Annotated in this window: 96 protein-coding genes, 1 tRNA gene and 4 pseudogenes (1 of these 101 running past the window's edge); 38 read left to right on the top strand and 63 right to left on the bottom strand. The window is 55.2% G+C overall.

Going from position 1 to position 110806, the window contains the following annotated elements:
* On the bottom strand, nucleotides 1-116 hold a 116-nt coding region (locus JOE25_RS18400; RefSeq protein ID WP_139815935.1), incomplete at its 3' end, for a hypothetical protein.
* Between the two features lie 238 nt (nucleotides 117-354).
* Between JOE25_RS18400 and JOE25_RS18395 the strand changes: the two genes are divergently transcribed.
* Nucleotides 355-1107, top strand: coding sequence for a M48 family metallopeptidase (locus tag JOE25_RS18395; protein ID WP_209637612.1), 753 nt, complete (start codon nucleotides 355-357; stop codon nucleotides 1105-1107).
* A gap of 570 nt (nucleotides 1108-1677) precedes the next feature.
* Here JOE25_RS18395 and JOE25_RS18390 read toward each other — a convergent pair.
* The 14 genes from JOE25_RS18390 to JOE25_RS18325 all read right to left on the bottom strand — a co-directional run bounded on the left by JOE25_RS18390 (nucleotide 1678) and on the right by JOE25_RS18325 (nucleotide 14971).
* Entirely contained in the window at nucleotides 1678-3318 is a 1641-nt protein-coding gene (locus JOE25_RS18390; protein WP_209637610.1) for a thiamine pyrophosphate-binding protein, read from the bottom strand.
* Between the two features lie 83 nt (nucleotides 3319-3401).
* Nucleotides 3402-4871, bottom strand: a complete 1470-nt coding sequence (locus JOE25_RS18385; protein WP_209637608.1) for an aldehyde dehydrogenase — start codon at nucleotides 4869-4871, stop codon at nucleotides 3402-3404.
* 15 nt (nucleotides 4872-4886) lie between these two features.
* The gene (locus tag JOE25_RS18380; protein ID WP_209637606.1) at nucleotides 4887-5681 is read right to left on the bottom strand and encodes an aspartate dehydrogenase; all 795 of its coding nucleotides are present in this window, start codon (nucleotides 5679-5681) and stop codon (nucleotides 4887-4889) included.
* Between the two features lie 17 nt (nucleotides 5682-5698).
* The gene (locus JOE25_RS18375) at nucleotides 5699-6493 is read right to left on the bottom strand and encodes an SDR family oxidoreductase (RefSeq protein WP_209637603.1); all 795 of its coding nucleotides are present in this window, start codon (nucleotides 6491-6493) and stop codon (nucleotides 5699-5701) included.
* Complete coding sequence (locus tag JOE25_RS18370) at nucleotides 6490-7308, bottom strand: alpha/beta hydrolase (RefSeq protein ID WP_209637601.1); 819 nt, start codon at nucleotides 7306-7308, stop codon at nucleotides 6490-6492. The genes JOE25_RS18375 and JOE25_RS18370 overlap by 4 nt, the downstream gene beginning before the upstream one ends.
* The gene (locus JOE25_RS18365) at nucleotides 7308-7832 is read right to left on the bottom strand and encodes a cupin domain-containing protein (RefSeq protein WP_209637599.1); all 525 of its coding nucleotides are present in this window, start codon (nucleotides 7830-7832) and stop codon (nucleotides 7308-7310) included. The genes JOE25_RS18370 and JOE25_RS18365 overlap by 1 nt, the downstream gene beginning before the upstream one ends.
* A gap of 29 nt (nucleotides 7833-7861) precedes the next feature.
* Nucleotides 7862-9124, bottom strand: a complete 1263-nt coding sequence (locus JOE25_RS18360; RefSeq protein ID WP_209637597.1) for an MFS transporter — start codon at nucleotides 9122-9124, stop codon at nucleotides 7862-7864.
* A 76-nt stretch (nucleotides 9125-9200) separates the two neighbouring features.
* Nucleotides 9201-10412, bottom strand: a complete 1212-nt coding sequence (locus JOE25_RS18355) for an FAD-dependent oxidoreductase (RefSeq protein ID WP_209637594.1) — start codon at nucleotides 10410-10412, stop codon at nucleotides 9201-9203.
* Complete coding sequence (locus JOE25_RS18350) at nucleotides 10409-11350, bottom strand: VOC family protein (protein ID WP_209637651.1); 942 nt, start codon at nucleotides 11348-11350, stop codon at nucleotides 10409-10411. The genes JOE25_RS18355 and JOE25_RS18350 overlap by 4 nt, the downstream gene beginning before the upstream one ends.
* 166 nt (nucleotides 11351-11516) lie before the next feature.
* Nucleotides 11517-12311 (bottom strand): IclR family transcriptional regulator, encoded by a 795-nt coding sequence (locus JOE25_RS18345; RefSeq protein ID WP_209637592.1) that lies wholly within the window; start codon nucleotides 12309-12311, stop codon nucleotides 11517-11519.
* Between the two features lie 215 nt (nucleotides 12312-12526).
* Complete coding sequence (locus tag JOE25_RS18340; protein ID WP_209637590.1) at nucleotides 12527-13282, bottom strand: SDR family oxidoreductase; 756 nt, start codon at nucleotides 13280-13282, stop codon at nucleotides 12527-12529.
* A complete protein-coding gene (locus tag JOE25_RS18335; RefSeq protein WP_209637588.1) occupies nucleotides 13279-14322 on the bottom strand; it encodes an aromatic ring-hydroxylating dioxygenase subunit alpha in 1044 nt (347 codons plus the stop codon). Before JOE25_RS18335 ends, JOE25_RS18340 begins: the two co-directional genes overlap by 4 nt.
* 20 nt (nucleotides 14323-14342) lie before the next feature.
* Nucleotides 14343-14651, bottom strand: coding sequence for a recombinase-like helix-turn-helix domain-containing protein (locus JOE25_RS18330; RefSeq protein ID WP_209637586.1), 309 nt, complete (start codon nucleotides 14649-14651; stop codon nucleotides 14343-14345).
* A 2-nt stretch (nucleotides 14652-14653) separates the two neighbouring features.
* Nucleotides 14654-14971: a non-heme iron oxygenase ferredoxin subunit gene (locus tag JOE25_RS18325; RefSeq protein WP_012146671.1), complete on the bottom strand. Its 318-nt coding sequence runs from the start codon at nucleotides 14969-14971 to the stop codon at nucleotides 14654-14656.
* A 396-nt stretch (nucleotides 14972-15367) separates the two neighbouring features.
* On the opposite strand from JOE25_RS18325, the gene JOE25_RS18320 reads away from it, so the two are divergent.
* Nucleotides 15368-16615, top strand: a complete 1248-nt coding sequence (locus tag JOE25_RS18320; RefSeq protein ID WP_209637584.1) for an MFS transporter — start codon at nucleotides 15368-15370, stop codon at nucleotides 16613-16615.
* A gap of 52 nt (nucleotides 16616-16667) precedes the next feature.
* On the opposite strand, the gene rluF is transcribed toward JOE25_RS18320, so the two are convergent.
* The 7 genes from rluF to JOE25_RS18285 all read right to left on the bottom strand — a co-directional run bounded on the left by rluF (nucleotide 16668) and on the right by JOE25_RS18285 (nucleotide 24286).
* Entirely contained in the window at nucleotides 16668-17531 is an 864-nt protein-coding gene (rluF, locus tag JOE25_RS18315; protein ID WP_209637582.1) for a 23S rRNA pseudouridine(2604) synthase RluF, read from the bottom strand.
* Nucleotides 17532-17859: 328 nt separating this feature from the next.
* Nucleotides 17860-18780 (bottom strand): agmatinase, encoded by a 921-nt coding sequence (speB, locus tag JOE25_RS18310; RefSeq protein ID WP_209637580.1) that lies wholly within the window; start codon nucleotides 18778-18780, stop codon nucleotides 17860-17862.
* A 212-nt stretch (nucleotides 18781-18992) separates the two neighbouring features.
* Nucleotides 18993-19718, bottom strand: coding sequence for a peptide-methionine (S)-S-oxide reductase MsrA (gene msrA, locus JOE25_RS18305; protein ID WP_209637578.1), 726 nt, complete (start codon nucleotides 19716-19718; stop codon nucleotides 18993-18995).
* A 16-nt stretch (nucleotides 19719-19734) separates the two neighbouring features.
* Nucleotides 19735-21474, bottom strand: a complete 1740-nt coding sequence (locus JOE25_RS18300; protein WP_209637576.1) for a cytochrome c biogenesis protein DipZ — start codon at nucleotides 21472-21474, stop codon at nucleotides 19735-19737.
* A gap of 13 nt (nucleotides 21475-21487) precedes the next feature.
* Complete coding sequence (msrB, locus tag JOE25_RS18295) at nucleotides 21488-21985, bottom strand: peptide-methionine (R)-S-oxide reductase MsrB (protein WP_209637574.1); 498 nt, start codon at nucleotides 21983-21985, stop codon at nucleotides 21488-21490.
* Nucleotides 21986-22173: 188 nt separating this feature from the next.
* Nucleotides 22174-24150 (bottom strand): biosynthetic arginine decarboxylase, encoded by a 1977-nt coding sequence (gene speA, locus JOE25_RS18290; RefSeq protein WP_209637572.1) that lies wholly within the window; start codon nucleotides 24148-24150, stop codon nucleotides 22174-22176.
* A complete protein-coding gene (locus JOE25_RS18285) occupies nucleotides 24143-24286 on the bottom strand; it encodes a virulence promoting factor (protein WP_112347340.1) in 144 nt (47 codons plus the stop codon). The genes speA and JOE25_RS18285 overlap by 8 nt, the downstream gene beginning before the upstream one ends.
* Before the next feature lie 760 nt (nucleotides 24287-25046).
* Here JOE25_RS18285 and metK point away from each other — a divergent pair.
* Nucleotides 25047-26201: a methionine adenosyltransferase gene (gene metK / locus JOE25_RS18280; protein ID WP_004947833.1), complete on the top strand. Its 1155-nt coding sequence runs from the start codon at nucleotides 25047-25049 to the stop codon at nucleotides 26199-26201.
* 99 nt (nucleotides 26202-26300) lie between these two features.
* Here metK and nadS read toward each other — a convergent pair whose 3' ends face one another.
* The 8 genes from nadS to hrpB form a co-directional block, all read right to left on the bottom strand.
* Entirely contained in the window at nucleotides 26301-26585 is a 285-nt protein-coding gene (gene nadS, locus JOE25_RS18275; RefSeq protein ID WP_209637570.1) for a NadS family protein, read from the bottom strand.
* A 1-nt stretch (nucleotide 26586) separates the two neighbouring features.
* Nucleotides 26587-26919 (bottom strand): type II toxin-antitoxin system RelE/ParE family toxin, encoded by a 333-nt coding sequence (locus JOE25_RS18270; RefSeq protein ID WP_209637568.1) that lies wholly within the window; start codon nucleotides 26917-26919, stop codon nucleotides 26587-26589.
* A gap of 282 nt (nucleotides 26920-27201) precedes the next feature.
* Nucleotides 27202-29190 carry a Fe(3+)-hydroxamate ABC transporter permease FhuB gene (fhuB, locus tag JOE25_RS18265; RefSeq protein ID WP_209637566.1) on the bottom strand — a complete coding sequence of 663 codons (1989 nt, stop codon included), beginning with the start codon at nucleotides 29188-29190 and terminating at the stop codon, nucleotides 27202-27204.
* The gene (gene fhuD, locus JOE25_RS18260; protein ID WP_209637564.1) at nucleotides 29187-30095 is read right to left on the bottom strand and encodes a Fe(3+)-hydroxamate ABC transporter substrate-binding protein FhuD; all 909 of its coding nucleotides are present in this window, start codon (nucleotides 30093-30095) and stop codon (nucleotides 29187-29189) included. Before fhuD ends, fhuB begins: the two co-directional genes overlap by 4 nt.
* Nucleotides 30095-30892, bottom strand: a complete 798-nt coding sequence (gene fhuC, locus JOE25_RS18255; protein ID WP_209637562.1) for a Fe3+-hydroxamate ABC transporter ATP-binding protein FhuC — start codon at nucleotides 30890-30892, stop codon at nucleotides 30095-30097. Before fhuC ends, fhuD begins: the two co-directional genes overlap by 1 nt.
* Nucleotides 30893-30939: 47 nt before the next feature.
* Complete coding sequence (fhuA, locus tag JOE25_RS18250; RefSeq protein WP_209637560.1) at nucleotides 30940-33138, bottom strand: ferrichrome porin FhuA; 2199 nt, start codon at nucleotides 33136-33138, stop codon at nucleotides 30940-30942.
* Nucleotides 33139-33392: 254 nt separating this feature from the next.
* A complete protein-coding gene (gene mrcB / locus JOE25_RS18245; RefSeq protein WP_209637558.1) occupies nucleotides 33393-35900 on the bottom strand; it encodes a bifunctional glycosyl transferase/transpeptidase in 2508 nt (835 codons plus the stop codon).
* 221 nt (nucleotides 35901-36121) lie between these two features.
* Nucleotides 36122-38560, bottom strand: coding sequence for an ATP-dependent helicase HrpB (gene hrpB / locus JOE25_RS18240; protein WP_209637556.1), 2439 nt, complete (start codon nucleotides 38558-38560; stop codon nucleotides 36122-36124).
* Nucleotides 38561-38639: 79 nt separating this feature from the next.
* On the opposite strand from hrpB, the gene thpR reads away from it, so the two are divergent.
* The 6 genes and pseudogenes from thpR to folK all read left to right on the top strand — a co-directional run bounded on the left by thpR (nucleotide 38640) and on the right by folK (nucleotide 43744).
* Nucleotides 38640-39182, top strand: coding sequence for an RNA 2',3'-cyclic phosphodiesterase (gene thpR / locus JOE25_RS18235; protein WP_209637554.1), 543 nt, complete (start codon nucleotides 38640-38642; stop codon nucleotides 39180-39182).
* Complete coding sequence (gene sfsA, locus JOE25_RS18230; protein WP_061807932.1) at nucleotides 39179-39886, top strand: DNA/RNA nuclease SfsA; 708 nt, start codon at nucleotides 39179-39181, stop codon at nucleotides 39884-39886. The genes thpR and sfsA overlap by 4 nt, the downstream gene beginning before the upstream one ends.
* Before the next feature lie 183 nt (nucleotides 39887-40069).
* Nucleotides 40070-40525 (top strand): RNA polymerase-binding protein DksA, encoded by a 456-nt coding sequence (gene dksA, locus JOE25_RS18225; protein WP_012146687.1) that lies wholly within the window; start codon nucleotides 40070-40072, stop codon nucleotides 40523-40525.
* Nucleotides 40526-40721: 196 nt separating this feature from the next.
* Nucleotides 40722-41632 (top strand): annotated as a pseudogene (gene gluQRS / locus JOE25_RS18220) (tRNA glutamyl-Q(34) synthetase GluQRS).
* Between the two features lie 100 nt (nucleotides 41633-41732).
* Entirely contained in the window at nucleotides 41733-43244 is a 1512-nt protein-coding gene (gene pcnB, locus JOE25_RS18215; RefSeq protein WP_209637647.1) for a polynucleotide adenylyltransferase PcnB, read from the top strand.
* Entirely contained in the window at nucleotides 43244-43744 is a 501-nt protein-coding gene (gene folK, locus JOE25_RS18210) for a 2-amino-4-hydroxy-6-hydroxymethyldihydropteridine diphosphokinase (protein ID WP_209637552.1), read from the top strand. Before pcnB ends, folK begins: the two co-directional genes overlap by 1 nt.
* Before the next feature lie 26 nt (nucleotides 43745-43770).
* Here the strand turns inward: folK and qseC are convergent, their stop codons facing one another.
* Together qseC and qseB are read right to left on the bottom strand one after the other, a co-directional pair.
* Nucleotides 43771-45129 carry a quorum sensing histidine kinase QseC gene (qseC, locus tag JOE25_RS18205; protein WP_209637550.1) on the bottom strand — a complete coding sequence of 453 codons (1359 nt, stop codon included), beginning with the start codon at nucleotides 45127-45129 and terminating at the stop codon, nucleotides 43771-43773.
* Entirely contained in the window at nucleotides 45126-45788 is a 663-nt protein-coding gene (qseB, locus tag JOE25_RS18200) for a quorum sensing response regulator transcription factor QseB (RefSeq protein ID WP_209637548.1), read from the bottom strand. The genes qseC and qseB overlap by 4 nt, the downstream gene beginning before the upstream one ends.
* Nucleotides 45789-45958: 170 nt before the next feature.
* On the opposite strand from qseB, the gene panB reads away from it, so the two are divergent.
* The 3 genes from panB to panD all read left to right on the top strand — a co-directional run bounded on the left by panB (nucleotide 45959) and on the right by panD (nucleotide 48204).
* On the top strand, nucleotides 45959-46753 hold the full coding sequence (gene panB / locus JOE25_RS18195) for a 3-methyl-2-oxobutanoate hydroxymethyltransferase (RefSeq protein ID WP_209637546.1): 795 nt from the start codon (nucleotides 45959-45961) through the stop codon (nucleotides 46751-46753).
* A gap of 91 nt (nucleotides 46754-46844) precedes the next feature.
* Nucleotides 46845-47699, top strand: coding sequence for a pantoate--beta-alanine ligase (gene panC / locus JOE25_RS18190; RefSeq protein ID WP_209637544.1), 855 nt, complete (start codon nucleotides 46845-46847; stop codon nucleotides 47697-47699).
* Between the two features lie 124 nt (nucleotides 47700-47823).
* Nucleotides 47824-48204 carry an aspartate 1-decarboxylase gene (panD, locus tag JOE25_RS18185; protein WP_037416822.1) on the top strand — a complete coding sequence of 127 codons (381 nt, stop codon included), beginning with the start codon at nucleotides 47824-47826 and terminating at the stop codon, nucleotides 48202-48204.
* A gap of 92 nt (nucleotides 48205-48296) precedes the next feature.
* Here the strand turns inward: panD and JOE25_RS18180 are convergent, their stop codons facing one another.
* The 3 genes from JOE25_RS18180 to JOE25_RS18170 form a co-directional block, all read right to left on the bottom strand.
* Nucleotides 48297-49577 (bottom strand): polysaccharide deacetylase family protein, encoded by a 1281-nt coding sequence (locus tag JOE25_RS18180; RefSeq protein WP_209637542.1) that lies wholly within the window; start codon nucleotides 49575-49577, stop codon nucleotides 48297-48299.
* Nucleotides 49578-49754: 177 nt separating this feature from the next.
* Nucleotides 49755-50525: an ABC transporter permease gene (locus JOE25_RS18175; RefSeq protein ID WP_209637540.1), complete on the bottom strand. Its 771-nt coding sequence runs from the start codon at nucleotides 50523-50525 to the stop codon at nucleotides 49755-49757.
* The gene (locus JOE25_RS18170; protein ID WP_209637537.1) at nucleotides 50522-51445 is read right to left on the bottom strand and encodes an ABC transporter ATP-binding protein; all 924 of its coding nucleotides are present in this window, start codon (nucleotides 51443-51445) and stop codon (nucleotides 50522-50524) included. The genes JOE25_RS18175 and JOE25_RS18170 overlap by 4 nt, the downstream gene beginning before the upstream one ends.
* Nucleotides 51446-51681: 236 nt before the next feature.
* On the opposite strand from JOE25_RS18170, the gene can reads away from it, so the two are divergent.
* Nucleotides 51682-52338, top strand: a complete 657-nt coding sequence (can, locus tag JOE25_RS18165; RefSeq protein ID WP_061807929.1) for a carbonate dehydratase — start codon at nucleotides 51682-51684, stop codon at nucleotides 52336-52338.
* A gap of 105 nt (nucleotides 52339-52443) precedes the next feature.
* On the opposite strand, the gene hpt is transcribed toward can, so the two are convergent.
* Entirely contained in the window at nucleotides 52444-52980 is a 537-nt protein-coding gene (gene hpt / locus JOE25_RS18160) for a hypoxanthine phosphoribosyltransferase (RefSeq protein WP_209637535.1), read from the bottom strand.
* A gap of 98 nt (nucleotides 52981-53078) precedes the next feature.
* Entirely contained in the window at nucleotides 53079-54713 is a 1635-nt protein-coding gene (cueO, locus tag JOE25_RS18155) for a multicopper oxidase CueO (RefSeq protein ID WP_209637533.1), read from the bottom strand.
* A 236-nt stretch (nucleotides 54714-54949) separates the two neighbouring features.
* Between cueO and JOE25_RS18150 the strand changes: the two genes are divergently transcribed.
* From JOE25_RS18150 to speD, 3 genes are all read left to right on the top strand, one after another.
* A complete protein-coding gene (locus tag JOE25_RS18150) occupies nucleotides 54950-55297 on the top strand; it encodes a YacC family pilotin-like protein (protein WP_209637531.1) in 348 nt (115 codons plus the stop codon).
* Nucleotides 55298-55409: 112 nt separating this feature from the next.
* Complete coding sequence (gene speE, locus JOE25_RS18145) at nucleotides 55410-56270, top strand: polyamine aminopropyltransferase (protein ID WP_209637529.1); 861 nt, start codon at nucleotides 55410-55412, stop codon at nucleotides 56268-56270.
* 222 nt (nucleotides 56271-56492) lie between these two features.
* Nucleotides 56493-57287, top strand: coding sequence for an adenosylmethionine decarboxylase (gene speD / locus JOE25_RS18140; RefSeq protein WP_012146704.1), 795 nt, complete (start codon nucleotides 56493-56495; stop codon nucleotides 57285-57287).
* A gap of 36 nt (nucleotides 57288-57323) precedes the next feature.
* Here the strand turns inward: speD and yacL are convergent, their stop codons facing one another.
* The gene (gene yacL, locus JOE25_RS18135; protein WP_037416800.1) at nucleotides 57324-57686 is read right to left on the bottom strand and encodes a protein YacL; all 363 of its coding nucleotides are present in this window, start codon (nucleotides 57684-57686) and stop codon (nucleotides 57324-57326) included.
* A gap of 633 nt (nucleotides 57687-58319) precedes the next feature.
* On the opposite strand from yacL, the gene JOE25_RS18130 reads away from it, so the two are divergent.
* A complete protein-coding gene (locus JOE25_RS18130) occupies nucleotides 58320-58610 on the top strand; it encodes a hypothetical protein (protein WP_245209966.1) in 291 nt (96 codons plus the stop codon).
* Between the two features lie 107 nt (nucleotides 58611-58717).
* On the opposite strand, the gene acnB is transcribed toward JOE25_RS18130, so the two are convergent.
* Nucleotides 58718-61315, bottom strand: coding sequence for a bifunctional aconitate hydratase 2/2-methylisocitrate dehydratase (acnB, locus tag JOE25_RS18125; RefSeq protein ID WP_209637524.1), 2598 nt, complete (start codon nucleotides 61313-61315; stop codon nucleotides 58718-58720).
* Nucleotides 61316-62049: 734 nt separating this feature from the next.
* Here acnB and JOE25_RS26690 point away from each other — a divergent pair.
* The gene (locus JOE25_RS26690) at nucleotides 62050-62172 is read left to right on the top strand and encodes a hypothetical protein (RefSeq protein WP_265556824.1); all 123 of its coding nucleotides are present in this window, start codon (nucleotides 62050-62052) and stop codon (nucleotides 62170-62172) included.
* Nucleotides 62173-62270: 98 nt separating this feature from the next.
* Here JOE25_RS26690 and lpdA read toward each other — a convergent pair whose 3' ends face one another.
* The 4 genes from lpdA to pdhR form a co-directional block, all read right to left on the bottom strand.
* Nucleotides 62271-63695, bottom strand: coding sequence for a dihydrolipoyl dehydrogenase (lpdA, locus tag JOE25_RS18120; protein WP_012146711.1), 1425 nt, complete (start codon nucleotides 63693-63695; stop codon nucleotides 62271-62273).
* Nucleotides 63696-64051: 356 nt separating this feature from the next.
* Nucleotides 64052-65935: a pyruvate dehydrogenase complex dihydrolipoyllysine-residue acetyltransferase gene (aceF, locus tag JOE25_RS18115; RefSeq protein ID WP_209637522.1), complete on the bottom strand. Its 1884-nt coding sequence runs from the start codon at nucleotides 65933-65935 to the stop codon at nucleotides 64052-64054.
* Nucleotides 65936-65948: 13 nt separating this feature from the next.
* Complete coding sequence (gene aceE, locus JOE25_RS18110) at nucleotides 65949-68612, bottom strand: pyruvate dehydrogenase (acetyl-transferring), homodimeric type (protein WP_061807927.1); 2664 nt, start codon at nucleotides 68610-68612, stop codon at nucleotides 65949-65951.
* Nucleotides 68613-68778: 166 nt separating this feature from the next.
* The gene (pdhR, locus tag JOE25_RS18105; RefSeq protein ID WP_020828585.1) at nucleotides 68779-69543 is read right to left on the bottom strand and encodes a pyruvate dehydrogenase complex transcriptional repressor PdhR; all 765 of its coding nucleotides are present in this window, start codon (nucleotides 69541-69543) and stop codon (nucleotides 68779-68781) included.
* Between the two features lie 633 nt (nucleotides 69544-70176).
* On the opposite strand from pdhR, the gene JOE25_RS18100 reads away from it, so the two are divergent.
* Nucleotides 70177-71556, top strand: a complete 1380-nt coding sequence (locus JOE25_RS18100) for an amino acid permease (protein ID WP_209637520.1) — start codon at nucleotides 70177-70179, stop codon at nucleotides 71554-71556.
* Nucleotides 71557-71623: 67 nt separating this feature from the next.
* On the opposite strand, the gene JOE25_RS18095 is transcribed toward JOE25_RS18100, so the two are convergent.
* The 3 genes from JOE25_RS18095 to JOE25_RS18085 are packed head-to-tail and all read right to left on the bottom strand — an operon-like array spanning nucleotide 71624 to nucleotide 76199.
* Complete coding sequence (locus JOE25_RS18095; RefSeq protein WP_209637517.1) at nucleotides 71624-72862, bottom strand: cytochrome c; 1239 nt, start codon at nucleotides 72860-72862, stop codon at nucleotides 71624-71626.
* Nucleotides 72859-73413: a (2Fe-2S)-binding protein gene (locus JOE25_RS18090; RefSeq protein ID WP_209637516.1), complete on the bottom strand. Its 555-nt coding sequence runs from the start codon at nucleotides 73411-73413 to the stop codon at nucleotides 72859-72861. Before JOE25_RS18090 ends, JOE25_RS18095 begins: the two co-directional genes overlap by 4 nt.
* A complete protein-coding gene (locus JOE25_RS18085) occupies nucleotides 73410-76199 on the bottom strand; it encodes a molybdopterin cofactor-binding domain-containing protein (protein ID WP_209637514.1) in 2790 nt (929 codons plus the stop codon). Before JOE25_RS18085 ends, JOE25_RS18090 begins: the two co-directional genes overlap by 4 nt.
* 205 nt (nucleotides 76200-76404) lie before the next feature.
* Between JOE25_RS18085 and JOE25_RS18080 the strand changes: the two genes are divergently transcribed.
* Together JOE25_RS18080 and JOE25_RS18075 are read left to right on the top strand one after the other, a co-directional pair.
* Nucleotides 76405-76989 (top strand): nucleotidyltransferase family protein, encoded by a 585-nt coding sequence (locus JOE25_RS18080; RefSeq protein WP_209637512.1) that lies wholly within the window; start codon nucleotides 76405-76407, stop codon nucleotides 76987-76989.
* A gap of 7 nt (nucleotides 76990-76996) precedes the next feature.
* On the top strand, nucleotides 76997-78049 hold the full coding sequence (locus tag JOE25_RS18075) for an XdhC family protein (protein WP_209637510.1): 1053 nt from the start codon (nucleotides 76997-76999) through the stop codon (nucleotides 78047-78049).
* Here the strand turns inward: JOE25_RS18075 and JOE25_RS18070 are convergent.
* A complete protein-coding gene (locus JOE25_RS18070; protein WP_209637507.1) occupies nucleotides 77973-78839 on the bottom strand; it encodes a helix-turn-helix domain-containing protein in 867 nt (288 codons plus the stop codon). The two genes, JOE25_RS18075 and JOE25_RS18070, sit on opposite strands and share 77 nt — an antisense overlap.
* Nucleotides 78840-79010: 171 nt before the next feature.
* Nucleotides 79011-80657: a class I fumarate hydratase FumA gene (fumA, locus tag JOE25_RS18065; RefSeq protein WP_209637505.1), complete on the bottom strand. Its 1647-nt coding sequence runs from the start codon at nucleotides 80655-80657 to the stop codon at nucleotides 79011-79013.
* A 351-nt stretch (nucleotides 80658-81008) separates the two neighbouring features.
* On the opposite strand from fumA, the gene JOE25_RS18060 reads away from it, so the two are divergent.
* The 6 genes from JOE25_RS18060 (at nucleotide 81009) to ruvX (ending at nucleotide 85414) form a co-directional block, all read left to right on the top strand.
* Nucleotides 81009-81521, top strand: coding sequence for a SprT family zinc-dependent metalloprotease (locus JOE25_RS18060; protein WP_209637503.1), 513 nt, complete (start codon nucleotides 81009-81011; stop codon nucleotides 81519-81521).
* A gap of 101 nt (nucleotides 81522-81622) precedes the next feature.
* A complete protein-coding gene (endA, locus tag JOE25_RS18055) occupies nucleotides 81623-82318 on the top strand; it encodes a deoxyribonuclease I (RefSeq protein ID WP_209637501.1) in 696 nt (231 codons plus the stop codon).
* Nucleotides 82319-82581: 263 nt separating this feature from the next.
* Nucleotides 82582-83313: a 16S rRNA (uracil(1498)-N(3))-methyltransferase gene (rsmE, locus tag JOE25_RS18050; RefSeq protein ID WP_209637499.1), complete on the top strand. Its 732-nt coding sequence runs from the start codon at nucleotides 82582-82584 to the stop codon at nucleotides 83311-83313.
* Nucleotides 83314-83323: 10 nt separating this feature from the next.
* Nucleotides 83324-84274, top strand: a complete 951-nt coding sequence (gshB, locus tag JOE25_RS18045) for a glutathione synthase (protein ID WP_209637497.1) — start codon at nucleotides 83324-83326, stop codon at nucleotides 84272-84274.
* A 154-nt stretch (nucleotides 84275-84428) separates the two neighbouring features.
* Nucleotides 84429-84992: a YqgE/AlgH family protein gene (locus JOE25_RS18040; RefSeq protein ID WP_209637495.1), complete on the top strand. Its 564-nt coding sequence runs from the start codon at nucleotides 84429-84431 to the stop codon at nucleotides 84990-84992.
* A complete protein-coding gene (gene ruvX / locus JOE25_RS18035) occupies nucleotides 84992-85414 on the top strand; it encodes a Holliday junction resolvase RuvX (RefSeq protein WP_037416753.1) in 423 nt (140 codons plus the stop codon). Before JOE25_RS18040 ends, ruvX begins: the two co-directional genes overlap by 1 nt.
* Here ruvX and JOE25_RS18030 read toward each other — a convergent pair.
* Nucleotides 85411-86439, bottom strand: a complete 1029-nt coding sequence (locus JOE25_RS18030) for a type IV pilus twitching motility protein PilT (protein ID WP_209637493.1) — start codon at nucleotides 86437-86439, stop codon at nucleotides 85411-85413. The two genes, ruvX and JOE25_RS18030, sit on opposite strands and share 4 nt — an antisense overlap.
* A gap of 20 nt (nucleotides 86440-86459) precedes the next feature.
* Between JOE25_RS18030 and JOE25_RS18025 the strand changes: the two genes are divergently transcribed.
* From JOE25_RS18025 to hemW, 6 genes are all read left to right on the top strand, one after another.
* Nucleotides 86460-87167, top strand: coding sequence for a YggS family pyridoxal phosphate-dependent enzyme (locus JOE25_RS18025; protein WP_209637491.1), 708 nt, complete (start codon nucleotides 86460-86462; stop codon nucleotides 87165-87167).
* A gap of 78 nt (nucleotides 87168-87245) precedes the next feature.
* Nucleotides 87246-88067, top strand: coding sequence for a pyrroline-5-carboxylate reductase (gene proC, locus JOE25_RS18020; RefSeq protein ID WP_209637489.1), 822 nt, complete (start codon nucleotides 87246-87248; stop codon nucleotides 88065-88067).
* A 31-nt stretch (nucleotides 88068-88098) separates the two neighbouring features.
* Entirely contained in the window at nucleotides 88099-88653 is a 555-nt protein-coding gene (locus tag JOE25_RS18015; protein ID WP_209637487.1) for a YggT family protein, read from the top strand.
* On the top strand, nucleotides 88650-88943 hold the full coding sequence (gene yggU, locus JOE25_RS18010) for a DUF167 family protein YggU (RefSeq protein ID WP_209637484.1): 294 nt from the start codon (nucleotides 88650-88652) through the stop codon (nucleotides 88941-88943). Before JOE25_RS18015 ends, yggU begins: the two co-directional genes overlap by 4 nt.
* A 72-nt stretch (nucleotides 88944-89015) precedes the next feature.
* Nucleotides 89016-89609 carry an XTP/dITP diphosphatase gene (locus JOE25_RS18005; RefSeq protein WP_209637482.1) on the top strand — a complete coding sequence of 198 codons (594 nt, stop codon included), beginning with the start codon at nucleotides 89016-89018 and terminating at the stop codon, nucleotides 89607-89609.
* A complete protein-coding gene (hemW, locus tag JOE25_RS18000; protein ID WP_209637480.1) occupies nucleotides 89602-90741 on the top strand; it encodes a radical SAM family heme chaperone HemW in 1140 nt (379 codons plus the stop codon). Before JOE25_RS18005 ends, hemW begins: the two co-directional genes overlap by 8 nt.
* Nucleotides 90742-90794: 53 nt before the next feature.
* Here the strand turns inward: hemW and JOE25_RS17995 are convergent, their stop codons facing one another.
* The 6 genes from JOE25_RS17995 to trmB form a co-directional block, all read right to left on the bottom strand.
* Nucleotides 90795-91043 carry a DUF2442 domain-containing protein gene (locus JOE25_RS17995; RefSeq protein WP_209637478.1) on the bottom strand — a complete coding sequence of 83 codons (249 nt, stop codon included), beginning with the start codon at nucleotides 91041-91043 and terminating at the stop codon, nucleotides 90795-90797.
* Complete coding sequence (locus tag JOE25_RS17990) at nucleotides 91027-91269, bottom strand: DUF4160 domain-containing protein (protein ID WP_006327907.1); 243 nt, start codon at nucleotides 91267-91269, stop codon at nucleotides 91027-91029. Before JOE25_RS17990 ends, JOE25_RS17995 begins: the two co-directional genes overlap by 17 nt.
* Nucleotides 91270-91366: 97 nt before the next feature.
* Nucleotides 91367-92083 carry a DUF2884 domain-containing protein gene (locus JOE25_RS17985; protein WP_209637477.1) on the bottom strand — a complete coding sequence of 239 codons (717 nt, stop codon included), beginning with the start codon at nucleotides 92081-92083 and terminating at the stop codon, nucleotides 91367-91369.
* Between the two features lie 29 nt (nucleotides 92084-92112).
* Complete coding sequence (gene glsB / locus JOE25_RS17980) at nucleotides 92113-93036, bottom strand: glutaminase B (protein WP_209637645.1); 924 nt, start codon at nucleotides 93034-93036, stop codon at nucleotides 92113-92115.
* 220 nt (nucleotides 93037-93256) lie between these two features.
* Nucleotides 93257-93583 (bottom strand): YggL family protein, encoded by a 327-nt coding sequence (locus JOE25_RS17975; protein ID WP_135318011.1) that lies wholly within the window; start codon nucleotides 93581-93583, stop codon nucleotides 93257-93259.
* On the bottom strand, nucleotides 93583-94302 hold the full coding sequence (trmB, locus tag JOE25_RS17970) for a tRNA (guanosine(46)-N7)-methyltransferase TrmB (protein ID WP_209637475.1): 720 nt from the start codon (nucleotides 94300-94302) through the stop codon (nucleotides 93583-93585). The genes JOE25_RS17975 and trmB overlap by 1 nt, the downstream gene beginning before the upstream one ends.
* Nucleotides 94303-94434: 132 nt before the next feature.
* Between trmB and mutY the strand changes: the two are divergent.
* The 3 genes and pseudogenes from mutY (at nucleotide 94435) to mltC (ending at nucleotide 97028) form a co-directional block, all read left to right on the top strand.
* Nucleotides 94435-95613, top strand: a pseudogene (gene mutY / locus JOE25_RS17965) (A/G-specific adenine glycosylase).
* A complete protein-coding gene (locus tag JOE25_RS17960; RefSeq protein WP_061807913.1) occupies nucleotides 95610-95882 on the top strand; it encodes an oxidative damage protection protein in 273 nt (90 codons plus the stop codon). The pseudogene mutY and the gene JOE25_RS17960 overlap by 4 nt, the downstream one beginning before the upstream one ends.
* 69 nt (nucleotides 95883-95951) lie before the next feature.
* On the top strand, nucleotides 95952-97028 hold the full coding sequence (gene mltC / locus JOE25_RS17955; RefSeq protein WP_209637472.1) for a membrane-bound lytic murein transglycosylase MltC: 1077 nt from the start codon (nucleotides 95952-95954) through the stop codon (nucleotides 97026-97028).
* A 45-nt stretch (nucleotides 97029-97073) separates the two neighbouring features.
* On the opposite strand, the gene JOE25_RS17950 is transcribed toward mltC, so the two are convergent.
* Complete coding sequence (locus JOE25_RS17950; protein WP_209637470.1) at nucleotides 97074-98186, bottom strand: GGDEF domain-containing protein; 1113 nt, start codon at nucleotides 98184-98186, stop codon at nucleotides 97074-97076.
* A gap of 115 nt (nucleotides 98187-98301) precedes the next feature.
* Nucleotides 98302-100464: an ornithine decarboxylase SpeF gene (speF, locus tag JOE25_RS17945; protein ID WP_209637641.1), complete on the bottom strand. Its 2163-nt coding sequence runs from the start codon at nucleotides 100462-100464 to the stop codon at nucleotides 98302-98304.
* Nucleotides 100465-101544: 1080 nt separating this feature from the next.
* Between speF and JOE25_RS17940 the strand changes: the two genes are divergently transcribed.
* Both JOE25_RS17940 and JOE25_RS17935 read left to right on the top strand, forming a co-directional pair.
* Nucleotides 101545-101620, top strand: a tRNA-Phe gene (locus JOE25_RS17940).
* Nucleotides 101621-101970: 350 nt separating this feature from the next.
* Nucleotides 101971-102081: pseudogene (locus JOE25_RS17935) on the top strand (Arm DNA-binding domain-containing protein); the annotation flags it as partial.
* Nucleotides 102082-102147: 66 nt separating this feature from the next.
* Here the strand turns inward: JOE25_RS17935 and JOE25_RS17930 are convergent.
* The 6 genes and pseudogenes from JOE25_RS17930 to JOE25_RS17905 form a co-directional block, all read right to left on the bottom strand.
* Nucleotides 102148-102802 (bottom strand): annotated as a pseudogene (locus JOE25_RS17930) (integrase core domain-containing protein); the annotation flags it as partial.
* Between the two features lie 80 nt (nucleotides 102803-102882).
* Nucleotides 102883-103800, bottom strand: coding sequence for an alpha/beta hydrolase (locus JOE25_RS17925; RefSeq protein WP_209637468.1), 918 nt, complete (start codon nucleotides 103798-103800; stop codon nucleotides 102883-102885).
* A 26-nt stretch (nucleotides 103801-103826) separates the two neighbouring features.
* On the bottom strand, nucleotides 103827-104981 hold the full coding sequence (locus tag JOE25_RS17920; protein ID WP_209637466.1) for an alkane 1-monooxygenase: 1155 nt from the start codon (nucleotides 104979-104981) through the stop codon (nucleotides 103827-103829).
* Nucleotides 104975-106045, bottom strand: coding sequence for a 2Fe-2S iron-sulfur cluster binding domain-containing protein (locus JOE25_RS17915; protein WP_209637464.1), 1071 nt, complete (start codon nucleotides 106043-106045; stop codon nucleotides 104975-104977). The genes JOE25_RS17920 and JOE25_RS17915 overlap by 7 nt, the downstream gene beginning before the upstream one ends.
* 1 nt (nucleotide 106046) lies before the next feature.
* Nucleotides 106047-107063, bottom strand: a complete 1017-nt coding sequence (locus JOE25_RS17910; protein ID WP_209637462.1) for an arylesterase — start codon at nucleotides 107061-107063, stop codon at nucleotides 106047-106049.
* On the bottom strand, nucleotides 107063-110806 hold the 3' end of the coding sequence (locus tag JOE25_RS17905) for a type I polyketide synthase (RefSeq protein WP_209637460.1). Its footprint extends 4092 nt past the window's final position; the window shows 3744 of its 7836 coding nt (coding positions 4093-7836); its start codon lies off the right edge, out of view — the gene reads right to left on this strand; the stop codon is at nucleotides 107063-107065. The genes JOE25_RS17910 and JOE25_RS17905 overlap by 1 nt, the downstream gene beginning before the upstream one ends.

Below are 110806 nucleotides of genomic sequence, written 5' to 3'. Positions count from 1 at the left end.
ACTTCGGCGATGTCCGCCATGCCCATAGGTGCACCCGGGTGGCCGGAATTTGCTTTTTGTACGGCGTCCATGCTGAGTGCGCGGATGGCGTTGGCAAGCTCTTTACGAGAGGACATGTTTTACTCCAGGTCGGATTAAAAAATCAGTCAAGTTTTCTATTTTCTCAGACTCAGCATTAAAACGGCAATCCCTAATACCAAATGAGAGCGAGTTCACAACTTATTAGCACGATTGGTCGGTTTTTCGGAATAACACTATTTTCCCAATTGCTATCGTACACTAGTCTCGTGCAGCACGATTTCCCTAAACTAAAAATGACACTCCCCCTTGTTACTATCACAGGAAGATGGCTTTATGAAAATCCGTACCTCTTTGATTGCATTAAGCATTGCCACCTTGGTAAGCGGCTGTCAAAACCTGAATACCGATACGTTGATGCAGTCTGGCGCGCAAGCCTTTCAGGCGGCGACATTGAGCAATGACGACGTCAAAACTCTGAGTGATAAATCCTGCGCAGAGATGGACAGCAAGGCACAAATCGCGCCGGCCGACAGCACTTACACCAAGCGTTTGAACAAAATTGCTGCGGCGCTGGGGGATAATATCAACGGCACACCGGCTAACTACAAGGTTTACGTCACCAAAGACGTGAATGCCTGGGCAATGGCTAACGGCTGTATCCGCGTTTACAGCGGGCTCATGGACATGATGACTGACAATGAAGTGGAAGGCGTGCTGGGCCATGAAATGGGTCACGTGGCGCTCGGCCATACTCGCAAGGCGATGCAGGTAGCTTATGGCACAGTGGCGTTGCGTACCGCCGCAGCCTCAACCGGCGGCATCATAGGTTCGCTGTCGCAGTCACAGTTGGCAGACATGGGTGAAAAACTGGTTAACGCGCAGTTCTCCCAGAAACAGGAAAGCGAAGCGGATGACTATTCTTTCGATCTGATGAAACAGCGTGGTATCGATCCAAACGGGCTGGTCACCAGCTTCGAAAAACTGGCTAAAATGGAAGCCGGTCGTCAAAGCAGTATGTTTGACGATCACCCTGCTTCCGAAGCACGTGCACAGCATATTCGCGATCGCATCGCAGCCGGCAAGTAACATAAAACGCCCGGCTGATGCCACAATGCCAATCGGTTAAGCCTGATTGGCATTTTTTTTATTCGGCCCCTGTAGGCTCAGTGCAGGTCGAGTTGCCATAAAAATCCAGTCTTCTCTGCCGCCACAATGAATGGCAATTGGCGCTTCCCCACCCGCACCTTTGCTTAAGACCCTCTGTCCGCCGCGCGAATACCCTAAGTGCGACATTGCGTGATGAAAGACAGTGAAAATAATGAGATGAGCACGCCGTTGAGCGCCCTGAAGACGTCGAACGCAAGAACAACGCATAGGCGAAACCGCCATGGACGGCGGTTTCAGGCGAGACAGGCAGGGACGCCTGTCGTAGCCGGCCGTGATGCGGCGTGATGAAGTGAGAGCCGTTAGCGCAGCCAACCGTCTGAGTGGGCAAGAGCGCGGGTTGCAAGGGGCCGCGCTTACGGCCCCTTGCTCGGTCGAGGCGCATGAGCCTCATGGTACGTTATTCATTTATCGACCGAAAAAAACGTTGAACTCGCAAAAAAACACCTCGAGTAAGCGGAGTTTAGGCAGAGCCGGGCATTTTTTATATCCTCAATACAAACTCTTTTGCGGCGGCCCGGCGAAGGTCAACGGCCCAATACTGTTCATATCCACTTCCACCACCGACGGCCCCGGATAATTAATCGCTTCTGCCAGCACGCCATTGAACTGCGCCGCATTGTCCACCTTCCATGCCTTCAGCCCCATAGCCTCGGCAACCAGCGTAAACGCCGGGGTATGCAGCTCGTTATAGTATTGGCGACCGGCAAAATATTTATCCTGAATGCCGCGCATCACGCCATAACCGCCGTCGTTCATGATCAGCAGAGTGATATTCGCCTGCTCCTGCGCCATGGTCGCCAGCTCGCCCAGGCCTAACGCCAGCCCGCCGTCGCCCACCAGCCCAACCACCTTACGCTGCGGGTTGGCGATCGCGGTGCCAATCGCCATCGGCAGACCCATGCCAATCGCGCCCGCCAACGAGTGAATGTTGCACAACGGCGAAATAGCGCGGAATAAACGGCTGCCCCAGACGCTACCGGAGACGGTGATATCACGCACCAGCAACCCATCCTGCGGCAGCGCAGCGGCAATGGCGTCGTTTAATTTGGCATATTCCCCCGACTGCTGACGCAACGCGCTTTCCGCCTGCTGCACCGCAGCAATGATCTCGGCATCCCACTCGGCATTGACCTTCTCACCTGGATTCAGTCGGACAGCCAGCGCATTAAGCAAAGCACCGCAGTCGCCGTTGATGTATTCGTCAGCCAGGTAATTGCGGTTGGCCGCTGCCGGATCAATATCAATCTGTACCAATGGGCGCGGCAGCGGCAGCGTCCAGGTGCGGGTTTCATTGCTGCGCAACCGCGAACCGGCCACCAGCGTCAAATCGCACTGCGTCAGGATCGCCTCAATGCTCGGCGAATTATGGAACGCCCGCAGGCTACGGGGATGGCTATCAGGCAAAATGCCGCGCCCGTGCGTACTGGAGATCACGGTAATACCGGCATCCGCCAGTTTACGCACGGCGTCTCCGCAGGCCAGCGCACCGCCGCCCAGCCAGAGTAACGGGCGTTTGGCCTGTTTCAGCCGCTGATACAACCGCTCAACCGCTTCGTCGCTGGCCTGCGGCAGTGGAGCTGGCGCTACAGGCTGGCTCAGCACCGCACTGGAGACCAGGCTGCTCTGAATGTCGATAGGGATCTCGACCGCAACCGGGCCACAAGGTAGGGTCTGCGCATCGAGGATCGCCCGTTGGATCACTGCCACCGCCTGTTCCGGGGAGTTGACCCGATAGGCACGTTTGGAGCAGGCACGTAGGAAACCAAGCTGATCGCGGGTTTCATGAATAAAACCGGCATCGGCATCCAGATACGCTTTTTCCACCTGGCCGGTAATATGCAGCAGCGGCGTGTTGGCGTTCATCGCCTCGATCATCGCACCAACGGCATTGCCTGCACCTGCGCCGGTACTGGTCAAGGCCACACCAAGACCAGAGAAACGTCCATGCGCATCGGCCATGGTGACGGCTCCCGCTTCGCCACGCGCCGGTACAAAGCGAATGTTGCCACGCTGGCCTACTGCGTCAGCGATCGGCAGATTATGAATCGAAATGATGCCGTACATCGCCGACACATCGTACTGTTCCAGAGTCCGGGCTATTGCCTCACCAACCGTTATTTTCTCGCTCATCATCTGCCTTCTTATTGTGTTCGTTGTATACCCTTCGTCTTTCAAGTTGCAGGGGCAAAGGGGGTACGCACCGTCGATCAAACCTAATCGCTCCAGCGATTTACCTGATGGTTAAGCGCCAGGTACAGGCTCTTCTGCTGCATGTAAGCCTTGATGCCGTGCAGGCCCTTTTCGCGGCCCAGACCGCTCTCTTTAAAACCGCCGAACGGCGTAGAAATGGAGAATGTTTTGTAGGTATTGATCCACACCGTGCCGGTTTCCAGTTGCTCCGCCAGCGCCATCGCCCGCGTGAAGTCACGGCTCCAGATACCGGCTGCCAGCCCATACACCGAGTTATTGGCCTGTTCAATGAGCTGTTTCTCGTCGTCAAACGGCAGCACCACCAGAACCGGGCCAAAAATCTCTTCCTGACAGGCGCGGGCGCTGTTGCGCAACCCGTCGATAATCGTCGGCAGGTAATAGCTGCCGCCTGCCAGCAACGGATCTGCCGGGGCTTCGCCGCCAATCACCACCCTGCCGCCCTCCTGTTGCGCCAGCGCCACGTAATCCGCCACGCTTTGGCGATGCTTGTCGTTAATTAGCGGGCCGAGATGCACTCCCGGCGTCAGCGGATTACCCACCCGCAGACCGGCCGCCAGTTCACTCAGGCGTGCCAGCAACGGCTGGTACAAAGAGCGATGCACAAACAGCCGCGACCCGGCGATACAAGCCTGCCCTGCGGAGCTGAAAATGCCGTAACAAATGCCGCGTGCCGCCTGTTCCAGATCGGCGTCCTCCAGCACGATAGTTGGCGACTTGCCGCCCAACTCCAGCGACGTGGGGATCAGCTTGTCGGCGGCGATATGCGCCAGATGGCGGCCGGTATTGGTGCCACCGGTAAACGAAATCTTTTTCACTAACGGGTGACGTGCCAAGGCTTCGCCAATCACCGAACCCTTGCCCGGCAGTACGCTGAGTAACCCGGCCGGCAACCCCGCCTGTTCAAACAGCTCCGCCAGTTTTAATGCCATCAGCGGCGTGGCTTCGGCGGGTTTGAGGATCACCGCGTTGCCCGCAGCCAATGCCGGCGCCACCTTTTGCATTTCACTGGCAATCGGTGAGTTCCACGGGGTGATCGCGGCGATCACCCCCAGCGGTTGATACTGGCTCAACGTCATCACCTCAGCACTGCGTTGAGTCGGCAGTTCTCCCTCCAGCACCTCGCAGGCTGCGGCAAAGTAGCGAGCCGTTGCCGCGGCGCTGGCTACCAAACCACGGGTTTCCGCCAGTGGTTTACCGTTATCGCGTGTCTGTAACTGCGCCAGCTCTTCCTGCTGCGCCATAATCAGGTTACTGACGCGGTACAGAATGCTGGCACGCTGGTGCGGCACCAGCCCGCGCCACTCAGGTGCACGCCAGGCACGTTCCGCTGCGGCCACCGCGTCGTTCACATCGTCAATGCTGGCGGCACACAGCCGCGCATTGACACTGCCGTCAGCCGGAAACACCGAGGTCATCTCATCGCCTCGCCCTTCACACCAGCGCCCAGCCACAAAAATCGTTAACTTTTCCATGCTCACTCCTGCCGTTCAGGCAATAAAACCACCGTCTACCAGACGGCGGCAGGCTTGTACTGCGCTTAACGCAGCCAGGGTTGATGTCTTGGGATTGCTCGCTAACGGGTTGCCACTCAGCTCAATCCGAAATTCACCGAAGTTCCCGCATACCTGCAGTCTGTGGGTGTTGCGCCGGGTCTCAGGATCCACCAGCAACCGTACTCGGGTGGCGTCCATTCCGAGACCGTTCAGCGCAATGGTCGCCGCCACGTTGGCATTGGCCGGGAACAGCTGCGCCGCCTCCCGCGCCGAGCCTTCGAAAAATACCTGCGCTTCGCTCACGGCATCGAGGTCAATCAATTGTTCCGCCATGCTGCCGCGCCAGCTCGCCGGGCTTTTGCAGGCCTGATAGGTCACGCTGTCTAGCCCGCCTTCGCGTGCCGATGCCAATCCGTCCATACCCGCCACCGCGCCGGACAGCACAATCACTTGCCCATGATGCAACCGACAGGCTTGCTGCAACCGCTGCTGCAACGCCGCATCCGCCAGCGCACCGGTAGAGATCACCGCCAATGGCCAACCACGCATGACCACCGCTTCACCAAACTCTGCCACCGCCTGCTGGCTGGCGCACTCCAGCACCAAATCAGGCCGTTCAGCACACCGATCCGGGTGGGTTAACGCCTGCACCGCGCCGCCAAAGTCACTGACAATTGCCGGATGATGAGCCGCACGTGCCACGATCCAGCCAACGCTCACCCCATCCGGTAGACGGGAAAGCACCTCTTTGGCCATCGCGCCGTAACCAATCATCATGATCTTTTTCATCTTTTCAGCCCTTGCGATTAAAGATGGCGGTTAAAGCCGCCGGAGACGTCAAGCGCCGCACCGGTGGTAAAGGACGCCAAAGGTGAAGCCAAGAACAGCAACGCCTGCGCAGGCTCCTGCGGTTTACCGAGACGTTTCATCGGGATACCGCGTCGTTCAGCTATCGCCGCCGTCCACTGTTCCCAGCTTTGATCCTTATCGCTGCGCTCGTCGAAACGGCGGCGCCATTGGCCAGACTCCACCATGCCCAACAGGATCGAGTTAACGCGGATCCCCTTGCTCACCAGCTCTTTTGACAGCGTTAGCGTCATATTGAGCAAGGCAGCACGCGCTGCCGACGTGGCAATCATGTGTTCTTCCGGCTGCAATGCCAGTAGCGAGTTCACGCAGGTGATTGACGCAATATCCGAGCGTTCCAGCGCCGGCAGAAACGCCTGCACCGGGTTGATGACACCGAACAGCTTTAGCTCCGCCTCATGTAGCCAGGCGGAACGCGGTGTTTGGTCAAAGTGCGCGACAAACCCCTGACCCGCGTTGTTGATCAACACATCCACTGCGCCGAAGTGCGCCATCACTTGGGCAGCAAACTGTGTCACCTGCGACTCGTCCAGTACGTCACAACACAGCGCCAGGATCTCCGCGTGCGGAAACTCACTACGCAGACTGGCTTCGGCACCGGCCAATTTGTCCGCGTTGCGGCCGCAGAATGCCACCTTCGCCCCTTCCGCCAGCAACAAACGCAGGGTTTCGAAACCGATGCCCGACGAACCGCCCGTCACGACAGCGACACGTTTCTCAAGCTGAAAATTCATGGTTGGATTGCTCCCGTAAAGTCCTGCAGATAGCGGTTAAATTGCGCTGGCGCATCGAGATAGCTGGCGTGCCCCGCCCCCTCAATCAGACGCAGGGGCGCGTCCTGCTGCTGCGCCAATACTGTCGCCGCTGCCGGTGGCGTGATCCGATCGCCGTCACCGCACCACACCTGTAACGGACCACGGTAATGCGCCAAATAGTGGCTGATGTCGTCATTAGCCAGCATCCAGGCTGCGCTAAGAAAACCGTCAGGATCCAACTGCTGCATGCCGTTGCGGATCCAGGCGATATCTTGCGGATCCGCGTCATCGCGCAGCAGCGCGGCTGCCCGTTGTTCGCCGTAACCTTGCGGCCCCAGGGTTTCGATCATCTGTTTGCGCTGGCCATAAACCTGTTGGCGCTTTTCTTCCGGTGCGCTGGCATAACCTTGAGCCGGATCCGCCAGCACCAGCCCACACAAGCCATCGGGATAACCGGCAGCATAAGCACTGCCGATCAATGCCCCGAGTGAGTGACCCACGATCAACGGTTGCTCCAACTGCAATTGCGCCACCAGCGCCGCCAGCGCAGCGGCATAGGCGGTAGCCCCCGGTTGGCTGACCGTCAGCGGCAAACTGCCACCATAACCCGGCGCATCCCAGGCCAGCAGGCGGTGGCCGTCGGCTAAACCACGATCGTTGAACTGCTTGATCCACGACGCAGAACCGGAGCTAATACCGTGCAGCAATACCACCGGCCGGCCGTGTCCCGCTTCGCGCCAGCTCAGGGTGTAATCCCCGCAGCGTGCCTGCTGACGTTGCGCTAAGCCGTTCATCAGTTGCGTTTCACTTTGGATAATGGGTGATCTGCCGGGTAGGTCGGCGTTTCCGGTTTGGCGGTGCCAAGCATGACGCACATCAACGCTTCTTCTTCGCCGTGGTTGAATAACCCACGGTAGACGCCGGCAGGGACAGAGATCAGATCGCGCTCTTTCAGCTTGGTTTCGTAATACTCGGTACCGTCCTGGATCATCAGCGTGATGCTGCCTTTCAGCATAAAGAACACTTCTTCCACGTCATCATGCAGGTGTAATGGCCCTTCGCATTTAGACGGCAACACCATGGTGGAAAACGTAAAGTTACCCGCTGGAATGGTGTTGGTATCGTTAACCACCCCCGTGGCGCCGGTACCGATATAACGCATCTGGGCACGGCGGTATTTCGGGTCGTAGTCAGCCTGGAACTTCAGCGCATTCCAGTCATATTTGCGGCCTTCAAAACGGGCGATGCGTGATTCCACCCAATTTTCTATCGACTGATCCTGTGGCTTAACGCCGATTTGTTTCTCAACCTGGGACATGTTGGTACTCCTCGTTGATCAATGGGATATCAATATTTCTTCAGCAACGGCAGCAGAATGATGCAGCCGATAAAGGCCATCACCACCAGGAACAGCAGACCGTTATCCATGTTGCCGGTAGCGGCGATCAGCGCCCCCATCAGCACCGGCGCCAGCGCACCGGCAAAATTGCCTAATCCGTTGAAAATACCGCCGGCGGTGGCGCTGACCTTGCTGCTGGTCGCTTTCGCCAGCAGAGCAAAGATGTTCGGCGCGCCTGCGCCCCACATAAAGGTGCTGAAGGCCATGGCGGCAATCACGCTATAGGTGCCCTGCATATGCAGCACCACGGCCAACCCCAGCCCGGCGCCGCACAGCGAGATAAAACAGGCCAAGGCACGGCGATCCAGTTTGTCCGACAGCCAAGCGCCGACCACTTCCCCCAGCAGCATGGCGATGAACGGCAGTGATGACAGGTAACCGGCATGTTCCAGGTGAATGCCTTTGCCCTTGATCAGGTAGCTGGGCAGCCAGCCGTTCATGCCCCACAGGTAGGTCAGAAAGGCGATGTTAAACAGGCAAATCATCCAGAAATGCGGGTTGCGCAGCAGCTCATAGCGATGCTGTTTACGTTCGGCGACGGCCGGTTTTGAAACCGTGACCGCTGCCGGACGTGATACGTTGAGATGGCGCATGCCGAACAGCACCAACAGCATGACCGGCAGCGTCAGGAACGCCATAAAGAAGAAGGTGGCCTGCCAGTCAAAGGTATTGAGGATATACAGCGTGACCGGGAAGCCGAGCGCTGCCCCCAGCGGTGTACCGAGCAGCCACAGCATGGTGGCGCGCGCCTGCAGCCGCTGCGGGAAAGCCTGGCGGATAATGGCGTAAGCCATCGGCAACAGCGGACCTTCGGCGATACCGAGCAAAATGCGCAGCGTCATCATGGTGTGATAAGAACGCGTCAGGCCCATCAACACCATCAATACGCCCCACACCACCATCATGCCGATCAGGACTTTTACCGGGTTCAGCCGATCGCCAATGCCGCTCAACAGCATTGAAGAAATGCCGTAGGAGAACAAAAATGCACTCATCAACAAGCCCAACCGCGCAGGGTCAAAACTGATGCCTAGCGCCTGCTGGAATTCGCTATCGGAAAACAGTGCCGCGATGCTGATCTTGTCGAAAAACGCCAGCAACACACAGGCGAATAGCGCGATGGGTACCGACCAACGCACCCGCTGCTGCGGGTTTTCGGCAACAGCCTCCCCCACCCGTTCAGCGCGGGCGTCAATGTCTTGCGTAGTCATGAAACGCTCCCGATTCCCCCTTCGCGTTTCACGCTACAGCCTTGTTAGCTGAAACATAAAACGCATTGGGGAATGATTATTTCAACGCCATTAAAGAAAACTCTGCGTCCGCCAACTGCTGCGGTTCCAGCACCCGTCCGCTGGCCAACCAGCGTTTACCCAGCTTGATGGTGCGTGCATCGTTAAACGCCACCATCTGCACCAACTGCCGATCGGCATTCAGCGTAAAGAACACCTGCGATTGTGGCGTGCGCCGCACCACGTGATACATGCCACCGGCCGGTACGCCAAGGATCTGGATATTGACGTCATATTGATCCGACCACAGCCAGGCCACGTCATCATAAGGAGAAGCAAAAGCGTCCAGCATTGCGCAGGCGGTGCTGATCGCCTGGTTCTGCGCATAAGCCCAGGACTGCAGGCACAGCCCGAGCGTTGGGTGGCGCGCGACATCCCCGGCGGCGAAAATGGCGGGGTGGCTGGTGCGCCCCTGTCCGTCAACCACAATGCCGGCATCAACCTTTAACCCGGCACCGTACGCCAGCTCCAGGTTCAGCTCCACGCCGATCCCCACGACCACCAGATCAAACGGCTGAGGATCACTGATGTCGCTGCCGATCCAGGCACTGCCGTTACGATCCTCCAGTTGAATGTCGCCGCAGCCGCACTGCACCCTAATCCCCTGCTGCTGGTGCAGTTCGAGCAACGCCTGTGAGACGTCCGCCCCAACGCTACGCATGCACAGGGCCGGTTGACGCTCAAAGACCGTCACATCAGCCCCCATGCGCCGCGCCGATGCGGCGATCTCCAGCCCGATCCACCCACCGCCGACAATCGCCAGCGTGCGGCAATCCTGCAGCGCCTGGCGCAGCTTTGCCGCATCATCCCAGGAACGCAGCGTCATCACGCGCGGATGCTCAGCCCAACGGGCGTCCGGCAAGCGTGGTCGCCCACCGGTAGCAATCAGCAGTTGATCAAAGTGCAGTTGCCTGCCATCGCTGAGGTGGACAATTTGCTGTGGCGCATCAATAGATGCGGCACGCAGCGGGCGACACCAATCGATGTTCAACCCGGCGACCACCTCTTCGCTGAACAGCCGGCTGAGTGGCGCATTACCGTCCAGCAACGCCGCCTTGGAGAGCGGTGGCCGTTCATAAAAGTCATAGGGTTCATCGCTGACCACCGTCAAACGCCCTGCATAGCCACGATCGCGCAACGTTTTTGCTGCCCAGCCGCCAGCCTGACCACCACCGATGATCACGATGCCCGCCGGTTCTGGCTGGCTCATAACGCCTCCGGTTTTTTCTGCTGCCGCCGCGTGTCATGGTCGATTCCGCCTTCCACAGCCCACTCGGTGAACGACACCAGTGAATGTTCCAGCTCACGCGGCTGCCAGTTTTCGGTCAGGTAGTCATCGTTGGTGTAATACTCAAACGCACCGCCCGTCGGGCTGTTGACGTACCAGAAATAGGCTGAGGAGATCGGATGGCGGCCGGGGCCGATAAAGGTACTCCACTTCTCTTTGTTCATGGCGATGCCGCCGCCGATCACCTCGTGGATATCGCGTACGGTAAAGGCCACATGATTCAAGCCGCGTGGTCGATTAGGCAATTTCAGCAAGAACAGATTGTGATGACCGCCGCGTGCCTGAGTGCGCAGGAATACCGCACGATCGATATAACGATCCGATACCTGGAACCCCAACACCTCACGATAAAAGCGCTCAGTCGCCGCAAGATCCTCGACGAAGAACACTACATGACCGATGTTGATTGGCTGCGCCTGGGCGTACACCGGGCTCGGCTGATCAATACGGCGTACATCGCCCCACTGGTTGATCGGTGACACAGGTAAATCAACGTCGCGCTGCTGACTGACGCTAAAGCGCAGCGTCATGCCGTTCGGATCGAGACACTCCAGCTCTTCACCCACCTGGCGAAAGCCCGGCATCTGCGCCAACAGCGGTTGCAACGCCGCCAACTCGGACGGGCTGCTAACCCCCCAGGTCATACGGCGCAGAGTCGAACCACTCTCGAACGCTGCCGGCAGCGCGTCGCTCTGCAACGGATGCAGCACCACGCGGGCACCGCTCAGCGTGGTGAATTCTCGTTGACGTTCGCCCCAGTGCTGTTGCGCTGCCTGCAGACCGAAGTCCTGCATGAATTTCTCGCACGTTGGCAGATCTTCAACGCCAAACTCCAGTTTTTCGATTCCGATTACGCTCATTAATTGTGCCTCACGTTCTCGCTGAATACGGTTTTCAGGCATGATCGAACCCCGGCCCATGATTGCCATGAGCCTCATCCCTGCCTGAGTGATTGATAGGGGACGCTGTTCGTCCCGATAATTCGGGGCAACCTGCAGCGCCCCATTGCAAACTATCGGTTGTCAGTTAACCGGCGTTAGCCTGTGGCTGCGCGCCCAAGAACCCGGAGATTTTCTCTGCAGCATCCCGCACTTCCATCCGCAGCCGCTCGCGATCCGCTTTCGGGATTTCATCAGACGGCACCATGATGCTGATCACCGCCTCAACCCGCTGCTCGCGGTTGAAGATGGGGTAGACGATCGAGGAAATGCCGTGGCGGAAAAACGACTCGCCGATGACATAGCCGCGCGCCTTATCCTGCTGCACCATCTGCCACAGCGTTTCACGATCCGCCGGGGTGCCCGGGCCGCTCCCCGGCAGTTGTTCCTGTGGATACAGAAGCTCGAACTCCTCACGGGTGGCGCTGGTCAGCAGCATTCGGCCAAGCGAGGTTTGGTGTACCGGCAAGCGAGTACCGACGCTGACCTGGTTGATTTGCGACCCCGCGGCACTGACACGCGCAATGTAGATCACGTCACGCCCATCACGGATTGCCAGATGACTGCTGCACTGGCTGCGATCGCGCAGTTGTTCTATTACCGGCTGACCAGCTTGTGCCACATCCAGCGAAGCAATATATTCGAATCCGAGACGTAGTACTTTGATGCCCAAAGAAAAAGTGTTGGTACGTGGGTTACGTTCAAGAAAACCCAGGTGCTCCAACGTTTGCACTACGCGATAGGCGGTCGCTTTTGGCATATCGACCAAGCGATGCAATTGGGCAAACGTCATTTCCTTGTGTTGCTCGCCAAAGGCCAGCAACAGCTGCAACCCACGATCCAGTCCTGGGATCAGATATTTACACCCTTGATCGTCCGCCATGTCCGTTTCCTTATAGAGTCATGCCTTAAATAATTGGAGCTGTATCACAACAAAGCCACGGCTTTGTTGAACGGCGCTTGCGCTGGCCCCAACGGGGCGAGGCTTTGCCGAGTAACGCGACAAGCGAGTAAATCCCGATGAGCTTACATTAAGTAAGTGATTCGGGTGCGCGAACGCAGCCAACACAGATACAGCTTCAAGTATGACAGGCATAATTAGTTAAAGACAAAACCACCGTTAACCGGTAACAGCTGCCCAGTGACGAAATTCGCCAATGGCGACAGCAGGTAGAGCACCGTGCCATTGACGTCGTCAGGATGCTGCGCACCGGCCAATGCTCGTCCCTGTTCGTACAACTGATGTCGCTCGGCAGGCACATATTCCGTGGCCTCTACGCGTGTCAGGCCCGGAGCGATGGCGTTAACGCAAATCCCCTGCGGGCCCAGCTCACGCGCCATTGAACGGGTCATAGAGATAATCGCCCCTTTGCTGGCCACGTAAGCCATTAAGCGCGGCGCGCCCCACAGCGCGGTATCTGAAGCCACGTTAACGATCTTGGCATGAGGAGTTTGCGCCAGCAGCGGCACCGCTGCCTGGCTCACGAGCCAGGTACCGCGCACGTTAACCTGCATAACCCGATCCCACAGATCGATATCGTATTCCATCATGGTTTTACCACCGACTCCGGTAGCCAACGCCGCGTTGTTCACCAACCCGTCTATCGCCCCGCCTTCGGCTATCGCGTTGAACGCAGCGCTGATCGAGGCCGGATCGGCCAGATCAATCGTGTGGCTTTCAACCTGCGCGCCCTGTTCACGCAGACTGGCGGCACTGTCTGACAGTGCATCCGCCAAAATATCGCACATCACCACTGTGGCACCGGCCTCGGCGACCGCAGCAGCGAAACTGCGCCCCAAACCCCGCGCCGCGCCGGTCACGACAATGCGTTTACCTGTCAACAGGCCGTTCACTGTGCCGCCTCCTGTTCACTCAGCCGCGCCAGTTGTTTCTGTGCTTCTTTTTGCATCATACGGCGCAGGCGAGACAGCCCGACGTCATGCTGATACAGATATTCACGGCCACGCGCGTTCGGCGCCATGTTTTCCAGCACGATACGATCCTGCTCCAACACGTCCCAGTGCAGCGATTCCAGGCGGTTGCGGTACATAAAGCGCCACATGTCACGCTGCCAGTCCTTCACCTTACGAATACGCCAGAAGAATACCCGGCAGTGATCTTTATCTTCCGGGACCACCATGCCGATGATCCAGAAATGACCACCCGGCCCAAACCGTTTTTTATACGGGATCGACAAGCGCATCCAGTACGCCCCGCTGCTGCCGAATTCGACCCAGTCAAAGTTCACGCCAATCTGGCCATTCTTCTTAAAGATGAAACCGCTGTCGGTTGGCTCCAGTGCCATGTCCGCCTTGCGATCCCCTTCCGCCATTGAGTGCGAGGATGAATGCAGGTAGGTGCCGTGCATTGGATCCATCACGTTTTCCAACGCGTACTGGTAATTGCAGTCCCAACTGGCCGTACACAAGAAGTTGCTGTAGGACGCTTCGTCTGCCAGTTCCGGCGGGAAGGTCAGTTCGACCGGCTCTTCATCTGCCGTCACGCCAAAATAGAGGAACACCGCGCCGTAAGCTTCTTTAGCCGGATAGGAACGCAGGCATTTCTGTCCCACCAGCGGGCAACGATCAACCGCAGGCACGTCTTTAACCGTTCCGTCTCCACCCACTTCCACACCGTGATACCAACACGCGATGCGATCGCCCAGATTCCACCCCATGGAAAGCCGCGCACCGCGATGCGGGCAGCGATCTTCCAACGCGTGGATCGCGCCTTCTCCATCACGCCACACCACGATCTGCTGTTCCAGACGGGTAATGCCCACCGGGTTATTGCCGATTTCCCAACTGGCCAGCACCGGATACCACATGCCGCGCAGCCCCTGGTCGAGATACTCTTGTAAGGTCTGTGCGGAGGATGTTGCGTTTGCTGTCATTGTCTTCTCCCGAATGCTGCTCAGAAACCGTTAACGTGAAGGAATTCGCGGAACGCCGTCTCATTCCAAGGCTGGCCATTGCGATCGAACAGGCGACGTTGATTCAGCGCACTGACAATCTGTTCCAGCTCTTCCGCGCCCTGCTCGAAGATCTCTTCCAGCGCAGCGACTAAAGCTGTCTCAAAACCGTCCGGCACTCGGGCCCGGTTTTGCCAGATGACGTTCTGGAATTGGCCTGGCTGATGGATCTGGCCATTGCCACCTTCACGCGCGGGGATCACCTGTTGGGTGTCCGGTAGCCAGGGATTGAAATCGGTGATGTGCTGCATGATTACTCCTCCGCAATAAAGGTGATTTGGATTTGATTGTCGATCACCCGGGTGGCATAGGTTTGCAGATCGCGGCCGCCTGGTTCACGCAGGCATTGGCCAGTACGCACGTCGAACAACGCTTCGTGCAACGGGCATTCGACCTTACCGTCATCAACAAACCCCTGGCTGAGCAAGGCATAGGCATGTGGGCAAACGTCTTCCAGTGCGTAGTAATTGCCGTCAATCAGATACACCCCGACTTCTTTCCCTTCCACATTGGCAGAAAAAGGAAAATCTTCTTTCACCTGAGACACTTCACACACTTTCTTCCAGCTCATTGCTTCTGTCCTCTATCTTATTGTTTCATATATGAAACTCAGTTTCTTATTTAATACACTCACTATAAGTCTGGTGAAACTTTCGTCAAGAGAGCAAAGCGGCAATTGTTAATGAAAAGTTGTTTAAACATGACAAATGCGGGAAGGATCACGAAAAAATGCACCGATATGAAAAACCGCTGGAAGCTGTGCGTTACATCACTATTTCATGGGTAAAAACCCATTGATCTTGCTGACACAATGCGAGTAAAAGTTCTCTCACACAGACTAAAACACCCTTTTAAATAACAATAAATTTACATTTAGACAGCCAAAAACCTGCTTTTCAGCCCTGCGAAATCAGCGGGTTAGTTTTTTGCTGCCTGAATGTGTCAATCGCCCGTCAAAGGAGCGCACATGGAGCGCATTTTGCAACAACGTCAACGCTGGTACGGGGTCCTGGCCCTGCTGTTTCTGATCGTCATCGCCTATGCCGATAGGGTCAATATTGCCGTGATGCTGGTCAATCCCGATTTCCTGCAGCACTTCAAACTCGACGGCAACCGCGCGCATCAAGGCATGCTGATGACAGTGTTCTTACTCGGTTACGGGCTTTCCGCCATGTTGCTGACGCCGTTCCTGGAAACCCTGATGGGTTACCGCCGTGCGCTGACGCTAAGCATTGTGCTGTGGGCGCTGCTCACCGCCGCGTCCCCTCTGGCAGGATCGGTATTGCTGCTGTTTGCGGTGCGCGCGCTGCTGGGGATCAGTGAGGGGCCATTGTTCTCGCTGAAAACCATGTATATCGGCGATCACTTTTCCGCCCATGAACGTGGGCAACCCAATGCGATCAGTACATTGGGTGTCTCACTGGGGTTAGTGATCGGTTTTCCGCTAGTGAGTTTCCTGATGGCACACTTCGGCTGGGCCGTCTCTTTCTACCTGCTGGCGCTGATCAATCTGCTGCTGGGGTTAGCGCTGGTGCGGCTGTTTATACACCCGGCATCGCTGGCGTCACGCACTGTAGAGTCTCGCCCGGTCATGACACGTGTCTGGGAGACGTTTGTTTTAGCCTGGCGTACACCGATGCTGGGTTGGATCATGCTGATCGAGATCGCCACCCTCAGCTATCTGTGGGGTTCCAGCTCCTGGTTACCCGCCTACCTGACCGACGAGAAAGGCTTTTCCATCAAACAAATGGGCTGGATGGCCTCGCTGCCGTTTGTCGTCAGTATCGCCTCCAAATACCTTGGCGGCGTGCTGCTCGATCGCATCCGCCCCTACCAGGCACCGTTGATCTTCGCCTTTGGCGGTGCGGCAACGGCGCTGTGCATTTATGGCGTGATGCACAGTGAACAACTCGGCTGGATCGCATTTTTCCTGCTGGCGGCCAATGCCTGCTGGGGCGCTCAGGGAGCCGCGATCCCTACTCTGTTACAGCATTATGCGCAGCCGCAAGCGGTTGGCAGCGCCTATGGGCTGATTAACGGCATTGGCAATATGTTTTCGGCGTTTGTACCGATGATCATGGGTATGGTGATGGTCAGTCAGGGCAAGGTTTCTTCGGGATTTGCCGTGCTGATCCTGTCGCAATTAGTGACACTGCTGGCGGGCGGCGTGCTGTTCAGTCGGATGCTGATGACGCGTGAGGTAAAGCGGGTATAAAACAGTCGGGCTGCACAATACGCCCGACGGATATATTTAAGCTAATGGCGATTCAACGCCCTTTCTTTTTACGGCCCGGCTGTGCGAAGCGCTTACGCGCAGGGGCATTTCCGCTGGGCTTTTCTGCACTTTTCGACCCGCTGTTGCCCGGTTTTTTCACCGCAGGCTTGGCTTTCTTCGTTGGTTTGGCCTCTGAGGAGGAGCCCTCAATGGATTTAAACAACTCGACCAGTTCGTCGTCGGTTAAATCACGCCATTCACCCGGCGGCAACCCGGCCATGCTCACATTCATAATGCGAGTACGTTCCAGCTTGGTCACTTCGTAGCCGAAATGCTCGCACATGCGGCGAATCTGGCGGTTCAGCCCCTGGACCAGCACGATGCGAAACACAAAGGGGGCTTCTTTCTTCACCTTGCACTTTTTGGTCACCGTGCCCAGCATCGGTACACCGGCCCCCAGGCCACGGATGAAATCGTCAGTCACCGGTTTGTTCACCGTGACCAGATATTCTTTCTCGTGGTCGTTGCCCGCGCGCAGGATTTTGTTCACCAAATCGCCGTGGTTGGTGAGGAAAATCAGGCCCTGAGAGTCTTTATCCAACCGCCCGATCGGGAAAATACGGGTACTGTGATTGACGAAATCAACAATATTGTCTTTCTCGCCTTCTTCCGTGGTGCTGACAATACCGACCGGCTTGTTCAACGCAATAAAGATCAAGTTGTCTTCATTGCGCGGTTCAATCAGTTGACCGTTGACCTTGACCACGTCTCCTGGAAACACCTGATCGCCAAGCGTCACGCGCTTGCCATTGATAAAAACATTGCCTTGTTCGATGTAACGATCGGCATCGCGGCGGGAGCAAATACCGCTCTCGCTAATATATTTGTTAAGACGTGTGGATTGTTTCGTCAGCATGGTTCCTCCGTAAGCCCGGATTATAGACCTTCGAGGCAACAGATACAGGCATTTTCATGGTGCGGTAACGAACGGTAAACTGAGTGTTTTAGACTATATTTTTCCGTTCTACATTCACCACCCGCTATACCCTATGGATTTCAAGTTGCAGCCAGGCGCCCAGCGCATTCATCCTCAGGAGCTTACTCAAGTAAGTCACTGAGGTGAATGATAAATCTGTCAGGAACAGATTTGAACGCTGCTTGCAGCGGCCCCGAAGGGGCAAGCCCCAAGGATGGGGCTTGTAAAGCAGGTAACAACGCTGCAGCTTGAAAGACGACGGGTATACTTATTTCGTTTTTTTAGCAGCCTGCAGGTACAGCATTTCCAGGCCCAGGGTCGCCGCAGCCAGCGCGGTGATCTCAGACTGATCGTAGGCCGGTGCCACTTCCACCACGTCCATACCGACGATATTCAGTGACTGCATGCCGCGCACCAGCTTCAACGCACGATCGGAGGTCAAGCCGCCAATCACTGGAGTACCGGTCCCCGGAGCAAATGCAGGATCCAGGCAGTCGATGTCGAAGGTCAGGTAGACCGGCATATCACCGACGATCTGTTTGATCTGAGCCAGCAGATCGTCAACGGTACGATCGTTAACCTGTGCGGCGTCCAGCACGGTGAAACCATTATCATGATCGAACTCAGTACGAATACCGATCTGCACCGAGTGCTTTGGATCGATCAGGCCTTCGTTTGGCGCATGGAAGAACATAGTGCCGTGATCGTATTGGCTGCCGTTAGCATAGGTGTCGGTATGCGCATCGAAGTGCACCAATGCCAGTTTGCCGAAATGCTTAGCGTGTGCACGCAGCAGTGGCAGTGTGACGAAGTGGTCACCGCCGAATGAGAGCATACGCTTACCCGCTGCCAGCAGTTTTTCCGCGTGCGCTTGCAAGTTGTCACTCATGTCCTGAGCATCGCCAAAGTTGAACACGATGTCGCCACAATCGACGACGTTCAAACGATCGCGCAGGTCAAAATTCCACGGCCAACGGTTGCCTTCCCACGCCAAATTGGTGGAAACCTGGCGGATTGCCGCCGGGCCATGACGGCCACCGGCGCGGCCGGAGGTTGCCATGTCAAATGGAATGCCGGTGATGACCCACTCTGCATCGCTGTCGTAAGGCATGAAGTTCAGCGGAAAGCGCAGGAAACCAAAGGCGTTGGACACTAAAGAATTATCGGACTTATGGCCTAAGGTGCTCATAGTAAACCCTCATATTTCAACGTTTCACCTGGCGAAAAATCACACAGGCGCTGACAAAAAAAAATCCCTCCCGCGTCGTTAGCCCGACGAGAAAGGGATTGATACAGAATCTGGTTCAGTACTGCTGATACGGCAGATTATCGCCGCATTTCGTTCGCGCTTCAAGAGCGCGCATCATCATCCTGCCGACTCGTCACCGTCCAGTATAGGCACTACTGCTTCACCAGTACGGGTTGCTGGCTATAACGCGCCGGGAATAAATGCTCCAGCTGTTTTATTTTCGGCTGATCGTTAATCATGATGTAGAGGGAATCAGGGTGTTCAGTCAAAAAATTCTGATGGTAAGGCTCCGCCGGGTAAAAATGCCCGTTGCTCTCAATACGCGTAACCAGCGGTTGATCGTAACTGTGGCTGGCCTGCAGCTGAGCAATATAGGCATTGGCAACCTGCTGTTGTGAAGCATTCAATGGGAAAAGCGCGGAACGATACTGCGTGCCACTGTCCGGTCCTTGCCGATTCAGCTCTGTGGGGTTGTGCGCCACGGAGAAAAAGATCTGCAACAGGTCGCCGTAGGACACTTGAGCCGGGTCAAAGGTCACTTTCACCGACTCCGCATGGCCGGTATCGCCGCCGCTGACCTGCTGATAATCGGCAGTTTGCGCGGTGCCTCCGGTGTAACCTGAGATGGCGCTGGTGACGCCCTTCACATGCTGAAAGACGCCCTGCACGCCCCAGAAGCATCCACCGGCAAAAATAGCGGTCTCAGTGTGCGAGGTGCCTGCTGGCTCATCAACCGCAGGGGCTGGGATCACTACCGCGGTTTCCGCTCCGCCAAATGACCACGCGTTTCCCTGCCAGAGGCCCACACCGACCAGCGCTAACACGCCAGTGATGGCATAAGATCGCAACAACATGCCTAACCTGTTTGAACGTTTCATCATATTCACCACTGGATTAACCGAAAGTAAAGGCGTAGGCAGCAACCCCTGCCTGTTCAAATTCAATACTGAAGGTGTGTTCTCCAGCGCCGTCTGTTTGCCGAATCAGCTGGTAGAGACGCTGATCGGTGACCACGCCGCGACCGTCCGGTGTCACATCCGTGCCGTGCATTTCACCGGGTGCTTTGCCATCCAGCGTCACTTTGAACGCGACCGGTTTACCCCCGGTGTTCGGGCCTAGCACCAAATGCAGATCACGCGCATGGAAGCGGTAGACGATGCGCCCTTGAGGGGCATTCAACATCACGTTTTCTTCACCAACCGTCCAATTCCCCACCAACCCCCAATCATTGAGCGGTAAACTTGCCGGCACGACATAGCTGGCGCTCCGGTCTTGAGCGGCCTCGCCGGAAGCAAAGTTTTGCGCCCGCGCGTAACCCAGATAGGTTTCTGGTGAGATATCAGCCTGATTGCCCGCCGCCTGTTCAACGCCCTGCCCGGCAACCTGGCTAACGGCCGTGCTGATATTTTTTGCCCCAGCCTGGCGCAGCAGTTCCTGAATCACCCGCTCAGATTGCGCATAGTCGCCTTCACCAAAATGCTGGTAACGAATATGCCCGGTGGCATCGATAAAATAGTGCGCAGGCCAATATTGATTGTTGAACGCGCGCCAGATGCTGTAGTTGTTATCGATAGCGATCGGGTAGTCGATACCCAGTTTTTTCGCCTCTTTGGTGACATTGCCAATATCTCTCTCGAAGGCAAATTCCGGCGCATGTACACCAATCACTACCAGCCCCTGATCGCGGTATTTCTCCGCCCAGGCCTTCACGTAAGGCAGAGAGCGCAAGCAGTTGATGCAGGAGTAGGTCCAGAAATCGACCAGGACCACCTTGCCACGCAGGGACTCTGTCGTCAGCGGTGGGGAATTCAACCACTGTACAGCCCCTGACAGGGACGGCATCTCGCCCAGGTCATCCAACATCGGTTGAGCGTCGACTGCCGTTTGCACCGGAGGTCGCACCGGCGTGGTAGCGGGCGTCAATGTCTGTACTAACCGCTGTTCAATTCCCCCCGTCGACGCCGCGGAAAGACGTGCCAACACCGTGGTATCCAGGCCAAGGGCAATCGCCACTACCCCCACGAGCATTGCCACCCCCAGTCCCCGTCGGATCCATTCACCAGCGCCCAGTGAGCGTTTCATGGCGCTAAATACCTTACCGCCGATCAACAATGCCAATGCCAGCGACGTCGCTGCCCCTGCGGCATAGGCCAATAGCAACAATGTTGAGCCGACGTTAGCCCCTTGCAATGCCGCTCCTGTCAAAACCAGACCGAGAATAGGGCCGGCACAAGGTGCCCAGAGCAGGCCAGTGGCGATACCCAGCAGCAACGACGAGCCAACCTGGTGCTGTTTGTCTGCCGCAATCTTGTCAGACAGGCGATTACCGGCCGATACCAATGGGTGCATCACGCGTTCGGCAACCGACGGAAACAGTAAGGTGATGCCAAATACCGCCATCAGGATCAACGCCAGCCAGCGACCATATTGATTGGCCGCCACAACCCAGCCACCGCCGACGGCCGCCAGCGTGGCAAACAGCGCAAAGGTCAGCGCCATGCCCACCAGCATCGGCAAACCGGAGCGTAAGAAAGGGCGATCGGCACGCGAGAAAATGAACGGCAGCACCGGCAGTATGCACGGACTGGCGATGGTCAGAATGCCGCCGAGATAAGCCAGTATCAGGATCAACATGTTGCTCTCCCCATTATGCCTGTTGCGGCGTGAACAACAGCGCCACCCCGTTCATGCAGTAACGTAACCCGGTAGGTTGCGGGCCGTCGTCAAACACGTGTCCAAGATGCCCGCCACAGCGCCGACAGTGCACCTCGTCTCGCACCATGCCGAATGAACGGTCCTGGCGCTGGGCAACGGCATGGTCAAGAGGCTGATAAAAACTCGGCCAGCCGGTATGGCTGTCAAACTTGGTATGGGAGGAAAACAGCGGTAAATCGCACCCTGCACAGGAAAACACCCCATCACGGTGTTCGTCATTCAGCGGGCTGCTGTAGGGTATTTCGGTGCCCTCCTCGCGCAAAATATGGTATTGCGCGGCGGTCAACCGCGCGTGCCACTGTTGATCAGTGTAGTTGACTTCAAATTGCGCGGTGGCCGCAGCCCGCGCGGCCCACGTTGGCAATAGCCCCAGCGAAAACGCCGCGGACAGGCCGCCGCCAACCAGAATAAACTGCCGTCTGTTCATCATCATTGCCACCCCGAAGACTGATCAAACCGATAGTGACAACCTACAAAGAAAACCCTGTCCGAATCCTCACGGAGAGTTAACAAATTTGTGATAACTGATAGGAGATAAGGGGTATTGCGAGGGGAAATGCGGGAGAAAACCAATAAAAAAGCCGGGCATCAAAGAGATGCCCGGCTTTTCAGCGTGACTTACTCATCTTCTAAATAAGTATAACCGTACAAACCGGCCTCAAACTCTTCCAGGAACTGCGCTTGCAGCCCACTGTCCAGATCGGTTTCTTTTACCTGATCGCGGAATTTGGCCAGCAGCGCAGTAGGATCGAGCTGCACGTATTCCAACATGTCGGCAACGGTATCGCCTTCATCAGACAATTCAGTTTCTACCGTGCCATCAGGGAAGACAAACACGTCCACCGAGGCGGTATCACCGAACAGGTTGTGCATATTGCCCAGGATTTCCTGGTAGGCACCCACCATAAAGAAGCCCAGCGCCGGCGGATTTTCCGGATCGTACGGCGGCATTGGCATGGTGGTCGCTACGCCGTCACCGTCGATGTAGTGATCGATAGTACCGTCGGAGTCACAGGTGATGTCCAGCAGTACGGCACGGCCTTCCGGCGGCTTATCCAGCCCTTCCAGTGGCAACACCGGGAACAGCTGGTCAATACCCCAGGCGTCCGGCATTGATTGGAACAGCGAGAAGTTGACGTAGAACTTGTCTGCCATGCGTTCTTGCAGTTCGTCGATGATTGGACGGTGCGCGCGGTTGCTTGGATCCAGTTGCTGCTGGATTTTGTTGCAGATGTTCAGGTACAACTGCTCGGCCCAGGCACGCTTGGTCAGATCCAGCATACCGTGAGCATACTGAGTGTGGACATCATGCAGGTCCATCTGACTGTCATGCAGCCATTCACGCAGCGAACGGCGGTTTTCCGGCTCGTTCATTTCCTGCCAGGTTTCCCACATGCTTTCCAGCGCGCGCGGTGCGTCCTCTGCCGGTGGCAATGGATCGCTGAATTCATTGCGCTCAACGCCGATCACATTGGATACCAACACCGTATGGTGTGCAGTAACTGCACGGCCGGATTCGGTGATCACCGTCGGATGCGGCAAGCCGTGTTCGTTGCACGCATCACCGATACCCCAAATCACGTTGTTGGCGTATTCGTTCAGGCCATAGTTCACCGAGCAATCAGACTGCGAACGGGTGCCTTCATAATCTACGCCCAGACCGCCGCCCACGTCGAAGCACTGGATGTTAACGCCCAGTTTGTGCAGTTCAACGTAGAAACGTGCCGATTCGCGTACGCCTGTCGCGATGTCGCGAATATTGGCCAGTTGCGAACCCAGGTGGAAGTGCAGCAGTTGCAGGCTATCAAGACGGCCCGCTTCACGCAGGGTTTCCACCAGTTTCAACACCTGAATGGCTGCCAGGCCGAACTTGGACTTTTCGCCGCCGCTCGACTGCCATTTGCCGGAGCCTTGTGACGCCAGACGCGCACGCACGCCCAGGCGTGGTACCACATTCAGACGTTCAGCTTCTTCCAGCACCATGTTGATTTCGGACATTTTCTCGATCACCAGGTACACCTTGTGCCCCAGCTTTTCGCCGATCAACGCCAGACGGATATATTCACGGTCTTTATAGCCGTTACAGACGATCACGGAACGGGTCATGCCGGCATGTGCCAGCACCGCCATCAGCTCAGCTTTAGAACCGGCTTCCAGCCCCAGCGGCTCGCCGGAATTAACCAGAGATTCAATCACGCGACGGTGTTGGTTGACCTTAATCGGGTAAACCAGGAAATAACCACCTTCATAACCGAACGATTCACGCGCACGTTTGAAAGCGGCGTTGATCGAACGCAGGCGGTGCTGCAGGATCTGCGGGAAGCAGAACAGCGCCGGCAGACGCAGACCGTCTTTTTGGCGTTGTTTGACCAAATCGGCCAGATCGACACGCGCCTGCGGGACGTCAGGATCCGGGCACACGCTGATGTGACCCAGTTCATTGACGTCATAATAATTGTTGCCCCAGTAGGCGACGTTATAAGTGCGCAGCATCTTGCTGGCATCACGATCATTCATGGCAACCTCCTGCATGGAGCGCAAAGATATAGATTCGCCCGTTGCTGACGGACGGTGAATCAACAGATCATCAGACATTACTCGCCTCACATCCCGTACTGACGATACAGTCAGCCACTATCGCAGCTACAACCCGCGAGAACAACCCAACAAACCGCCCTTGCGGCAGCGAATAAAACTGCCGTTCGCGGTCAGCGATCGGTTTATTACTCATATAATTGTAAGACACCCTGTTCAAACCTCGTGAATCGGGTCAAGAAACATCCCACAGGAAGGCTGCAGGCTACCCTTGTTCAGTTCTTCAGACGACCGTTAACCGGCCCGAGAATCCTGAGTAGCGCCCAGGTGTTTATCACACCTGAAAGGTGGTGTAGAGACAAGACGGGAAATAGCAGAAGAATGTGCGCCAGAACGGCACTGCTGTTGAGAACCAACAACCGGTAGACAACGGATCATTAATCCAACCACCTCCACGCACGTCGTCCTCAATGAACGACCGAGCCTCTATTAATAGTGTAAGAACGTGACCGTTCTATGAAGCGGCGACGTCAAAAAGGCCGACGTCTGCAGCTGACAATCCGGCTATCCATGGCGAGTCACAGAAGTTTACAACTTCTTTCCCCGCACTGTGCACCAAATGAGCCGCGCGCGCAGTTTATACCGATAACCAGGGGAAAATGCAAAATGAAAATTTGTCGGAAACTGTTTCAAGCGATGAAAATGGCGTCGGCAGCTTTGCGCAAAAGAGCGAAATGGCAAAAAAATACTGGCAATCCGGTCAAGGCCTGACCTAAAATAGACGTCCAGATGTTAATCCATCTATACTGATTAACGAAGAAACTGCTTAACGGCTTTGCCTGAGGGGCGTTGCAGGATGTATCTCGCGCCATCAGCGGAAGACCCTTCGCTTTGATGCCGGATCTCCAGCGCTGTGCAGTAATTTCTAACCCGTCTTATGCAAGGTAAAGAATACAATGGCTAAACACCTATTCACGTCCGAATCCGTCTCCGAAGGGCATCCTGACAAAATTGCTGACCAGATCTCCGATGCCGTCCTCGACGCCATCCTGGAACAAGATCCTAAAGCACGCGTCGCCTGCGAAACTTACGTGAAAACCGGCATGGTACTGGTTGGCGGTGAAATCACCACCAGCGCTTGGGTTGATATCGAAGAAATCACCCGTAAAACCGTACGCGAAATCGGTTATGTCCACTCGGATATGGGTTTTGACGCCAACTCTTGTGCCGTACTGAGCGCAATCGGCAAGCAATCCCCAGATATCAATCAGGGCGTTGACCGCACCGATCCGCTGGAACAAGGTGCCGGCGACCAGGGCCTGATGTTTGGCTATGCTACCAATGAAACCGAAGTGCTGATGCCTGCACCGGTAACCTACGCGCACCGTCTGGTGCAGCGTCAGGCCGAAGTGCGTAAAAACGGCACCCTGCCATGGTTGCGTCCAGATGCGAAAAGCCAGGTGACCTTCCAGTATGACGACGGCAAAATCGTCGGCATCGACGCAGTGGTCCTGTCCACCCAGCATTCCGAAGATATTTCTCTGAAAGATCTGCAAGAAGCGGTAATGGAAGAGATCATCAAGCCCGTGCTGCCAACTGAATGGTTAAGCGCCAGCACCAAATACCACATCAACCCAACCGGCCGTTTCGTTATCGGCGGACCAATGGGTGACTGTGGTCTGACCGGGCGTAAAATCATCGTTGATACCTACGGCGGCATGGCTCGTCACGGCGGCGGTGCGTTCTCTGGTAAGGATCCGTCTAAAGTTGACCGTTCAGCAGCCTACGCAGCGCGTTACGTGGCGAAAAACATCGTGGCGGCTGGCCTGGCTGACCGCTGTGAGATCCAGGTCTCCTACGCCATTGGCGTGGCAGAACCGACCTCAATCATGGTGGAAACCTTCGGTACTGAGAAAGTCCCTACCGAACAGTTGACCCTGCTGGTGCGTGAATTCTTCGATCTGCGCCCATACGGCCTGATCCAGATGATGGACCTGCTGCAACCAATCTACCGCGAAACTGCAGCTTACGGTCACTTTGGTCGTGAGCACTTCCCTTGGGAAGCGACAGACAAAGCAGAACTGCTGCGCGATGCTGCCGGCTTGAAATAAGCCCGGGTATCCAGCGTGAAAACGGCGAGCCTAGGCTCGCCGTTTTTTTCTGAAGGAAGGGCGTCAGACACCGCGTATACAGCAGCAGGTAAGCAAGACCTAATGGGCCGCCAACTCCCTGAAGAAGGCAGGATTAGCCTGAATCGCCGCCAGCACCTTTGCAGCCAGACCGGTCGGATTACGCCTTTTTGTTTCCCAGCTTTTAATGGTATCAACGCTGGTACCCAACACCTTTGCCATTTCACTCTGAGAAATATTAAGCTGCGCCCTGATCGCTTTCACATCGGCGATATCATAACGAGTGACATTGGCCGGAGCCTCAACCCCGTTCTTAATCGCGACGGCCTCTTCAAGAGACGTTTTCATATCGTCAAAAAAGCTCATGTCATACCTCATCTTTCAGCAATTTCGTCAATGTCTTCAGCTCTGACCTTTCCATGTCGCTCAGACTGTCTTTACTATTTTTCGGGTAGGCCATTACCAGATAGATGACCTCTTTGGTTGCCAGAAAGTAAATCACTCTGGCACTTCCACTTTTACCCTGGGAACCTGTAGCCATTCTGACTTTCCGCAGGCCACCGGTTTTCTGGATCAGATCGCCTTTATCGGGTGATTCGATGAGTTCTTTCTGGAGTTCTTTTAGCTCGTCGTCCGTGGCAATTTGCCTTACCTGCCGCGTAAACATCGGGGTCTCAATAAATACTAGCGCATGACTCACTGGCACCCTCTCCATGCTGAGGTACAAAGTACACCAGAAAATGTACTGTGTACACCTTGATAATTTGAGTGTAGGGGTACCTCTTTCCTTGCCTTTCGACAGGATTCAGAGCATCCGCGCGCAGTATATTTATCTTCCCCCAGATTTCCGCGCCCTTTCCGCACGGGATATCCGTTCTGCGTAGCCGTACGCAAAGCGTTGCAATAGTATGAAAATACGAAAAAAAATAAAGGCCCAGCGATGCTGAGCCTTTGATTCTAGAAACGGCAGGAACGGCGTCGGTTATGAGGTTTGTTTACGCAACAGGTAAACGAAATACGGCGCGCCAATAAAGGTCGCCAGCAGCCCGGCAGGGATTTGGTACGGGAACATCACCATCCGTCCGCACCAGTCAGCAAACACCATCAGCAAGCCCCCTAACAACGCGGAAATTACCATCTGCGGTAACGCACGGCGGAAGCCCAGCATGCGCGCCATATGCGGCGCCATCAGGCCAATAAAACTCAGCGGCCCTACGGTCAATGTCGCCATCGCGGTCAGCGTGGCGGCCAGTAGCAAGATGGTTAACCGCACCGGCGTCAAAGCAATACCCACCGAGCGTGCAGTGGCACTGCCAAGCGGCAAAATACTGAGCCAGCGGCGGCACAGCGGTGCCAGCACAATCAACGTCGTCGCAATAATCGCCGTTCGCACTGCCTGCTCCGGCGTCACCGAATAGGTGGAGCCAGAAATCCAGGTCAGCAGCCCACCGGTACGCGGATCGCCACTGGCTAACAGCAGGAAAATGGTGGTGGTGAACGCCGTGCTAAGCGCAATACCGGCCAACAGCATGCGTTCGGTGGAAAAACCACCCCGCCCTGCAGCAATCATGATCACCAATAAAGTACCGGCAGCGCCCAGGCTCCCAGCGGGCAACAACCAGACAAAGGCATCACCCGGTACGACCAACAGCATCATCACTACGCCGAACGCAGCACCTGAGCTGATACCCAACACTTCCGGGCTGGCCATCGGGTTACCCGTCAACTTCTGGATTAACGTCCCCGCAACCGCCAGCATCATGCCCGCAGCCAAAGCCGACAATACCCGTGGCCAGCGCCACGGCATCAATGACTCCAGCTCGGCGCCCTGACTCCAGTGCCAACCGGCAGCGTTTTGCCCAAACATCAGTGCCACAGCCAGCCCAGCGAATAACACCGCCCCCGCCAGCGCAACCCACACCAACAGATGACCACGTTCCGCCGGTACCTTATCCCCCAGATTCATTGGCGGTGGCGTGGAGGCGCTGCGCAGACGCGGTAACAACCACAGCAGCAGCGGTGCACCAAATAGTGCGGTCGCGGCACCGGTAGGAACCTCACGCCATACCTGCGTCAGCCAGATCATTACCTGATCGGTTAACCACAACAGCAGCGCACCCAGCAGAGGTGCCAACATCATGCGGTGTGCCAGCCGACGTGCGCCCAGCATTTTCGCCATCAAGGGGGCAAACAAACCGATAAAACCGATCACACCAGCGGCATTAACCAGCATGGCACTGAAGATAATTGCTACGGCCAGCGCGCAAAAACGCGCCATCGACAACCCCAGCCCCAGATTGCGAGCCACACCGTCGTCCAATCCCAACAGCGTTAATGGACGCAATAACAGCACCGCCAACAGCCCTGCCACCAGCAAACGCGGCAGGATAAACTGCACGGTATTCCAGTCTTGCTGGTTCAGGGCACCGGTGCTCCACAAAAATACGCCTTGCAGTTGATCGTAATTGAACAAGGCCAGCAGGCTGTTAACCGCACCGCAATATAGCCCCAACACCAACCCGGCGAGGATCAGCGTCACCGGCGACATGCGTTTGCCCCACGCCACACCGAACACTAATCCACCGACCACTACCGCTCCCACCATCGCAGCCAATTGTCGGGTCAGTTCCCCTCCCGGCAACATCCATAGCGTAGCGACCGTCAATCCAAGCTGCGCACCGGCGGAAACGCCGAGCGTCGCGGGTTCTGCCAACGGGTTGCGCAATACCTGTTGGAAGAGTACGCCGACCAGCCCTAATCCGGCACCGGCCAGCAAGGACACGGACAATCGCGGCAGCAGGCTATAGTGGAACAACATTTGGTGAACATCGTCGATATCCGGTGCGTTCAGCGCCTGTCCCCACAGTGCCCACGGCAGCTGTTGCAGCAGGTTATAAAGCGTTAAGCCGCTGGCGCTCGCCAGCAGAACCAGAACCAACGTCACCGGCAATGCGCGGATACCTGCGTTCATGAATAGCTCTCCTGCGCGTGTTCCAGCAGGTGGCAAAAGCGCATCGCCGATAACGTCGCACCGTAGAACCACACTGCCGGTACCTGGCGCAATTGATTCTGTCTGACGAACGGCAATGCCTGCCATAACGGCGTCGAGCTGACCTTATCCATCATCGCCTGATTACCGTGATCGAGATAAATCGCCCGTGCGCTTTTCACCGTTGCCAGGCGTTCAATTCCCACCACCGCCGTGCCCCAGAAGTTGGTTTCGCCTTCCCACGCATTTTTTATGCCAAGCTGATCCATCACCTCCTGGAACAGGCTCTTCTGGCCAATAACCAGCGCATGACGGGTATCTATCAGTGAAAACATCAGGAGTGGCTGCTGGGTATATGAATGCAGGCGTTGACGCATCTCCACAATAAAGCGATCAAACTGCGCCAGATGCTGCATAGCGCGGCTTTCCAACCCTAACCGCTGCGCCAAGGCCTGCAGCGATTGCCTCGCCACCGTCAGCGGTTTGCCACTGCCGTCGTTGAAGCTAAAACTCATCGATGGTGCGATCGGTTCCAACTTTTGTGGTGTGGGCCCGTAGCCCTTCGACAGCAACATCAATGAAGGGCGAAGCTGCTGCAACAATTCGAGGTTAGGTTCGGTACGCTGACCCACGTCAATAACCGATGCAGGCAGCTTTGGCTCTTCCACCCACAGGTTGTAGTTATGAATATCAGCGACCGCCAGCGGCGTAATCCCAAGGGCCAACAGCAGCTCAATCGGCAGCCATTCCAGCGCGACAATGCGCGTCAGGTCGGGCGGCGTTTCAGCGGCGTGCCCCGGCAGGGAAAGCAGCAATGGCGACAGCGCCATTGCCGTCAACAGGCGACGGCGTACGGCATCATGATGAAACTCAGAAGAATCAGACATCAGTAGACAAAACTCACCGGCGCACCGCCGCTTGGATGTGGCAGCGTCCCCATAGGAATACCGTAAATTTGTTCCAGTACGTCACCCTGCATCAGATCTAATGGTGCGCCCTGTGCAATCATTTCTCCGCCGCGCAACGCCACCAGATGGTCGCAATAGCGCGCAGCCATATTGATATCATGCAGCACTGCAATCACCGTCAGACCGCGCTGGCTGCTTAATCGTTGGATCAACGCGAGCACGTCAACCTGATGGGCGATATCCAGCGCCGAGGTCGGCTCGTCCAACAACAGGCAGCGGCTGTCTTGTGCCACCATCATCGCCAACCAGGCACGCTGGCGCTCACCGCCGGACAGGCTGTCCACCAAACGGTTGGCAAACGGTTTTAATCCCACCAGCGCAATGGCCTCTTCCACCTGTTGGCGATCGTTGACGCCAAAGCGCCCCAAAGCACCGTGCCACGGGTAGCGACCAATCGCCACCAACTCGCGCACCGTCATGCCCTCTGCGGCCGGCAATTGCTGCGGCAAATAGGCCACCTGACGCGCAAAGGCTTTGCTGTCCCATTGGTGCAGTGGTTGTTGATTGAGCAATACACTGCCGGTGGACGGGTTCTGATGGCGACCCAAAATTTTTAGCAGCGTAGACTTGCCAGAACCATTGTGACCGATCAACCCACAGACTTTCCCCACGGGAAAGGTCAGCGATAATGGCTGCAACAGCACACGGCCGGGAACGGCAAAACTGGCGCTATCTAACGTAAAAGTGGCGTCGTGATTGGGGTGTTTATCCTGCATAGGTCCTACTCTGTCCGGGGCGACATAACGCCGCCCCGGTTATCCGATTAGAAGCGGAAGGTTGCGGTGGCGACCACCTGACGTTCTGCGCCCCAATAGCAGCCATAGGTAGCAAAGCAGCTAGAGACGTATTCTTTATCAAACAGGTTGTTCACGTTAATGCCAATCGAGGAACCGGGCAGATTGAAACGCGCCAGATCGTATTTTATTGCGGCATCAACCACCGTGTAGTCTTTCACTTTAAAGGTATTGGCCTCATCACCATAGCTGGAACCGACATAGCGAACACCGGAGCCCAGAGTCAAACCGCTGAGTGCGGTTTCATGGAAGGTGTAATCCGCCCACAGTGAAGCCATATGTTTTGGAATCGCCGCCGGGGTATTGCCTTGAAGCGTGGTGTCCTTGGAGTACTCGGCATCCGTGTAGGTATAAGACCCCAGCAGGTTAACATTGGCTGTTAGCGCGGCTTTGGCCTCCAGCTCGACACCGCGAGAGCGAATCTCACCGCCCTGAACGCTGGCGAATGGATGGTCTGGATTAGGGTCCGCCACCTTGTTGTTGGTTTTAGTCAGCTGATAAATCGCCATGCTGGCAGTGATGGGACGATCTTTCGGCGCAAATTTCACACCCGCCTCATACTGTTTGCCCTTGGAGGCAGCGAAGGTGTTACCACTGAAGTCCGTGCCTGAAGTCGGCTCAAAGGATTCGCTGTAACTGACATAAGGTGCAATGCCGTTTTCGAATACATAATTCAAACCGGCGCGGCCGGTGAATTCGTTGTCCTTCTGCTTTGAAACCGAATTCTGGTTCAACCGGTTGGTGCTGTTGGTATCACTCCAGTCATAACGTCCGCCCATGGTCAGCACCCATTGGTTCCATTCAGCCTGGTCCTGTACGTAAAGCCCGGTTTGCTCCTGGCGATTGACCTGACTTGCACCACCCGTAATGGTGTAACTTTGGTTACCGTACTGCGGCGCCACGACATTCAGAGGGGAAGCGCTGCCGTATTGATAGACGACGTCGTTACGCATACGCATGTAGTCCACCCCCATCAACAAGATGTGAGCGACCTGCCCAGTGGCAAACTTGGCCTGTGCCTGCGTATCCACAGCAAAACTGGACATGTGCTCCTTCGAGTTCATCACGCCACGGGTCAATTCCGCAGGGTTAGTCGCGCTGATGCCCTGGCCATAGATGGATCGGTAATCAACGTCCATTTTGGAGTAACGCAAGTTTTGGCGCACCGTCCACACATCATCAAACCCATGCTCAAAGGCGTACCCAACCATCTGTTGCTTACGTGAGATATTGTTATAGCCCGGCTCACCGTCGTTGAAACTGGTCGGCAATTTACCGTTGATACCATTTTGCACCGTGCCCTCTTTCGGCAACCAGCCATAGAAGCCCACGCTGGGGTCATCCTGGAAACTGCTGAGGAAAGTCAACGAGGTGCGATCATCAGGCCGCCAACTGAACGAAGGCGCAATAGCATAGCGCTTGCTCTTTTCTCCCACCTGCTGCTGATCTTCATCACGCGCCAAGCCGGTCAAACGGTAAGAATAAACACCCGCATCATCCAACGCACCGCCGAAGTCGAAGCCGGTCTGGAACAGATTGTCGGTGCCCATTTTGAACTGAACTTCGCGCAGGGTTTCCGTCGTTGGGCGTTTGCTGACCAGCGCGACGACACCGCCAGGGTTGCTCTTACCGTAGAGTACGGAAGAAGGACCGCGCAGCACTTCGGCACGCTCGAGGAAGTAAGGGTCAATCTGGTAAATGGAATAGTTATCGTCCTGCAGTTTCAGACCATCCAGGTACATATTGGTACCCACGGAACTAAAACCACGAATGTTCACGGCGTCGTAGGCGGTAGAGGCACCACGGTTGCCTACCATCACACCCGGCGTATACGCCAGCGCACTTTTCACCGTTTCCGGCTGGCGCATATCCATCTCTTCACGCGTCACGACAGAGACTGACTGCGGCGTTTTAATCAATGGCGTATCCGTTTTAGTCCCGGTAGCGCTGCGCTTGGCCGCATAGGTGCCGACCGGCCCCCAGGCGCTTTCCTGCTGGGACTGACCGCTGCCTACCACGGTAATCGTGTCTTCCTTGGCAGTCGATTTGGTGTCGGCGGAAAATGCTGGCATAGCCAGCGTGCCAAGTGCAGCAGCGATAGTAATCGCTAACCCACTGACGTGAAAACGGCTCTGTTTGGCCGTGGAAGGAAGACGCTTGGTCGGCATAAGTGGTTTCTCTGATGAATTATTTGATAACGAATGTAAACGATAATAATTATTATAAGCGACGCATTTTATGCAGAAGCCAAATTAAACTGCAAGTCGAATTCAGCCTGTGAATTGGTGTGAGATTAACCGCTTAGCCACATTAACCTGATGGAAATAAACTGCGCGGAGAAATAAAAAAGCCCGCAACAGAAAGTTACGGGCTTAATAACAAAGAAAAACTTTTCGCCTAAGCGTTTTACATGCTTGGCTGCTTACTTGCCGAACATGTCCTTGATCCAACCCGCGACGCCGTCAGCATCTTTTTGCTCACCCGCCTGCTGTTGCTGTTGCTGCTGTTGTTGCTGTTGCTGAGCGGCCTGGCTTGCCTGGCACAATCCCTGCGGGTTATCCGTCCATACAGGAATGGTACGCCCACCACCGCTACAGACAAAGTTACCGCTGGCATCAATGCCCATTTGGTTAATACCTTCCGGCGGCTGCAGCATCAGCGGCAGCGGCGTCTGGTTTTCCAAATAGCGGCGATAAAGGGTCAATGCACCGTTGGCACCGGTCAACTTGGCTGGGCCGTTGTTATCACGCCCCACCCAGGCGATAGCCACTTCTTTACCGTCGATGCCGGCAAACCAGCTATCACGCAAATCGTTGGTGGTACCGGTTTTCGCCGCCAGGTTGTAGTTAGGGAACTTGACCGACAGTGAACGGGAAGTCCCGCGCGCGACACCTTGTTGCATGGCGTACAGCGTCAGGTAAGCTGCCTGAGCAGGTACCACACGCTCGGCCTGCGGGAAGCTCTGATACAGCACTGAACCGTCTTCAGCAATCACCGAACGCACTGCAGACAATGGAGCACGGTTACCACCGCCGGCAATCGTCTGGTATTCCTGCGCGACTTCCATCGGTGTCAGGCCAATCGCCCCGAGCAGCATCGAAGGCACCGGGTTAATTTCTGCCTTTGGAATGCCCAAACGTTGCAGCGTAGCACTGATTTGATCCAGCCCAACCGACATACCCAGGTTCACCGTAGGTATGTTGAGTGAAAATGCCAGGCCATCCACCAGCATCACCTGACCACGGAACTTACGGTCATAGTTGTTTGGCTGCCAAACGGTACCGTTAGACAATTTCAACGTCAGTGGTTGATCCGCCAGCCAGGTGTTCAGACGATATTTGTCCGGCTCAGACAAGGCCGTCAGGTAAGTCGGTGGCTTAGCCAGTGACCCAACCAAACGACGCGCCTGCATGGCACGGTTGAATCCGGCAAACTGTGGGTTAGCACCACCGACCATGGCACGAACTTCACCGCTAAAGCGATCGACGATCACCATCGCCGCTTCCAGATCCTGAACGTGGCGAGCCGCCTTCAGCGCAGGTATACCATCCTCAACCGCCTTTTCTGCTGCATCCTGTGATACCGGATCCAACGTGGTGAAGATTTTCACACCGGACAGATCGTTAACCTTGTCGCCCAGCTTGGCTTGCAGTTCCTGACGAACCATCTGCATAAACGCGGGTTGCGGCGTGATCACCCCGCCTTTCGGCTGCACGCCCAAAGGTCGAGCACTGAGCATGTTATACAGCTCTGCATCGATAACACCTTGGTTCTGCAACAGTTTCAACACCAGGTTACGGCGTTCCAGCGCCAGTTTCGGGTTACGCCAAGGGTTATACAGCGACGCCCCTTTAACCATGCCCACCAACAGCGCCTGTTGATCCAGACTCAGCTCGTCTACCGGGCGGCCAAAGTAATACAGGCTGGCCAGCGGGAACCCACGGATCTGATCGTTGCCGCTCTGGCCGAGGTAAACCTCATTCAGATACAGCTCAAGGATGCGATCCTTGCTGTAGCGGTAATCCACCAACAACGCCATGTAGGCTTCGTTGGCCTTACGCCACAGCGAACGCTCGTTAGTTAAGAACAGGTTTTTCACCAACTGCTGCGTCAGTGTACTGCCGCCCTGCACTGCACGTCCGGCTGTCAGGTTAGCCAACACCGCACGGCCAATGGAATAGGGGCTGATGCCGTCATGCTCATAGAAATGGCGGTCTTCGGTGGCAATCAGCGTATCCACCAGCAGGTCTGGGAAACCGGCGCGTGGCACAAACAGACGCTGTTCACCGTTCGGCGACTGCAACATGGTGATCAGGCGCGGATCGAGGCGGAAGAACCCAAAACTGCGCTGGTTTTCCATGTTCTCGATGTTCGCCAGGCGGTTGTTCTGGAAATTGAGACGCGCGTGGATCTGGCCCTCTTTACCGTCTGGGAAATCAAATGGGCGACGCAGCATCTCGATGCTGTTGGCCTGCACGGTGAATTCACCAGGGCGTGTCATGCGGCTTACCTGACGGTATTGCATGCCCTCAAGCAAATCGACCATTTCCTTTTTGCTGTACGGCATGCCCGGTTCCAGGTTGACCATTCGGCCATAAACCGCTGCCGGCAACTGCCAGACTTTGCCGTCAATGCGGCTGCGGATCTGTGAATCCAGATAGACGCCGTAGATCGCCAGCAGAACTGCGACCACCAGAATCAGTTTGATAAGCAGGCCGAGCCAGCGGCGTTTTTTACGCGGCGGAGTCGCTTTTACCTTACGCGGCATGCGTTCTTCCTCGTCTTCATAATCATCATCGTCATCCTGGTACTCGTCTTCCTCGTAATCATCGTAATCGTCTTCTCGACGACGGCGCGGCGGCTTGCGCGACGCGGTGCGTGTTGGTTGTTTCCCTTTGCGCCCGATGGGCTCGCGGTCATCCCCAGCCATTGCTGTTACTCTCCAGACTTGGCGGCACTGCCGGCCATTATGAGTCGCTTAATCTGTCGCGGCGTCAGGCCATTGAACAGAAGAAACATCTGAATTCATCCCCTAAATCATTGGTGTTGCATCAAGGCGGCAAGAGAACTTATCCCGATGAGCTTACTCTGGTAAGTCATTCGGGTAAGTGAGTGCAGCCAACACAGATGCGGCGTCAAGTATAACGGGGATTACTGATACTTTTTCGTGCGCCGCGTCGGTGCGGTATTCGCCGGGTCGTCCGGCCACACGTGCTTCGGATACCGCCCTTTCATCTCTTTTTGCACTTCTTTGTAGGCCCCCTGCCAAAACGCCGCCAGATCGCCGGTGATTTGTAATGGCCTGTGCGCCGGTGAGAGTAACTCAAGCACTACCGGGATGCGACCTTCTGCCAGCATCGGGCTACGCTGTTCACCAAACACTTCTTGCAAACGCACGGCCAGCGCAGGCGGTTTGCCGGCGTCATAGCGAATCGGTAACCGGCTGCCGGTCGGCACAGTGTAATGAGTGGGTAACGCATTATCCAGCCGTTGCTTTTGCTGCCAGTCCAACAGCCGTGACAACGCCTCGGCAATGTTCACCTGTTTTAATCCACGCATGTCACGTACGCCACTCAGCGACGGTAACAACCACTGCTCCAATGACGCCAGCAACGCGTCATCGTCGACCGGGGGCCAGGCGGCCTCTGGCAGCCAGTTTTGTGCGCACTGCAAACGTAGGCGCAACTGCTCAGCGGCGGTATCCCAGTTAAGCACCGCCACCCCCTGAACACGAACCCAGTTGAGCAATGCCTGTTGCAGCTCTTCGTCTGCCGGTTTGGCAAGGGGTTGTGCACGCAGCGTCAAACGGCCAATCTGCTGACGTTTCCAGGCGCGCAACGTGCCTTTTTCCTCGTCCCATTCCACTGCGGTTTGCTGGGAAACGATCGCCGGCAGTTGGGCCGCCAACGCATCAATCTCTACCGGTAGCGCCAGCAAAATACGGGCGTCGGGGCTGTTATGCCCTTGCAACAGGCCAGGTACGATCAGCCAAGGAGCTCGCGACAATGCCTCATCCTGATTCATCGCAGCGCCCATACCGTTAGCCAGCAGGTAACGACCATCCTGACCACGCCGTTGAGCAATGCGGTCAGTAAACGCCAACGCCAGGAGGCTCGGCGCCAGGTCAACATCCACCTGCCCCGCTTTTGTCTGTAAACGCCGGGCCAACTGGGTAGCACGGCGTTGCCAGTTCGGCTGCGGGCGGCTCAGCCAGTAGCCAATGTCCATTTGCCCGCTGCGTGGCGGTTCTTCCAGTAATGCCGCTAACGCAGCGGCTGTCGCAAGCCCATCGGCTCCTCGCTCTGCCCCCTGGGTTAGCATCGCCGCCAAACGCGGCTCACAGCCCAGAAGGGCCATCTGGCGACCACGCGCAGTCAGTTTATCGCCTTCATCGGTAGCACCAAGGTGCCGTAGCAGCCTTTTGGCGGCCGTCAGCGCCGTCTCCGGTGGCCGATCGAGCCAGGTCAATTGCGCAACGTCATGGCAGCCCCATTGCAGTAGCTCCAGCCAGAAAGCGGCGAGATCGCTTTGCACGATTTCCGGCTCCGCATGTTCCGCCGCCCGCTCTGCCTGCTCTTTGGCAAACAGATGCCAGCAAATGCCGGCCTCCAGGCGCCCTGCACGGCCAGCACGCTGGATCATTGATGCCTGGCTAATGCGTTGCGTCACCAATCGCGTAAGGCCGTTACGCACGTCATAACGCGCTACCCGCTCCAGACCACTGTCTACCACTAACCTAATGCCTTCGATGGTCAGGCTGGTTTCAGCGATGTTGGTTGCCAATACCACTTTACGGCGGCCTGCTGGTGCAGCCTGAATCGCTTTCTGCTGCTGTGCTAACGGCAAGGCACCGTACAGTGGGCATAACTCGATATCGCCCGCGACGTCACCGCTCAACCGCTCCAGTACGCGGTGGATTTCAGCCACGCCGGGCAAGAACAGCAGCAATGAGCCCTCCTGCTCAGACAACAGGCGCTTAACCGCGCTCGCCACACCGTCCTCCAGCCGTTGGTGGCTGGCTAATGGCTGATATTGACGCTCGACAGGGAAGCTGCGGCCAGCGGACACCACCACCGGCGCCTGTGGCAACAACTGCGTCAGGCGAGCGTTATCCAGCGTCGCCGACATGATCAGCAGTTTTAAATCGTCGCGCAGCCCCTGCTGCACGTCCAATAGCAGTGCCAGCGCCAGATCGGCCTGCAGGCTACGCTCATGGAACTCATCGAGAATCACTAACGAAACGCCCTGCAGCTCAGCATCCTGCTGCAACATGCGGGTAAGAATGCCTTCTGTCACCACCTCGAGCCGGGTATGCGGCCCACTTTTGCTTTCGGCGCGCATGCGGTAACCCACCGTCTGACCGGGTTCCTCCCCCAGTTGCTGCGCCAATCGGTATGCCACGTTTTTCGCCGCCAACCGCCGGGGTTCGAGCATAATAATGCGGCCCGGCAAACCGGCGTTAGCCAGGATCTGCAGCGGCAGCCAGGTCGATTTACCGGCACCGGTAGGTGCATGCAACAATACCTGCGGGGCGGATTGCAGTGCAGTGAGCAATTCATCAAGAACCGCACTGACGGGCAGTGAAGACACAGAACTCTCCGTAGTGGTTAACATTGGACGGCGCACATTGTAGCATTAGACTCTGCGTTTCATTACTTGCCGGGTATCTATGTCCAGTTCGCGCCGCCTTTTTTTCGCCCTGACCTTACCGGATGCATTACAGCAGCAGGTGATCCGTTGGCGCGCAGAAAGCTTCACACCCGAAGCGGGTCGGCCAGTCGCAGCAGCCAATCTGCACCTGACGCTGGCCTTTCTCGGGGATGTTTCAGCACCAAAAGAAGCCGCGCTTAAAAAGCTGGCCAGCCGCATTCGCCAACCCGGCTTCAGCATGGTATTGGATGACCTTGGCCACTGGCCTCGTCCCGGCGTGGTTTGGTTAGGCACACGACGCGCCCCGCGCAGATTGCTGCAGTTGGCAGAGCTTTTGCGATCGCAGGCAGCCCGCAGCGGGTGTTATCAAAGCCCCATGCCGTTTCATCCGCACATCACACTATTGCGCTCTGCAACACAGCCCGTCGCCATACCACCGGCTACACCGGGATGGGTCTTCAGCGCCGACGCATTTGCCTTGTACCAGTCAGTTTTTGAAAACGGCCGCACGCGTTATCAGATGCTTGAACAATGGCCCTTAGCCAACCAGGACAACTCATGATTTTTACGCCACCGCTGCGCCATGCCACGCTGATTAAACGTTACAAACGCTTTCTGGCGGACGTCATCACGCCGGAGGGAGAAACCTTTACCCTGCACTGCGCCAACACCGGTGCCATGACCGGTTGCGCAACACCCGGCGACACCGTTTGGTATTCCACCTCAGATAATGCCAAACGCAAATACGCCCACAGTTGGGAACTGACACATACCCAACAAGGGGACTGGATCTGTGTGAATACCTTACGTGCCAACACCTTGGTGCGCGAGGCTATCGAACAGAATCTAATCAATGAATTATCCGGTTACAGTAAAATCAGCAGCGAAGTAAAATATGGCAGTGAAAACAGTCGTATCGATTTGTTATTACAGGCAGAAAATCGAGCTAGCTGCTATATTGAAGTTAAGTCAGTCACATTATTGCAACAACAACGTGGTTACTTCCCTGATGCGGTAACGCTCAGAGGACAGAAGCACTTACGTGAGTTGCTAAGCGTGGTTGAAAGCGGGCAACGGGCGGTTTTGTTCTTTGCTGTGTTACATAGCGGTATTGAACAGGTCGCACCGGCACATCATATAGATGAGCGTTATGCGGCACTGTTGGCACAGGTTCAGCAATTGGGCGTAGAAGTCGTTTGTTATGGGGCTAAATTATCACCTGACGGTATATCTCTCTGCGATAAGTTACCGTTTTTTATCGATTAGCGCTGACTGGGCACAAATATTCCGACAACCGGTTATCGCGTCGCCAAATACGCCTTCCTTCACACCATTGTCAAGCAGGCGACAGGAATAATTGCCAACCTACGTCCCATCTGTTATTTATAGCGGCCTGTTTTTCCCCCGCATTGGGGATTCGATAGTGCGTGTGTATGTAGGAGAAGCAACATGCAAGAAGGGCAAACCCGTAAAACCTCGTCCTTGAGCATTCTCGCCATCGCTGGGGTGGAGCCGTACCAAGAGAAGCCGGGCGAAGAGTACATGAACGACGCCCAGTTGTCGCATTTCAAGCGCATTCTTGAAGCATGGCGCAACCAGCTCAGGGATGAAGTGGATCGTACTGTGTCGCATATGCAGGAAGAGGCTGCTAACTTCCCTGATCCGGCCGACCGTGCCACTCAGGAAGAAGAGTTCAGTCTTGAACTGCGTAACCGCGATCGCGAACGCAAACTGATTAAAAAGATCGAGAAAACGCTGAAGAAAGTAGAAGACGAAGATTTCGGCTACTGCGAATCCTGCGGCGTGGAGATTGGCATTCGTCGCCTTGAAGCGCGCCCGACTGCCGATTTGTGCATCGACTGCAAGACTCTGGCCGAAATCCGCGAAAAGCAGATGGCCGGCTAATATACCCAAAATAGGTGGAGTTGCATCAAGGCGGCAAGGGAGCTGATCCCAATGAGCTTACTCAAGTCAGTGATTAGGGTAAGTGAGTGCCGCCAACGCAGAAGCAGCTTCAAAGATGACGGGTATACAGTTGTTACCGCTGCGGCGTGCGTCCTACGTGCGCCGCACAGAGCAAAGGGAAAGTTTCCCCTCTGATATGCAAGAAAGACATTATGTGGGGCGCTTTGCCCCATCGCCTTCCGGGGATCTGCATTTCGGTTCGTTGATTGCAGCGCTGGGAAGCTACCTTCAGGCTCGTGCTCAACGCGGGCAGTGGTTGGTTCGCATTGAAGATATTGATCCCCCGCGCGAAGTTGCCGGTGCGGCCGATCGTATCTTATCCGCTCTGGAACACTATGGTCTCCACTGGGACGGCCAGGTCATCTATCAATCCCAACGCCATGAAGCCTACCGAGCCACGCTGGATCAACTCCATCAGCAAGGTCTTAGCTATTTCTGCAACTGTACCCGTAGCCGTATCCAGCAGATAGGTGGCCTCTATGACGGTCACTGCCGTCATTTGCATCTGGGTCCTCAGGGTGCCGCCATTCGTTTACGGCAGTCCGCACCGGTTTTCGCTTTTCACGACCGGCTGCAGGGCGAGTTGCACGCCGATCCCGCGTTGGCACAGGAAGACTTTATCATCCGTCGACGTGATGGCCTGTTCGCCTATAACCTGGCGGTAGTGGTTGACGATCATTTCCAGGGTGTTACCGAAATCGTACGCGGTGCCGATTTGATCGAACCGACAGTGCGCCAAATTGCGCTATATCATCAGTTGCAGGCACCGGTACCCACGTATGCGCATTTGCCGCTGGCGCTGGGTGCTAACGGCATCAAACTCTCGAAACAAAACCATGCGCCAGCATTGCCCGACGGTGATCCTCGCCCCGTGCTGGTTGCCGCATTGAAGTTTCTGCGCCAACCCCTGCCGGAAAGCTGGCAAGATCTTGACCTGCCGTTATTATTGAGCTGGGCAATCGCACACTGGAAGCTGGATAATGTGCCGCGTCAGGAGGCAATCCCCTGGGCGGAAACACATCGGCATTCTCAAAAGAGCCATGGTGAGCTATGATTAGCCGCTATTTTTTGTTAGCGCCATTTTTATCAGACACTATCGAGGTGTACCATTTTTACCCGAGTAGCCAATTTCTGCCGTAAGGTGCTAATCCGCGATGACAAGCAGCCGCGCGATGAAGCGCCGGTCAGCGATAAAAACGTAGTCCGCGAAGAAAGCGTGGCGGCTGAACAGCCAGCTGCGCCGCAGCAACGTTCCGCCGATCGCGGCAGAGAAAGCCCTGCCCGCCGGCCGGCACCGCGTAAACGCCCACCTTTTCCTGCGGCAGAGGGAAACGGCTCAATGACCGTGATCCCGCGCGACCAGCACGCCATCTCACGTAAAGACATCAGTGAGAATGCGCTGAAGGTGCTGTATCGCCTGAATAAATCCGGCTTTGAAGCCTATCTGGTCGGTGGCGGCGTACGTGATCTGTTATTGGGCAAAAAGCCAAAAGACTTCGACATCACTACCAACGCAACCCCAGAGCAGGTGCGCAAGCTGTTCCGCAACTGCCGTCTGGTTGGCCGCCGTTTCCGCCTGGCTCACGTGATGTTCGGGCCGGAAATCATCGAGGTTGCGACCTTCCGTGGCCACCACGAACAGCAAACGCCAGAATCGGACAAGAATTCTTCCCAGCAGGCCCAAAACGGCATGCTGCTGCGTGACAACATCTTTGGCTCAATCGAAGAAGATGCTCAGCGCCGTGACTTTACCATCAACAGCTTGTATTACGGTGTCGCAGACTTCACCTTGCGTGATTACGTCAACGGCCTGCGCGATCTGAAGCAAGGCGTGATTCGCCTGATCGGCGATCCAGAAACTCGCTACCGTGAAGACCCGGTGCGCATGCTGCGTGCTGTGCGCTTTGCCGCCAAGCTGGACATGACCATCAGTGATGAAACCGCCGAGCCGATCCCCCGTCTGGCGTCCCTGCTACATGAGATCCCACCCGCGCGTCTGTTTGAGGAGTCACTCAAACTGTTACAGGCTGGCTACGGCTATCCGACCTATCTGAAGCTGTGTGAATACCAGTTGTTCCAGCCGTTATTCCCACAGATTGCACGTCACTTCACCCCTAACCATGACACGCCAATGGAACGTATCCTGGTGCAGGTGTTGAAGAATACCGACTATCGTCTGCAGAATGACATGCGCGTCAATCCGGCATTCCTGTTTGCTGCTATGCTTTGGTATCCGCTGCTGGAACATGCGCAGAAACTGGCGCAGGAAAGCGGGTTGGCCTATTACGATGCCTTCGCTCTGGCAATGAATGACGTGTTGGACGAGCAGTGCCGCTCGCTGGCGATCCCGAAACGTATCACCACGCTGGTTCGTGATATCTGGCAGTTGCAACTTCGGCTGTCACGCCGACAGGGCAAGCGCGCGCATAAACTGATGGAACACCCGAAGTTCCGCGCCGCTTACGATCTGCTGGCGCTGCGTGCGGAAGTGGAAGAAAACCCGGAAATGCTGCGTCTGACCGAATGGTGGGGCGAGTTCCAGGACGCCACGCCAGCGCGCCAAAAAAGCATGTTGAACACCTTGGGTGACGATCCGGCACCGCGCCGCACGCGTCAACGCCGCCCACGCCGCCGGACGCCGCGTAAAGAAGGGGAATAATGATCCGCGTTTATATCGCGCTGGGCAGTAACCTGGCGCACCCGCTACAACAGGTGAAAGCCGCACTGGAAGCGCTGGAGCATCTCCCGCGCACCCGGTTGATCGTTTGTTCTTCGTTTTACCGCACGAAACCGCTGGGGCCACAGAACCAGCCGGACTTTCTCAATGCCGTGGTTGCATTGGATACGTTATTGCCTGCCGAACAGTTGCTGGATCACACTCAGGCGATAGAGCGTAATCAGGGCCGCGTACGCAAAGATGAACGCTGGGGGCCTCGTACCCTGGATCTGGACATGATGCTCTATGGCGATCACGTCATTCATACCGATCGCCTGACCGTGCCACATTACGGACTGAAAGAGCGTGAGTTCATGCTCTATCCGCTGGCGGAAATCGCCCCCGAGTTGATCTTCCCGGATGGCGAATCCCTGGCCAGTTGCCTGAAACGCGTGCCGAAAAATGGCATGGAACTCTGGCATCACCCCAAGCAGAAATCCTGAGTCGGGCGCAGTTCATCTCCAGCGCCCTACAGCATCACCTGAGCAACAAATCCCCCTTCAGGTCGGTTGGCAAAGCTAACACGCAATCCATGTAAACCCGCGATACGCTCCACAATCGATAGCCCCAAACCACTCCCCGTTTGTTCCTGCCCCGGCGGACGATAAAAGCGCTCGCCAAGCCGTGCCAGATGCTCCGGCGTAACACCAGGGCCATCGTCCTCGACCTCCAGCAAGCGTTCTGTCAGCCTCACCGTGACCCTGCCCCCTTTCGGGGTATAACGCACGGCATTATCCACCAGATTGCGCACCAGCAATGACAGCAACAGAGGTTGCCCCTGTAACGGTGGCGGCGTACCTTGATGTTCATAGCGCAGCGTGACATTGGCGGCATGTGCATGGTGCTCATGCTCCGCCAGGAGCATCGGAACCCATTGACCCCAGTCGACCGTTTCCAGTTCGGCCAGACCGGACAGGGAGTCCAGCCGCGACAGTATCAGCAGTTGATCGACCAACCGCGTGGCGCGATCGATGCTTATCGTCAGGTTGTCCAACGCATGCGCACGCATCAGCTCGTCGTCACCCGCCAGTTGCACGACTTCTGTCTGCACACGCAGTGCCGCAAGTGGGCTGCGTAACTCATGTGCAGCGTCTGACGTGAATCGCCGTTCCCGCACCAGCAACGCATTGATGCGGGCAAAGAGCGCGTTAAGCGCATCCACCAACGGACGCACCTCCGTCGGTACCTGACCCGCATCCAGTGGTGTAGCATCATCCGGGGCGCGTTTGCGCAGCCCCGCGGCGACAGTGCGCAACGGCCGCAGCTCACGCCCGACCATCAGCGCAATCAGCACCATCAGGATCGGCAACGTCACCAACCACGGCACCAGTTGCCCGGTCACCATGCCTAGCGCCATATCCCGGCGATAGTCCCACTCCTGCCCCACCACAATGCGGTATCTCCCGTCGGGGCTGGTTAGCCACAGCAGACGCCAACTGTCGTCATCGCCTTTGCGTTCACCGTCGGTAAAGCCTTCACGCTCACCGTCAAAGCGGAAATCTGCGCCATTCTCGCCATCATTGAGCAACATTTTGCCGTCGCGATCGAAGATGGCGAATGCCAACGCGTCGTCGTCCTGCTCGCCACGTTTTCCGTGGTGCACCAGCCTCTTGGTTTTCGGCAAACTCCGCACGCTTTCCTCTGCCAGCAGATTACCCAGATTGGTGGTTGCCAGCCGTTTGGCGAACAGCATCTGTTGGGTATCAAACACTTCATTGATGTTGTTACGCATCATCATCCACGCCACCAAACTGGCAGAACACCAGGTCACTAACGCAAGCACACTGAAAATCAGGATCAACCGCAGCCGCAGACTGAGATGTTTCACGGCACATCCCCCAGCGTATAGCCCACACCGTGAATGGTACGGATAAAGCCGTTGCCCAGCTTCCGTCGCAGATGATGAATATGCACCTCCACCGCGTTGCTACTGACCTCATCGTCCCAGTTGTACAACTTTTCCTGGATCAAGGGACGAGCCAGCACCCGCCCTTTGTTGTGCAGGAACAACTCCAGCACCGCCAGCTCCCGCGGTGTTAATGTGACAGGCTCGCCGTTACAGCTCACGCTACGGGTGGCAGTATCAAACACCACATTCCCATGTGCCAATTGCGGCATCAACTGGCCATGGCGACGGCGGATCAATGCCTGCAAACGTGCAGCAACCTCTGCCAGGGCAAAAGGCTTGCACAGGTAATCATCGGCGCCACTTTGCAGGCCGCTGACCCGTTGTTCCAGCGCATCACGCGCGGTCAGGATCAAGACAGGCACGTCATGGCCGGCTTGCCGCCACTGATGCAACAAGTCCAGCCCGTCGAGGCCCGGCAGGCTGAGATCGAGGATCACGGCATCGTAAGGCGCACTTTCCAGCGCATTTTTACCAACCAGCCCATCGGTAAACCAGTCCAGATTAAAACCGAGTTTGGTCAGCCCAGCCTTGATACCGTCGCCAATTAATTTGTCATCTTCTATCAGCAAAATTCGCATGCGCGTCCTTTTTTAGCCCTTGCTATCCATTACACCACAAGGTTCTTAAGAACCTCTTAAGCATTATGATCTGCGCTACCCACCCCGTTAGGGTTTACAGTAGAATGACAGCACTTTTTTGCAGCCAGAGCCCTGCGCACGCCGCACGGCTCGATTCAGGAGACGTAGTGATGAAACCCACCACCGTGACCCATTTGCGCCAGTGGAAACAGGAACAACGCAAGTTTGCCTCCTTAACCGCCTACGATGCCAGCTTTGCCAAATTGTTTGAAGAGCAAGGCGTTAAAGTACTGCTGGTGGGTGACTCGCTGGGCATGACGCTGCAGGGCCACGACTCCACGCTGCCAGTCACCGTCGCCGACGTTGCCTACCATACCCGCGCCGTCCGTCGTGGCGCTCCAGCCTGCCTGTTATTGGCCGATCTGCCCTTTATGAGTTACGCCACGCCACAACTGGCCTGTACCAATGCCGCTGAGCTGATGCAAGCCGGCGCCAATATGGTGAAGCTGGAAGGCGGCAGTTGGCTGTGTGAAACAGTGAAAATGCTCACCGAGCGTGCCGTGCCCGTATGTGGTCATCTCGGCCTCACACCACAGTCGGTAAACGTGTTCGGCGGCTACAAGGTGCAGGGCCGTGATGAGCTCGCTGCCAAACAATTATTGGAAGACGCACAAAATCTGGAGCTGGCCGGTATTCAATTGCTGGTGCTGGAGTGCGTACCCACTGAGCTGGCACGCAAAATCACTGAAGCCCTGGCAATTCCGGTGATCGGCATTGGCGCCGGTAATGCCACCGATGGCCAGATCCTGGTGATGCATGACGCGTTCGGCATTACCGGCGGCCATACACCGAAATTCGCTAAAAACTTCCTGGCGCAAAGCGGTGATATCCGCTCGGCGGTGCAACAATATATGCAGGATGTGGAGCAAGGAATTTATCCCGCAGAAGAACACTCATTTAACTAACGGCATGGTTTAATAGGCATAAATGGCGCCGCCTGATTACGCGCAGCAAGCGCATACAGCCGAGCAAAACAGCCTATCAAGGAGTTATGGAATGGTAATTATCGAGACCCTGCCGCTGTTGCGTCAGCAGATCCGCCGCTGGCGTCAAGATGGCAAACGTATCGCGTTGGTGCCTACCATGGGCAACCTTCACGAAGGCCATATGACATTGATCGATGAAGCGCGTGCACGTGCCGATATCGTGGTGGTCAGTATTTTCGTCAATCCAATGCAGTTCGAACGCCCTGAAGACTTGGCAAGTTACCCGCGCACCTTGCAAGAGGACAGCGAAAAGCTGACCCGCCGCGGTGTTGAACTGGTATTCGCCCCCGCGCCAGCGGATGTCTATCCTCAAGGTCTGGAACAACAAACCTACGTCGATGTACCCGGTATCTCCACCATGCTGGAAGGCGCCAGCCGCCCAGGGCATTTCCGCGGCGTGGCTACCATTGTCAGCAAGCTGTTCAATCTGGTGCAGCCGGATCTGGCCTGTTTTGGCGAGAAGGATTACCAGCAACTGGCGTTGATCCGCAAGATGGTGGCGGACATGGGTTACGATATCGAGATCGTCGGCGTTCCGACCGTACGGGCCAAAGATGGCCTGGCACTCAGTTCACGTAACAGCTATCTGACCGCCGAAGAGCGTAAAATCGCCCCGCAGCTCAGCAAGATCATGAATGCACTGGCAGAACAGCTCAGCAACGGTGAACGTCACGTCGACGAGCTGCTGGAGCAAACTGCAGCACACCTGCGCAACGCCGGTTTCATCCCTGACGAGCTGTTTATCCGTGACGCAGACAACCTGCAACCGCTGGGTGTTGAGAGCCAACGTGCGGTGGTGCTAATGGCCGCCTGGCTGGGTAAAGCGCGGTTGATCGACAATCAACAGGTTGATCTGACACTGTAGGTTATTTTTCGTGCAACCGTCACCGTTGAGGCCGGCCTGACAGTAGACAATGGCGGGCTTATCGGTGACGATATATTTCGGTATGGATGTTTAACCCAATCGCCTCTCTATATTAGGTAAAGCTATGATACGTACTATGCTGCAAGGTAAGCTACATCGGGTGAAAGTGACTCAGGCCGACTTGCACTATGAAGGCTCCTGCGCCATCGATCAGGACTTCCTGGAAGCCGCAGGCATTCTGGAATATGAAGCTATCGATATTTATAACGTTGATAACGGTCAGCGTTTCTCGACCTATGCTATCGCCGCAGAACGCGGTTCGCGCATTATTTCGGTCAACGGTGCGGCAGCACGCTGCGCCTGCGTGGGCGACAAGCTGATCATCTGTTCTTATGTGCAGATGAGCGATGCCGATGCCCGCCAACATCATCCAAAGGTCGCCTACTTCGAAGGTGACAACAACCTGCAGCGTAAGGCAAAAGCCGTACCGGTTCAGGTCGCTTAAACGCAAAAACGGGCGCTTTCGGCGCCCGTCTCATCTTTACGCTAAACACGTCGAATTGCATCGCGACGGCAAGGAGCCGAAGCACGATGCACTTACTGCACTACCAGCGTTCCCGGCTTATTGGCTATTCTGTCCGCCATCGTCTGAATAGAGTCGGTGCGCAAAATATATAGCCGCTTCAGCGTATAAGGATTATCCCCCGGCTTCACTTTGCCCTGCACCGTGGTTACCGCCATATGGAAACCGGCGTCTTTCGCTGCCTGAATCGCCCGCTGGTTATAGCCACCAAACGGGTAGGACAGATACAGCACGTGCGGATTAAACTGCGACAGCGCACGGCGTGAGTGCTCAAAATCGAATTCGATATTATGCAGGGAACGGCTCAGCAGGATCGGTTGACGGTTACCGTCAGTGCGATGCAGGAAATGCGTATGCGATTGCACATCGAATACGTCCTGAATCTGCTTCAGCTCGGAAATACTCATAAACTGCAGCGAGTCTGGGTTCCACTTCTGCGGATGGCGTTTGATGCGTGAGGAAATGATAAACGCGGTGGCGCGGAAGCCGTAGTCTTTCAGCACGGGATAAGCGTACCGGTAGACCGACTTTAGCCCGTCATCAAACGTCAGCACCACCGCCTTACCCGGCAAATTGATCTGGTTGTTCAGGTAAGCTTCCAACTGGTACAAGGAAATGGTGTCGTAGCCGGCCTGCTTCAGGTAGGTCATCTGGTTGCTGAACGCCACATCAGACGTGGTCGTCGACGTATGACGGAAGCGCTTGTTCTCTTCGTTCTTCAACAAATGATGATAAGTCAGTACCGGAATACCCGTGTCAATTTCACAGTCCAGCTCGCTGACATAACCCAGACGGTCACCAATGTTGATCTCATACCAGGTGTTGTTGAGCCGATCCTTCAGCTTACCGATGATCGGGTAACGCAGGTTCTCTTCCAGCACGCCAAAAACATCGCTGCCGTTATCCGCATCGGTATAGACGTTTGTCACCTTTTGGGTGATCAGGTTCTGGTTGGTCAGCGGCTTGTTCAGCTCACCAAGATCATCCTTCACTTTGCGCGATTTTTTGAGATTCCGCACATCGTCTTTATCGATAAAACCGGTACCGTGACCGAATTTGAACTCGTAATATTCCGCATCTGCCGGGAACACCTGAATCAGTTGCCCCTGCTTCACTTCACCAACCGGAATAACATGCTCGCCAATCAGCGAATAGACCTCGCTGTCGCGTTGCGCTTCCATATATTCGGATTTAACAGCACTGTCTTCCGACAACAAATTTGCCAGACTTGCCGGAGATGCAAATACCATCAGAATGCCGAGAAGCCCAGCCGCTATCTTATGTTTAGACCGCATGGTTATGTTCTGCTTACGAGTACGTAATAACAAAATGGAGGAAATGTGGAGCGCCAGCATAGCACGATTTGAACAGCGGGGAGAAAGGGGTTATTGGAGCAATTTTATTGATTTACATGATGTCTGTTTCAGGTCAAGAAAAGCGTCCCCGGACGACTGAACGGGGACGCCAGTTAATCAGGTACGCAGACCGCGGCCGCGTTCAATCAGGTACCATGACAACAGGTAGAACACCGCAATAAACGCCACCAGCACTGCCATCGTCAGCGCCAAGGGAACGTCGCTGATGCCCAGGAAGCCGTAACGGAAGCCGCTAATCATATACACGATCGGGTTCAGTTTGGACACCGCCTGCCAGAACGGCGGCAGCAGCGTCAGCGAGTAAAACACCCCGCCCAGATAGGTCAGCGGCGTCAGCACGAAGGTCGGGATCAGGCTGATATCGTCAAAGGTCGTGGCAAATACCGCGTTGATCAGCCCCGCCAGCGAAAACAAAATCGCCGTCAGCAGCAGTGTAGCCACAATCACCCACCAGGCGTGGATCTGCAATGGCACAAAGAACAGCGAAATCACGGTAACCAATACGCCGACGCAAATGCCGCGCGCCACGCCACCACCGACGTAACCGGCGATGACGACGTGCGTCGGAACCGGTGCCACCAGCAATTCTTCAATATTGCGCTGGAATTTGGCACTGAAGAATGACGAAGCCACGTTGGCATACGAGTTGGTGATCACCGCCATCATGATCAAGCCCGGCACGATAAACTGCATGTAATCAAAACCGTGCATTTCACCAATGCGCGAACCAATCAGGTTGCCAAAGATGATGAAATACAGCGTCATGGTGATCACCGGTGGTACCAGCGTCTGGATCCAGATACGGGCAAAACGGTTGATCTCTTTGGCCCAGATACTCTGTAAGGCCACCCAATACAAACGCGTCATGCTTTTTCTCCATTGCCGTTAACCAGGGTGACGAACAGCTCTTCCAGCCGGTTAGCCTTGTTACGCATGCTCAGCACCTGAACACCCTGCGTGCTGAGTTGGGTAAACAGACCATTCAGGCCTTGCTCACGCATCACTTCAACTTCTAACGTTGAGGTGTCCGTCAGACGGTGGCGGTAACCGTCCAGCTTCGGCAATGGGCTTTTCGCGGCCAGATCCAGGATGAAGGTCTCGGACTTGAGCTTGGCCAACAACCCTTTCATTGAGGTATTTTCGACCAACTCACCGTTCTGGATAATGCCGATGTTGCGGCACAGCATTTCGGCTTCTTCCAAATAGTGAGTAGTAAGAATAATGGTGGTGCCTTGCGCGTTCAGCTCTTTCAGGAAGCCCCACATCGAGCGACGAAGTTCGATATCCACCCCGGCGGTCGGTTCATCGAGGATCAGCAGTTTTGGCTGATGCATCAGCGCTCGGGCAATCATCAGGCGACGCTTCATACCACCAGACAGCATGCGGGCGCGCTCTTCACGCTTGCCCCACAGATCCAGCTGAGTCAGGTATTTTTCCGCCCGCGCCAGTGCTTCACGGCGAGCTACGCCGTAGTAACCCGCCTGGTTGACGACTATCTGCATCACCGTTTCGAACGGGTTAAAGTTGAATTCCTGTGGCACCAGCCCGAGCTGGCGTTTGGCATTGACGATGTCTTTGTCGATGTCGTAGCCAAACACCCGCACGCTGCCGGACGTTTTATTAACCAGCGAACTGATAATGCCGATGGTCGTGGATTTTCCGGCACCGTTAGGCCCCAGCAAAGCATAGAAATCCCCGGCTTCGACATTCAGATCGATCCCGCGCAATGCCTTGACGCCACCGGCGTAAGTCTTGGTTAACTGCGCTAATTCCAGTGCATAATTCATAAGTTAAAAAGTACCTTCTGACGATGAGTATGCTGCTGCGTATTGTAATGAAGGTGATCTTATCATCAGCAGCGTTTTCACTGAGGCAAATCCGTGCGGAAAATTCAGGTTCCATCCCGCCATGCTGTATAAAAAGTGGCTGAATATCGTCTTGCGTAACGGTTCCGATTTCCAAACTGTGACGCTTGTCCTATATTACCCCAACGCAATCTGTTCGTTACAGGCCAATAACCTCCATGAAAGAAATCGAAAAGCTTATCGCTAATAACCATACTTGGTCGGCTAACATCAGTAAGGAAGATCCAGATTTTTTTGAACGTTTAGCACAGGCGCAAAAGCCCCGTTTTTTATGGATTGGTTGTTCAGACAGCCGCGTTCCTGCGGAAAGGCTGACCGGGTTGGAACCAGGAGAACTGTTTGTCCACCGTAATGTGGCAAACCTGGTCATTCACACCGATTTAAACTGCTTGTCGGTCGTGCAATATGCCGTCGACGTGCTGGAAGTTGAACATATTATCATTTGTGGCCACCTGGGCTGCGGTGGCGTAGAAGCCGCGGTGGAGAACCCAGAGCTGGGGCTTATCAACAACTGGCTGCTGCACATTCGCGATCTTTGGTACAAACACAGTTCACTGTTGGGTGAGCTGGAACCGGAACAGCGCCTTGACGTATTGTGCGAAATCAACGTGATTGAGCAGGTCTATAACCTGGGCCATTCCACCATAATGCAGTCGGCGTGGAAACGCGGTCAGAAAGTGATGATTCACGGTTGGGTGTATGGGATCCAGGACGGACGTCTGCGGGATCTGGAAGTTGCAGCCACCAGCCGAGAAAGCCTGGAAATGGGCTATCGCAAGGCGATGGCTACGCTGCAGCAAGATAAAGGCATTTAACTCCGCCCAGAACAGAACATATACCCCAAATAATTGAAGTTGCACAATGACAGTCAAACACAGGTGCAGCTTCAAGTATAAAGGGTATATCGCGCCAACCGCAGTTTATTCGTCCAGCAGCACCACTTTACCGACGTACGGCAAATGGCGATAACGCTGGGCGTAGTCAATGCCGTAACCCACCACGAACTCGTCCGGGATCGGGAAGCCGACGTACTCAACCGGTACTTCAACTTCACGGCGTTCAGGCTTGTCCAACAGGGTACAAATCGCCAGTGATTTTGGCCCGCGCAGTGCCAGGATTTCGCGCACTTTATTCAACGTGTTGCCAGAATCAATGATGTCTTCGACGATCAGCACGTCTTTGCCACGGATGTCTTCGTCCAAATCCTTGAGGATTTTTACGTCGCGAGTAGTGGACATACCACTGCCATAGCTGGAAGCTGTCATAAAGTCGACTTCATGTGGTACATCAATCGTACGACACAGATCGGCCATGAACATAAAGGAGCCGCGCAGCAGCCCAACCAATACCATGTCACTGCCGCTATCGCGGTAATGTTCGGTGATCTGGCGGCCAAGTTCAGCGATACGGGTCTTAACTTCCTGCTCGGAAATCATTACTTCTACAGTGTGTTTCATAGGTTTCAGGTCAGTTGCCGGAAGAAGGGCGCAGAGTTTAGCATAGCCTGAAGCCGCTGGCGACGCGAGTGCGCCGCCCGTTTTACGCCGCGGGATAATCAGTCGGTTACCGTAAAGCCCAGCATCATGCCGGTATCTTCATGTTCCAGCAGGTGACAATGGGCCATATAGGCATGATCGCTGTTGGCCAGGTGATCAAAGCGCACCAACACTTCACTGCGCCAGCCTTCAACACGCACCGTGTCTTTCCAACCACTGCGGTGGGCCGCTGGCGGCTTGCCGTTTTCCGACAGAATACGGAACTGGGTGCCGTGAATATGGAACGGGTGCAACATCATGTCGCCCTCGCCGGAGATGGTCCATTTCTCGTATTTGCCGCGCTTGGCGTCAAACATCGGTTTAGCCATGTCGAAAGCCTTGCCGTTGATCATATTGCCGTGACTGAAGTCGAAAGGTTTGGCGCTGTGATCCATGCCCTTCATATCGCCGTGATTCATACCTTTCATATTGCCGTGGTCCATGCCTTTCATACTGCCCTGTCCCATGCCGGCCATTGCCCCGTCACCTTTGCCCATGCTGCCGTGATCCATGCTCATTCCTGCCATGGCTTGATGGCCGTAACGATCCATCAACGCCTGCATGCCCAGCATATCCAACTGCGGATTCATCATAAGTTGCAGCCAGCGCTCTTGCACACCCGCCACCGCAGGCAATGCCGGCAGCGCCACCAGGCTATCCGGCATCGTCTTGATACCCTGCGCCATCGAAGGCTGAATATGCAGCACCGGCAGCGGTTGGTCGAATGGTGCCAACGTCATGCCCATCTGTTTAACCGGCAGCGTAACAATATCAAACGGCTTGCCGTCGGAGGCATCCACCAGCACTTCAAAACGCTCGCCCATCAGCATCGGCAATTCGGTCAGCTTGACGGGTTCAGCCAGAAAACCCCCGTCGCTGGCGATCACATAAAGTGGACGGTTATCACTGGCCGCTATGTTCAGCGAACGGGCATTACACCCGTTGAGGAAACGCAGGCGCAACCAACCACGTGGGGCAATATGCCGTGGATACTGCGCGCCGTTGGTGAACATGCGGTCACCAAACCAGCCCACCGCCGCGCTCATCACGTCCAATTGATATTCAATCTGTGCGTCTTTGCCCAACCGCTTATCCTGCAAGATCACAGGAATATCATCCTGCCCCCAGGTTTTCGGCAGTGGCAACTTACTGCTCTCATCATCTTCCAACAGCACCAACCCCGCCAACCCCTTCATCACCTGCTGCCCCGTCTTGCCATGGGTATGCGGATGGAACCAGCAGGTCGCTGCGGGCTGTTCAACCGTGAACTGCACCCTGCGCGTGGTACCCGGTTGGATTAACGCCTGTGGGCCGCCATCGACATCGCCCGGGATTTCCAAACCGTGCCAGTGAAGGGTACTGGCCTCCGGCAACGCGTTGCGGATATCTACCGTCACCGGTTTGCCGCGTTGCAGTCGAACGGCCGGCCCCAGCAGCGCACCATTCACGCCCCAGGTGTGGGTCGCTTTACCCGGAAGCCAGTTCATTTCGCCGGTTTGTAACGCCAGCGCGATATTTCCCTGCGCATCCGGCGTCAGTAGCGGCGGAATAGGCAACGCAGGCAGCTCGGCCGCCCACACACCCCGGCTCCACAACGGTAAAGCGCTTGCCGCGCCCAGCGCAGCGGTCAGTTTGATAAAATCACGGCGTAACATCGCTGACTCCCTTTTTCAGTGATCGGCACTCAATGCTCACTAAGCTGCAGCAAACTCAATCAGGCTGCAGCTTGAAAGATTATGGGTCTAAACTTAACGCTATACAGCCTAAACCCTCCCCTTAGCGGAAGGTCAAGCCTTTGCTGTCCATTATGTTATCCGTCGGTAATAAAATTTGGTGCCTTTACAGGCAAGTGTGATAACGTCTGTTGACAACAAACAGGTCTATTTTCACGATGAAAAAAACAACATTACTGGTGGTGCTGCTCACCATGCTGGGGTTCTCCAACGCCAGTCTGGCGCTGAATGAGTCTGAGGCGGAAGATCTGGCCGATCTGACGGCAGTATTTATCTATTTGAAAAATGACTGTGGCTACAACGACTTGCCTAATGCACAAATCAAGCGCGCCATCGTCTATTTTGCCCAACAAAACCGTTGGGATTTGACCAACTATAATAGCTTCAATATGAAGGCGCTGGGTGAAGACAGCTACCGTGATCTTAGCGGTATTGCCATCCCGACCCCCAACAAATGCAAATCCCTGGCTCGTGACTCGCTAAGCCTGCTGGCCTACGCCAACTAATCCCCTCCGCCTTTCCGCTACCTCTGTTTGAAATTCAGCCGTGCATCACCAGGCAGAGTTAGCTATGATGTTGCGCCCATTTTTCATGGCTGTTATTACGGAGTTCCCGCACATGACCCAGAAAGAAATTTGGTATGAGACGCTGCATGCCAACTTCGGCCAGTACTTCTCAGTAGAGAACGTGCTGTATCGTGAGAAGACCGAGCATCAGGATTTGGTTATTTTTGAAAACCCGGTTCTGGGGCGCGTGATGGCGCTCGACGGCGTGGTGCAAACCACCGAGCGTGATGAATTCATCTATCACGAAATGATGACCCACATACCGCTGTTGGCACACGGCCGGGTGAAGAAAGTGCTCATCATCGGCGGTGGCGACGGCGCCATGTTGCGTGAAGTGAGCCGTCATCAGGGCGTAGAACACATCACCATGGTTGAGATCGACGCCGGTGTGGTGGAGTTCTGTCGCCAATACCTGCCAAACCACAATGCGGGTGCCTACGACGACCCACGCTTCAAACTTGTGATTGATGACGGTGTCAATTTTGTTAGTCAGACCGATGAAAAATTCGATGTGATTATCTCTGACTGTACCGATCCCATCGGTCCCGGTGAAAGTCTGTTCACCTCTGCGTTCTATGAAGGCTGTGCACGCTGCCTGAATGAAGGTGGCATTTTTGTCGCGCAGAACGGCGTGTGCTTCCTGCAGCAAGACGAAGCGGTTAATAGCCACACCAAACTGAGCCAGTACTTCAACGACGTCAGCTTCTATCAGGCCGCAATTCCGACCTATTACGGCGGCATTATGACCTTCGCTTGGGCGAGTCAGGATCCGGCACTGCGCCAGCTCGACTTACCTACCCTGCAACATCGCTTTAATCAAAGTGGCTTAAACTGCCGTTATTACAACCCAGCAATTCACGTGGGCAGCTTTGCACTGCCGCAGTATTTGCTCGACGCACTACGCCCAAAATAATTGAAGTTGCATCACAACGAAGCCACGGCTTTGTTGAACAGCGCTTGCGCTGGCCCCAACGGGGCGAGGCTTTGCCGAGTAACGCGGCAAGTGAACGAACCCCGATGAGCTGGCGCCAGTCAGCGAGCTGGGTGAGGGAGCGCAGCCAATACAGAGGCCGCTTCAAATAGGTCGGTAATGAACGTTTCACGTTAAGCGAGAAGATAAAGGAGGTGAACCAAATTGCATAAGCTAAAACTGCACGGCTTCAACAACCTGACAAAAAGCCTGAGTTTTTGTATTTACGATATTTGTTATGCCAAAACCGCGGATGACCGCGCTGGCTATATCGCCTACATTGACGAGCAATACAACGCCAACCGCTTGACCGAGATCCTGAGCGAAACCTGCTCGATCATTGGCGCAAATATTCTGAACATCGCGCGCCAGGACTATGAGCCTCAGGGCGCCAGCGTCACCATTCTGGTTAGCGAAGAACCGGTTGATCCGAATGATGTCGATACCTCGGAACACCCAGGCCCATTGTCAAAGACCGTGGTTGCACACCTGGACAAGAGCCACATCTGTGTTCACACCTATCCGGAGAGCCATCCGGAAGGCGGTCTGTGCACCTTCCGCGCCGATATCGAAGTCTCGACCTGCGGCGTGATTTCACCGCTTAAAGCGCTGAATTACCTGATCCACCAGTTGGAATCTGACATTGTCACCATGGATTACCGCGTGCGCGGTTTTACCCGCGACGTGAATGGCGTAAAACATTACATCGATCATGAGATCAATTCGATCCAGAACTTCATGTCTGATGACATGAAGGCGCTATACCACATGATGGACGTGAATGTTTACCAGGAGAACATCTTCCACACCAAGATGCTGCTGAAGGATTTCGATCTGAAGCACTACCTGTTTAACGCCAAACCGGATGCACTGAGTGCCGCCGAGCGTAAAGAGATTACCGATCTGCTGTGGAAAGAGATGCAGGAAATCTATTACGGCCGCAATATTCCGCACCTGTGATAACTTTCGGGCGCAGCGCAATGCCGCGCCCGACGTTTAGTACTTCAGCATGAAAGAGCGATAAGCCTTCAGCACCTGCAAGAAATCCTCGACGCCGCAGAATGAGAGACTTTCTTCGTCATAATAATTCATCCCCTCTTCCATCTCGTCGCCTTCAAACTCCAGCAGATTGGCACGGATCATCACCTCCTCACCGTCCATCAGCAACGTGTATTCATGGCCTTCCAACTGCCATTGGCGTTCGCTGCCCTTTACCTCCGCCGCACCGGCTTCTATCCGGTCCAACAGGTTAAAGTCGCCTTTGAGTTCTTCGTTGATCCAGTGGCCAATGACCTCATGCCCCATCGAAAATCTGACGATCACCTGGCCGGTCACGTCACGCAGAAATTCGTAATCCATAGCACGCCTCCTGAGCACTTTCCTTTAGTGTAAACATTAATTCATGACTAACTCAGTGAGCGCTCGCAAAGTTGGCAACTGAGAAAAATAAAACGCCGGTGGCGCTATCGCCGCGCAATATAGCCGCTTGCGTCGGCAATGGGAAGTCGCCTTTCGCTCGCTCGATAGGCTCGCGGTTTTGTTTTGCTCCCCGTGGGCGAGACACTAAGCCCACCGCCATCTCCGCGGTGCACAAATTGCCCCGATAATCCTCTCGCCACCCTGTCGGCATTAAGGATTAACTTAATCAAGTTGTTATAAAAAATAGAAGAACGAATTGGCATTATTGCCGGTAGAAAAGTAAACCAGCACGGCTTATTTCGAGATATGGGTAAGGCAGGATCATGGAAAATGTTCAATAATCTTATTTATTCGAACAATGTAAAGAAAGTGAAGATGCATGTCAAAATAAGGCAAATGAAAACAATATACCATTGAAAAATAGATATATTATTATAGCTATAACAATCCTCTCTTTTGACTTTCTGCAAATATCGATTAGCTTTTACATTATGGAGCTTTAATAAAAGTTCAATATCGGCCAGAGGCGATTTCATCGCCTTCATATCTATCATCAAGATCAGGATGTGTGCCATGAAATACATTATCCCAATCGTTGCACTGAGCATTATTTTCTCGGCGTCTTCTTTTGCCGCCAAGCAGATCACCCTTGAAGATTCTGCCAGCTATACAAAACTCGGCGACCTCTCAATCCAACAAACCGGCGTGCCAACCGTCGGACATAAAGGCATCTCCAACGCTGTCGATCAAAAATGCAATGAACTCAGCGGATTGAGCGGCAAAGATTGCTACTACCGAATTATCGGTGCATCCGGCCAGGAAAGCGACCATAAAGACATCCACGTTGAAATCTTCAAAAAGTAGACAGTGGGTAACCCCATTTTGTGAGCATGAAAACAAGCAGGCATGATTGCCATAAAAAACGGGGGCCTTTATAGGCCCCCGCTTCACATGACGACTCTATCACTCAATTAAACCGCGGTTTGGAAAATCACGCCGTCAGCTTTTTCAGTGTACTGGCCCAGTTGGTCAAAGTTCAGATAACGGTAGGTATCCGCCGCTGTCTTGTCGACCTGCGCCATATAAGTCTGATACTCGTCCGGCGTTGGCAGACGACCCAGCAACGAAGCAACCGCAGCCAATTCTGCAGACGCCAGATAGACATTAGCGCCGGTCCCCAGACGGTTCGGGAAGTTACGGGTCGAAGTGGAAACCACCGTCGCACCGTCAGCCACACGCGCCTGGTTACCCATGCACAGTGAACAGCCCGGGATCTCGATACGCGCGCCGCTCTTGCCGAATACGCTGTAGTAGCCTTCTTCGGTCAACTGAGCCGCATCCATCTTGGTTGGTGGAGCAACCCACAGACGCGTTGGCAGCTGACCTTTGTGCTGATCCAGCAGCTTACCGGCAGCACGGAAGTGACCAATGTTGGTCATGCAAGAGCCGATGAACACTTCATCGATCTTGCTGTTGGCCACGTCGGACAGCAGGCGCGCATCGTCAGGATCGTTTGGTGCACACAGGATTGGCTGAGTGATCTCGGCCAGATCGATGTCGATCACCGCGGCGTATTCTGCGTCCACATCGCCTTCCATCAATTGTGGATCCGCCAGCCATTTTTCCATGCCCTGGATACGACGCTCCAGCGTACGGCGATCGCCGTAACCTTCGGAGATCATCCACTTCAGCAGCACGATGTTGGAGTTCAGGTACTCTTGGATCGGCGCCTTATCCAGCTTGATGGTACAACCGGCAGCAGAACGTTCAGCAGAAGCATCGGTCAGTTCAAATGCCTGCTCAACTTTCAGATCCGGCAGGCCTTCAATTTCCAGGATACGACCGGAGAAAATGTTCTTCTTGCCCTTTTTCTCCACCGTCAACAGACCCTGCTGGATCGCATAGTAAGGGATAGCATGTACCAGGTCACGTAAAGTGATGCCCGGCTGCATTTTGCCTTTGAAGCGAACCAGAACGGATTCTGGCATATCCAACGGCATAACGCCGGTCGCCGCAGCAAAGGCCACCAGACCAGAACCCGCAGGGAAAGAAATACCGATCGGGAAACGGGTATGTGAGTCACCACCGGTACCTACAGTATCCGGCAGCAGCATGCGGTTCAACCAGGAGTGGATAACACCGTCGCCTGGACGCAGCGATACACCGCCACGGTTCATAATAAAGTCTGGCAGCGTGTGGTGCGTGGTCACGTCAACCGGTTTCGGGTACGCGGCCGTGTGACAGAAGGACTGCATCACCAGATCGGCAGAGAAGCCCAGACAGGCCAGATCTTTGAGCTCGTCACGGGTCATCGGGCCGGTGGTGTCCTGAGAACCAACAGAGGTCATCTTAGGTTCACAATATTCACCCGGACGCACGCCGGCAACGCCACAGGCGCGGCCAACCATTTTCTGCGCCAGTGAGAAGCCTTTGTTGCTGGCTGCCACTTCTTTGGCAACACGGAACACGTCGCTGTGCGGCAAGCCCAGCGCTTCACGAGCTTTAGTGGTCAAGCCACGGCCGATGATCAGCGGGATACGGCCACCGGCGCGCACTTCATCAAGCAGCACATCGGTTTTCAGTTCGAAATTCGCGATCAGTTCGCCCGTTTCATGGTTACGCACTTCGCCTTTGTACGGATAGACGTCGATCACGTCACCCATGTTCAGGTCATTCACGTCCACTTCAATCGGCAGCGCACCGGCATCTTCCATGGTGTTGAAGAAGATTGGCGCAATTTTACCGCCCAGTACCACACCACCGCCGCGCTTGTTAGGCACATACGGGATGTCGTCACCCATAAACCACAATACCGAGTTGGTGGCCGATTTACGGGAAGAACCGGTACCGACCACGTCACCGACATAGGCCAGAGGGAAGCCTTTTTTGTTCAGCAGTTCGATTTGCTTGATCGGGCCAACGCTGCCCGGCTGATCTGGCACGATACCTTCACGTTCGTTCTTCAGCATCGCCAAGGCGTGCAAGGGGATATCTGGACGAGACCAGGCATCCGGCGCCGGTGACAGATCATCGGTATTGGTTTCACCAGTGACTTTGAACACGGTAACGGTGAGTTTTTCTGCCAATTTTGGACGTGACAGATACCATTCGGCATCGGCCCAGGACTGCATGATCTGCTTGGCGTGCGGATTACCCGCTTTAGCTTTTTCTTCTACGTCATAGAAGTTGTCAAACATCAGCAGCGTATGGGACAACGCTTTGGCAGCAATCGGTGCCAGCTTTTCGTTATCCAACGCGTCGATCAGCGGATGAATGTTGTAGCCACCCTGCATGGTGCCTAACAGTTCAATGGCTTTCTCTGGGGTAATCAGGGGAGATGTTGCTTCGCCTTTGGCGATGGCCGCCAGGAAACCTGCTTTGACATAGGCGGCTTCGTCGACGCCTGGTGGTACACGGTTAATCAGCAGGTCTAACAGGAATTCTTCTTCGCCTTTTGGCGGATTCTTTAATGATTCAACCAGCGCTGCCATTTGGGTGGCGTCTAACGGCTTAGGGACGATGCCCTCTGCAGCACGCTCGGCTACGTGCTTACGGTATTCTTCTAGCACGACATTCTCCTCGCTCTCATTGTCATTTATTGTGCCTGGCGTTTTGTACCCGTCGCCTTTAAGCCACAGGGTATATCTTCAAACCGGGTTTAGCGCACGGTGTTGATGCCATTGATCCTGACGGGGCACTGCTGTCGATGTCCTGGACTGTAAGTACAGTGCCCGGTTCCGCTCAGCCAGCATATCAGGATTTGAATTGGTTGTTAATTCGTTCACATAAAAGCAACATTAAATCTTTGCTGAATCGTTGAGTGCAGTGTAATCGGCTGCTACACCTGCCAGCCGGGGCTGTAGGACGGTTCCGTCTACATCATAATTCAGCCTGATGAGAACAACACAATACCCACTCACTTACAATGGTTAATGGTTAATGGTTGCAAAAATCGAAAGTTGAGAGCGAAAGACACAAAAAAACCGCCCTAGGTGAAGGCGGTTCTCTTGTTCCGTTCGGTGTTAGCAGGCACCTCACGGATTTCTTACATCGTTAAAGAACGATACAAGCGCCACAAAGCAGGGACATTGTGCGCAAGAGCGATTAAAAAATCAACAAAAAGAATGTCCAACAGTTTATTTCAACGTACTATTAATGCGGGTCTGTTCTGCCGGTTTAGCAGCTGGTCATCGGGCTTGAGAACAGTGCTGCAACTACTGCGATGCAAGCGCCACAAAGCGCTTGTTCCGCCGGGATTTTTCCGGTGAAGTCGCGGTGGTCGTGGTTCCACAGGGATCGCGCAATGAAAGGGAGTTCTATGTTTATCCTGCTCATTGTACTGGGATCGGCGTTTGGCGTGAACAAAGGGGGTTGGTCGGTTAACGGCAACAACCTGACGCTGAACGTTATATTCCAGAACAAGTAAGCTACTGGCCGCTCATTGAGCGGCCTTTTACTGAATTCCGCCCATAAAAAAACGGCCCCTTTGCAGGAGCCGCTTATTACCCTTTCAAACCAGCAGAATTACTTCTTCTTGGCTTTCGGGTTAGGCAGATCGGTGATGCTGCCTTCGTAGATCTCAGCTGCCAAGCCTACGGATTCGTGCAGGGTTGGGTGAGCATGGATAGTCAGCGCGATGTCTTCTGCGTCACAACCCATCTCGATAGCCAGACCGATCTCACCCAGCAGCTCGCCGCCGTTGGTGCCGACAATCGCACCACCGATGATACGGTGAGTTTCTTTGTCGAAGATCAGTTTGGTCATGCCGTCAGCACAATCAGAAGCGATAGCACGGCCTGAAGCAGCCCACGGGAAGGTGGATGTTTCGTAGCTGATGCCTTTCTCTTTTGCTTCTTTCTCGGTCAGACCTACCCATGCAACTTCCGGCTCGGTATAAGCGATTGATGGGATCACTTTCGGGTCGAAGTAGTGTTTCATGCCGGCGATAACTTCAGCGGCAACGTGGCCTTCATGCACGCCTTTGTGCGCCAGCATCGGTTGACCGACGATGTCACCGATAGCGAAGATGTGCGGCACGTTGGTGCGCAGTTGTTTGTCGACGTTGATGAAGCCACGTTCGTCAACTTCAACACCGGCTTTACCCGCTTCCAACAGCTTGCCGTTCGGTACACGACCGATAGCAACCAGCACCGCGTCGTAACGCTGTGGTTCTGCAGGTGCTTTCTTACCTTCCATCGTGACATAGATGCCGTCTTCTTTGGCTTCTACCGCGGTCACTTTGGTTTCCAGCATCAGGTTGAACTGCTTGCTGATGCGTTTGGTGAAGACTTTCACCACGTCTTTATCCGCTGCCGGGATCACCTGGTCAAACATTTCGACTACGTCGATCTGTGAACCCAGCGCATGGTATACGGTGCCCATTTCCAGGCCGATGATACCGCCGCCCATGACCAGCAGACGCTCTGGGACGGTTTTCAGTTCCAGTGCATCGGTAGAGTCCCACACGCGTGGATCTTCATGAGGAATGAATGGCAGTTGGATCGGACGAGAACCTGCGGCAATGATGGCATTGTCGAAGTTGATAGTCGTTGGGCCATTTTCGCCTTCAACAACCAGGGTGTTAGCGCCGGTGAACTTGCCCAGGCCGTTAACCACTTTCACTTTACGGCCTTTAGCCATACCAGCCAGACCGCCGGTCAGCTGATTGATGACTTTTTCTTTCCAAACACGCACTTTGTCGATGTCAGTTTTCGGCTCGCCGAAAACGATGCCGTGTTCGGCCAAGGCTTTGGCTTCTTCGATCACTTTGGCAACGTGCAACAGTGCTTTGGAAGGGATACATCCCACGTTCAGGCAAACACCGCCCAGAGTGGAATAACGTTCAACCAGAACGGTTTCAAGACCTAAGTCAGCGCAACGAAAGGCAGCAGAGTAACCTGCCGGGCCCGCCCCAAGTACCACGACCTGAGTTTTAATTTCAGTACTCATCATGACCTCTTAATTTATTGTCCGGCGGGTCAGACGTCATTTATACCCGTCATACTCGAAGCTGCCTCTGCGTTGGCTAGGTTCATTCACCCGAATCACTTACTGACGTAAGCTCGACGGGATTCACTCACTTGCCGCCTTGATGCAACTGCAATTATTTAAGGTATGTTATTAATCGATCTCATAACGCCCTTCATCCACCGGGACGCTTACACCGCGAGCAGTTTACAGAATTGTTAATAATCTGCAAAGCGTGTTCGAGTGACCCGTGTCTCAACAATTTTGTCGAGTCATGCAAAAACCGACAAAACTGCTACTGAAGTAGTAAGGGCGCAGCATGCTGCGCCCTTTTTTTATCACATAACCATACGGCGGATATCCGCCAGCATGTTGTTGATGATGGTAATAAAGCGCGCACCATCAGCACCGTCAATGACACGGTGGTCGAAGGAGAGCGACATTGGCATCATCAGGCGCGGAACGAACTCTTTACCGTTCCAGACCGGTTCCATAGCAGACTTGGAAACGCCCAAGATAGCAACTTCCGGTGCATTCACGATCGGTGCGAAGTGAGTCGTCCCGATACCGCCCAGGCTAGAGATGGTGAAACACCCGCCCTGCATTTCGCCTGCGGTCAGCTTACCGTCACGTGCTTTCTTGGAGATAGCCATCAGTTCGCGGGACAGTTCAGTGATGCTCTTCTTGTTCACATCTTTGAATACCGGCACAACCAGACCGTTTGGCGTATCAACCGCAACACCTACGTTGATGTATTTCTTCAACGTCAGCTTCTGGCCATCTTCGGACAGAGAACTGTTGAAGCGCGGCATCTGCTCCAGAGCAGCGGCAACAGCTTTCATGATGAACACCACAGGGGTGAACTTCACATCCAGCTTGCGTTTAGCCGCTTCTTCGTTCTGTTGCTTACGGAAAGCTTCCAGATCGGTGATGTCTGTTTTGTCGAAGTGCGTAACGTGCGGGATCATCACCCAGTTACGGCTCAGGTTAGCACCAGAGATTTTCTGAATGCGACCCAGTTCAACTTCTTCAATCTCACCGAACTTGCTGAAGTCCACTTTCGGCCAAGGCAGCATACCTGGCAGACCGCCACCGGCAGCAGCAGCTGGCGCCGCTTCTGCGCGTTTAACCGCGTCTTTCACGTAAGCCTGAACGTCTTCGCGCAGGATACGGCCTTTACGACCGGTGCCTTTCACTTTCGCCAGGTTTACGCCGAATTCACGCGCCAGACGGCGAATGACCGGGGTAGCATGCACATAAGCGTCGTTCTCAGCGAACTCGCCTTTGGCAGCTGGAGCAGCCTGCGCGGCAGGTGCCGGGCTGGCAGCCGGAGCCGGTGCAGCTTCTGCTTTCTGGGCAGGTGCCGCAGCAGCAGGCGCAGCGCCTTCAACTTCGAATACCATGATCAGGGAACCGGTTTTCACTTTGTCACCGGCGCTGATTTTGATTTCTTTTACGGTACCTGCGAACGGTGCCGGCACTTCCATAGAAGCCTTGTCACCTTCAACGGTGATCAGTGACTGTTCAGCGGCAACTTTGTCGCCCACTTTCACCATCACTTCGGTCACTTCTACTTCGTCGCCACCGATGTCCGGTACGGCAACGTCTTTAGCTGCAGACGCAGCCGGTGCCGCAGCAGCCGCCGGTGCTTGTGCCGCTGCTGGAGCCGCAGCAGATGCTGCGCCAGCCACTTCGAATACCATGATCAGGGAACCGGTGGTGACTTTGTCGCCGGTAGCGATCTTGATCTCTTTCACGGTGCCCGCGAACGGTGCCGGAACTTCCATTGACGCTTTGTCGCCTTCAACGGTGATCAGGGACTGCTCGGCTTCCACCTTATCGCCCACTTTCACCAGGATCTCGGTGACTTCAACTTCGTCAGCACCAATGTCTGGTACCGCAACGTCTTTGGCTGCAGCGGCAGCCGGCGCAGCAGGAGCCGCTGCCGGTTTTTCTTCCGCCTTGGCCGCTGGCGCAGCAGCCGCTGCGCCTTCAGCTTCAAAGATCATCAGCAGTTTGCCCGTTTCGGTTTTATCACCGACGGAAACCTTGATCTCTTTAACCACACCCGCCTGCGGGGATGGGACTTCCATGGAAGCTTTATCACCTTCAACGGTGATCAGCGATTGTTCTGCTTCAACTTTATCGCCAACCTTCACCAGAATTTCGGTGATTTCCACTTCGTCTGCACCGATGTCCGGTACTTTAATTTCGATAGACATTCTTCAGTACCTCTTATGCCAGACGCGGGTTAACTTTTTCTGGGTTGATGTCGAATTTCTTAATCGCATCAGCTACCACAGAAGCTTCGATTTCACCGCGTTTAGCCAGTTCACCCAGTGCAGCAACCACAACGTAAGAAGCATCAACTTCAAAGTGGTGGCGCAGGTTTTCGCGGCTGTCTGAACGACCGAAGCCGTCAGTACCCAGTACGCGATAGTCGCTGGCTGGAACGTAAGTACGAACCTGTTCTGCGAACAGCTTCATGTAGTCGGTAGACGCAACCGCTGGCGCATCGTTCATCACCTGAGCAATGTAAGGTACGCGTGGGGTTTCGGTTGGGTGCAGCATGTTCCAACGCTCACAATCCTGGCCGTCACGCGCCAGTTCAGTGAAGGAAGTCACGCTGTAGATGTCAGAGCCAACACCGTAGTCGTCTGCCAGGATCTTCGCCGCATCACGTACGTGACGCAGAATAGAACCTGAACCCAGCAACTGAACCTTACCTTTGCTGCCTGCCAGAGTGTCCAGCTTGTAGATACCTTTACGGATACCTTCTTCTGCACCCTGCGGCATTGCCGGCATGTGGTAGTTTTCGTTCAGTGTGGTGATGTAGTAGTAAACGTTTTCTTGCGCGTCACCGTACATGCGGACCAGACCGTCGTGCATGATCACTGCCACTTCGTATGCGTAAGCTGGATCGTAAGAGATACAGTTAGGAATAGTCAGGGACTGGATGTGGCTGTGGCCGTCTTCGTGCTGCAGACCTTCACCGTTCAGGGTGGTACGACCGGAAGTACCGCCGATCAGGAAGCCGCGAGCCTGTTGGTCGCCTGCTGCCCAGCACAGGTCACCGATACGCTGGAAACCGAACATCGAATAGTAGATGTAGAACGGAATCATTGGCAGATCGTTGGTGCTGTAGGACGTCGCTGCGGCCAGCCATGAAGATGCTGCGCCCAGTTCGTTGATGCCTTCCTGCAGGATCTGGCCTTTCTCGTCTTCTTTGTAGTAAGCAACCTGCTCACGGTCCTGCGGGGTGTACTGCTGGCCGTTCGGGCTGTAGATACCGATCTGACGGAACAGACCTTCCATACCAAAGGTACGCGCTTCGTCGGCGATGATTGGAACCAGGCGATCTTTGATCGACTTGTTCTTCAACATCACGTTCAGGGCACGCACGAAGGCGATGGTGGTAGAGATTTCTTTGTTCTGCTCTTCCAGCAGTGAGCTGAAGTCTTCCAGTGCCGGCATTTCCAGTTTCTGGGTGAACGCTGGCAGACGGGTCGGTACATAACCTTTCAGTGCCTGGCGGCGCTCGTGCAGGTATTTGTACTCTTCAGACTCTTTCTCGAAGGTGATGTATGGCAGTTTTTCGATGTCAGCATCGGCAACCGGCACATTGAAACGATCGCGGAAGTGGTGAACCCCTTCCATGTTCATTTTCTTCACCTGGTGAGCAATGTTTTTACCTTCCGCGGTTTCACCCATGCCGTAACCTTTGATGGTATGGGCCAGGATAACGGTTGGTTTGCCTTGGGTGTCCTGCGCTTTCTTCAGTGCAGCAAAGACTTTCTTCGGATCGTGACCACCACGGTTCAGCGCCCAGATTTCGTCGTCGGTCATGTCTTTGACCAGAGCAGCAGTTTCTGGGAAGCGGCCGAAGAAGTGCTCACGGACATAAGCGCCGTCTTTGGATTTGAAGGTCTGGTAATCGCCGTCCAGGGTTTCGTTCATCAGTTGGATCAGCTTGCCGCTGGTGTCTTTACGCAGCAGCTCGTCCCAACGACCACCCCAAATGACTTTCAGTACCTGCCAGCCAGCGCCAGCGAAGATGCCTTCCAGTTCATTGATGATCTTGCCGTTACCGGTGACCGGGCCATCCAGACGCTGCAAGTTACAGTTGATGACGAAGACCAGGTTGTCGAGCTTCTCACGGGTAGCGATAGTGATCGCGCCCTTGGATTCTGGCTCGTCCATCTCGCCATCGCCCAGGAAGGCGTAAACGGTTTGAGCAGAGGTATTTTTCAGTCCACGGTGTTCCAGATATTTCAGGAACTTCGCTTGATAGATGGCGCTGATTGGACCCAGACCCATAGAAACGGTCGGGAACTGCCAGAATTCAGGCATCAGTTTTGGATGCGGGTAAGAGGACAAGCCTTTACCGTGAACTTCCTGACGGAAGTTGTTCATTTGGTCTTCGGTCAAGCGGCCTTCAAGGAAGGCACGTGCGTAAACGCCCGGAGAGATGTGGCCCTGGAAGTAAACCAGATCGCCGCCATCTTGCTCGTTGCGTGCACGGAAGAAGTGGTTGAAGCAGACTTCATAGAAGGTCGCAGAAGACTGGAAGGAAGCCATGTGGCCGCCCAGGTCCAGATCTTTTTTGGAAGCACGAAGAACGGTCATTACCGCATTCCAGCGAATGGCGCTGCGGATACGACGTTCAAGATCCAAGTTACCAGGGTAAGCAGGTTCGTCTTCCACCGCGATGGTGTTGACGTAGTTGTGAGCTGCAGCACCGGCTGCAACACTAACACCGCCTTTACGGGCTTCACCCAGAACCTGATCAATCAGAAACTGAGCTCGCTCAACACCCTCTTCACGGATGACCGATTCGATCGCCTGCAGCCAGTCGCGGGTTTCGATCGGATCCACGTCATTGTTTAAACGTTCTGACATGGTGGTATTCCTTATCTGTCTAATGGTTTGTTTTGGAGCCTGTCTTCCTGTGTTCTGAGGCAAAACACACGAAGACAGGCCCATCAGTTTAGTTGCCGCTTAAATGCTTAACTAAGCACTTCGAACGTAAGCCCCACAGGCTGGTGTACCCTGAAGAGAACCGTTCTTAATCCTTGCGTTGCTGGAGACGCCGCAGCGATCTCTCGCGTCGAGTATGCTCCCGACTGAGATCCAGCAAGATTTCCTCGATAAACGCCAAATGGCGGTGCGAGGCTTCACGAGCCTTTTCCGGCTCGCGTGCCACTATCGCCTCAAAAATTCCGGCGCGGTGGCTGCTCACTTTTGCCAACATCTCACGGCGCGAGTAGAGCAATTCAAAGTTCTGACGTACGTTCTGTTCCAGCATCGGCCCCATACAGCGCAGCAGGTGCAGTAACACAACGTTATGGGCAGCTTCGGTCACGGCGATTTGGTACTGCATGACCGCGTCCGCTTCGGCGTCAAGATCGCCGCTTTCCTGGGCCTGCTGAATCACAATGTGGCAATCGCGGATGCGTGCCAGATCTTCGTCGGTCCCGCGCAACGCCGCGTAATAGGCAGCAATGCCTTCGAGGGCATGACGAGTTTCTAACAGATCGAATTGCGATTCAGGATGGTCGGCCAGCAGTTCAGCCAGCGGATCGCTGAAGCTCTGCCACAGATTAGTTTGTACAAAGGTGCCGCCGCCCTGACGGCGCAGGAGCAGCCCTTTAGCTTCCAGGCGCTGGATGGCCTCTCTCAGAGAAGGACGGGAAACATCAAATTGTTTCGCCAGTTCGCGCTCCGGTGGCAGTTTCTCGCCTGGACGCAGTGTACCCTCGAGGATCAGGTGTTCGAGCTGCTGCTCAATCACATCTGACAACTTGGGTTGGCGGATTTTGCTGTAGGCCATGGGTGAATTCTTCTCTGCGAATGGCGCGGAGTCAATTGGTAATACCAATTTCAAAAACGTGACGGTAAAGTAACAAAGTATTCACCTCCTGTCCATATGGGCCTTGATCGAAATCAGGTTACCCGCACATTTTAACACCTCAATTCCAGACCTGCTGCAAACCGCTAACGCACGCGTGGTAATACCATTTACGCGGTAGGTTCTTGATTTAACTTTTGCGAAACCTTCCAGTCAGCAGACTGAGGCCTCAAGGGCAGGATATTACTGCATGTTTATTAAGCTTTAACGAATACCTATTTGCATCGCAAAAGGTCCATTTAACCGGTTAATACTTCGCCACCGACAACCCACGCCATCTAAATTATTTTTGCGCATTATGTGAGTTATTGCTTATTTCATGCATTGAATCCCCCCTGCCGTCACACAACCCGCATTTTGTTTCCTAAACTGCTGAAATCTTAATCACTCACAACATAAAGCAGGTGCAAACTGAAGCGCATAACATTATTCTTTGCCAAACGGTAGCGGCTCCGTGGAATTAATAGATATAACGCCGTAAATAAAACAAAACACACATCGTAACCACTGCTTTACAGCATGTGAGTAATTCTGCAACGACAGAGGGTTTCATTAATGGATGGTCAACAGCATGGCGACCAGCTGAAACGCGGCCTGAAAAACCGCCATATTCAGCTTATTGCTTTAGGGGGCGCGATTGGTACCGGGCTATTTCTCGGTATCGCGCAAACAATAAAGATGGCCGGTCCATCGGTTATTCTCGGCTATGCCATTGGCGGCTTTATCGCATTTCTGATCATGCGCCAACTGGGTGAAATGGTGGTGGAAGAGCCGGTTGCCGGTTCCTTTAGTCACTTTGCCTACAAATACTGGGGCAACTTCGCCGGTTTTGCTTCCGGCTGGAACTACTGGGTGCTGTACGTTTTGGTTGCCATGGCGGAACTGACCGCGGTTGGTATCTATGTGCAGTACTGGTGGCCCGAGATCCCAACCTGGGTGTCTGCGGCAGTGTTCTTCCTGGCCATTAACGCCATCAACCTGGCAAACGTGAAGGTGTATGGCGAAATGGAATTCTGGTTCGCCATTATCAAGGTCGTGGCGATTATCGGCATGATCGTGTTCGGCGCCTATTTGCTGTTTAGCGGCATGGGGGGCCCAGAGGCCACCGTGACCAACCTGTGGGCTCAGGGCGGGTTCTTCCCGAACGGCATCATGGGGCTGGTGATGGCAATGGCGGTGATCATGTTCTCGTTCGGCGGGCTGGAACTAGTCGGCATCACCGCAGCGGAAGCAGACAACCCACAGAAAAGCATTCCTAAAGCGACCAACCAGGTCATCTACCGTATCCTGCTGTTCTATATCGGTTCACTGGCAATCCTGCTGTCACTGTACCCGTGGGGGAAAGTGGTTGAAGGCGGCAGTCCGTTCGTACTTATCTTCCATGCACTGAACAGCAACCTGGTGGCAACGGTACTGAACGTCGTGGTGTTGACCGCCGCGCTGTCGGTGTACAACAGCTGTGTTTACTGTAACAGCCGCATGCTGTACGGCTTGGCTAAACAGGGTAATGGTCCGAAGAGTTTGCTGAAGGTCGATGGCCGCGGCGTGCCCGTCATTGCGATTGCCGTCTCCGCAACGGCCACGGCATTCTGTGTGCTGATTAACTATCTGATCCCTGGCCGCGCCTTCGAACTGCTGATGGCGTTGGTGGTATCGGCACTGGTGATTAACTGGGCGATGATCAGCCTGGCACACCTGAAGTTCCGTGCAGCCAAGAACCGTGAAGGCGTAGAACCAAAGTTCAAAGCCTTCTGGTATCCGTTCAGCAACTACCTGTGCCTGGTGTTCATGGCCGGCATTCTGGTGATCATGTACCTGACGCCGGGGATTCAAATCTCGGTGTTGCTGATCCCCGTTTGGGTAGCGGTACTGGCCATCGGTTACGCCGTCAAGCAGCGTAGCCAGCGCGCAGTAAGCGCAACCCACCGCGGATAAGCTTTTCCCAAAACAAAATGGCCCGCAGATTGATCGTCTGCGGGCCATTTTTTTAGCTTAACTCAACCTATTTATGACGCAAGGCTTTCACCTGTTCGGCAGTCACATCCGCCGGTAATCCGCCCCAGGTCACACGCAGATAGTTCACCAGTTCCGCCACCTGCGCATCATCCAGCCGGTCGCCAAAGGCTGGCATGCTTTGCATACTTTCATCGTTAGGGAATTGCTGCGCCGGCAAACCGTCCAGTACCGAGACAATCAGGTTTTTTGCGTCCGGTTGGCGCAGCGTGGCGTTATCGCGCATCGCCACCGCCACGTGCGGTTTACCCTCGCCTTCACGCGCATGGCAACCCGAGCACTGATCCAGATAGCTGATGCGTCCGGCATCGCTACCCTGGCCGATTTTGACCGGTACTGCTGCCGGCGGTTGCTCACCCATCAGATAGGTCGCCAACGCCTGATGATCTTCCGGCGTCAGGTGACGCGTGCTGAGATCGACCACCATATGCATCTCGCTGAAAGCGGAACCCTGCGGTGCTATACCGGTCGCGAGGAAGCGGCTCAGATCGTCCGGCGTCCAACCGCGTTGTGCCAACCCATGCGGCGTAATGTCCGGTGCCATAAAGCGCCCCAAATCACCGCCCTGCATCGGTTTGCCGAGATCCATCTGCCCCAGCAAGCCGCGCGGCGTGTGACATTCGCCACAGTGACCCAGCGTATCCGCCAGATAGCGACCGCGCTGCCACTGGGCTGAATCACCCTGCGAGCTGGCCGGCAGCGGATCCTGGCTGCGGAACAGTAGATTCCAGCCAATCAACGCCATGCGTTGATTGAACGGGAATGGCATGGCGTTTTCTGGAATGGCGACATCTACCGCCGGGCGAGTCATCAGGTAAGCATAGATATCATCGGCATCTTGGCGCGACATGCCTTTATACGAGGTATAAGGCATCGCCGGATACAGATGACGCCCGCCGGGTGCCACACCCTGAGTCAGCGCCAGGAAGAAGTCGTCTTTGGTCCAGCGGCCAATACCTTGGTCGGCAGAAGGTGTCAGGTTACTGCCGTAGATCGTGCCAAATGGCGTATCAAGGGGATAACCGCCAGCCATTGGCGCACCGCCACTGGCGGTGTGGCAGGCGGCACAGTCGGCAGCCTGAGCCAGATAACGACCACGGGCAACCTGTTCAGTACTGGCCGTCACCTGCTGCACAGGGCCATCATAATGGCGGTTTTCACGCCACCACAGCACGGCAATGATGACAATCACCACCAGCAGGATCAACAGCGCGAGACGTTTCTTCATTGCGCAGTCTCCTTCACCAGACCTGGGGTTTTCAGCACCACATCACGTACGGCTTCGTAATAGCGCACATAGCCCGTACAGCGGCAGATATGGCTGTCCAGCGCCTGTTCAATAGCGCTTTCCAGTTGCTCGCGGGCTATCGGTTCACGCTTAAGTTTTTCCACGAAAATGGTGGCAGCGTTGACAAAGCCCGGCGTGCAGTAGCCACACTGGAAGCTGTAATGCTCCAGGAAAGCCTGCTGAATAGGGGAAAGCTCGACGACCTCGCCTTGTTCATCCACCTTGGCGTGACCTTCGACCGTGCGCACTTTCTTGCCGCTGAAGAAATGTGCGCCGGTGATGCAGGTACGCACTTCCTCACTGGTGCCGCTCGGATGATCGACAATCGCCACACAGGCGTGACAAATCCCCTGCCCGCAGCCAAGGCGTGAGCCGGTCAGGTCGAGATATTCATGCAGGAAATCGATCATCATCAGCCCTTCCGGCACGTCGATAGGGCCGTACTGCTTGTCGTTGATGGTCAGGGAAATTGGCTGGGTTTTAATGCTCATTGTAATACCTCACGAATATTTTCTGCACGAACGGGCAAATCACGGAAACGATGGCCGGTAGCGTCGGCGATAGCGTTGACCAGTGCGGCAACCACTGGGATCATCACCACTTCAGCCATACCTTTTGGCGGATCGGTTTCCGACAGCGCGGGCAGGATGTCATCAGTCTGTTTCCAGACCGCCACATCGCTGGCTCGCGGCAGGTGATAACGGTTAAAGTTCCAGGTACCGTTACCGGGTCCGTCTTCGTACAGCGGTAAATATTCGTGCAGCGCATGGCCGATACCCATCGCCAACCCACCCTGCAATTGGCCAGAAACCAGTTCCGGCACAATCAGGTTGCCGCACTCCATGATGGAATGGTGGTTCAACAGTTCCACCTGGCCGGTTGCGATATCCACCGCCACTTCCGCCAGTGTTCCGACGGCACTGTAATACGTCACCGCAGCGTTATTGCGCTGAGTCGGTGGGTAATAGACCTGGTTGCGCGCCAGCGTCTTGAACTCACCGTTGGCATTGCGTACCGCCAGCCCGTCAATCGGTAGACGTTCACTCTTGCCGCCCAGGGTGAAGTCCGCTTCCGCCCACTGCCAACGGTTGAACACGTGCACCGCCGCACCGGTGATGCCGCCCATCTGGTAGGCTTTTTTCGCCAACAGTTCCAGGCTCAGCACCTCCATACCCGCAGCGGTCAACCCGCCTTCCACCCAACGTGCGTCTTCTCTGCGCACCACCAAGGGGGCAGCCTGGCCACCGCCGATGCCGGATTGCCAAATGGCCATCGCCGCCGGCCACAGACCATGGTCGAATATCAACCGTGCAGCTTCGCGTGTGCTGTGTGAGAAGTAATATGCCGAGTTGCTGGCACTGGACGGCGAACAGTAGCTTGGTGTCCAGACTGGGTTGGCTTGCAACCGATCCTGATCGGCCTGTGACATGATATAAGGATCGCCGCTGGTGACCATTGGCAACACAGACCAATCGGTCACCGAGAAGTGCGCCTCATCTGCCGGTTTGCCCAGCCACTGAGCACACAGCACCGACTGCGAAGTCGACATCCCGGTCCCCATCTCCGCACCGCTGTGATGCAGCATGATGCGCCCATCTTCCGCCAGTTCAACACGGGCGAACGAAGTCTCGGCACCGGTACCGAAGTCTTTTTGCACGCAACCGAAGCCAACGCCAAAACGTTTGCCTGGGTGCTGGCTCTCAAATTCCGCCTTACGCTGAGCACGTTGCAACCACATCTCATGCTTGGCGGCCTTTTCCAGCACTTCATCGGCACGAATGGCCCCGGCAGGAATCGCACCCTGGGTATTTTTCATGCCGGATTTCAGCACGTTGCGCAAACGGAACTCGATCGGGTCAATCTTCAGCTCGGCAGCCAGCTCATCCACCATCATTTCGGTGGCAGCCATGCTTTGCAGCGTGCCATAGCCACGTGCCGATCCTGCGTCTATCGCACGTGAGGCTAACCCCACCGCAGACAAATCGCTTTTCGGGAAGTAGTAGATCGACTGCGCCGCGGTTGCCGCCACCATGACTACCGATGGCGTAAAATTGCTACGACCGCCGCCGTCTGCCGTCATCTCGCCGTGGAATGACTGCAGCACGCCGGTGTGCCGATTCACCGCAATACGGTAATTCATGTCGAAAGCGTGGCGTTTGAGCGCGGTCTGGAACTGTTCAAAACGGTCATTGGCCAAGCGTACAGGACGCCCGTCACCGTACATTGCCGCCACCGCCCCGTAGTACGGGAAGTTATAGTGATCTTTCGAACCGTAACCAACGGTGTAGCATGGGTGCAGAATCAGCTGTTTCACCGGCGGATTATGCTTAGCCAGCATGCGCGGCATTTCATCTGCCACTTCCTGCGGTGACTGGGTAGGTATCACCAGATGCAAAGTCTGGGTCGCTGGGTCGAACCAACCGTTCGCGTTGTCCGGCTCCAGCGCAGAGGTATCCACTGACTGCGTCGTGTAGCGCCGCGACATTACCAGCCAGTCTTCCGGCAGGGTTTGCAGCTCATTGGCGATCATACCGGCGTAATACATGCCTTCCTGATCCAGCTTGCCGCCTTCACGGCCTTCTGGCCAAACTGGCAGGTGTTTCTTCATCGATACAGGGAAAATCGGCGTGTCTTTCAGGCTGGAGAAGCGATCGTCGTCAAACGGTTTATCTCCGCCAACGCGCACATAACGGAATGTCCCCCAGGGATCACGCTGCAGCGGGCCGGTTTCCGCCCCGTATTTCAGGGTTTCCTCACGGAATTTCAGCTTGTCTTTTGCAAAGCGGAAACACGCGAAATCATGATAAATCAGGATGGCCACGGCTTGGCCGAGATAGGCTGGGGTTTTGCCGACGGGCAACAGCATGTCATCGCCGTAGAAGGCTGGGAACGCCAGGCCGTCACGGGCCAAATCCTCCGCCGTTACCAGTCTGTCTGGTTGTAAGTCGTCCCCCAGCAATGAGAGATCGATCCCCGCAAACAGCCTGTCGGCCTTGGTCACACGTAGAACGAAGGCATGTGCCTGCTGCTGCGGCCAATGCGGCATGTCGACCGCACGGATGTCACGCGCGAACACTTTTTGCCCCATCACTTTAGCGCGACCATCAATACGGAAGCGTATACGCTTTTCATGGGCATCCCAGTTCGGGGACTGGAGTATTTTTTGCTCAAACAGTGCGGCATAGGCGCGGCTGTACAATGGCGCGAGGTATACGGATACCCCCGCTATCACGGCGCTTTTGATAAAGCGACGCCGCGACGGGTTGAAATTGCTCATAAAAAAGTCCTTCGTATCTTTATTGTATTTTTGTATTCAGCGGTGTTGTTGCGCAAACGCTGACGACCTTGCCGTAGACGTCATAAGCATATGCTTATAACCAAAATTATGTGATGATTAACATGTTGTTTTCAACAAAAATACATCTCAAAAACACATAATTTTAGTAAGGTAATAAAAAGTTGCGCAAATTCGGGCGTGGAAAATGACAGCAGGCATACTGATCGCAGCCGCCGGACGTGGAGAACGTTTCTCCCAGGCCGGTGGCGAAGGCAATAAATTAAATGCTGCGTTTGTGGATGGTGCGGGTCAACAACGCTCGCTGTTTGAACAAACGCTGCGTCAGGCACTGGCTTCTGGCCTGCCGGTATGGGTAGTCACGCGACCGGATAACGTGCAAGTACAACAGATCTGCGCCACTTATCAGGTTGCGACCACGCTGCTCGCCAGCCCGGGTCTTGGCGATTCCATCGCCGCGGGCGTTAATGCAACGCCCCACTGGCAGGGCTGGTTGATACATTTGGCGGATATGCCGTTCGTTACACCCACCGTTTTCCAACGGGTGGCCAGCGCCCTGCAGCAACACGCCATTGTTCGCCCCATTTTCCAGCAGCAACCGGGTCATCCGGTCGGTTTTTCCGCTCTATTGCGCAAACAACTGTGCCAATTGCGTGGTGATAATGGGGCACGAGAGCTAGTTAAAGGGCAACCGGTGCATCTGCTTCCTGTTGAACAACCCGCTGTCGTGCAGGATATTGATCTTCCGTCGCAGCTCCCCGTCAGCGAGTAAATCATCTATGCAACATCTCGATATCAGCGTGGTCAGCCAGGCGATAAACTGGCTGAAACAGCAACCGGTGTGGCTGTGCACCGTACTGAATACTTATGGCTCCTCGCCACGCTCGCCGGGAGCATTACTGGCGGCAACCCAAGATGGACATTATTGCGGTTCGCTGTCAGGCGGCTGTGTGGAAGAGGATTTTCTTCGGCGTGTGGCGGCTGGAGAGTATCAGGCGGCCAGCCAGGTGATCCGCTACGGCGAAGGGGGACTGGAACCGAACGTCGCGCTGCCCTGTGGCGGCGTGTTGGAAGTGTTGATTGAATACTTACCGGCCGGTGATGAGAGTATTGACTATCTGACTACCATTGCCGGTGCTCTCAACGGGCACCACGCGTTGATTAAACGACTGACCTTACCTGATGCTTGCAACGGCCTGACACTGACCGATTTTGCCAGCGCCACCCAAGTCGAGCGCCGTGGCCCGCACATCACTTTGCATATCGCTGCAGCCCCGCGTTTACTGATCGCCGGGTTATCCAGCGTGGCCCTGTATTGCGCCGACTTCGCCAGTTCATTGGGTTTTGAAGTGCTGGTCTGTGAAAACCGCCCAGATGCGCTGGATAATTTTGCCGCGCAGCTCAGACCCAACGTCACCTTGTTGCGCCAGTTCCCGGCCAAATTTATTGAAGATGGCGGCTGTCATGCCAATACCGCGATTGTGGCGCTAACGCACGATCCGCGCATGGACGACCTGACGCTGATGGAAGCGATTCACACCCCCGCCTTTTACATTGGTGCCATGGGTTCATTGCGTAACAGTGCGCGACGCCGCCAGCGTCTGCAGCAAATTGCCGAGTTCAGCCCACAAGAATTGGAGCGTATACATGCCCCGATCGGTCTGCCGCTCGGCAGTAAAACCCCGGCGGAAATTGCGCTGGCGGTAATGGCCGATATTGTGCAACAAAAAAACCGCACGCCTGACGTTCGGTCACTCAGCCCAGGGGCGTCACTGGCACCAGATGCTGGAGCTCAAGATGCAGCTCCTCCTGCTCATTCAGCGAATAGTTGAACATCGTAATGTCTGGCCCTTCACGACGGGCCAGGCCGAGCTCCGGTAATGCCTGGGTATAGATTTGTACGACATGATCGTGCAAGGCAACAGGCTTGCCGGAGTAGAAAAATCGGCAATAATCGCCGTAAATTTCAGGCAGCGGCTCAAGACCTGCATCCTCGCTGACGGGGTAGTCCGCTGCAACACCGAGAACATACTCGACCCTGACCTGTTCACCATCCGGAATAAACTCGGTGAGTGCATAGGTCAACGCCGGCCGACTAGCCACCGACGCATAGAATCTCTCTCTGAGCTTACTGCGGATATGCAGATGCGATTTATCCAGATCGGCAATGTCCAGATGGTAAGTATAACTTTTGCCTCGGATCGCATACTGGCCTTTGGCGACCTTGATGCAGTCCACTTGGATGTCACCCGGTTGACTGACCGACAATGAACGCACCAAATGGCTGAAATCCTGCTTGCGGGCATGGCGGTAAACACTGGGGGATTCAGCAAAGTGCTTCTTGAAGCAACGAGAGAAAGTCTGTTGGTTATCAAATTGATATTCAATTGAAATATCAAGAATGCTTTTGCGTGTGAAACGTAAGGCGAAGGCGGCAAGATACAAACGACGAGCGCGAATATAGGAGGCCAGCGACAGGTTGGTTTGCGTTTTGAACATTCGCTGCAGATACCATTTCGAGTAGCCTGATTTGGCAGAAACGATATCCAATGACAGTGGGTTAGTCAGGTTGTCTTCAATCCAGACCAGCAACTCCCTGATATGATTTTCCTGCGTTTCCATGTGTTTGCCGAACCTTCTATTCCAAATATGCCTTTACGCGAGTGATACTGCTTAGCGCGTAGGTTATACAGGTTAAAAGGTGGCGTCCAGCAGGCTACAGGACTTTACACATGAACCCCACAAGCAGGAAACCTACCGCCCGGCGTCGGGCGGTAGGTCTTTAGAGGGGGGTTATTTCACGCAGCGTGAACATTGGCCGGCCTGGATCTTCTGGAAGAAGTCATTGCCTTTATCATCGACCAGAATAAACGCCGGGAAATCTTCCACTTCGATTTTCCAGATCGCTTCCATCCCCAACTCCGGGTATTCGACACAGGTCAGGCTCTTGATGCTCTGCTGCGCCAATACCGCTGCTGGGCCACCGATACTGCCGAGATAGAAGCCACCGTGCTTGTTACAAGCGTCGGTCACCTGTTGGCTACGGTTACCTTTCGCCAGCATAATCATACTGCCACCGTGGGACTGCAGCAGATCAACGTACGAGTCCATACGCCCAGCGGTTGTCGGCCCCAGCGAACCCGATGCGTAGCCGTCCGGCGTTTTGGCCGGGCCAGCATAGTAAATCGGGTGATCCTTCACGTACTGCGGCAAGCCTTCACCCTTGTCCAGGCGCTCTTTCAATTTGGCGTGTGCAATATCACGGCCCACGATAATGGTGCCACTCAGTGACAAACGGGTGGATACCGGGTATTGCGACAGCTGTTTGAGGATCTCGGCCATTGGGCGGTTAAGATCGATTTTAATCGCCTCACCTTCCCCGGCCTGACGCAGTTCCTGTGGAATAAACTTGCCCGGGTTATGCTCCAGTTTCTCCAGCCAGATGCCGTCACGGTTGATCTTGCCTTTGATATTACGGTCCGCGGAACAGGAAACCCCCATGCCCACCGGGCAGGATGCGCCATGACGCGGCAGACGTACCACGCGGATGTCGTGCGCAAAGTATTTGCCACCAAACTGGGCGCCTAACCCGAGGTTCTGCGCTTCTTTCAGCAATTCGGCTTCCAACGCCACATCGCGGAACGCCTGGCCGTGTTCGTTACCTTCGGTCGGTAGCCCGTCGTAGTACTTGGTGGACGCCAGCTTCACGGTTTTCAACGTTGCCTCGGCAGACGTCCCGCCGATAACAAACGCGACGTGATAAGGCGGGCAAGCCGCGGTACCCAACGTGCGCATTTTCTCAACCAAATAGTCCTTCAACTTGCCCGGTGACAGCAGCGCTTTGGTTTCTTGGTAAAGATAGGTTTTGTTGGCTGAACCACCGCCCTTGGCGATGCACAGGAATTTATATTCTTCACCGTCGACGCTGTAGAGATCAATCTGCGCTGGCAGGTTGCTGCCGGTGTTGACCTCGTTGTACATATCCAGCGCGGCGTTTTGCGAATAACGCAGGTTGTCTTCAATAAAGGTGTTATACACCCCGCGTGACAATGCGGCTTCATCACCACCGCCAGTCCAGACACGTTGGCCCTTTTTGCCGACGATAATGGCCGTCCCGGTGTCCTGACAGGTCGGTAAAATACCCTTGGCGGCGATTTCTGAGTTACGCAGAAATTGCAGCGCAACGTACTTGTCGTTTTCGCTGGCGTCCGGATCTTTGAGAATATCGGCAACCTGCTGCTGGTGCGCTGGGCGCAGCATGAATGAGGCGTCATGGAACGCATGTTGAGCAAGGAGGGTTAACGCTTCGGGGGCTACTTTCAGGACTTCCTGGCCTTCAAACTCGCTCACGGAAACGTGATCGCGGCTCAACAGATAGTATTCGGTATCGTCTTTCTTCAGCGGGAACGGATCTTGATAATGGAACGGTTTATTCGACATTGATCTCTCACTTGCAACATCAGCTGCGTTAAATTCACACTTACTCAGCCAGCTCGGGGCAGGCCGCGTCAAAAAACTCCCCATACCTTACGTATTTTTAATCAGTCGGTTATTGCGCTAAATCGCATAATAACCCCCTGCTTTGTAGGGGCAGCGTATACTGCGCCCGCGTCAATCGGGACGAATATAGGCGTCCCCAACGGGTACAGACTCAGCATGTACGGTTTATTATCCCGCAGTTAACACATTGATTACAATCCATCAGCGTCGATCGGGTTATCAATGCGGTGAAAAACCTGCTTGCAACTGCACATCTTGCCAGCCGATGCGCCATTGCTTAAGCTAGCGGCAATGAACAAAGTAAGAATCCCCATTGCGCTACAACAAGCGGTGATGCGCTGCCTGCGAGAAAAATTGCAGTTGGCCCGTCAGCACTTTTCCGTCGAGTTTCCGGAGCCTAAAGTCGTTTACCAACAGCGCGGCACCAGCGCGGGTACGGCCTGGCTACAGGCTTGGGAAATCAGGCTAAACCCCATATTGCTGATGGAAAACCAACAGGCGTTTATCGACGAAGTGGTGCCCCATGAACTGGCACACCTGTTGGTATTTCGCCAGTTTGGTCGCGTCCCTCCTCACGGCAATAAATGGCGTTGGATGATGGAAAGCGTCTTGCAGGTCCCTGCCAGCCGTACTCATCAATTTGAGATTGCCTCAGTACAGAGCAAAACCTTCCCCTACCTGTGCCGTTGCCAACAGCACCAGCTCACTGTGCGTCGCCATAATCGGGTGCTGCGTGGAGAGAGTGAATACCGCTGCCGTCAGTGCGGCGAAAAGCTGAGATTTATCGCTAACGATCCGCTTTAATGAAACGATTTATACGTTAAAACAAGTAAATATCGCCATTTGCCACTGCCTTAAACTTCCGTTACCCTGCCTGCTTTTCCAATTTTGAGCTGTTTTGGAATATGCTTCGCAAAATTTTGTTTATGGTGGTTCTCACTGCCGGTGCCGCACAGGCCCACGGCATCAATAACTTTTCTCAGGCCAAAACGGCGGCGGCTAAAATTAACCAGGACGCGCCGGGCTCATTCTACTGCGGCTGCCGGATCGACTGGCAGGGCAAGAAAGGCATTCCCGATCTGAACAGTTGCGGCTATCAGGCGCGTAAAAATGCCCAGCGCGCGCAGCGTATCGAATGGGAACATGTGGTACCCGCCTGGCAATTCGGTCACCAATTACAGTGCTGGCAGCAGGGTGGCCGTAAAAACTGTAATAAGGATGCTGGCTACCGACAAATCGAGACCGACCTGCACAACCTGCAGCCCGCGATAGGTGAAGTGAATGGCGATCGTAACAACTTCATGTACAGCCAGTGGAAAGGAGGGGAAGGCCAATATGGCCAGTGTCCGATGAAAGTGGACTTCAAAAACAAACAGGCCGAACCGCCCGCCCGCGCCCGCGGTGCCATCGCTCGTACTTACTTCTATATGCGCGATCGCTATCAACTGCAGCTTTCACGCCAACAGACCCAGCTTTTTGACGTGTGGAACCGTCAATATCCGGTAAGCCAGTGGGAATGCCTGCGCGAGGCACGCATCGCTAAGGTGCAGGGCAATCATAATCCCTATATTCAACAGGCTTGCCAGCAACGAAACGGCTAACTCCGTTCGTACTTAAAGCTGCCGCGGTGTTGACTGCATGAGCTTACGTGGCCCATCCGTGGGCCACGCCCCTAAAGGGGCCGCTGCAAGCGGCGTTCAAATCTGCTCCCGGCAGATTTGTATCCCGAATCACTTACCTCAGTAAGCTCATCGGGATGAGCTCACTTGCCGCCTTGCTGCAGCTTCAATTACTTTGGGTATATACTCTTTTTTTTTAAGCTGCAGCACTGATGACTGCACATTAGTCAGGATCGAATATTTCTATGCGTATACCCCGCATTTATCACCCGCAGTCGTTGAACGATCATGCGGAAGTCGCGTTGAGCGAAGACGCAGCCAACCACATCGGGCGTGTACTGCGTATGAGCGCTGGCCAAGCGCTGCAGCTCTTTGATGGCAGCAACCAGGTGTTTGACGCCGAGATCACCCAGGTCGATAAAAAAAACGTGCTGGTGCGACTCGGTGCCGGCCAACAGGAAGACCGTGAATCGCCGCTCAATCTGCATCTGGGCCAGGTGATTTCTCGCGGTGAGAAGATGGAATTCACCATTCAGAAATCCATCGAGCTTGGCGTCAATGTCATCACTCCGCTGTTTTCCGAGCGCTGCGGTGTGAAGCTGGATGGTGAACGCCTGGCGAAAAAAATTCAGCAATGGCAGAAGATCGCCATCGCCGCCTGCGAGCAGTGCGGCCGTAACCGTATTCCGGAAATTCGCGAAGCTATGAAACTGGAAGACTGGTGCGCCGAGCAAGATGGCAGCCTGAAACTTAACCTGCATCCGCGCGCCAGCCACAGTATCAATACGTTGCCGCTGCCGGTGGAACATGTCCGCCTGCTGATCGGGCCGGAAGGCGGTTTATCCGCCGACGAAATTGCGATGACCACAGGCCACGGATTTACTGATATCCTGCTGGGGCCACGCGTTCTGCGTACAGAAACCACAGCGCTCACCGCGATTACCGCTTTGCAGGTACGTTTCGGTGATCTGGGTTAAAGGAGAAAAGATGATTAAGCTCGGCATCGTGATGGACCCTATCGCCTCCATCAACATCAAGAAAGACACCAGCTTCGCCATGCTGCTCGAAGCGCAGCGTCGTGGCTGGGAACTGCACTACATGGAAATGGACGATCTCTATCTTCACGCCGGTGACGGCCGCGCCCGCACTCGCCTGCTGAGCGTAAAGGAAGATAAAGAGAGTTGGTTCAGCTTTGGCAGCGAGCAAGATCTGGCGCTGCAGGATCTGGACGTGATCCTGATGCGTAAAGACCCGCCTTTCGATACCGAATACATCTATGCGACCTACATTCTGGAACGCGCAGAGGTTAAAGGCACGCTGGTGGTCAACAAGCCGCAAAGCCTGCGCGACTGCAACGAAAAGATGTTCACCGCCTGGTTCCCTGAACTGACGCCGGATACCTTGGTCAGTCGCAGCGCAGCGCACATCCGCAAATTCCATCAGCAGCATGGCGATATCATCCTCAAACCGCTGGATGGCATGGGTGGCGCGTCGATCTTCCGCGTAAAACAAGACGACCCTAACCTGTCGGTCATTATCGAAACCCTGACCGAACACGGTAGCCGTTTCTGCATGGCGCAAAACTTCCTGCCGGCCATCAAGGAAGGTGATAAACGCATTCTGGTGGTTGATGGGGAGCCGGTACCTTACTGCCTGGCGCGCATTCCCGCACAGGGCGAAACCCGTGGCAACCTGGCCGCAGGTGGCCGTGGCGAAGCTCGCCCGTTGAGCGAAAGCGACTGGAAAATCGCACGTGCGGTGGCGCCAACCCTGAAAGAAAAAGGGCTGATCTTTGTTGGCCTGGACGTGATCGGTGATCGCCTGACCGAAATCAACGTCACCAGCCCAACCTGTGCACGGGAAATCGAAGCCGCCTTCCCGGTGTCGATTACCGGCATGCTGATGGACGCGATAGAAAAACGTCTGGCGGCAAAATAATCGCAGTGCGGGCGATACCGTCGCCCGCCATTCTGGCTTCACGGGCCGGCTCGCTCGGCCCGCATCAAGCAAGCTGCGGCTTGAAAGGCGATGGGTATGACCGCATACTGGCGGTTGTTTAACTTCTCACCAATCAATTACCTTAAATAACACCATGAATTTACAGCACCATTTTCTTATCGCTATGCCATCACTTCAGGATCCTCGCTTCAAACGCTCGGTAATTTATGTCTGCGAGCACAATGAAGACGGCGCCATGGGCCTGGTGATCAATAAACCGATGGAACAGTTCACGGTGGGAACGGTGCTGAGCAAACTGAAGATCATGCCACAGGCGCGTGATCCGGCCATCAGCCTGGATAAACCCGTATTTGCCGGTGGCCCGCTGGCGGACGATCGCGGCTTTATCCTGCATACCCCTTGTGAGGGCTTCGGTTCAAGCATTCAGATCTCACCAGAAACCATGATCACCACGTCGAAAGACGTACTGGAGACGCTGGGCACCGCAGACCAACCCGATGACGTGCTGGTAGCGCTCGGTTATGCCGGCTGGGAAAAGGGGCAGCTGGAACAGGAAGTGCTGGAAAACGCCTGGCTGACCATTGAAGCCGACGCCAACATTCTGTTCCATACGCCAATCGCCAACCGCTGGCGCGAGGCAGCTAACCGCCTCGGTATCGACATTTGTAGCATTGCCAACCACGCAGGACACGCTTGATGACCAACCGCACCATTATCGCCTTCGACTTCGGCACCAAAAGCATTGGAGCTGCCATCGGGCAGGAGCTCACCGGCAGCGCCCGTGCACTGGCGGCGTTCAAAGCCCAAGAGGGTAAGCCGGACTGGCAAAAGATCGAGAAACTGCTGAAAGAGTGGCAACCTGATCTGGTCGTCGTCGGCCTCCCGCTGAACATGGACGGCACGGAGCAGCTGGTCACAGAGCAAGCACGCAAGTTCGCCAACCGCTTGCATGGCCGCTTTGGCGTACAGATCGCGCTGCATGATGAACGCCTCAGTACTGTCGAAGCCCGTGCTAATCTGTTCGATCGCGGCGGCTTCCGCGCGCTGGACAAGGGCAGCGTGGACTCTGCTTCCGCCGTCGTGATCCTGGAAAGCTGGTTTGAGCGGCAATTGGGTTAATCGCCTCCTGAGACGAAAGCGTTCTCTTCCCCACTCAGTAATCCGGCGCTGATCCGCTGTTGCAAACCCTGTTCAAACGTCTGCATGCCAAACTGCCCACCCGTTTGCAGCACGTTGGCCAGTTGATGGGTTTTGCCTTCGCGGATCATGCTGCTGACTGCCGCAGTTACCGTTAACACTTCAAAAATAGCCACACGCCCGCCGCCCAGCCTGCTCAATAGCTTTTGGGCAATCACCGCCTGCAAACTGCCAGCCAACTGGGTACGCACATAAGGCTTTTCCTCCGCCGGGAAAACATCCACCAGCCGATCGATCGCCTGCGGCGCGCTGCGGGTATGTAAGGTTGCCAGTACCAGATGACCGGTCTCCGCGGCAGTCAGCGCCAGACGTATTGTGGCGGTATCACGCAATTCGCCCAGTAAAATCACATCAGGATCTTCACGCAGTGCGGCGCGCAATGCGTCGTCAAAACTGTGGCTATCGCGGCCCAATTCCCGCTGTTGGATTAAACACTTCTGGCTACAGTGGATAAACTCGATAGGATCCTCCACCGTGAGGATATGCCGCCGCTGGTGCTGATTAATGTTGTCAATCATCGCCGCAAGCGTGGTCGATTTGCCGCTGCCCGTCGCCCCCGTCACCAGAATCAAACCGTCCTCCCGCCGCAATAGCGCCGGGATAATGTCGGGTGCTGCGAGAGCTGCCAACGTTGGACAGCGATCGGCAATGAGCCGTAAGGCAATGGAAATGCCCTGACGTTGCAAAAAGAAATTGGCACGCAGCCGGATACCGCCCGACAGAGAAAGTGCCAGATCGAGCTGGCCCTGCTGTTGCAACTGCTGGCACTGCGCCGGTTGCAACAGCATGCTGCACAGCAAATGCATACTCGCCTCGGTGAGCATTTCCGCCCCTTCCAAGGGCTGCAGATCGCCATCAATGCGCAACATCGGTCGATGACCGGTACAAAGGTGCAGATCCGAAGCATTATGCTTTACACTAAGGGCCACGAATTCATCGATATCCATATCAATCTCCTGGGTCAATAATGAGCACTATCCAACAGAATCTGCAGGATGTCAGAAACCGCATTGCCGCGGCCGCTCAAGGCTGCGCTCGCGCTCCAGAAGAAGTGACGCTGCTTGCAGTGAGCAAAACCAAACCTGTGGCGGCGATCGCAGAAGCCATCGCGGCAGGCCAGCGCGCCTTTGGCGAGAACTATGTTCAGGAAGGCGTGGATAAGGTTCAACATTTCTCCGCACTACCAGAAGGTGCAACGCTGGATTGGCACTTTATCGGCCCACTGCAATCCAACAAGAGTCGGCTGGTGGCAGAACACTTTGCCTGGTGCCACACCGTCGATCGGTTGCGTATCGCCCTACGTTTGAGCGATCAACGCCCGGCTGACATGCCGCCGCTTAACGTGCTGATCCAAATAAATATCAGCGATGAACAGAGTAAATCTGGCATTGTACTGGCTGAATTGCCGGCACTGGCTGAGGCGGTTGCCGCCCTGCCGAATATCAAGCTGCGCGGGCTGATGGCCATCCCCGCTCCGCAAGAGGATTACCAGAGCCAGTTGGCGGTGTTCGGGCAAATGCGTGAGGCCTTTCTGGCCCTGCAACAGCAGTATCCCCAGGTGGACACGCTGTCGATGGGCATGACCGATGACATGGCGGCGGCGATTGCCGCTGGCAGCACCCTGGTGCGTATTGGCACCGCAATTTTTGGCGCCCGTGATTATTCACAGGCCTAATATGCCCCTTGGCTTTCACGTTGCCGTCCTACGGCCGGCTTGAAAGACGACGGGTATACACACAGATGAGGGGTTTTAATGCAACACCGTAAGATTACCTTTATTGGTGCCGGTAATATGGCACGCGCTATCATCGCCGGCCTGGTTGCCGGGGGTTACCCCGCCACATCCATCAGCGTCTGCGCACCCTCGGCCAAAAACCGTGACGCGTTGGCGGCAGACTACGGCATCATCAGCAGTGGCGATAACCTTGCCTGCGCACGCACTGCCGATGTCGTGGTGCTGGCGGTAAAACCGCAAATGATGGCGGACGTGTGTCAGCCCCTGCACGATCAGATCGATTTCAGCGGCAAACTGGTGTTGTCCATCGCTGCGGGTATTCAGGTCAGCCGTTTTTACCAGCTGCTGGGGGATAAACTTAACATCGTGCGCATCATGCCGAACACCCCATCATTGGTAGGCAAAGGCATGAGTGGCCTGTATGCGCCACAGCACGTTAGCCAGCAGGACCGCGACTACACCAGCGATTTGATGGCATCCGTCGGTAAGGTTTGTTGGGTGGATGACGAAAACGGCATCAATAGCGTCATCGCCGCAGCGGGCAGCGCACCGGCGTATTTCTTCCTGTTTATGGAAGCGATGCAACAGGAAGCCGAACGTATGGGCTTTGACAGCCAAACCGCCCGCAACCTGGTACAACAGGCCGCTTCTGGCGCCGCCGCACTGGTCGAAGCCAACCCGGATACGCCATTGTCGACTTTGCGTGAACAGGTCACCTCCAAAGGCGGCACCACCGCCGAGGCGTTACGGGTGTTCAACGAACAACAACTGCCGGCCACCGTGGCCAAAGCCATGCAAGCGGCAGTATCCCGCGCGCAGGAAATGGAAAAATCATTTTAAATAATCGAGAGTTAAGGAGAAGGGCTACTACATGCTAACGCTGACTTTTTTGGTCAAAACCGTTGTCGATCTTTACGTCATGGTACTGCTGCTGCGCATCTGGATGCAGTGGACACGCGCTGACTTTTACAACCCATTCGCACAGTTTGTCGTGAAGATCACCCAGCCGGTGGTTGGCCCACTGCGCCGTATCATCCCGTCACTTGGGCCAATCGACAGCGCCTCGCTGCTGTTGGCATTCTTGCTGATGACTATCAAGTACCCGCTGCTGTTGCTCATTCAAGGCGGCGCAATGTCACTCAGCCCATATAACCTGCTGTTTGGCCTGATCTCGCTGGTGAAGTCGGCTGGTTACCTGATCTTCTGGGTAATGATTATCCGTGCGCTGATGAGCTGGATCAGCCAGGGCCGCAGCCCAATCGATCAGTTGATGTATCAACTGACTGAGCCTTTAATGTCCCCTATCCGCCGTATTCTGCCGGCGATGGGCGGCATCGATTTCTCAGCGATGGTCGTGATCCTGATCTTGTATCTGATCAATTACCTGGGCATGGATGTGTTCGGCGAGATCTGGTTCCTGCTGTGAGTGCTGTTACTCCGGTGCTGGACGGGCTGGCTATCAGGCTATATATTCAGCCAAAAGCCAGCCGCGACCAGATTATCGGTTTGCATGGCGACGAACTTAAAGTCGCCATTACCGCCCCGCCGGTAGACGGCCAGGCCAACGCTCATTTGATCAAATTTCTTGCCAAGCAGTTCAATGTGGCGAAAAGCAACGTCACCATCGAGAAAGGCGAACTGGGGCGGCATAAACAGTTACGCATCGTTAATCCGCAACAGATCCCCGCCGTGGTCGCGGCGCTATACACAAAGTAGCTGAATCAGCAGCAAGGCCGCTGCGGCTTCAGCTACGCAGAGCATCATCGAATCATTTTCAAGGTAGTCACTATGCAAAAAGTCGTTCTTGCCACCGGTAACCCGGGCAAAGTGCGTGAACTCGCCGACCTGCTGGCCGATTTCGGGCTGAATGTGGTCGCACAAACCGAGCTGGGCGTGGATTCCGCAGAGGAAACCGGCCTGACCTTCATCGAAAACGCGATCCTGAAAGCACGCCATGCCGCGCAAATCACCGGCCTGCCGGCGATTGCCGACGACTCGGGCCTGGCTGTCGACGCGCTGGGCGGTGCACCAGGCATCTATTCTGCGCGCTACGCGGGCGTTGACGCTTCTGACCAGCAAAACCTCGACAAACTCCTGGTTGCGCTGAAAGACGTGCCGCAGGGCAGTCGCGGTGCACAGTTCCACTGCGTACTGGTGTATATGCGCCATGCGGAAGATCCCACGCCGTTGGTATTCCACGGTAGCTGGGCCGGCGAGATCACCTTTGCCGCCGCAGGTGAAGGCGGCTTCGGTTACGATCCCATCTTCTATGTCCCGGAACTGGGCCGTACTGCAGCGGAGCTGAGCCGTGATGAGAAACGTGCAGTATCCCACCGTGGTAAAGCGCTGAAACTGATGCTGGAAGCAATGCGTAATGCTTAAGTTGCCCCCGCTGAGTTTGTACATTCATATCCCGTGGTGCGTGCAGAAATGCCCGTACTGCGACTTCAACTCGCATGCGTTGAAGGGTGAAGTACCGCATCAAGAATATGTCGATCACGTGCTGGCAGATCTGGATGCCGATCTGCCATTGGTTGCCGGCCGCGAAATCAGTACCATTTTTATCGGCGGCGGTACCCCTAGCCTGCTCAGTGCCGAAGCGATGCAATCCCTGCTGGACGGTGTCCGGGCACGTATTCACGTGGTTGAGGGTGCCGAGATCACCATGGAGGCTAACCCCGGTACCGTAGAGGCCGATCGCTTCAGCGGCTACCAGCGCGCCGGTGTGAACCGCATTTCTATCGGCGTGCAAAGCTTCAGCGCCGAGAAGTTAACCCGTCTGGGGCGGATTCACGGCCCGGAAGAGGCCAAACGCGCGGCACACCTGGCCACCGGTCTCGGGCTGCGCAGTTTTAACCTTGATTTGATGCACGGCCTGCCGGATCAGTCATTGGAAGAGGCGCTGGACGATTTGCGCCAGGCGATAGCCCTTAATCCGCCGCATCTGTCATGGTATCAACTGACCATCGAACCCAATACGCTGTTCAGCTCACGTCCACCGGTATTGCCGGATGACGACGCGTTGTGGGACATTTTCGAGCGCGGCCACGCGTTACTGAGCGCCGCCGGTTACCAGCAATATGAAACCTCGGCCTATGCCAAGCCAGGCTATCAGTGCCAACACAACCTCAACTATTGGCGCTTTGGCGACTATTTGGGGATTGGTTGTGGTGCACACGGTAAAGTGACCTTCAGCGACGGCCGTATTCTGCGCACCGCGAAGACCAAGCACCCGCGCGGTTTTATGCAGGGCAAGTATATGGACAAGCAGCATGAGGTGACGGCGGCCGATCGGCCGTTCGAATTCTTCATGAACCGTTTCCGCTTGCTGGAAGCCGCGCCGCGAGCCGAATTCGTCAACTACACCGGGCTGGATGAAAGCACCATCCGTGCGCCCCTGGATGAAGCATTGGCGAAAGGCTATCTGGAAGAAACGCCGGAGTATTGGCAAATCACCGAGAAAGGCAAACTGTTCCTTAACTCGCTGCTGGAGTTGTTCCTGGCAGATGAATAGAAAAAAGCGCTGAATGTTCAGCGCTTTTTTTATTCATTCAACGGGCCTGTTTCTCAGGCCGCCTGATGGGGGCGATGTGTCACATCGCCACGCCCCTTTAGCAAACCCTCAACGGAAATATCTTCATCCAACGCATCCCAATGGATCCCACAAGCACTCAACTCATAGCAAACGCGTTGTTCATCCGTTGCATTCAGCAACCGGGGGAACCATGTTAGCGGAACACCGATAATCCTGGCATCGCTCAGCTCCACCCACATTGTCACCTCATCAAAGCTGACAGCTTTAGCTGAAATACTCATTCCAGGCCTCCAAAAATAGCGACTGGTGATCTTCAATAATTCCAGTTAACTCTTTTAATACTCTGGAATTAAACCCATCATTGCGTGCCAATTGCACAACCGGCGTCAACCAGAACTTGGCTTCCGTCCCCGCGTCTCTGACATGAATATGAGCAGGTTCTAACGGATCGCCTTCATTTGAGTAAAAGAAAAACTTATACCCTTTAAAACGAAATATCACTGGCATCAATGCAAAATCCTTTTGGCAATTGATTATAGTTTAGCCAGTTTGTCAGATAATCGTCAGTAGATCAAAAAGCGCTCAAGCGGCGATAAAGCTAATGTTACTTCAACGCCTTCAACAGGTCTTTACGCTGAGTTTCCAGACCAGTAACACGGTTACACACGTCACGGCCAAAGTTCTGGAAGTCCTGCTCTTGGTTGTTCCATTCATTCTGAATCGCTTTCTGTAGGCCACCCAGATTACCCATGATCGCCTGCAACGGGTTACCGCCACTGTTGGCAGCCTGTTTGACGCCCATCTCATTCAGGCTGTCTTGCAACACACCGCCCATGCTCTGCTGCACGAGATTACGGCCATCCTGCTCAACCTGATCAATCGCCTTGTGGTGGAAGGTCAGGCCGTCGCTGCGGTGCTCGATGATACGGTTCATTTGCTGCTTGAGCTGCCCATTCAGGGTGGTCAGGCGGTTGCGCACGTTACTGTCGCTACCCAACTCCTTCACAATGACCTTGTCCAGCGCCACTCGCGCTTTCTCCAGGTGTTGCTGCGCACCTTTATCGATCCACGGCAATTCTTTGCGCAGTGCGCTCTGATAGCTGAACGCCTTTTGGCGCTGGCTGTCATTTATGCTCAAGGCCTGGCCGTTGCGGGTAACATCACCATCAGGTGAAATCTGCAGATTGCCACTGGCGCCCGTCACCTGCACATTTTGCGGGCTGATAATCACGTCGTCCTGAGGTTTAACACTGCACTGATACTCGGCATGTGCCTGTGAAGCCGTCAACAGCAACAAGGCTAGCCCGGTTTTCTTTAACATATTTTCTCCTGACGCCCTTCCGTGATGGGCTAAAAAATCGAACGGCTAATCCGTTGAGACAACAGTTCCAGTGCCGCAGTTCCCGCCAATGAGTTACCGGAGGCATCCAGCTCCGGTGACCAGACTGCGATCGACAGCTCATCGGGAACAATGGCGACAATGCCGCCGCCGACGCCAGATTTGCCCGGCATACCCACACGGTAAGCAAACTCCCCTGCGCCGTCGTACATACCGCTGGTCATCATCAGCGCATTAATCTGCCGCGCCTGCAATGGGCTGATCACTTCACGCCCCCGAAGGTCGCGACCATGATTGGCCAGGTAAACAAAGCTGCGTGCCAGCTCTACGCAACTCATTCGCAGCGCACAGTAGTGAAAATACGTTTGCAGCACGGTGAGCACGTCGTTCTCGAAATTACCGAATGATTTCATCAGATAGGCTATTGCGGCATTGCGATCCGAGTGCTCAAACTCGGAACGTGCCACCCGCGCGTCATAGGCCAGGTCATCTTCACCGGCCAGTTGGCGCACCACTTCCAGCATGCGCTGTTTGGGGGCGCTGAGCCGGGTTTGCAGCATGTCGCACACCACCAGCGCACCGGGGTTAATAAACGGATTGCGCGGTTTACCCTGCTCCATCTCCAGCTGCAACAACGAGTTGAACGGCAGGCCGGAAGGCTCTTTGCCGACCCGCTGCCAGATTTCATGTTCCTGATAGCGCGCCAGTGCCAGCGTCAGGCTCAGCACCTTAGAAATAGACTGAATAGAGAAGCGCTCGGTGGCGTTACCCGCCTGGAACATTTCACCGTCGACAGTGCAAATGGCAATGGCCAAGCGATCAGCAGCCACTTCCGCCAACGCAGGAATGTAATCCGCCACTTTGCCCTGGCCAATCAGCGGGCGCACCTGTTGCAGAATGTCATCCAGCAACGCGTTATCCAATGTAGTTACCACCGCGGTCACACTCCGGGTCTCCCTTCATCTTTCAAGCCGCCGCGTTGTTGGCTGCGTTTCATCGCCAGATCACTTACCTGAGTAAGCTCCCGAGGACTCACAAACTTGCCGCCTAGCTGCAACTTGAAATATTTTGGGCATAAAACAAAGGCGCCGTTAAGGCACCTTAAAATCAATAAGCCTAGCGCGGCACCGGGCCGCGCCGATCGGGCAGGGAAAATCAGTCCCACCAGATATCGAACAGATCGCTGACCTTAACGTCGGACAGTTTACGCGCTTCCAGCCATTTTTTGACCAGTTCGCGCTGTTCGTCGGTGCAGTGACCAATAGTTTGCAGGCAGATCAAACCTTCCCACTGCAGGTAGCCGCTACCGTCAAACGCCATGCCGTTCGGCTCGATCACTTCATCAATGAAAGCGTCCAGCGTGCCGTCGATATCTTCAACCGAAGTGCCTTCGGCAAAACGCCATGCTACGGAGAAACCCAGCTCCTGAAACTCTTCAATGTGTAACTTTTTACGTAAACGACGACTGCGGTTCTTAGCCATTATTCTTTCCTCTCAAACATCAAATCCCAAACGCCATGTCCCAGACGCTGGCCACGTAATTCAAATTTTGTCAGTGGGCGTGAATCCGGACGCGGCACATAATCATTATCGCTGGAAAGATTACGGTAGCCTGAGATCCCGTTCATAACCTCTAACATATGTTCTGCATAAGGCTGCCAGTCGGTAGCCATGTGGAACACGCCGCCAACTTTCAGTTTACGACGCACCAATTCAACAAACGGCGTCTGTACGATGCGGCGCTTGTTATGGCGCGCTTTGTGCCACGGATCGGGGAAAAACAGCTGAACCATGTCCAGCGAACCGTCCGGGATCATATTCTCCAACACCTCAACCGCGTCGTGACACATTACGCGCAGGTTGCTCAATTCCGCTTCGGTGGCGTCGGCCAAGCACGCGCCCACGCCCGGCGAATGTACTTCAATCCCCAAGAAGTTCTGCTGCGGGTTATTGCCCGCCATGGTCACCAGAGAGGCGCCCATACCAAAACCGATCTCCAGCACGGTTGGCGCATCGCGCCCGAACAGTGCTGCGATGTCGACAGGTTCAGCCTGATACTCCACGCCCATCACCGGCCAATAGTGGTCCAGCGCGTGCTGCTGGCCTTTGGTCAGCCGCCCCTGGCGGCGAACAAAACTGCGGATACGGCGCATAGCGCGGCCGTTCTCATCAAATTCCGGGGAGATGACGTCATTAATCATAGTGCTTTCTGTCTGTTTGGCTGCTAATTAGGGAAACGCGCATTATGCAAAGATACATTGGTTTAGCAAGTGTTCATCTTATGTACCTGCCGTGCGACGTCGGAAAGTTCCGGTTTACAGCATCATGACTCTATGCTGCAATCGCGCTTCATTTTCTGCCGGATATCGAATCTGCTTATGATGCAAGCACAACAGTTCGCACAGGTGGTGCTTGACTGGTACCAACGCTACGGCCGCAAAACCTTGCCGTGGCAGTTGGATAAAACCGCCTATCAAGTATGGCTCTCTGAGGTCATGTTGCAACAAACTCAGGTTGCCACCGTGATCCCTTACTTTCAGCGCTTTATCGCCCGTTTTCCCAACGTGCGTGCTCTGGCAGAGGCGCCGCTGGACGAAGTGCTGCATCTGTGGACCGGCCTGGGCTACTACGCCCGAGCGCGTAACCTGCACAAGGCTGCGCAGACTATTGTCGCACAGCACGGCGGCGAGTTCCCGACAACCTTTGAAGAAATCCACGCGCTGCCCGGAATCGGCCGTTCAACCGCTGGGGCAGTGCTGTCGTTGGCACTCGGCCAACATTACCCGATCCTCGACGGCAACGTGAAACGCGTGTTGGCACGCTGCTATGCGGTTGAAGGCTGGCCGGGCAAGAAGGACGTCGAAAACCGTCTGTGGCAGATCAGTGAAAATGTTACCCCAGCCCAAGGCGTCGGCCAGTTCAATCAGGCGATGATGGATCTGGGTGCGATGGTCTGCACCCGCTCCAAGCCCAAATGCGAGCTATGCCCGCTCAGCCTGGGCTGTATCGCCTATGCCAATCACAGCTGGGCGAAATACCCGGGTAAGAAACCCAAGCAGACTTTACCGGAAAAAACGGCCTACTTTTTATTGTTGCAGCAGGGCGAACAAGCCTGGTTGGAACAACGGCCGGCCGTTGGGCTGTGGGGAGGCCTATTCTGCTTCCCGCAGTTCAGCGAACGTGAAGAGATGGAACTCTGGCTGCAACAACGCGGTCTGAAAAACAATCGCCAGCAACAGTTGACCGCATTTCGCCATACTTTCAGTCATTTCCATCTCGATATTGTGCCGATATGGCTGGAAATGGACGACGCAGGCAGCAGCATGGATGAGGGTGCCGGTCTCTGGTATAACTTAGCGCAGCCGCCATCGGTCGGGCTGGCAGCGCCGGTTGACCGTCTGTTACAACAGCTGGCAAAACAGTCACCGCGCCAGCAGGATTAATACCCTAAAGACGTCGAAAGTATGACGGGTTTATTTGGCGATAGCGCCATTGATGAGGAATTAGCATGAGCAGAACCATTTTTTGTACCTTCCTGCAGCGTGATGCCGAAGGGCAGGACTTCCAGCTTTATCCTGGGGACGTCGGCAAACGTATCTATAACGAGATCTCGAAAGAAGCCTGGGCAGAATGGATGAAAAAACAAACCATGCTGATCAACGAGAAGAAGCTGAACATGATGAACGTGGATGATCGCAAACTGCTGGAAGCGGAAATGATCAAGTTCCTGTTCGAAGGGCATGACGTGCACATCGAAGGCTATACGCCGCCAAGCGAATAACGCTGTTGGGGCCAGGCGCTGGCCCTCTTCAATACCTTAAATTCTTCTCGTATACGGCTTTTATTTTAGATGAAGAAAATTTTAGCTTTGCTAGTGATAGCGCCTTTGCTGATTTCTTGTTCCAGCAAAAAAAGTGAAGACGTCAACGAAGCCTGGGTCAAAGACACCAATGGCTTTGAGATCCTGATGGGGCAGTTCGCCCACAACATTGAGAATATCTGGGGTCTGAACGAAGTTCTGATCGCCGGGCCAAAAGATTACGTTAAATATACCGACCAGTATCAAACCCGTAGCCACATTAACTTTGATTCTGGTGCCATCACTATTGAAACCATCGCCACCACCGATCCTGCTGCACACCTGCGTCAGGCGATTATCAGCACCTTGCTGATGGGTGACGATCCGGGTTCTATCGATCTCTATTCCGACGTCAACGATATCCAGATCAGTAAAGAGCCGTTCCTGTACGGCCAGGTGCTGGATAACAAAGGCGCGCCGATCCGTTGGGAATGGCGTGCGGCGCACTTTGCTGACTACCTGTTGCAGACCAAACTGCAAAAACGCACCTCCGGCCTGCACGTGATTTACTCAATCACCATCCAGTTGGTACCAAACCACCTGGACAAACGTGCGCATAAATACCTGCCAATGGTCCGTAAAGCGTCGGAAAAATACGGTGTTGAAGAATCACTGATCCTGGCCATCATGCAGACAGAATCAAGCTTTAACCCGTATGCGGTAAGCGGTTCGGATGCACTCGGCCTGATGCAGGTGGTACAACACACCGCCGGTAAAGACGTGTTCCAGATGCGCGGGAAATGGGGTACGCCAAGCCGCAGCTACCTGTTCGATCCAGAGAACAACATCGACACCGGTACTGCCTATTTGGCCATTTTGCAGAACAACTATTTGGGCGGCATCCAGAACCCAACCTCACGCCGCTATGCCGTTATCACCGCCTATAACGGTGGCGCAGGCAGCGTATTGCGGGTGTTCTCCAGCGACAGGACGCGCGCGGTGGGTATCATCAATGGCATGCAGCCGGGCGACGTCTACCAGACGTTGACGACCAAGCATCCAGCCGGTGAATCACGCCGCTACCTGGTAAAAGTGAACAACGCGCAGAAGAGCTATCGACGCCGTTAATCACCTTGGTCAGGGCGGCCTGTCGCGCCGTCCTGACCAACCACATCACTCTGCAATGCTATAGCCATTGCGACCAAGCGCCTTGGCACGGTATAACGCCATGTCGGCTGCCGCCAGCAGTTGCTCACGGCTTTGTCCCGGTTGCCATTGCGCAACCCCCTGGCTTACCGTCACCCATTGCGCCACCTCAGAATCTGCATGCGGCAACGCCAACCCCGCGAGCAGCGCCGCGATTCGTTGTGCTACGTTTTCAGCCTCACGGGCATCGGATTTCGGCAGCAGGATAATAAACTCTTCACTACCATAGCGGGCCACCAGATCCTGCGAACGCCGGGTCGCGCTCTCCAGACAGGCGGCTAGCCTGATCAGGCACTCATCCCCCTGCTGATGGCCATAATGGTCGTTGTATTTTTTGAAAAAATCGACGTCCAGCAGGATCAGGGCAAAGGGCGACTGCAGCGTCGACTCCCGCAATAACACAGCGTCAAAGTAGTGATCAAAGTAACGCCGGTTGGCGATACCGGTAAGTGGATCGCGGTGCGCCAGCTTGCTCAGGCGTTCAATCAGTCGTTTGTTTTCTTGCTCACGCTCAATCGCCAACTGGAACCACTGCTTCAACCGCCGCTGAGCCGAGTAAATCAGAAACAGCATCAGCGCATATGAAATCATGTTCGCCAGCGAAAAGGCGCTGCGGATAAAAATATTCTCGGCAATAGCGACCAGCAGCACCGGCATGCTGAACAAGAAAAACAGCTTTGGCGACAGGTAAAACGCGACCAATGAAGAAAACAGCAGGCCTATCGTCAGCGGGTAGACCAGGTAAATGAGATCGTTGACGATAAGGTGGTGAAAAATGGCACACCAGCACAAAGCCAGCAGCGAGATAGAAACGACGGCGCCACGCCACGCGGCACTTTCCCCTCTTGGGGCTAACTGACGTAAAACAACATAGGACAGAGACGACACCGGGATCACGGCGCTTATCGCCGGCATTTCGCCTATCAACTGCGCGAAAGAGTGGGCAGCAAAGGCCTGACCCCGTTGGAAAAACAAATAGACAGAGAACAGGGCGTTAACCAATAAGAACCAGTTAAAATTACGTAGCGTCGAGCGCCTTTTCTCTCCGTCTACCCACTCCAGATAACCCTCTTCTTTCATCTTCTTATTCTTATTCTTGATATCTATGGTTTTACCTAAAAGGTAGCGGTGGGTTTCAGCTTTGTCATCCCGTGAACCGATAATGTGAAAGCGGCCCGTTATGGGCCGCCTGTCGCTATTGCTTGATCATATAGCCGAAGATGCGTTTCCAGCCGTGATCTTTTTTCTCTATATACACGCCCTGCAACTCCGGCGAGAAGCCCGGCAGCCGGTTAATCCCGTCTTCCAAGGCCAGGAAGTAACGCTGCACCGCCCCGCCCCAGACTTCTCCAGGCACCACGCACAATACGCCCGGTGGGTAAGGTAATGCGCCTTCCGCCGCAATGCGCCCTTCCGCCTGGCCGATAGGCACCAGTTCGACGTTATCGCGAATAAATTCCACATTCGCGTCTTGTGGGTTCATCATCACCTGTGGGAAATGACGCTGACGGAACATCTCTTTTTGCAGCTGCTTGACGTCAAAGCTGACGTACAGATCGTGCATTTCCTGACACAGTTGGCGCAAGGTATAACCGCGATAGCGCTGTTCATTCTTGCGATATACCGTTGGCAGGACCACGCTTAACGGCGCATCTTCTGCCACATAGCGTTCGAACTGCACCAACATGTCCACCAACTGTTCCATCTTGGCCGGGTTTTCCGCCGGAGTCAGCAGGAACAAGATTGAATTAAGATCGCATTTTTCGGGAACAATGCCGTTCTCGCGCAAGAAGTTGGCCAGAATAGTCGCCGGCACGCCAAACTCGGTGTACTGGCCGGTGGCCGCGTCAATGCCCGGCGTGGTCAACAGCAGTTTGCACGGGTCCACCAAATACTGATCCTGAGCATAGCCTTCAAAACCGTGCCATTTCTCACCCGGTACAAAGTTGAAGAAACGCGCGTCGTTGGCGATCAGATCGGTGTCGTAATCTTGCCAATTCTTACCCGCCACCTGCAGCGGAATAAAGGGTTTAAGCTGCGAGCAGCGCTCCAAGAGTTGCTTGCGCGTCTCAATGCCCAGTTTAACGCAGTCCATCCACATGCGCCGACCGGCTGCCCCGGCATGCATCTTGGCATTCACATCCAGCGCGGCGAACAGCGGGTAAAACGGGCTGGTCGAAGCGTGCAGCATGAAAGCATTATTGAGATGCTTGTGATTGCAGTGGCGCTTCTGCCCCTTGATGTGATCGTCTTTCTTGTGGATCTGCGAAGTCTGTGAGAAGCCTGCCTGCTGCTTATGCACCGATTGAGTGACAAAGATGCCCGGATCCAGCTCATCGAGCTCCAACAACAACGGGGAGCACTCTTTCAGCATCGGGATAAAGCCTTCGTAACCTACCCAGGCAGAGTCAAACAGGATGTAGTCACACAGATGGCCGATAGTGTCGATCACCTGACGTGCGTTATAGATGGTGCCGTCATAGGTACCAAGCTGAATGATTGCCAGCCGGAACGGACGTGCTGCATTGGCCTTTTCCGGCGCAACGTCACGAATTTGCTCGCGCAGGTAGTGTTCATCAAAGCAGCGTGAATCAATACCGCCAATGAAACCAAACGGGTTGCGCGCCGTTTCCAGATACACCGGTGTCGCACCGGCTTGAATCAAGGCGCCATGGTGATTGGACTTATGGTTGTTGCGGTCGAACAGTACCAGGTCGCCACGCGTCAGCAGTGCATTGGTCACGACTTTGTTGGCCGCAGAAGTCCCATTGAGCACAAAGTAGGTTTTATCGGCGTTGAATACCCGCGCAGCATGCTTTTGCGCATCCTTGGCCGACCCTTCGTGGATCAAAAGATCGCCCAACTTCACATCAGCATTGCACATGTCAGAACGGAAAAGCGTTTCACCGTAGAACTCGAAAAACTTTCGACCGGCCGGGTGTTTGCGGAAAAACTCCCCACCCTGGTGCCCAGGGCAAGCAAAGGTCGAGTTCTCCATTTCCACATAGGTTTTCAATGTTTTGAAAAACGGCGGCAACAACGCTTGCTCATAGGCATCCGCAGCAGCTTCCAATTGCGCCATATAGAACGCCTTACTGGCGCCGTCCAGTGCAAACACGCCGCTGATAAAAGGCAGGTAGTCCGGTGAAAGATGTTCATCCGCGGCAACCGCCACAAAGGTCGGGATCTCGAACCCGGTCGCTTTAAGTTGCGTCAGGATGCCGGTGTTGACGTCATCAACCGACACCACTAATGCAGCAACATCGGTGTAGTCCGTTTGCTCTACGCGGACGATCTGACGCAGCGTTTCAATGGTAGCGACCAGGCTGGCGCTGGTGGCGATTTTCAATTCTTTCATCATGCTAACTCTCAAACGGTTAAGGATGAGGGTGTGCCACAGGGCACAGTAATGAGATAACAAAGGTTATCCCGGCAAAGTGATGTCCGGGGTTGCAGCATAGAGCGCAATTGTGACCGGCTGACTCTCCTGAGGTTATCAGGTAGCTATCCAAAATAATGGGTATTGCATCCAGGCGGCAAGTGAACCAACCCCGATGAGCTGACATTCGTCAGTGTCTCGGGCGTGTGAATGTGGCCAACACAGATGCAACTTCAAGTATGAAGGATATATCGGGGGCTGGTATCGGCAGCGACCAATAGACATCAGTAAAACCAGAACCGCAGTTCTATTTTTAATAATGCCTAACAGCGAGCATCAGATAGCCTTACCGCATGGCAGGCAGAGTATTACTGGCCGAGCGCGTTCGGGAAAAGTAACGGCAGAGTGATGGCATCATCAGATGTCTGGTGCGCAACTGCACTTGAGCAACAAAACCAGTCATGCCTGTAATCCTCTGACATATGATGAGGGGGAATCACCCTAGGGTGAATGTGCGCAATGATTGCACGTTTTTTTTGACGGTTCAAGCCGGTTAATAACCGCTAAAAGTGCATAATTATTTAATTCTTGCCATATGGGTAATACCACATGGCAAGACTGACAGGATGAGAACACGTTAAACGCGTAATCCACTTGCAGTTCGACCACATGGTTTCTCGACCGCATAGGTCTGCCGCACGGCGCGAACTTAGGCTGATTGTGCTGGCGTTGAAAGCTTCAGGAGGGTCCGCCAGAAAGCTGTAGCGAGAGATTATTCGGCGCAGGCTGCGAAGGTGCCCGTCGTGAATAAACCCGCGTTTCGCCACGTTCAATCTTCTGGCCCCGGCACTTCCCCCTTCAGGTAAGAAAGTCAACGATTGTCGCGTTTGAGCCGGTATTGAAGTAACCGCAAGGCTTACCATAAGGGCTGAAGTGTTAACTAAATCGTAGCGATTGCAGAGAAGCCAGGGGGACTTGCTTGAAAATAGAGCAACCGGTCGGCTTTGTGATAGAAAGCGATTGACGGCATCCGGTCAATACGGTTTAATGCGCCCCGTTGCCCGGATAGCTCAGTCGGTAGAGCAGGGGATTGAAAATCCCCGTGTCCTTGGTTCGATTCCGAGTCCGGGCACCATATTTAGAAGAACCCGCCTATGGCGGGTTTTTTGCTTTCAGAGATACGGACTCTTCATCGAACTCCGTTCGATTATTCGGCCCCAAGGCCTCACCCTACGGGCCAGCGCTAAAGCGCTGTTCAACACGGCGCAAGCGCCGGTTGTCCGAGTCCGGGCACCCTATTTAGAAGAACCCACCTATGGCGGGTTTTTTGCTTTCAGAACCTGCCAAAAATCACGCCTCGCGAATCTTCCATTCACCCCAATTCCACTCAATTCTCCCCACACCAAGTCCCGTGCGAGGGTACATATGGGGCAATAGCCTCATTCGATAAGATTCTATACTCTCAAATCACTCAGGAACCCTGTTATGGCACTGACTGACGCTAAAATCCGGGCAGCTAAACCGCATGAGAAACCTTATAAACTTGCCGACAGCGGCAACATGTTTTTGCTTGTTCACCCTAACGGCCTCCTCTACTGACGATTCCGCTATCGGTTTCTGGGCAAAGAGAAAATGACCTGCCTCCAGTATTAGATACGACGCTCAATTAGTAATGTTGGATCCTCCACTCTCAGAATTCCCCGTTCTCCAGCCCGCCGCTAATTCAGACGGCGTCTGATAATTCCGCGTGGAGTGCGGGCGACATTAGTTATAATCTTGACGCCATTCACTGATGCTTTTCCTGGCATGACTGACAACACGGAACCCGTTTTCAATCAGATATTCATCGCGAAAGCGCCCGTTGAAACTCTCAATAAATCCGCTCTGTGTCGGCTTTCGGGCTGGATAAGCCGCAGTTCCACGCCACGCTTATAAGCCCACTGGTCAAGTGCTCTGCAGGTAAACTCCAGTCCCTGGTCAGTTCTTATCGTAGCCGGATAGCCGCGAAACAGCGCAATGCTGTCCAGAATACGCGTGACCTGCACGCCTGAAATCCCGCAGATAACGGTTACCATCAGGCACTCTTTAGTGAGGTCATCCACGCAGGTCGGGCACTTGATCCTGCGACCGATGACCAGCACGTTCATGACGAATTCATCGACCAGATCAGATTAGGTGCTGCCGGGCGGAGCAGCGGCAGACATTCTGTTGCCAGCCCTTTACGACGTCGTCTGCGTTTTGCACCCAGGCCACTAAGATGAAAAAGCCGGTACACATGCTAGTGATTAACATGAAGCCCTTCGCGGCGGAGCACTCGTCTGCCTGATAGCCATTATCCCTGGCTATCAGGCAAATCAGTGCAGCTTTTGTTGCCCTGCCCCGTCGGAATGGCGCCGGTTAAGGTTGAAGCGGAGCCAGATGCGCCAACACCAGATCTATGCCTTCCCCCGGGCGGCGCAACGGGTTATGCCCCAACCCCTGAGTTTTCACCAGACAGGCGGCAGGCCAGGCTTGAGCCAGGCATTCTGCTTCCACTTCCAGGACGATATCGTCAGCGCTGTCATGGATGATTAACGCCGGTTGTTCAATCTGCCGCAATCCTTCATAGGCGCTAAAACGCTGCCAAACGGCATCCCCGATGCCAAAATAGCGCTCAATGTAACCCCGTAAACGTTGCTGCTGGCGCGCCGGCAAATTGAGAATAGAAGCATACTTGGTCACCAGGCCGCTAAAGTGCGTGGGGGCGCCGACAATCACCAAGGCTTTGGTACGCAGCCCGGCTTTCACCGCGTTGATCGCCGACAAGCCACCGAAGGAATGAGCCACCATCGCGTCAAATCCGCCCTCTTGCTGCTCCAGTCGCTGAATGATTTCGATAAACTCGACAATGCTGCTCTGATTGCCTTCCGCATCCCCGTGTGCAGGCGCGTCAAAGCCGATAACCTGGAAACCCCGTTCCACCAATATCTGGATCAAGCGCGAGAAATGCGATGCCCGCGACTCCCAACCGTGCGCCAACAACACCTTCGGCCCCTGTTGCCCCCAGTGGTACACCACCGCCTGCTTATCGTTGCTCAGGGTGATGTACGTAATGCTACTCGCCATCCCCATCGTCTGTTTATCGCTTTCACGCGTTGGGACGCGGCGTGGGGTGAAAAAACGTTTGCCAAGGTAGGCGGCCGTGGGGCCAGGCACCACAAAATCCATCAACCGAATGCCCATTTTAATGCAGGATACGGCCGGTGAGCGCATATAAGCCGGCCCACGATACTGCCGGTAGGCTTGTTCTATAAGTTGGTCAAAATGTTCACTCATTGTACTCTCCAGAATCGTGGGTGACGTTAGACTTGCGCGGGCGCATCTTGCGCCGCCTGACGCTTATCGAGCTGCCGAATAAGGGCCCTTTCCGCATCCGTGGCGACATGCCGATCCCAATACGCCAGTTTTGCTTCCATGCGTTTAAACCACAGGGGCGGTACCAATGCATACAGGATATGCGCCACATAACCATGATCGATCCCCACCGCATAACTGTGCGCTTGCAGCCGCCAGAACTCCCGACGTGGATTTGTATGGTGATCCGAGTGGCGCGTCAGATTCAACAGGCCGGCAGAAGATGCCTGGTTGTTGCAATCCCAGCTGTGGCGTGGTTCAACGCGGGTATTGGGCACCCGGATTAAACCGTAATGCTGGATATAGTTGACGGTTTCAAACAGGAACTTGGAGACCAGCATGGCCACCAGGCAAGCGAGTAATCCACGCCCCCCTGCCGCTGCATAACAGGCGGCCAGGACAGCCAGGCTCATGATAACGCCGCGAATCACCCGGTTGCCCAACGTAATACTCCGCTTGCCCTGGCCTTTTAGCCGTTGCTGTTCCACCTGCCACGACTCACGGTACTGCGACAGCGACGAGCGGATAAAGAAACGGTAAACATGCTCGCCACGGCGTGCCGTCGCCCCATCGGCGTACGTCGCCACATTTGGGTGATGCGAGTACACGTGGGAGATAGAAAACTGCGCGTCCGCGACCAATGCCAGTAACCAACGCCCGACGGTCATCGCCAACCAGCTCTGGGTTTTGTGGATAAGCTCATGAGCCACCACCGTGTTGGTACTCAGCGTATAGCCGGTGGATACGGCAGCCAGCAGCAATTCTGGCATTCGCATACCGTGCAAGGCCGGTACATCCCACCCCGTCGCCGCCGAGATCCCGGCCCCAAACCCCAGCACATCGCCCGGCGCCGCCTGCCAGATCAACGTAAACAACGCCAGCAGGGCAACGGGAAGTTGCAGATAGGGGATCAGCGCCAAAAGAGCGGTGAAACGATAGCGGTGATCGGCAGTATCTACCGGGGTCACATTATCAAAGATCAAATAACTCAAGGATACGCACAGTATGGCGGCCAATATCCACCCGCCGCCGAGCAAGTTGGCCGCCGCCGTCAGGGGTAAAAACACCAGTGGCACCAAGGCGAATCTTAGGTAACTCAACATACTAACTCCTTATTATTCGGGATTTTTTCCTCGGCGCCGGCGGGAGAAAAACAGTCTGTTTGAATATGTCGCGCCATCACCCCGCTCGCAAGCAGCCCCTGTTGGCACGCCTGCGCCAGCCCTGGGTTACCGCAGATCACCGCCCGCCAGTCGCGAGCCTCCAGCCCGTATTTTTGGTACGGATAGAGGCTGCGCCACTCCTCCAGCCAGGATGTAAAGCGTCCCACAAGTTCGTGCTGTTTTCCGTCATTCTCCTGCGACAACGCATGGAAGTAATGGAAGCCTTCATGCTGTTGTTGCAACCGCTGCAGTTCGGCAACGTCAAACTTGTCCTGCCGCTTGCGAATGGCATGCACCAGCATCACCGCCCGATAGGGATTACGCGCCAGAGCCGCACGAACCAGCCCCAACGTGGTCCCTAAACCTGAGCCGCTGGCTATGGCCAGTAATGGCCCTTTCCCGTCATCGGCTTGCCCAAACCGTCCGCTACAGCTAGACACCCACAGGGTGCGCCCGACGCTGCCCCGATCGCATAAAAGGGGAGAAACGCGCCCCTGCTTTCTCAGCGTGACATCCACGACAATCTCCCGCGCGTTACTGGGCCAACTCACCGAGTAACTGCGGACATCGGTGCCAGGCTGGTGGCACAGCTGCAAAAATTGCCCAGGCAGGAAAGGCATAGCCTGCTCGGGCGACAGGGTGATCCGCCACACCCGGCTTGAGAGAGGAGTGGCCTGTTTTATCTGAGCCGGTGCCCAGTTTGTCGCTACCGCAGCCGACATCAGGGTTAAATCAGACTGGGGCAGGCACTGGCAGGCCAACACATGGCCGGCCGCAATTTCTTCGGCACTGAGTAAATAGCCGAGATCCACCAGCGAACGCACTTCACCACTGACCACCCGGCACAGGCAGGATTTGCAAGACCCCACCTGGCAGTTATAAGACAACGCCACGCCGGCTTTCAGCGCGCTTTCCAGCACCGTTTCCCCCGCAGCCAAGGTGAAGGCTTTCCCCTCCAGCACCCCCCGAAAGGTGCTGCGGCGCGAGAACCATCTCTTCAACATGTTATTGCTCTCCGCACGTCAGCAGGCCATCGTCAAATACGCTGCCCATCAGGATCCGCCCGCCGAGCGGTGCCGCCACGCTGATCGCCGCCAGCGCCTGGCCATGGCTCTGGTAATAAATCTGCGAACGCTCAACCGCACCCTGTGTGCCCAGCGACAGTTGCCAAACCAGCGACGGCGAACGCGCTTGCGCATCCTTTTGAAATGCGGCCAGCTTTAACAGTTGCGGATGCGCGGCCACCAGCAGCCCATCCCCGTCAGGCATGATATTGTCGACACCGTGCAACCCGGTGAACCGCCCCAGCAAGACGGGTGACGCCTCGCCCGGCCGCCATGCCCAACTGCTCACGGTGCCGTTGGTGGTTTCCGCCACGTACAGCCGCCCTCGTTGCGGGTTGTAGTAAATGCCGTTGGCAAAATGCAACCCATCAAGCAGCGTATGCTCCCCCGCGTCGTCTACCAGCAAGACCAGCGAGAGTGGCAGCCGCAGATAGTCTTCAACGCGCCCCAACATGCCGGAAAAGGCGTGATCGCGCGTCAACAGCCAACGGGATTTATCAATGACGCTGATATCATTGATATTCTTGCCGACGCTGCGCGACAGCTCAGGCTGATAAACCAACCGCATCGCCGCCCGCTCAAAACGGAACGTCTCAATGCGATCCCCACGAGAGCCGTGGCTCACTGCGTAAACCCACGTCTCTGCGCCCTTTTGCCACACATCGATACCATGCGGGTAAAACTCGGGCGGATAGTCGCCGGGTAAACGCAGGGGCGCTTGCCCCTGTTGGAAGTAATAGAGCGCCCCCGGTGCGTTATCGTGGCGATTCAGGCTGCTGATCAGTGCGCCCCCGTCCTTCAGCGGCGCAATATCCTCCGCTCCGCTGATCCCCGGTATTTTTTGGCATTGTTGCAGGTTAATATCCTGAACGCGGTAGAACACGCCGGCGTCAAACAGCAGATTGATTACATACGCCAGCACAGCGACAGCCAGTGCTATACCCATCAACTTTTTCATCATGCTTCCACGGCAACCGGTGAATAAAACTGCTGGTTTACGGCGCTCACACCTTGCTCCGCCAGAATCGCGATCGCAGCCAGATACTGCTCCAGCAGCGCTGAAGCGGTTTGCCCGGTGAAATAAAGCGCCTGATAATCCAGCTCAATCGACAGCTCATCGGCCATTTCCACCACATTGATCATCAAGGGGAACTCGACCGCATTGACCGGCAGCATCGACAGGCTGGCCTGCCACTGGCGCATTTCCGCCAATGGAACGGACGGCTCAACATTGAACGTGGCAAGCAGAGGCAGCGGCGCTTGCTCACCATGGAAACAGCGTGACGGCAGTGCCGGCGCATCACGCTGCGCCAAAATGGCCTGATGTACCTTGGCCACAAACTCAGGCAGCGAAGCGCTCGCGGCGCTGTTGAAACACAACGGCATCAGGCTGACGCATTGGCCGACCAACCCTTCGCTGTTCTCGAAGTCACGCCCGGCATTCGGCACAGCGACAGGCAACAGCGAGTGGCCGATAAACTTCTCGAGCGTCAGTACAAACAGGGCGTTCAACATCACAAAGCGGGTCGTGCGCAGTTCGGCGACCACATTACGCAGTTGGGTCGACAAGTTCGGGTAAGCCAGCCCTTGCTTCAAACGCTGGCCTTGATACGGCGCGGCCTGCAGGACAACCGGCAGCGCACTGGCGGGATCGAAACGACGCGCGGGGATAGCGGCCAGCCGTTGAGCTACGTCAGCCTCATTGGCCATCTTTTCCGCACGCATAAAGTGCACATAACTCGGTGCCGCCGACAGCGCTGGGCGCTGCCCTGCAACCAGCGCATCGTAGAGATGCAGCAGTTCGCGCAGCATCACCATGAATGACCAACCATCCGCCACCGAATGATGCGCCGCCAACGCCAGGGCCGTTTGGCCGGGTTGGCTCAGCAACAAGAGGCGTGCCAACGGCGCCGCCGTCAAGACGAAGGGTTTGGCGGCAAACTCGGCCAAGCGGGCAGCAGGGTCCATGGACTCACTGCGTTCCTCAATAAAATCAACGTTGACAACGCCCGACGCCACCCGCAACTCCCCCGCCCCATTGAACTGCATGCGTAAGGACTCATGACGTTCGCTCAGCAGCGCCCACGCCTCGGCCAAGGTTGCCCCGTCAATCTCACGCGCCGTTTCAATCACGCAGCCGATGTTGCCCGCGCACAGCCCGCTTTCGTCTTTGGCGGCCAGCAGCATAAAACGTTGCTGGCTGTCGGCGGCCGGGTAAGACGTATCGGGGGACAAACCGGCTTCACCGAAGAAACCATCGACGCGCATGGCATTAACGCTCTCTTTTACCGCCGCGATAAAAAGCGCTATATCTTGCGAAGAGTGCGCGGTGGACACGAAGCAGTTGCGGCCCTCCCAAATGAAGATGCCGCGCAGCATGAGGTGATGGAACAAAATGTCGTAGTTGCCGCTGAATTTGAAACGGAACAAACTGCCCGCCGAGACGATCTCGATCGGCGTACCCGTCGTGACAAACCAGGTGTTGAGCGTCTGCGCAAGGTAATGCGTCTTTTGGTTGATGTCGTCATAGAGACCGGGGTGGCTCTTGATATAGTCGAGTACCGCTTTACTGGCCGCCATGGTCAGAGGGTGTTTGGAGAAGGTCCCGGCAAAGAAAATCAGTTCGGACTGCGGCCAGGATTCATCGCCGTATTGCCAGAAACCGCCGTCAATACTGTCCATAAAGCGCGCCGACCCCGCAATGGCGCCAATCGGCATGCCGCCGCCGACAATCTTGCCGTAGGTGGCAATATCGGCCTGGACACCGTAATACGCCTGCGCGCCGCCGGCTGCCAGGCGGAAACCGGTAATCACTTCATCGAACATCAAGGCGATATTGCGCTCGGCCGTCAACTTACGCAGCGCATGCAAATAGTCGCGCGGCTGATGATCGGGATAGCGGCTTTGAATCGGCTCCACAATGACCGCGGCCAGTTGATCGGCATACTGGGCAATCAAAGCCAGGCTCTCTTCGCTGCCGTAGTCGAGCACCAGCAGATCCTCAACCAGGGACGCCGTCGTCCCTGCGGCAATCGGCACTGCCCGCTCCGGGGTTTCGCCCCCCTGCTGACGCCCCAGGATGCCATCAAAAACGCCGTGATAAGAGCCGCTGAACAGCGCCACTTTGTTCTTGCCCGTTACGGCACGCGCCAGGCGCACCGCGCTCATGACGGCTTCCGAACCTGAGTTACAGAACGCCACGCGCTGCTGGCCCGTCAGCTCTGCAATCAATGTGGCAACCTCACCGGCCAGAGCGCTCTGCGGCCCGATTTGCATGCCTTGCGCCAGCTGTGCGGCAACGGCCTGTTGCACGCACTCCGGTGCATGGCCCAACAGGTTGGCGCCAAACCCCATGGTGAAATCAATGTACTCGTTACCGTCGGCATCCCAAATACGGGAGCCTTGTGAACGCACGCCCACCAAGGGATACAGCATTTCCTTCGTGGATAAACGGAAACCTGCCGATGCCCGGTTATCTGCCAGCACGGCGCGGTACTGCTGCGCATTGTGCTTGGAGCTCGGAGTTTTGCTGACAAACTGCTGCGTCAATTGCTGTATGTGTTTGTCGCGCTCGGCCCCTAATGACGTCTTCCTGGTTTCCTTTTTAAACCAGCTGGTGTGCGCGCCGGCTTTCGCCGGTGCAGCGGTAGCCGGCGCGTTACTCGCGACTGCCGGTGCAGGAAGTGCGGCTATCGGCGCGCTTGCCGGTACCGAAGGCAGCGCGGGTGCGGAAAGCGGTTGAGCATGGCCGCCGCTTAACAGGCGCAGCTGTTGCGACATGACCTCTAATTGCCGCGCAATCACTCCTTGCAACTCGGCCGGGGCCGTTGCCGACATGGCTCCGTGTTCGATAAGAGGAAGCTGCATGGGCGCCGCCGAAGCTTCGGCTTGCGGCACGACCGCCACAACCCGGCTTTCACTGGCCACCGCGACAGGTTCCGCCACTTGCGCACGCTCCACGACGTAATGGATCACCGCATCCAGCGTATTCAACTCTTCAAACAGCGATCTCAGCGGGATCGCAACGCCATAGCGATCCTTGATGGTATTGATCGCATCCAGCAAGACCAGCGAGTCGGCCCCCATTTCCAGGAAGGGCAGATCATCCTCCAGAGCGTCGGGCGATGCCCCCAAATACCCGGCAATGATCGCTTTGATTTCGGCGTGTAATTGATGTTGTTTTGACATAGCGTCCTCATGTGAAGATGGTGGCAGCGTTGGCGTTTTATCGGCCAGCCAATAAGTTTTCCGACAGAATTGAATGGCCGGCAGCGTCAAGGCTTCACGGCTTGTTGCGCGATACAGCCTGGACCAGTCAATGTCATGCCCTTGCTGCCACAACGAACCCAGCAGCGTCAGCAGTGATTGGTATTCATGGCGATGATCCGCGGCCGCCAAAACCTGTTGGCTTCGATCGGTGGCGGCGACAAACTTGCCCAGCGAACTGTCGGCGCTCAAATCCACAAAGGTATATTTCCCTTCCTCCCGCAGCGCCTGTATGCCTTGCAGGAAATTAACGGGTTGCCGGATTTGTTGGCTCCAGTAGTCGGCATCGGTGTGCCGGCGCGGCAGAGCGTCCAGATTGCTGTAGAAAGGAATACTCCCTTCAGCAAAATCAATATGCTGCGTCAACCAAAGGCGATACGCCGGCAAGATGGGATCCATCAGGTGAGAATGAAAGGCGTTGGTGGTTTTAATCCG

Origin of the sequence: Serratia sp. PL17, from assembly GCF_017832355.1 — a bacterium.
GTDB lineage: Bacteria > Pseudomonadota > Gammaproteobacteria > Enterobacterales > Enterobacteriaceae > Serratia.
Note: the sequence above shows the minus strand (reverse complement) of the source record. Positions and strands in the feature narration are given on the sequence as shown.

What these genes read in the sequence shown, in the direction of transcription:
- JOE25_RS18095 (WP_209637517.1), bottom strand. Translation starts at nt 72,862, where the DNA reads ATGAAGAAACGTCTCGCGCTGTTGATCCTGCTGGTGGTGATTGTCATC.
- mltC (WP_209637472.1), top strand. Translation starts at nt 95,952, where the DNA reads ATGAAGAAAATTTTAGCTTTGCTAGTGATAGCGCCTTTGCTGATTTCT.
- JOE25_RS18350 (WP_209637651.1), bottom strand. Translation starts at nt 11,350, where the DNA reads ATGAGCGTAATCGGAATCGAAAAACTGGAGTTTGGCGTTGAAGATCTG.
- JOE25_RS18015 (WP_209637487.1), top strand. Translation starts at nt 88,099, where the DNA reads ATGCTAACGCTGACTTTTTTGGTCAAAACCGTTGTCGATCTTTACGTC.
- fhuC (WP_209637562.1), bottom strand. Translation starts at nt 30,892, where the DNA reads ATGCAGGATAAACACCCCAATCACGACGCCACTTTTACGTTAGATAGC.
- metK (WP_004947833.1), top strand. Translation starts at nt 25,047, where the DNA reads ATGGCTAAACACCTATTCACGTCCGAATCCGTCTCCGAAGGGCATCCT.
- JOE25_RS17920 (WP_209637466.1), bottom strand. Translation starts at nt 104,981, where the DNA reads ATGTTGAGTTACCTAAGATTCGCCTTGGTGCCACTGGTGTTTTTACCC.
- sfsA (WP_061807932.1), top strand. Translation starts at nt 39,179, where the DNA reads ATGATTTTTACGCCACCGCTGCGCCATGCCACGCTGATTAAACGTTAC.
- nadS (WP_209637570.1), bottom strand. Translation starts at nt 26,585, where the DNA reads ATGAGCTTTTTTGACGATATGAAAACGTCTCTTGAAGAGGCCGTCGCG.
- JOE25_RS18030 (WP_209637493.1), bottom strand. Translation starts at nt 86,439, where the DNA reads ATGGATATCGATGAATTCGTGGCCCTTAGTGTAAAGCATAATGCTTCG.
- JOE25_RS18090 (WP_209637516.1), bottom strand. Translation starts at nt 73,413, where the DNA reads ATGAGCATTAAAACCCAGCCAATTTCCCTGACCATCAACGACAAGCAG.
- cueO (WP_209637533.1), bottom strand. Translation starts at nt 54,713, where the DNA reads ATGTTACGCCGTGATTTTATCAAACTGACCGCTGCGCTGGGCGCGGCA.
- JOE25_RS18175 (WP_209637540.1), bottom strand. Translation starts at nt 50,525, where the DNA reads ATGACGCGTTTGTATTGGGTGGCCTTACAGAGTATCTGGGCCAAAGAG.
- qseB (WP_209637548.1), bottom strand. Translation starts at nt 45,788, where the DNA reads ATGCGAATTTTGCTGATAGAAGATGACAAATTAATTGGCGACGGTATC.
- JOE25_RS18300 (WP_209637576.1), bottom strand. Translation starts at nt 21,474, where the DNA reads ATGTTGATCCTGATACTGGCTTATCTCGGCGGCATTCTGACCATCGCC.
- JOE25_RS17925 (WP_209637468.1), bottom strand. Translation starts at nt 103,800, where the DNA reads ATGAGTGAACATTTTGACCAACTTATAGAACAAGCCTACCGGCAGTAT.
- JOE25_RS18355 (WP_209637594.1), bottom strand. Translation starts at nt 10,412, where the DNA reads ATGAGCCAGCCAGAACCGGCGGGCATCGTGATCATCGGTGGTGGTCAG.
- rsmE (WP_209637499.1), top strand. Translation starts at nt 82,582, where the DNA reads ATGCGTATACCCCGCATTTATCACCCGCAGTCGTTGAACGATCATGCG.
- JOE25_RS18395 (WP_209637612.1), top strand. Translation starts at nt 355, where the DNA reads ATGAAAATCCGTACCTCTTTGATTGCATTAAGCATTGCCACCTTGGTA.
- JOE25_RS18385 (WP_209637608.1), bottom strand. Translation starts at nt 4,871, where the DNA reads ATGGAAAAGTTAACGATTTTTGTGGCTGGGCGCTGGTGTGAAGGGCGA.
- JOE25_RS17910 (WP_209637462.1), bottom strand. Translation starts at nt 107,063, where the DNA reads ATGAAAAAGTTGATGGGTATAGCACTGGCTGTCGCTGTGCTGGCGTAT.
- JOE25_RS18320 (WP_209637584.1), top strand. Translation starts at nt 15,368, where the DNA reads ATGGAGCGCATTTTGCAACAACGTCAACGCTGGTACGGGGTCCTGGCC.
- JOE25_RS18100 (WP_209637520.1), top strand. Translation starts at nt 70,177, where the DNA reads ATGGATGGTCAACAGCATGGCGACCAGCTGAAACGCGGCCTGAAAAAC.
- JOE25_RS18285 (WP_112347340.1), bottom strand. Translation starts at nt 24,286, where the DNA reads ATGAGTAATAAACCGATCGCTGACCGCGAACGGCAGTTTTATTCGCTG.
- JOE25_RS18080 (WP_209637512.1), top strand. Translation starts at nt 76,405, where the DNA reads ATGACAGCAGGCATACTGATCGCAGCCGCCGGACGTGGAGAACGTTTC.
- JOE25_RS18180 (WP_209637542.1), bottom strand. Translation starts at nt 49,577, where the DNA reads ATGCGGTCTAAACATAAGATAGCGGCTGGGCTTCTCGGCATTCTGATG.
- hemW (WP_209637480.1), top strand. Translation starts at nt 89,602, where the DNA reads ATGCTTAAGTTGCCCCCGCTGAGTTTGTACATTCATATCCCGTGGTGC.
- panC (WP_209637544.1), top strand. Translation starts at nt 46,845, where the DNA reads ATGGTAATTATCGAGACCCTGCCGCTGTTGCGTCAGCAGATCCGCCGC.
- msrA (WP_209637578.1), bottom strand. Translation starts at nt 19,718, where the DNA reads ATGAAACGTTCAAACAGGTTAGGCATGTTGTTGCGATCTTATGCCATC.
- JOE25_RS18085 (WP_209637514.1), bottom strand. Translation starts at nt 76,199, where the DNA reads ATGAGCAATTTCAACCCGTCGCGGCGTCGCTTTATCAAAAGCGCCGTG.
- speE (WP_209637529.1), top strand. Translation starts at nt 55,410, where the DNA reads ATGACCCAGAAAGAAATTTGGTATGAGACGCTGCATGCCAACTTCGGC.
- JOE25_RS18365 (WP_209637599.1), bottom strand. Translation starts at nt 7,832, where the DNA reads ATGTCCCAGGTTGAGAAACAAATCGGCGTTAAGCCACAGGATCAGTCG.
- JOE25_RS26690 (WP_265556824.1), top strand. Translation starts at nt 62,050, where the DNA reads ATGAAAGGGAGTTCTATGTTTATCCTGCTCATTGTACTGGGATCGGCG.
- folK (WP_209637552.1), top strand. Translation starts at nt 43,244, where the DNA reads ATGATCCGCGTTTATATCGCGCTGGGCAGTAACCTGGCGCACCCGCTA.
- speB (WP_209637580.1), bottom strand. Translation starts at nt 18,780, where the DNA reads ATGAGCACCTTAGGCCATAAGTCCGATAATTCTTTAGTGTCCAACGCC.
- dksA (WP_012146687.1), top strand. Translation starts at nt 40,070, where the DNA reads ATGCAAGAAGGGCAAACCCGTAAAACCTCGTCCTTGAGCATTCTCGCC.
- trmB (WP_209637475.1), bottom strand. Translation starts at nt 94,302, where the DNA reads ATGATTAATGACGTCATCTCCCCGGAATTTGATGAGAACGGCCGCGCT.
- JOE25_RS17915 (WP_209637464.1), bottom strand. Translation starts at nt 106,045, where the DNA reads ATGTTGAAGAGATGGTTCTCGCGCCGCAGCACCTTTCGGGGGGTGCTG.
- JOE25_RS18005 (WP_209637482.1), top strand. Translation starts at nt 89,016, where the DNA reads ATGCAAAAAGTCGTTCTTGCCACCGGTAACCCGGGCAAAGTGCGTGAA.
- hpt (WP_209637535.1), bottom strand. Translation starts at nt 52,980, where the DNA reads ATGAAACACACTGTAGAAGTAATGATTTCCGAGCAGGAAGTTAAGACC.
- JOE25_RS18345 (WP_209637592.1), bottom strand. Translation starts at nt 12,311, where the DNA reads ATGGCGGACGATCAAGGGTGTAAATATCTGATCCCAGGACTGGATCGT.
- JOE25_RS18325 (WP_012146671.1), bottom strand. Translation starts at nt 14,971, where the DNA reads ATGAGCTGGAAGAAAGTGTGTGAAGTGTCTCAGGTGAAAGAAGATTTT.
- JOE25_RS17985 (WP_209637477.1), bottom strand. Translation starts at nt 92,083, where the DNA reads ATGTTAAAGAAAACCGGGCTAGCCTTGTTGCTGTTGACGGCTTCACAG.
- speA (WP_209637572.1), bottom strand. Translation starts at nt 24,150, where the DNA reads ATGTCTGATGATCTGTTGATTCACCGTCCGTCAGCAACGGGCGAATCT.
- JOE25_RS18075 (WP_209637510.1), top strand. Translation starts at nt 76,997, where the DNA reads ATGCAACATCTCGATATCAGCGTGGTCAGCCAGGCGATAAACTGGCTG.
- JOE25_RS18025 (WP_209637491.1), top strand. Translation starts at nt 86,460, where the DNA reads ATGAGCACTATCCAACAGAATCTGCAGGATGTCAGAAACCGCATTGCC.
- fhuD (WP_209637564.1), bottom strand. Translation starts at nt 30,095, where the DNA reads ATGTCTGATTCTTCTGAGTTTCATCATGATGCCGTACGCCGTCGCCTG.
- JOE25_RS18380 (WP_209637606.1), bottom strand. Translation starts at nt 5,681, where the DNA reads ATGAAAAAGATCATGATGATTGGTTACGGCGCGATGGCCAAAGAGGTG.
- msrB (WP_209637574.1), bottom strand. Translation starts at nt 21,985, where the DNA reads ATGATGAACAGACGGCAGTTTATTCTGGTTGGCGGCGGCCTGTCCGCG.
- panD (WP_037416822.1), top strand. Translation starts at nt 47,824, where the DNA reads ATGATACGTACTATGCTGCAAGGTAAGCTACATCGGGTGAAAGTGACT.
- JOE25_RS18040 (WP_209637495.1), top strand. Translation starts at nt 84,429, where the DNA reads ATGAATTTACAGCACCATTTTCTTATCGCTATGCCATCACTTCAGGAT.
- JOE25_RS18060 (WP_209637503.1), top strand. Translation starts at nt 81,009, where the DNA reads ATGAACAAAGTAAGAATCCCCATTGCGCTACAACAAGCGGTGATGCGC.
- rluF (WP_209637582.1), bottom strand. Translation starts at nt 17,531, where the DNA reads ATGCTGACGAAACAATCCACACGTCTTAACAAATATATTAGCGAGAGC.
- JOE25_RS18390 (WP_209637610.1), bottom strand. Translation starts at nt 3,318, where the DNA reads ATGAGCGAGAAAATAACGGTTGGTGAGGCAATAGCCCGGACTCTGGAA.
- proC (WP_209637489.1), top strand. Translation starts at nt 87,246, where the DNA reads ATGCAACACCGTAAGATTACCTTTATTGGTGCCGGTAATATGGCACGC.
- JOE25_RS18130 (WP_245209966.1), top strand. Translation starts at nt 58,320, where the DNA reads ATGAAATACATTATCCCAATCGTTGCACTGAGCATTATTTTCTCGGCG.
- fumA (WP_209637505.1), bottom strand. Translation starts at nt 80,657, where the DNA reads ATGTCGAATAAACCGTTCCATTATCAAGATCCGTTCCCGCTGAAGAAA.
- JOE25_RS18070 (WP_209637507.1), bottom strand. Translation starts at nt 78,839, where the DNA reads ATGGAAACGCAGGAAAATCATATCAGGGAGTTGCTGGTCTGGATTGAA.
- JOE25_RS18360 (WP_209637597.1), bottom strand. Translation starts at nt 9,124, where the DNA reads ATGACTACGCAAGACATTGACGCCCGCGCTGAACGGGTGGGGGAGGCT.
- speF (WP_209637641.1), bottom strand. Translation starts at nt 100,464, where the DNA reads ATGAAAGAATTGAAAATCGCCACCAGCGCCAGCCTGGTCGCTACCATT.
- aceE (WP_061807927.1), bottom strand. Translation starts at nt 68,612, where the DNA reads ATGTCAGAACGTTTAAACAATGACGTGGATCCGATCGAAACCCGCGAC.
- panB (WP_209637546.1), top strand. Translation starts at nt 45,959, where the DNA reads ATGAAACCCACCACCGTGACCCATTTGCGCCAGTGGAAACAGGAACAA.
- JOE25_RS18370 (WP_209637601.1), bottom strand. Translation starts at nt 7,308, where the DNA reads ATGAACGGCTTAGCGCAACGTCAGCAGGCACGCTGCGGGGATTACACC.
- yacL (WP_037416800.1), bottom strand. Translation starts at nt 57,686, where the DNA reads ATGGATTACGAATTTCTGCGTGACGTGACCGGCCAGGTGATCGTCAGA.
- fhuB (WP_209637566.1), bottom strand. Translation starts at nt 29,190, where the DNA reads ATGAACGCAGGTATCCGCGCATTGCCGGTGACGTTGGTTCTGGTTCTG.
- JOE25_RS18335 (WP_209637588.1), bottom strand. Translation starts at nt 14,322, where the DNA reads ATGACAGCAAACGCAACATCCTCCGCACAGACCTTACAAGAGTATCTC.
- JOE25_RS17995 (WP_209637478.1), bottom strand. Translation starts at nt 91,043, where the DNA reads ATGAGTATTTCAGCTAAAGCTGTCAGCTTTGATGAGGTGACAATGTGG.
- JOE25_RS17960 (WP_061807913.1), top strand. Translation starts at nt 95,610, where the DNA reads ATGAGCAGAACCATTTTTTGTACCTTCCTGCAGCGTGATGCCGAAGGG.
- JOE25_RS18330 (WP_209637586.1), bottom strand. Translation starts at nt 14,651, where the DNA reads ATGCAGCACATCACCGATTTCAATCCCTGGCTACCGGACACCCAACAG.
- mrcB (WP_209637558.1), bottom strand. Translation starts at nt 35,900, where the DNA reads ATGGCTGGGGATGACCGCGAGCCCATCGGGCGCAAAGGGAAACAACCA.
- JOE25_RS18150 (WP_209637531.1), top strand. Translation starts at nt 54,950, where the DNA reads ATGAAAAAAACAACATTACTGGTGGTGCTGCTCACCATGCTGGGGTTC.
- JOE25_RS17975 (WP_135318011.1), bottom strand. Translation starts at nt 93,583, where the DNA reads ATGGCTAAGAACCGCAGTCGTCGTTTACGTAAAAAGTTACACATTGAA.
- can (WP_061807929.1), top strand. Translation starts at nt 51,682, where the DNA reads ATGAAAGAAATCGAAAAGCTTATCGCTAATAACCATACTTGGTCGGCT.
- JOE25_RS17990 (WP_006327907.1), bottom strand. Translation starts at nt 91,269, where the DNA reads ATGCCAGTGATATTTCGTTTTAAAGGGTATAAGTTTTTCTTTTACTCA.
- endA (WP_209637501.1), top strand. Translation starts at nt 81,623, where the DNA reads ATGCTTCGCAAAATTTTGTTTATGGTGGTTCTCACTGCCGGTGCCGCA.
- lpdA (WP_012146711.1), bottom strand. Translation starts at nt 63,695, where the DNA reads ATGAGTACTGAAATTAAAACTCAGGTCGTGGTACTTGGGGCGGGCCCG.
- JOE25_RS18375 (WP_209637603.1), bottom strand. Translation starts at nt 6,493, where the DNA reads ATGAATTTTCAGCTTGAGAAACGTGTCGCTGTCGTGACGGGCGGTTCG.
- aceF (WP_209637522.1), bottom strand. Translation starts at nt 65,935, where the DNA reads ATGTCTATCGAAATTAAAGTACCGGACATCGGTGCAGACGAAGTGGAA.
- thpR (WP_209637554.1), top strand. Translation starts at nt 38,640, where the DNA reads ATGTCCAGTTCGCGCCGCCTTTTTTTCGCCCTGACCTTACCGGATGCA.
- ruvX (WP_037416753.1), top strand. Translation starts at nt 84,992, where the DNA reads ATGACCAACCGCACCATTATCGCCTTCGACTTCGGCACCAAAAGCATT.
- JOE25_RS17950 (WP_209637470.1), bottom strand. Translation starts at nt 98,186, where the DNA reads ATGAAAGAAGAGGGTTATCTGGAGTGGGTAGACGGAGAGAAAAGGCGC.
- JOE25_RS18170 (WP_209637537.1), bottom strand. Translation starts at nt 51,445, where the DNA reads ATGAATTATGCACTGGAATTAGCGCAGTTAACCAAGACTTACGCCGGT.
- fhuA (WP_209637560.1), bottom strand. Translation starts at nt 33,138, where the DNA reads ATGCCGACCAAGCGTCTTCCTTCCACGGCCAAACAGAGCCGTTTTCAC.
- pdhR (WP_020828585.1), bottom strand. Translation starts at nt 69,543, where the DNA reads ATGGCCTACAGCAAAATCCGCCAACCCAAGTTGTCAGATGTGATTGAG.
- gshB (WP_209637497.1), top strand. Translation starts at nt 83,324, where the DNA reads ATGATTAAGCTCGGCATCGTGATGGACCCTATCGCCTCCATCAACATC.